General features: G+C 63.1%; 109 protein-coding genes and 1 pseudogene (2 of these 110 only partly in view). 82 read left to right on the forward strand and 28 right to left on the reverse strand.

Going from position 1 to position 112,027, the window contains the following annotated elements:
• From ACLEJW_RS02055 to ACLEJW_RS02110, 12 genes are all read left to right on the forward strand, one after another.
• Positions 1-606: the 3' portion of a CheR family methyltransferase gene (locus ACLEJW_RS02055; protein WP_440776919.1), read on the forward strand. Its footprint begins 645 nt before the window's first position; only the last 606 of its 1,251 coding nucleotides appear in the window; the start codon falls outside the window, past its left edge; its stop codon occupies positions 604-606.
• Positions 603-1,277, forward strand: a complete 675-nt coding sequence (locus tag ACLEJW_RS02060; protein WP_440776920.1) for a chemotaxis protein CheW — start codon at positions 603-605, stop codon at positions 1,275-1,277. Before ACLEJW_RS02055 ends, ACLEJW_RS02060 begins: the two co-directional genes overlap by 4 nt.
• Entirely contained in the window at positions 1,274-3,565 is a 2,292-nt protein-coding gene (locus ACLEJW_RS02065; RefSeq protein WP_440776921.1) for a hybrid sensor histidine kinase/response regulator, read from the forward strand. Before ACLEJW_RS02060 ends, ACLEJW_RS02065 begins: the two co-directional genes overlap by 4 nt.
• A complete protein-coding gene (locus tag ACLEJW_RS02070; protein WP_440776922.1) occupies positions 3,562-4,575 on the forward strand; it encodes a chemotaxis response regulator protein-glutamate methylesterase in 1,014 nt (337 codons plus the stop codon). The genes ACLEJW_RS02065 and ACLEJW_RS02070 overlap by 4 nt, the downstream gene beginning before the upstream one ends.
• Before the next feature lie 51 nt (positions 4,576-4,626).
• On the forward strand, positions 4,627-5,631 hold the full coding sequence (gene wspR / locus ACLEJW_RS02075) for a Wsp signal transduction system regulator diguanylate cyclase WspR (protein ID WP_145185568.1): 1,005 nt from the start codon (positions 4,627-4,629) through the stop codon (positions 5,629-5,631).
• A 112-nt stretch (positions 5,632-5,743) separates the two neighbouring features.
• A protein-coding gene (prfB, locus tag ACLEJW_RS02080) for a peptide chain release factor 2 (RefSeq protein WP_145185574.1) occupies positions 5,744-6,839 on the forward strand; the annotation gives its coding sequence in 2 pieces (ribosomal slippage) (positions 5,744-5,815 and positions 5,817-6,839; 1,095 coding nt in all).
• A gap of 91 nt (positions 6,840-6,930) precedes the next feature.
• Positions 6,931-8,433 (forward strand): lysine--tRNA ligase, encoded by a 1,503-nt coding sequence (lysS, locus tag ACLEJW_RS02085; protein WP_145185577.1) that lies wholly within the window; start codon positions 6,931-6,933, stop codon positions 8,431-8,433.
• A gap of 153 nt (positions 8,434-8,586) precedes the next feature.
• Positions 8,587-9,291: a TetR/AcrR family transcriptional regulator gene (locus tag ACLEJW_RS02090; RefSeq protein WP_145185580.1), complete on the forward strand. Its 705-nt coding sequence runs from the start codon at positions 8,587-8,589 to the stop codon at positions 9,289-9,291.
• 29 nt (positions 9,292-9,320) lie between these two features.
• Entirely contained in the window at positions 9,321-9,869 is a 549-nt protein-coding gene (locus ACLEJW_RS02095; protein WP_145185583.1) for a hypothetical protein, read from the forward strand.
• Positions 9,870-9,922: 53 nt separating this feature from the next.
• Complete coding sequence (locus tag ACLEJW_RS02100) at positions 9,923-11,200, forward strand: flavohemoglobin expression-modulating QEGLA motif protein (RefSeq protein WP_145185586.1); 1,278 nt, start codon at positions 9,923-9,925, stop codon at positions 11,198-11,200.
• Entirely contained in the window at positions 11,172-12,095 is a 924-nt protein-coding gene (locus ACLEJW_RS02105) for an alpha/beta hydrolase (RefSeq protein WP_145185588.1), read from the forward strand. Before ACLEJW_RS02100 ends, ACLEJW_RS02105 begins: the two co-directional genes overlap by 29 nt.
• A complete protein-coding gene (locus ACLEJW_RS02110; RefSeq protein WP_145185591.1) occupies positions 12,092-12,418 on the forward strand; it encodes a hypothetical protein in 327 nt (108 codons plus the stop codon). The genes ACLEJW_RS02105 and ACLEJW_RS02110 overlap by 4 nt, the downstream gene beginning before the upstream one ends.
• A 72-nt stretch (positions 12,419-12,490) precedes the next feature.
• Here the strand turns inward: ACLEJW_RS02110 and ACLEJW_RS02115 are convergent, their stop codons facing one another.
• From ACLEJW_RS02115 to ACLEJW_RS02125, 3 genes are all read right to left on the reverse strand, one after another.
• A complete protein-coding gene (locus ACLEJW_RS02115) occupies positions 12,491-13,276 on the reverse strand; it encodes an OmpA family protein (RefSeq protein ID WP_145185593.1) in 786 nt (261 codons plus the stop codon).
• Positions 13,277-13,324: 48 nt separating this feature from the next.
• Positions 13,325-13,738, reverse strand: coding sequence for a DUF4398 domain-containing protein (locus ACLEJW_RS02120; protein WP_145185596.1), 414 nt, complete (start codon positions 13,736-13,738; stop codon positions 13,325-13,327).
• Positions 13,739-14,012: 274 nt separating this feature from the next.
• Positions 14,013-14,357, reverse strand: a complete 345-nt coding sequence (locus ACLEJW_RS02125) for a pilin assembly protein (protein ID WP_313297552.1) — start codon at positions 14,355-14,357, stop codon at positions 14,013-14,015.
• A gap of 168 nt (positions 14,358-14,525) precedes the next feature.
• Here ACLEJW_RS02125 and ppc point away from each other — a divergent pair, with 168 nt between their 5' ends.
• From ppc to ACLEJW_RS02160, 7 genes are all read left to right on the forward strand, one after another.
• Complete coding sequence (gene ppc / locus ACLEJW_RS02130; RefSeq protein ID WP_313297549.1) at positions 14,526-17,153, forward strand: phosphoenolpyruvate carboxylase; 2,628 nt, start codon at positions 14,526-14,528, stop codon at positions 17,151-17,153.
• A gap of 257 nt (positions 17,154-17,410) precedes the next feature.
• Positions 17,411-18,061 (forward strand): adenylate kinase, encoded by a 651-nt coding sequence (gene adk, locus ACLEJW_RS02135; RefSeq protein WP_145185605.1) that lies wholly within the window; start codon positions 17,411-17,413, stop codon positions 18,059-18,061.
• A gap of 178 nt (positions 18,062-18,239) precedes the next feature.
• A complete protein-coding gene (gene tsaB, locus ACLEJW_RS02140; RefSeq protein ID WP_313297544.1) occupies positions 18,240-18,914 on the forward strand; it encodes a tRNA (adenosine(37)-N6)-threonylcarbamoyltransferase complex dimerization subunit type 1 TsaB in 675 nt (224 codons plus the stop codon).
• A gap of 128 nt (positions 18,915-19,042) precedes the next feature.
• A complete protein-coding gene (locus tag ACLEJW_RS02145) occupies positions 19,043-19,330 on the forward strand; it encodes a hypothetical protein (protein ID WP_145185611.1) in 288 nt (95 codons plus the stop codon).
• Positions 19,331-19,333: 3 nt separating this feature from the next.
• A complete protein-coding gene (locus ACLEJW_RS02150) occupies positions 19,334-20,203 on the forward strand; it encodes a DUF72 domain-containing protein (protein WP_313297539.1) in 870 nt (289 codons plus the stop codon).
• A gap of 27 nt (positions 20,204-20,230) precedes the next feature.
• Positions 20,231-21,061 carry an isocitrate lyase/PEP mutase family protein gene (locus ACLEJW_RS02155; protein WP_145185617.1) on the forward strand — a complete coding sequence of 277 codons (831 nt, stop codon included), beginning with the start codon at positions 20,231-20,233 and terminating at the stop codon, positions 21,059-21,061.
• A 6-nt stretch (positions 21,062-21,067) separates the two neighbouring features.
• Positions 21,068-21,757, forward strand: a complete 690-nt coding sequence (locus ACLEJW_RS02160; protein ID WP_440776923.1) for an extensin-like domain-containing protein — start codon at positions 21,068-21,070, stop codon at positions 21,755-21,757.
• Between the two features lie 2 nt (positions 21,758-21,759).
• Here ACLEJW_RS02160 and ACLEJW_RS02165 read toward each other — a convergent pair whose 3' ends face one another.
• Positions 21,760-22,380, reverse strand: coding sequence for an energy transducer TonB (locus tag ACLEJW_RS02165; RefSeq protein WP_145185622.1), 621 nt, complete (start codon positions 22,378-22,380; stop codon positions 21,760-21,762).
• A 106-nt stretch (positions 22,381-22,486) separates the two neighbouring features.
• On the opposite strand from ACLEJW_RS02165, the gene ACLEJW_RS02170 reads away from it, so the two are divergent.
• Positions 22,487-23,269: a class I SAM-dependent methyltransferase gene (locus ACLEJW_RS02170; protein WP_145185625.1), complete on the forward strand. Its 783-nt coding sequence runs from the start codon at positions 22,487-22,489 to the stop codon at positions 23,267-23,269.
• On the opposite strand, the gene ACLEJW_RS02175 is transcribed toward ACLEJW_RS02170, so the two are convergent.
• Positions 23,259-23,888 (reverse strand): TetR/AcrR family transcriptional regulator, encoded by a 630-nt coding sequence (locus ACLEJW_RS02175; RefSeq protein ID WP_313297528.1) that lies wholly within the window; start codon positions 23,886-23,888, stop codon positions 23,259-23,261. The genes ACLEJW_RS02170 and ACLEJW_RS02175 overlap by 11 nt on opposite strands.
• Before the next feature lie 181 nt (positions 23,889-24,069).
• Between ACLEJW_RS02175 and ACLEJW_RS02180 the strand changes: the two genes are divergently transcribed.
• Together ACLEJW_RS02180 and ACLEJW_RS02185 are read left to right on the forward strand one after the other, a co-directional pair.
• Positions 24,070-25,170 (forward strand): efflux RND transporter periplasmic adaptor subunit, encoded by a 1,101-nt coding sequence (locus tag ACLEJW_RS02180; protein ID WP_145185631.1) that lies wholly within the window; start codon positions 24,070-24,072, stop codon positions 25,168-25,170.
• A gap of 6 nt (positions 25,171-25,176) precedes the next feature.
• A complete protein-coding gene (locus ACLEJW_RS02185; RefSeq protein WP_440776924.1) occupies positions 25,177-28,242 on the forward strand; it encodes an efflux RND transporter permease subunit in 3,066 nt (1,021 codons plus the stop codon).
• 51 nt (positions 28,243-28,293) lie between these two features.
• Here the strand turns inward: ACLEJW_RS02185 and ACLEJW_RS02190 are convergent, their stop codons facing one another.
• From ACLEJW_RS02190 to plsB, 5 genes are all read right to left on the reverse strand, one after another.
• Positions 28,294-28,695, reverse strand: coding sequence for a hypothetical protein (locus ACLEJW_RS02190; RefSeq protein WP_440776925.1), 402 nt, complete (start codon positions 28,693-28,695; stop codon positions 28,294-28,296).
• Between the two features lie 162 nt (positions 28,696-28,857).
• Positions 28,858-29,544 carry a DUF4197 domain-containing protein gene (locus tag ACLEJW_RS02195; RefSeq protein ID WP_145185640.1) on the reverse strand — a complete coding sequence of 229 codons (687 nt, stop codon included), beginning with the start codon at positions 29,542-29,544 and terminating at the stop codon, positions 28,858-28,860.
• Between the two features lie 25 nt (positions 29,545-29,569).
• Positions 29,570-29,968, reverse strand: a complete 399-nt coding sequence (locus tag ACLEJW_RS02200; RefSeq protein ID WP_145185643.1) for a YbaY family lipoprotein — start codon at positions 29,966-29,968, stop codon at positions 29,570-29,572.
• Between the two features lie 72 nt (positions 29,969-30,040).
• Positions 30,041-30,442 carry a YbaY family lipoprotein gene (locus ACLEJW_RS02205; protein WP_313297511.1) on the reverse strand — a complete coding sequence of 134 codons (402 nt, stop codon included), beginning with the start codon at positions 30,440-30,442 and terminating at the stop codon, positions 30,041-30,043.
• A gap of 71 nt (positions 30,443-30,513) precedes the next feature.
• Positions 30,514-33,000, reverse strand: coding sequence for a glycerol-3-phosphate 1-O-acyltransferase PlsB (plsB, locus tag ACLEJW_RS02210; protein WP_440776926.1), 2,487 nt, complete (start codon positions 32,998-33,000; stop codon positions 30,514-30,516).
• A gap of 231 nt (positions 33,001-33,231) precedes the next feature.
• On the opposite strand from plsB, the gene ACLEJW_RS02215 reads away from it, so the two are divergent.
• Positions 33,232-33,441 carry a cold-shock protein gene (locus tag ACLEJW_RS02215; RefSeq protein ID WP_003252255.1) on the forward strand — a complete coding sequence of 70 codons (210 nt, stop codon included), beginning with the start codon at positions 33,232-33,234 and terminating at the stop codon, positions 33,439-33,441.
• A gap of 86 nt (positions 33,442-33,527) precedes the next feature.
• Here ACLEJW_RS02215 and ACLEJW_RS02220 read toward each other — a convergent pair whose 3' ends face one another.
• The 4 genes from ACLEJW_RS02220 to ACLEJW_RS02235 all read right to left on the reverse strand — a co-directional run bounded on the left by ACLEJW_RS02220 (position 33,528) and on the right by ACLEJW_RS02235 (position 38,615).
• Positions 33,528-33,905 carry a hypothetical protein gene (locus ACLEJW_RS02220; RefSeq protein ID WP_313297506.1) on the reverse strand — a complete coding sequence of 126 codons (378 nt, stop codon included), beginning with the start codon at positions 33,903-33,905 and terminating at the stop codon, positions 33,528-33,530.
• Positions 33,906-33,923: 18 nt separating this feature from the next.
• The gene (locus ACLEJW_RS02225; RefSeq protein WP_440776927.1) at positions 33,924-34,736 is read right to left on the reverse strand and encodes a putative RNA methyltransferase; all 813 of its coding nucleotides are present in this window, start codon (positions 34,734-34,736) and stop codon (positions 33,924-33,926) included.
• Positions 34,736-35,887 (reverse strand): succinyl-diaminopimelate desuccinylase, encoded by a 1,152-nt coding sequence (dapE, locus tag ACLEJW_RS02230; protein WP_440776928.1) that lies wholly within the window; start codon positions 35,885-35,887, stop codon positions 34,736-34,738. The genes ACLEJW_RS02225 and dapE overlap by 1 nt, the downstream gene beginning before the upstream one ends.
• 136 nt (positions 35,888-36,023) lie before the next feature.
• The gene (locus tag ACLEJW_RS02235) at positions 36,024-38,615 is read right to left on the reverse strand and encodes a glycosyltransferase (protein ID WP_440776929.1); all 2,592 of its coding nucleotides are present in this window, start codon (positions 38,613-38,615) and stop codon (positions 36,024-36,026) included.
• 131 nt (positions 38,616-38,746) lie between these two features.
• Here ACLEJW_RS02235 and tcdA point away from each other — a divergent pair, with 131 nt between their 5' ends.
• Positions 38,747-39,556: a tRNA cyclic N6-threonylcarbamoyladenosine(37) synthase TcdA gene (tcdA, locus tag ACLEJW_RS02240; RefSeq protein ID WP_440776930.1), complete on the forward strand. Its 810-nt coding sequence runs from the start codon at positions 38,747-38,749 to the stop codon at positions 39,554-39,556.
• Positions 39,557-39,605: 49 nt separating this feature from the next.
• Here the strand turns inward: tcdA and ACLEJW_RS02245 are convergent, their stop codons facing one another.
• From ACLEJW_RS02245 to ACLEJW_RS02260, 4 genes are all read right to left on the reverse strand, one after another.
• Positions 39,606-40,016, reverse strand: coding sequence for a SufE family protein (locus ACLEJW_RS02245; protein WP_313297493.1), 411 nt, complete (start codon positions 40,014-40,016; stop codon positions 39,606-39,608).
• Positions 40,013-41,218 carry a cysteine desulfurase gene (locus ACLEJW_RS02250; RefSeq protein WP_145185670.1) on the reverse strand — a complete coding sequence of 402 codons (1,206 nt, stop codon included), beginning with the start codon at positions 41,216-41,218 and terminating at the stop codon, positions 40,013-40,015. Before ACLEJW_RS02250 ends, ACLEJW_RS02245 begins: the two co-directional genes overlap by 4 nt.
• A gap of 81 nt (positions 41,219-41,299) precedes the next feature.
• Positions 41,300-42,334: a 2,3,4,5-tetrahydropyridine-2,6-dicarboxylate N-succinyltransferase gene (gene dapD, locus ACLEJW_RS02255; RefSeq protein ID WP_145185675.1), complete on the reverse strand. Its 1,035-nt coding sequence runs from the start codon at positions 42,332-42,334 to the stop codon at positions 41,300-41,302.
• Positions 42,335-42,365: 31 nt separating this feature from the next.
• Entirely contained in the window at positions 42,366-42,713 is a 348-nt protein-coding gene (locus ACLEJW_RS02260; protein ID WP_440776931.1) for an ArsC family reductase, read from the reverse strand.
• A gap of 307 nt (positions 42,714-43,020) precedes the next feature.
• On the opposite strand from ACLEJW_RS02260, the gene ACLEJW_RS02265 reads away from it, so the two are divergent.
• The gene (locus ACLEJW_RS02265) at positions 43,021-44,667 is read left to right on the forward strand and encodes a Na+/H+ antiporter (RefSeq protein ID WP_440776932.1); all 1,647 of its coding nucleotides are present in this window, start codon (positions 43,021-43,023) and stop codon (positions 44,665-44,667) included.
• Between the two features lie 45 nt (positions 44,668-44,712).
• Here the strand turns inward: ACLEJW_RS02265 and dapC are convergent, their stop codons facing one another.
• Genes dapC through map form a run of 3 tightly spaced genes read right to left on the reverse strand, consistent with a single transcriptional unit; the run spans position 44,713 to position 49,464 of the window.
• On the reverse strand, positions 44,713-45,909 hold the full coding sequence (gene dapC / locus ACLEJW_RS02270; protein WP_440776933.1) for a succinyldiaminopimelate transaminase: 1,197 nt from the start codon (positions 45,907-45,909) through the stop codon (positions 44,713-44,715).
• Positions 45,910-45,939: 30 nt separating this feature from the next.
• Positions 45,940-48,642: a [protein-PII] uridylyltransferase gene (locus tag ACLEJW_RS02275; protein WP_145185688.1), complete on the reverse strand. Its 2,703-nt coding sequence runs from the start codon at positions 48,640-48,642 to the stop codon at positions 45,940-45,942.
• Positions 48,643-48,681: 39 nt separating this feature from the next.
• Entirely contained in the window at positions 48,682-49,464 is a 783-nt protein-coding gene (gene map, locus ACLEJW_RS02280) for a type I methionyl aminopeptidase (protein WP_016712936.1), read from the reverse strand.
• A 331-nt stretch (positions 49,465-49,795) separates the two neighbouring features.
• On the opposite strand from map, the gene rpsB reads away from it, so the two are divergent.
• The 22 genes from rpsB (at position 49,796) to ispD (ending at position 74,904) form a co-directional block, all read left to right on the forward strand.
• Positions 49,796-50,533, forward strand: coding sequence for a 30S ribosomal protein S2 (gene rpsB / locus ACLEJW_RS02285; RefSeq protein ID WP_060512637.1), 738 nt, complete (start codon positions 49,796-49,798; stop codon positions 50,531-50,533).
• A 184-nt stretch (positions 50,534-50,717) separates the two neighbouring features.
• Entirely contained in the window at positions 50,718-51,581 is an 864-nt protein-coding gene (gene tsf, locus ACLEJW_RS02290; protein WP_145185691.1) for a translation elongation factor Ts, read from the forward strand.
• Between the two features lie 177 nt (positions 51,582-51,758).
• Positions 51,759-52,502, forward strand: coding sequence for a UMP kinase (gene pyrH, locus ACLEJW_RS02295; protein ID WP_088513366.1), 744 nt, complete (start codon positions 51,759-51,761; stop codon positions 52,500-52,502).
• Positions 52,499-53,056, forward strand: a complete 558-nt coding sequence (frr, locus tag ACLEJW_RS02300) for a ribosome recycling factor (RefSeq protein ID WP_145185719.1) — start codon at positions 52,499-52,501, stop codon at positions 53,054-53,056. Before pyrH ends, frr begins: the two co-directional genes overlap by 4 nt.
• 15 nt (positions 53,057-53,071) lie before the next feature.
• Positions 53,072-53,827 (forward strand): polyprenyl diphosphate synthase, encoded by a 756-nt coding sequence (gene uppS / locus ACLEJW_RS02305; RefSeq protein ID WP_313297458.1) that lies wholly within the window; start codon positions 53,072-53,074, stop codon positions 53,825-53,827.
• Positions 53,827-54,642 carry a phosphatidate cytidylyltransferase gene (locus ACLEJW_RS02310; RefSeq protein WP_145185725.1) on the forward strand — a complete coding sequence of 272 codons (816 nt, stop codon included), beginning with the start codon at positions 53,827-53,829 and terminating at the stop codon, positions 54,640-54,642. The genes uppS and ACLEJW_RS02310 overlap by 1 nt, the downstream gene beginning before the upstream one ends.
• Positions 54,639-55,829 (forward strand): 1-deoxy-D-xylulose-5-phosphate reductoisomerase, encoded by a 1,191-nt coding sequence (gene ispC / locus ACLEJW_RS02315; RefSeq protein WP_313297452.1) that lies wholly within the window; start codon positions 54,639-54,641, stop codon positions 55,827-55,829. Before ACLEJW_RS02310 ends, ispC begins: the two co-directional genes overlap by 4 nt.
• Positions 55,830-55,877: 48 nt before the next feature.
• Positions 55,878-57,230 carry an RIP metalloprotease RseP gene (rseP, locus tag ACLEJW_RS02320; protein ID WP_313297449.1) on the forward strand — a complete coding sequence of 451 codons (1,353 nt, stop codon included), beginning with the start codon at positions 55,878-55,880 and terminating at the stop codon, positions 57,228-57,230.
• A gap of 74 nt (positions 57,231-57,304) precedes the next feature.
• On the forward strand, positions 57,305-59,668 hold the full coding sequence (bamA, locus tag ACLEJW_RS02325) for an outer membrane protein assembly factor BamA (RefSeq protein WP_145185735.1): 2,364 nt from the start codon (positions 57,305-57,307) through the stop codon (positions 59,666-59,668).
• Between the two features lie 44 nt (positions 59,669-59,712).
• Positions 59,713-60,213, forward strand: a complete 501-nt coding sequence (locus tag ACLEJW_RS02330) for an OmpH family outer membrane protein (protein WP_145185738.1) — start codon at positions 59,713-59,715, stop codon at positions 60,211-60,213.
• Between the two features lies 1 nt (position 60,214).
• Positions 60,215-61,270, forward strand: coding sequence for a UDP-3-O-(3-hydroxymyristoyl)glucosamine N-acyltransferase (lpxD, locus tag ACLEJW_RS02335; protein ID WP_313297444.1), 1,056 nt, complete (start codon positions 60,215-60,217; stop codon positions 61,268-61,270).
• A gap of 112 nt (positions 61,271-61,382) precedes the next feature.
• Positions 61,383-61,823 (forward strand): 3-hydroxyacyl-ACP dehydratase FabZ, encoded by a 441-nt coding sequence (fabZ, locus tag ACLEJW_RS02340; protein WP_003252314.1) that lies wholly within the window; start codon positions 61,383-61,385, stop codon positions 61,821-61,823.
• Positions 61,820-62,596: an acyl-ACP--UDP-N-acetylglucosamine O-acyltransferase gene (gene lpxA, locus ACLEJW_RS02345; protein ID WP_145185744.1), complete on the forward strand. Its 777-nt coding sequence runs from the start codon at positions 61,820-61,822 to the stop codon at positions 62,594-62,596. The genes fabZ and lpxA overlap by 4 nt, the downstream gene beginning before the upstream one ends.
• Before the next feature lies 1 nt (position 62,597).
• Positions 62,598-63,725: a lipid-A-disaccharide synthase gene (gene lpxB, locus ACLEJW_RS02350; RefSeq protein WP_440776934.1), complete on the forward strand. Its 1,128-nt coding sequence runs from the start codon at positions 62,598-62,600 to the stop codon at positions 63,723-63,725.
• A 1-nt stretch (position 63,726) separates the two neighbouring features.
• Positions 63,727-64,350 (forward strand): ribonuclease HII, encoded by a 624-nt coding sequence (gene rnhB / locus ACLEJW_RS02355; RefSeq protein ID WP_145185750.1) that lies wholly within the window; start codon positions 63,727-63,729, stop codon positions 64,348-64,350.
• A gap of 108 nt (positions 64,351-64,458) precedes the next feature.
• Positions 64,459-67,983: a DNA polymerase III subunit alpha gene (gene dnaE, locus ACLEJW_RS02360; protein WP_145185753.1), complete on the forward strand. Its 3,525-nt coding sequence runs from the start codon at positions 64,459-64,461 to the stop codon at positions 67,981-67,983.
• Positions 67,984-68,088: 105 nt separating this feature from the next.
• On the forward strand, positions 68,089-69,036 hold the full coding sequence (gene accA, locus ACLEJW_RS02365) for an acetyl-CoA carboxylase carboxyl transferase subunit alpha (protein ID WP_145185756.1): 948 nt from the start codon (positions 68,089-68,091) through the stop codon (positions 69,034-69,036).
• Between the two features lie 55 nt (positions 69,037-69,091).
• The gene (gene tilS, locus ACLEJW_RS02370; protein ID WP_440776935.1) at positions 69,092-70,375 is read left to right on the forward strand and encodes a tRNA lysidine(34) synthetase TilS; all 1,284 of its coding nucleotides are present in this window, start codon (positions 69,092-69,094) and stop codon (positions 70,373-70,375) included.
• Between the two features lie 269 nt (positions 70,376-70,644).
• On the forward strand, positions 70,645-72,273 hold the full coding sequence (locus ACLEJW_RS02375) for a CTP synthase (RefSeq protein ID WP_145185762.1): 1,629 nt from the start codon (positions 70,645-70,647) through the stop codon (positions 72,271-72,273).
• Positions 72,274-72,472: 199 nt separating this feature from the next.
• Positions 72,473-73,762, forward strand: a complete 1,290-nt coding sequence (gene eno, locus ACLEJW_RS02380; RefSeq protein WP_313297424.1) for a phosphopyruvate hydratase — start codon at positions 72,473-72,475, stop codon at positions 73,760-73,762.
• Positions 73,763-73,918: 156 nt separating this feature from the next.
• Positions 73,919-74,200, forward strand: a complete 282-nt coding sequence (ftsB, locus tag ACLEJW_RS02385) for a cell division protein FtsB (protein WP_145185768.1) — start codon at positions 73,919-73,921, stop codon at positions 74,198-74,200.
• Entirely contained in the window at positions 74,197-74,904 is a 708-nt protein-coding gene (gene ispD / locus ACLEJW_RS02390; protein ID WP_145185771.1) for a 2-C-methyl-D-erythritol 4-phosphate cytidylyltransferase, read from the forward strand. Before ftsB ends, ispD begins: the two co-directional genes overlap by 4 nt.
• A gap of 32 nt (positions 74,905-74,936) precedes the next feature.
• Here the strand turns inward: ispD and ACLEJW_RS02395 are convergent, their stop codons facing one another.
• Positions 74,937-75,833, reverse strand: coding sequence for a LysR substrate-binding domain-containing protein (locus ACLEJW_RS02395; protein WP_145185774.1), 897 nt, complete (start codon positions 75,831-75,833; stop codon positions 74,937-74,939).
• Between the two features lie 107 nt (positions 75,834-75,940).
• Here ACLEJW_RS02395 and ACLEJW_RS02400 point away from each other — a divergent pair, with 107 nt between their 5' ends.
• The 8 genes from ACLEJW_RS02400 (at position 75,941) to rpoS (ending at position 83,133) form a co-directional block, all read left to right on the forward strand.
• Positions 75,941-77,053 carry an S-(hydroxymethyl)glutathione dehydrogenase/class III alcohol dehydrogenase gene (locus ACLEJW_RS02400; protein WP_313297416.1) on the forward strand — a complete coding sequence of 371 codons (1,113 nt, stop codon included), beginning with the start codon at positions 75,941-75,943 and terminating at the stop codon, positions 77,051-77,053.
• A 7-nt stretch (positions 77,054-77,060) separates the two neighbouring features.
• On the forward strand, positions 77,061-77,915 hold the full coding sequence (fghA, locus tag ACLEJW_RS02405) for an S-formylglutathione hydrolase (RefSeq protein ID WP_145185780.1): 855 nt from the start codon (positions 77,061-77,063) through the stop codon (positions 77,913-77,915).
• Positions 77,916-78,062: 147 nt separating this feature from the next.
• The gene (gene ispF / locus ACLEJW_RS02410; protein WP_440776936.1) at positions 78,063-78,536 is read left to right on the forward strand and encodes a 2-C-methyl-D-erythritol 2,4-cyclodiphosphate synthase; all 474 of its coding nucleotides are present in this window, start codon (positions 78,063-78,065) and stop codon (positions 78,534-78,536) included.
• On the forward strand, positions 78,533-79,591 hold the full coding sequence (gene truD / locus ACLEJW_RS02415) for a tRNA pseudouridine(13) synthase TruD (protein ID WP_145185787.1): 1,059 nt from the start codon (positions 78,533-78,535) through the stop codon (positions 79,589-79,591). The genes ispF and truD overlap by 4 nt, the downstream gene beginning before the upstream one ends.
• Positions 79,579-80,328 carry a 5'/3'-nucleotidase SurE gene (gene surE, locus ACLEJW_RS02420; RefSeq protein WP_440776937.1) on the forward strand — a complete coding sequence of 250 codons (750 nt, stop codon included), beginning with the start codon at positions 79,579-79,581 and terminating at the stop codon, positions 80,326-80,328. The genes truD and surE overlap by 13 nt, the downstream gene beginning before the upstream one ends.
• Before the next feature lie 41 nt (positions 80,329-80,369).
• Positions 80,370-81,008, forward strand: coding sequence for a protein-L-isoaspartate(D-aspartate) O-methyltransferase (locus ACLEJW_RS02425; protein ID WP_178108310.1), 639 nt, complete (start codon positions 80,370-80,372; stop codon positions 81,006-81,008).
• Between the two features lie 155 nt (positions 81,009-81,163).
• Entirely contained in the window at positions 81,164-82,018 is an 855-nt protein-coding gene (locus ACLEJW_RS02430; RefSeq protein ID WP_313644659.1) for a peptidoglycan DD-metalloendopeptidase family protein, read from the forward strand.
• Between the two features lie 107 nt (positions 82,019-82,125).
• Positions 82,126-83,133 carry an RNA polymerase sigma factor RpoS gene (rpoS, locus tag ACLEJW_RS02435; protein ID WP_008099655.1) on the forward strand — a complete coding sequence of 336 codons (1,008 nt, stop codon included), beginning with the start codon at positions 82,126-82,128 and terminating at the stop codon, positions 83,131-83,133.
• 507 nt (positions 83,134-83,640) lie between these two features.
• Here rpoS and fdxA read toward each other — a convergent pair.
• Both fdxA and mutS read right to left on the reverse strand, forming a co-directional pair.
• Positions 83,641-83,964 (reverse strand): ferredoxin FdxA, encoded by a 324-nt coding sequence (gene fdxA, locus ACLEJW_RS02440; RefSeq protein WP_145185797.1) that lies wholly within the window; start codon positions 83,962-83,964, stop codon positions 83,641-83,643.
• A 140-nt stretch (positions 83,965-84,104) separates the two neighbouring features.
• On the reverse strand, positions 84,105-86,678 hold the full coding sequence (gene mutS, locus ACLEJW_RS02445) for a DNA mismatch repair protein MutS (RefSeq protein ID WP_440776938.1): 2,574 nt from the start codon (positions 86,676-86,678) through the stop codon (positions 84,105-84,107).
• 124 nt (positions 86,679-86,802) lie between these two features.
• Here mutS and ACLEJW_RS02450 point away from each other — a divergent pair, with 124 nt between their 5' ends.
• The 22 genes and pseudogenes from ACLEJW_RS02450 (at position 86,803) to recX (ending at position 105,594) form a co-directional block, all read left to right on the forward strand.
• On the forward strand, positions 86,803-87,540 hold the full coding sequence (locus ACLEJW_RS02450) for a LexA family transcriptional regulator (protein ID WP_145185803.1): 738 nt from the start codon (positions 86,803-86,805) through the stop codon (positions 87,538-87,540).
• 820 nt (positions 87,541-88,360) lie between these two features.
• Positions 88,361-88,708, forward strand: a complete 348-nt coding sequence (locus tag ACLEJW_RS02455) for a phage holin family protein (protein ID WP_145185806.1) — start codon at positions 88,361-88,363, stop codon at positions 88,706-88,708.
• Positions 88,709-88,710: 2 nt separating this feature from the next.
• Entirely contained in the window at positions 88,711-89,208 is a 498-nt protein-coding gene (locus ACLEJW_RS02460; RefSeq protein WP_313455904.1) for a hypothetical protein, read from the forward strand.
• A complete protein-coding gene (locus ACLEJW_RS02465) occupies positions 89,205-89,765 on the forward strand; it encodes a phage baseplate assembly protein V (protein WP_440776939.1) in 561 nt (186 codons plus the stop codon). Before ACLEJW_RS02460 ends, ACLEJW_RS02465 begins: the two co-directional genes overlap by 4 nt.
• A gap of 69 nt (positions 89,766-89,834) precedes the next feature.
• Positions 89,835-90,161, forward strand: a complete 327-nt coding sequence (locus ACLEJW_RS02470) for a GPW/gp25 family protein (RefSeq protein ID WP_145185814.1) — start codon at positions 89,835-89,837, stop codon at positions 90,159-90,161.
• Positions 90,158-91,039, forward strand: a complete 882-nt coding sequence (locus ACLEJW_RS02475) for a baseplate assembly protein (protein WP_440776940.1) — start codon at positions 90,158-90,160, stop codon at positions 91,037-91,039. The genes ACLEJW_RS02470 and ACLEJW_RS02475 overlap by 4 nt, the downstream gene beginning before the upstream one ends.
• Position 91,040: 1 nt before the next feature.
• On the forward strand, positions 91,041-91,649 hold the full coding sequence (locus tag ACLEJW_RS02480; protein WP_313301043.1) for a phage tail protein I: 609 nt from the start codon (positions 91,041-91,043) through the stop codon (positions 91,647-91,649).
• Positions 91,642-92,439: pseudogene (locus ACLEJW_RS02485) on the forward strand (phage tail protein); the annotation flags it as partial. The gene ACLEJW_RS02480 and the pseudogene ACLEJW_RS02485, both read left to right, overlap by 8 nt.
• A 1,809-nt stretch (positions 92,440-94,248) precedes the next feature.
• The gene (locus ACLEJW_RS02490; protein ID WP_440776973.1) at positions 94,249-95,103 is read left to right on the forward strand and encodes a phage tail protein; all 855 of its coding nucleotides are present in this window, start codon (positions 94,249-94,251) and stop codon (positions 95,101-95,103) included.
• Between the two features lie 7 nt (positions 95,104-95,110).
• Positions 95,111-95,806 (forward strand): tail fiber assembly protein, encoded by a 696-nt coding sequence (locus ACLEJW_RS02495; protein ID WP_313455895.1) that lies wholly within the window; start codon positions 95,111-95,113, stop codon positions 95,804-95,806.
• Positions 95,807-95,878: 72 nt separating this feature from the next.
• Entirely contained in the window at positions 95,879-97,045 is a 1,167-nt protein-coding gene (locus ACLEJW_RS02500) for a phage tail sheath subtilisin-like domain-containing protein (protein WP_440776941.1), read from the forward strand.
• A gap of 13 nt (positions 97,046-97,058) precedes the next feature.
• Positions 97,059-97,568 carry a phage major tail tube protein gene (locus tag ACLEJW_RS02505; protein ID WP_313301036.1) on the forward strand — a complete coding sequence of 170 codons (510 nt, stop codon included), beginning with the start codon at positions 97,059-97,061 and terminating at the stop codon, positions 97,566-97,568.
• A 10-nt stretch (positions 97,569-97,578) separates the two neighbouring features.
• Positions 97,579-97,881 (forward strand): phage tail assembly protein, encoded by a 303-nt coding sequence (locus ACLEJW_RS02510; RefSeq protein WP_145185832.1) that lies wholly within the window; start codon positions 97,579-97,581, stop codon positions 97,879-97,881.
• Between the two features lie 125 nt (positions 97,882-98,006).
• A complete protein-coding gene (locus ACLEJW_RS02515; RefSeq protein WP_440776942.1) occupies positions 98,007-100,235 on the forward strand; it encodes a hypothetical protein in 2,229 nt (742 codons plus the stop codon).
• Between the two features lie 9 nt (positions 100,236-100,244).
• Complete coding sequence (locus ACLEJW_RS02520; protein ID WP_440776943.1) at positions 100,245-101,090, forward strand: phage tail protein; 846 nt, start codon at positions 100,245-100,247, stop codon at positions 101,088-101,090.
• A complete protein-coding gene (locus ACLEJW_RS02525; RefSeq protein WP_313301028.1) occupies positions 101,065-101,271 on the forward strand; it encodes a tail protein X in 207 nt (68 codons plus the stop codon). The genes ACLEJW_RS02520 and ACLEJW_RS02525 overlap by 26 nt, the downstream gene beginning before the upstream one ends.
• Before the next feature lie 4 nt (positions 101,272-101,275).
• Entirely contained in the window at positions 101,276-102,313 is a 1,038-nt protein-coding gene (locus tag ACLEJW_RS02530) for a phage late control D family protein (protein ID WP_313646893.1), read from the forward strand.
• A 23-nt stretch (positions 102,314-102,336) separates the two neighbouring features.
• Positions 102,337-102,885 carry a glycoside hydrolase family 19 protein gene (locus tag ACLEJW_RS02535; RefSeq protein WP_145185847.1) on the forward strand — a complete coding sequence of 183 codons (549 nt, stop codon included), beginning with the start codon at positions 102,337-102,339 and terminating at the stop codon, positions 102,883-102,885.
• A 20-nt stretch (positions 102,886-102,905) separates the two neighbouring features.
• The gene (locus ACLEJW_RS02540) at positions 102,906-103,367 is read left to right on the forward strand and encodes a lysis system i-spanin subunit Rz (RefSeq protein ID WP_313301053.1); all 462 of its coding nucleotides are present in this window, start codon (positions 102,906-102,908) and stop codon (positions 103,365-103,367) included.
• A 93-nt stretch (positions 103,368-103,460) separates the two neighbouring features.
• Positions 103,461-103,943 (forward strand): CinA family protein, encoded by a 483-nt coding sequence (locus ACLEJW_RS02545; RefSeq protein WP_145185853.1) that lies wholly within the window; start codon positions 103,461-103,463, stop codon positions 103,941-103,943.
• A gap of 104 nt (positions 103,944-104,047) precedes the next feature.
• On the forward strand, positions 104,048-105,115 hold the full coding sequence (recA, locus tag ACLEJW_RS02550; protein ID WP_145185856.1) for a recombinase RecA: 1,068 nt from the start codon (positions 104,048-104,050) through the stop codon (positions 105,113-105,115).
• 11 nt (positions 105,116-105,126) lie between these two features.
• Positions 105,127-105,594: a recombination regulator RecX gene (gene recX, locus ACLEJW_RS02555; protein WP_145185859.1), complete on the forward strand. Its 468-nt coding sequence runs from the start codon at positions 105,127-105,129 to the stop codon at positions 105,592-105,594.
• A 72-nt stretch (positions 105,595-105,666) separates the two neighbouring features.
• Here recX and ACLEJW_RS02560 read toward each other — a convergent pair whose 3' ends face one another.
• Positions 105,667-106,785 carry an LOG family protein gene (locus ACLEJW_RS02560; RefSeq protein ID WP_313455874.1) on the reverse strand — a complete coding sequence of 373 codons (1,119 nt, stop codon included), beginning with the start codon at positions 106,783-106,785 and terminating at the stop codon, positions 105,667-105,669.
• Between the two features lie 300 nt (positions 106,786-107,085).
• Here ACLEJW_RS02560 and ACLEJW_RS02565 point away from each other — a divergent pair, with 300 nt between their 5' ends.
• Positions 107,086-107,289, forward strand: a complete 204-nt coding sequence (locus tag ACLEJW_RS02565; protein WP_313301017.1) for a hypothetical protein — start codon at positions 107,086-107,088, stop codon at positions 107,287-107,289.
• Here the strand turns inward: ACLEJW_RS02565 and ACLEJW_RS02570 are convergent, their stop codons facing one another.
• Entirely contained in the window at positions 107,290-107,709 is a 420-nt protein-coding gene (locus ACLEJW_RS02570) for a quorum-sensing-regulated virulence factor family protein (RefSeq protein WP_145185868.1), read from the reverse strand.
• A 224-nt stretch (positions 107,710-107,933) separates the two neighbouring features.
• On the opposite strand from ACLEJW_RS02570, the gene ACLEJW_RS02575 reads away from it, so the two are divergent.
• The 3 genes from ACLEJW_RS02575 (at position 107,934) to ACLEJW_RS02585 (ending at position 109,914) form a co-directional block, all read left to right on the forward strand.
• Positions 107,934-108,644 carry a tRNA-uridine aminocarboxypropyltransferase gene (locus ACLEJW_RS02575; protein WP_145185871.1) on the forward strand — a complete coding sequence of 237 codons (711 nt, stop codon included), beginning with the start codon at positions 107,934-107,936 and terminating at the stop codon, positions 108,642-108,644.
• Between the two features lie 176 nt (positions 108,645-108,820).
• Entirely contained in the window at positions 108,821-109,471 is a 651-nt protein-coding gene (gene erdR / locus ACLEJW_RS02580) for a response regulator transcription factor ErdR (protein ID WP_145185873.1), read from the forward strand.
• A 74-nt stretch (positions 109,472-109,545) separates the two neighbouring features.
• The gene (locus tag ACLEJW_RS02585) at positions 109,546-109,914 is read left to right on the forward strand and encodes a diacylglycerol kinase (RefSeq protein ID WP_145185876.1); all 369 of its coding nucleotides are present in this window, start codon (positions 109,546-109,548) and stop codon (positions 109,912-109,914) included.
• Here ACLEJW_RS02585 and finR read toward each other — a convergent pair.
• Positions 109,911-110,837, reverse strand: coding sequence for a LysR family transcriptional regulator FinR (finR, locus tag ACLEJW_RS02590; protein WP_145185879.1), 927 nt, complete (start codon positions 110,835-110,837; stop codon positions 109,911-109,913). The two genes, ACLEJW_RS02585 and finR, sit on opposite strands and share 4 nt — an antisense overlap.
• A 117-nt stretch (positions 110,838-110,954) precedes the next feature.
• On the opposite strand from finR, the gene fpr reads away from it, so the two are divergent.
• Positions 110,955-111,734 (forward strand): ferredoxin-NADP reductase, encoded by a 780-nt coding sequence (gene fpr, locus ACLEJW_RS02595; protein ID WP_079229370.1) that lies wholly within the window; start codon positions 110,955-110,957, stop codon positions 111,732-111,734.
• A gap of 74 nt (positions 111,735-111,808) precedes the next feature.
• On the opposite strand, the gene tsaA is transcribed toward fpr, so the two are convergent.
• Positions 111,809-112,027, reverse strand: the end of a protein-coding gene (tsaA, locus tag ACLEJW_RS02600; RefSeq protein WP_145185882.1) for a tRNA (N6-threonylcarbamoyladenosine(37)-N6)-methyltransferase TrmO. Its footprint extends 477 nt past the window's final position; the window shows 219 of its 696 coding nt (coding positions 478-696); its start codon lies beyond the right edge, outside the window; it ends in the stop codon at positions 111,809-111,811.

Genomic DNA, 112,027 nt, shown 5'->3' on the forward strand with positions numbered 1-112,027 from the left:
ACTCAGCAGCGCGTTTTCGAGGTGCTCAAGTGCCTCGCCCAGCCACAGGGGGTGCTGTTCATCGGCCCTGCCGAGGGCAGCCTGCTGGCCCGACTGGGCATGCGGCCAGTGGGCATCGCCCAGTCGTTCGCCTATGTGCGCCAACCTCACGAAGCCGCCGCTGCGCAGCCGGTAGCGGCGCGCAGCGTGCCGCCAGCGTTGGCGCCGATTCGGCCCCGAGCGCTGCCGACGCGGCCGTTGCGCGCGGGAGCGCCAGCCCCGATGGCCAGTGCGGCCGAACCACGCGAGGGTGAAAGCGAGCTCTTGGCCAGCATTGCCCGCCAAGCCAATGCCGGCGACAGCGCACAGGCCCGCGCCAGCTGCCAGCGCTACCTGCGACAGTTTCCGGCCAAGGCCCAGGTCTATTACTGGCTGGGTTTGCTGAGCGACACCGAGGGCGATACCCAGCAAGCCGTGAGCCATTACCGCAAGGCGTTGTACTTGCAACCTCAACACCCCGAAGCCTTGCTGCACCTGGCCAGCTTGCTCGCCGCCCAGGGCGATGCGGCCGGCGCTCGGCGCCTGCAGGAACGGGCAGCGCGGGCCGGGCGGGAGTCTGAACGATGAAAGCCGAAGACCCGATCGAGGCCATCGACAGCTTGACCCAGGACGATGAGCGCATCGACGACTGCTGGAACCGCATCGGTGTGCACGGCAACAAACAGTGCCCGTTGCTGGCGCGGCACATCCATTGTCGTAACTGTGAGGTCTATGCGGCCGCCGCCACGCGGCTGCTCGACCGCTATGCGCTGGTCGAAGGCGAGCAAGCTGATGTGAGCGTCCGCGAGCAACCTGCGGGCGGGCGCTCGCTGCTCTTGTTCCGCTTGGGCGAGGAGTGGCTGGCACTGGCCACGGCGTGCCTTGCCGAAGTCGCCCCGTTGCAATCGGTGCATTCGCTGCCGCATCAGCGCTCGCGCCTGTTGCAGGGGGTAGCCAACGTGCGTGGTGCCCTGGTGCCGTGCCTGTCGCTGAATGAATTGCTCGGTGTGCCCGAGCCTCCTGAACAGGCCCGCAGCGTTCGGGCGCTGCCGCGCATGCTGATCCTGGCAACCGCTGCGGGGCCGGTGGTCCTGGCCGTCGATGAAGTCGATGGCATTCATCGCCTCGACGCCGCGCTGGAGCAGGCAAGCGAAGACGATGCAGCGTTCACCGCCGCCGTGGTGCAATGGCGTGGCCGCAGCGTGCGCGTGCTGGACGAAAACCATCTACTGTCTGCCGTGCAGCGGAGCTTGTCATGACCCCTGAGCAAATGCGCGATGCCTCGCTGCTCGAACTGTTCAACCTGGAGGCCGAGGCGCAGACCCAGGTGCTCAGTAGCGGGCTGATGGCGCTGGAGCGCAATCCGACCCAGGCCGATCAGCTCGAAGCCTGCATGCGCGCTGCTCACTCGCTCAAGGGGGCGGCGCGTATCGTTGGCCTCGATGCCGGCGTGAGCGTCGCCCACGTCATGGAAGATTGCCTGGTGGCGGCGCAGGAGGGCCGGTTACGCTTGAGCGCCGAGCACATCGATGCGCTGCTGCGCGGCAGTGACTTGCTGATGCATATCGCAACGCCCGGTGATGCGAACGGCCAAGGGCAGGTGGCGGATTTTCTGCAGCAAATGAGCCGCTTGCTGGATCCCGGTGCGGTCGTGGCCCCGGCCCCGGCTGCCGTGGCAGCACCGCCAGCGCCGGCCGTGGAACCGCCGCGCTCGCCAGCGCCGGCGCCTTCCGATGTCCCCACGACTGCGCCAGCCACCGCGCCGCCGGCCAAAGCCGGCAAGCGTGCCGCCGAGGGCGCAGAGCGGGTGCTGCGGGTGACGGCTGACCGCCTCAACAGCCTGCTTGACCTGTCGAGCAAGTCGCTGGTCGAAACCCAGCGGCTGAAACCGTACCTGGCCACCCTGCAGCGCCTCAAGCGCATGCATGGCCAGGGCATGCGTTCGCTTGACGGGCTGAAGAGCCAGCTCGAAGGCAGCGGCCAAAACCCCGAGGTACTCGAGGCCTTGGCCCAGACCCAGCGCCTGCTGGCGGAAACCCAACAGATTCTGCAGCAGCAGGCATCCGACCTCGACGAGTTCGGTTGGCAGGCCAGCCAGCGCGCCCAGTTGCTCTATGACACGGCGCTGGCCTGCCGCATGCGGCCGTTCGCCGATGTGCTCAGCGGCCAGAGTCGAATGCTTCGCGACCTGGGGCGTTCGTTGGGCAAGCAGGTGCAGTTGCAGGTAGAGGGCGACAAGACCCAGGTCGACCGCGATGTGCTGGAAAAGCTCGAGGCACCGTTGACCCACCTGCTGCGCAATGCCGTCGACCACGGAATCGAACTGCCCGAGCGGCGCTTGCTGGCGGGCAAGCCGGCAGAGGGCAGCATCCGGCTGCGCGCCTCGCACCAGGCCGGATTGCTGCTGCTCGAACTGAGTGACGACGGCGCCGGTATCGACCTTGAACGGCTCACGCGCACCATCGTCGAGCGCGGCTTCTCGCCGGCCGATACCGTGGCACAGATGAGCGAAGAGGAGTTGCTGAGCTTCCTGTTCCTGCCAGGCTTCAGCTTGCGTGGCCAGGTGACCGAGGTGTCCGGCCGCGGTGTCGGCCTGGACGCTGTGCAGCACATGGTGCGCGAGCTGCGCGGGTCGGTGGAACTGACGCAAGTGCCGGGGCAGGGCTGTTGCTTCCGCGTGCAAGTGCCGTTGACCCTGTCGGTGGTCCGCAGCCTGGTCGTGGAGGTCGGCGGTGAAGCCTATGCGTTCCCGTTGGCGCATATCGAGCGCACCCTGGAAGTGGCGGCCGAAGACATCGTGCAGATCGAGGGGCGCCAGCATTTCTGGCACGAGGGCCGACACATAGGCTTGGTGGCGGCCAGCCAACTGCTCAACCGTCCGGCCGACCTGGGCCAAGCCAGCAGTCTGCGCGTGGTGGTGATCCGTGAGCGCGAGCATCTCTATGCGGTGGCGGTCGAGCGCCTGGTGGGTGAACGGGTGCTGGTGGTGATGCCGCTCGACCCGCGCTTGGGCAAGGTTCAGGATATCTCTGCCGGGGCGTTGCTCGACGATGGTTCGGTGGTGCTGATCATCGACGTCGAAGACTTGCTGCGTTCGGTGGAAAAGTTGCTCAGCACGGGTCGCCTGGAGCGCATCGCGCCCGGTGCCCAAGGCGCGCGCGGGGCCAGCCGGCAGCGCATCCTGGTGGTCGATGACTCGCTCACCGTGCGCGAGCTGCAGCGCAAGCTGCTGAGCAACCGCGGCTACGAAGTGGCGGTCGCCGTGGACGGCATGGATGGCTGGAACGCCCTGCGCGGCGAGCACTTCGACCTGCTGATCACCGACATCGACATGCCGCGCATGGATGGCATCGAGCTGGTCACCCTGGTGCGTCGCGACCAGCGGTTGCAGTCACTGCCGGTAATGGTGGTGTCGTACAAGGACCGCGAGCAGGATCGTCAACGTGGCCTGGATGCCGGGGCCGACTATTATTTGGCCAAAGCCAGCTTTCACGACGATGCCTTGCTCGATGCCGTGGTGGAATTGATCGGAGGTGCTCAGGGATGAAGCTTGCCATCGTCAACGATATGCCCATGGCCGTCGAGGCGTTGCGCCGGGCACTGGCGTTCGAGCCGGCGCACGAGGTGATCTGGGTCGCCGGCAACGGTGACGAGGCGGTGCGCAAGTGCGCCGAATACACCCCGGATCTGATCCTCATGGACCTGATCATGCCGGTGATGGACGGCGTCGAGGCGACCCGGCGCATCATGGCGCAGTCGCCGTGCGCCATCGTCATCGTCACGGTCGATCGCAAGCAGAACGTGCATCGGGTGTTCGAAGCCATGGGCCATGGCGCCCTGGATGTGGTGGACACCCCGGCGCTGGGGGCGGGCGACCCACGCGAAGCCGCAGCACCTCTGCTGCGCAAGATCCTCAACATCAGCTGGCTGATTGGCCAGCAACGGCCCGGTGCGAGCAAAGCGATGGCCAGCCCTGCGCGCGCCAGCTCGCAGCGCAGCGCCCTGGTGGCCATCGGGTCGTCCGCGGGCGGCCCTGCCGCGCTGGAGGTGTTGCTCAAAGCCCTGCCGCGTGATTTCCCGGCGGCCATCGTGCTGGTCCAGCATGTCGACCAGGTGTTTGCGGCCGGCATGGCCGAGTGGCTCGCCAGCGCCAGCGGGCTGCCGGTGCGCCTGGCCCGCGAAGGTGAGCCACCGCAACCCGGGCAGGTGCTGTTGGCCGGTACCAATCACCATATTCGCCTGCTGCATAACGGCCAGTTGGCTTACACTGCCGAACCTGTCAATGAGATCTACCGCCCCTCGATCGATGTGTTTTTCGAGAGCGTGGCGCGCCACTGGAGCGGCGATGCGGTAGGCGTGCTGCTGACCGGCATGGGCCGTGATGGCGCCCAGGGCCTGAAGCTGATGCGCCAGCAAGGTTTTCTGACCATTGCCCAGGACCAGTCCAGCAGTGCCGTCTACGGCATGCCCAAGGCCGCTGCAGCTATCGATGCAGCAGTTGAAATCCGCCCGCTAGAGCGAATTGCCGGGCGCTTGATGGAAATCTTTGCAAAATGACGACTTGTATTGAAAGGCGCCGCGAGGGCGGCCGTGGTCAGGTGAATGGCAATGACTGATCTACCGATCGAAGGCTTCGCGACGCCCAATGAGAATTCGGCCATGGTGCTGCTGGTGGACGACCAGGCGATGATTGGCGAAGCGGTGCGACGCGGCCTGGCCCGTGAGGAGAACATCGATTTTCACTTTTGCGCCGACCCCCACCAGGCGGTGGCCCAGGCCATGCGCATCAAACCCACGGTAATCCTCCAGGACCTGATCATGCCAGGCCTGGACGGCCTGACCTTGGTGCGTGAATACCGCAACAACCCGGCCACCCAGGATATTCCGATCATCGTCCTGTCGACCAAGGAAGACCCCTTGGTCAAGAGCGCAGCCTTCGCCGCCGGGGCCAACGATTACCTGGTCAAGCTGCCGGACACCATCGAACTGGTCGCGCGCATCCGCTATCACTCGCGCTCCTACCTGACCCTGTTGCAACGCGACGAAGCCTACCGCGCCTTGCGCGTCAGCCAGCAGCAACTGCTCGACACCAACCTGATGCTGCAGCGGCTGATGAATTCCGATGGCTTGACCGGGCTGTCCAACCGCCGTCACTTCGACGAATACCTGGAGCTGGAATGGCGCCGGGCCATGCGCGAGCAGCAGCAGTTGTCGTTGCTGATGATCGATGTCGATTACTTCAAGCGCTACAACGACAGCTTTGGCCATTTGGCGGGCGACGAGGCGCTGCGGCGGGTTGCCGAAGCCATTCGCAGCTCGTGCTCGCGGCCCACGGACCTGCCGGCCCGTTATGGCGGTGAAGAGTTCGCCCTGGTGCTGCCCAACACCTCGCCCGGCGGCGCGCGCCTGGTCGCCGAAAAGCTGCGTCAGACCGTGCTGGGTCTGAACATCGCCCACAGCGCGCCGACGGCCGACGCACTGCTGACCGTGAGCATCGGCCTGGCCACTCAGACCCCGGCCATTGGCAGCCATTGTCGCCAGTTGATTTCGGCAGCGGACAAGGGCCTGTACCTGGCCAAGAACAGCGGCCGCAACCAGGTCGGCATCGCCTGAGCGTGCCGCTGCTGGGCGCGCTCCCACGCACCGCCCGGCGGGTCTGCCTTCGTGCTGCGGACTGGGTTATACTCGCGGGCTTTTCACCGAATTCGCACGAGAGCCGCCGCCCATGGAAATCCAACCGATCCTCAATACCATCAAGGACCTCACCGAGCGTTCCCAGTCCATTCGGGGGTATCTTTGACTACGATCACAAGCATGACCGCCTGATCGAAGTCAACCGCGAGCTGGAAGACCCCAACGTCTGGAACAAGCCCGAGTACGCTCAGGCCTTGGGCCGCGAGCGCGCCATGCTGGCGCAGGTGGTCGAGACCCTGGACAAGATGGCCAATGGCCTGTCCGACTGCAAGGATCTGCTCGACATGGCTGTCGAGGAACAGGACGAAAGCGCCGTCGGCGACGTCGTGACCGAGCTGCAAGGCCTTGAAGAGAGCCTGGCCCAGCTTGAGTTCCGTCGCATGTTCAGCGGCGAGATGGACATGAACAACGCCTACCTGGACATCCAGGCCGGCTCCGGTGGCACCGAAGCCCAGGACTGGGCCAACATCCTGCTGCGCATGTACCTGCGCTGGGCCGACAAGCGCGGTTTCGACGCCACCATCATCGAGCTGTCCGAAGGTGAGGTCGCCGGCATCAAGGGCGCCACCGTGCACATCAAGGGCGAGTACGCCTTCGGCTGGCTGCGCACCGAGATCGGCGTCCACCGCCTGGTGCGCAAGAGCCCGTTCGACTCCGGCGCGCGTCGCCACACCTCGTTCTCGGCGGTGTTCGTCTCGCCCGAGATCGACGACAAGGTCGAGATCGACATCAACCCGTCCGATCTGCGCATCGACACCTACCGCTCCTCCGGTGCCGGTGGCCAGCACGTCAACACCACCGACTCGGCGGTGCGGATCACCCACGTGCCGACCAACACCGTGGTGGCGTGCCAGAACGAGCGCTCCCAGCACGCCAACAAGGACACCGCCATGAAGATGCTGCGGGCCAAGTTGTACGAGCTGGAAATGCAAAAGCGCAACGCTGCCTCCCAAGCCCTGGAAGACAGCAAGTCGGACATTGGCTGGGGCCACCAGATTCGCTCCTACGTGCTGGATGACTCGCGGATCAAGGATCTGCGCACCGGCGTCGAGCGCAGCGACTGCCAGAAAGTCCTGGACGGCGACCTCGACCAATACCTGGAAGCGAGCCTCAAGCAGGGCCTGTAAGCCGTACACCACCGCCGCGCCGCCGGGCTGACCGGCTGGCGCGTGCCCGGCCCGCACAGGGCCCCGAATACCTGATGGAAAAAATGACGACATGAGCGACCTGAAGACCGAATCGCAAGACCTGCAACAGGAAGAGAACGCCCTGATCGCCCTGCGCAAGGAAAAACTTGCCGCAGAGCGAGCCAAGGGCAATGCCTTCCCCAACGACTTCCGTCGCGACAGCTACTGCAACGACCTGCAGAAGCAGTATGCGGACAAGACCAAGGAAGAGCTGGAAGCAGCCGCGATCCCGGTCAAGGTTGCCGGCCGTATCATGCTCAACCGCGGCTCGTTCATGGTCATCCAGGACATGACCGGGCGCATCCAGGTCTACGTCAACCGCAAGACCCTGCCCGAACAGACCCTGGCGGCGGTCAAGACCTGGGACCTGGGTGACATCATCAGCGCCGAAGGTACCCTGGCCCGTTCCGGCAAGGGCGACCTGTACGTCGAGATGAGCGACGTGCGCCTGCTGACCAAGTCGCTGCGCCCGCTGCCCGACAAGCACCACGGCCTGACCGACACCGAACAGCGCTATCGCCAGCGCTACGTCGACCTGATGGTCAACGAAGATACCCGCCACACCTTCCGAGTGCGCTCGCAGGTGATCTCGCACATTCGCAAGTTCCTCACCGAGCGCGACTTCCTCGAAGTCGAGACGCCGATGCTGCAGACCATTCCTGGCGGCGCGGCGGCCAAGCCATTCGAAACCCACCACAACGCCCTGGACATGGCCATGTTCCTGCGTATTGCGCCGGAGCTGTACCTCAAGCGCCTGGTCGTAGGGGGTTTCGAGAAGGTGTTCGAGATCAACCGCAACTTCCGCAACGAAGGCGTCTCGACCCGGCACAACCCTGAATTCACCATGCTCGAGTTCTACCAGGCCTACGCCGACTACCGCGACAACATGGACCTCACCGAGGAACTGTTCCGCGAGCTGGCGCAATTGGTATTGGGCAGCACCGATGTGCCCTACGGTGACAAGGTGTTCCACTTCGGCGAGCCGTTCGTGCGCCTGTCGGTGTTCGATTCGATCCTCAAGTACAACCCGCAATTGACCGCCGCCGACCTGCAAGACGTCGAGCGCGCCCGCGACATCGCCAAGAAGGCCGGTGCCAAGGTGCTTGGCCATGAAGGCCTGGGCAAGCTGCAGGTGATGATTTTCGAAGAGCTGGTCGAACACAAGCTGGAGCAGCCGCACTTCATCACCGAATACCCGTTCGAAGTATCGCCGCTGGCCCGTCGCAACGACGACAACCCGGCAGTGACCGATCGCTTCGAGCTGTTCATCGGTGGCCGCGAGATCGCCAACGCGTACTCCGAGCTCAACGACGCCGAAGACCAGGCCGAGCGCTTCCTGGCGCAAGTAGCGGAAAAGGATGCCGGTGACGACGAAGCCATGCACTACGATGCCGACTTCGTCCGCGCGCTGGAATACGGCATGCCGCCAACCGCAGGCGAAGGCATCGGTATCGACCGTCTGGTCATGCTGTTGACCAATTCCCCGTCGATCCGCGACGTCATCCTGTTCCCGCACATGCGCCCGCAGGCCTGACCCGAAAAAGCCGCCGCAAGGCGGCTTTTTTTCAGCTGCAAGCCACAAGCCAAAGCCAACATCGATACTGCAGCACACGCCCGCTGCTTTTTCTTGCAGCCTGCAGCTCGTAGCGTGCAGCTATCTCCAGAGGTAAGCCCAGTGACACCCGCAATGCCTGATCAAGGCGCCGCCGGCATCGCCACCGCCGTCGCCGAAAGCGTGCAATACCAAGGCCGCAAGACTGCCCGTCAAGGCAGCGAACAGCGCCGTCAGTTGATCCTCGATGCGGCCATGCGCATCGTCGTGCGCGATGGCGTGCGCGGCGTTCGCCATCGCGCGGTGGCCGCCGAGGCCGGTGTGCCGTTGTCGGCCACCACCTACTATTTCAAGGATATCGAAGACCTGCTCACCGACACCTTCGCCCGCTACGTCGAGCGTAGCGCCGACTACATGGCCAAGCTCTGGGCCAACACCGAAGGCGTGCTGCGCCAACTGCTCGCCCAGGGCGATGGCAGTGCACGGGCACGGGCGCGCCTGGCCGACGACATCGCGCGCATGACCGTCGACTACGTCCAGCGCCAGTTGCACACCCGCCGCGATTTCATGATGGCCGAGCAGGCCTTCCGCCAGGAAGCCCTGTTGTGCCCGCGTCTGGCCGAACTGGTCTGCGCCCACGAGCAGATCCTGCTGCACGGTGCGCGGCAGTTGCTGCAAGTGGTCGGCTCCAAGCAGCCCGAACAGGACGCCCACATGTTGACGGCGATTATCGAGCAGATGGAATATCAGGGGCTGCTCAAGGATGCCGATGCGCAGGCCGATGGGCAGATGCTCGCTATGCTTACCCGCTACCTGCATCTGGTGCTGGCAGCGACCTGAGCCGAGAACGATTGATCAAGGAGAGCCTGATGAAAGCCTGGCGTGTGGTGTTGTTGACGTTGTCATTCCTGCTCCTGGGTGGTTGTCTGGTGACTTTCCACGAACCGCTGGCCAGCCACCAGGCAGCGCCCAAGGGCCTGGTCGGTACGTGGAGCAGCAAGGATGCCTGGGGCGAGCCGCTCAAGCTGACCATCAGTCGCGGCGCTGGCGATGCCTACAAAGCCGTGGCCAAAGCCCAGGGTAAGGCGCCTGAGCACTACAGCTTCACCGTTTCGCGCCATGGCAACCGCTGGTACCTGTCGGCGGCTGTGCCCAAGCGGCTGGGCGGCAACTTCCTGATTGGCGGCTTCGACATCGTCGATGGCAAGCAACTGGTCATCTACAACCTCGACCTCGAGCAGGTGCAGCAGGCAATCGACAAGAAGGAGCTGAGCGGACGCAGCATCCAGGTGCCTGACGACAATGGCGATGGCGTGCTGATCGACAGTCCGCCGGCCCGGGTGCTGGCGTATCTGGACGACCCGGCCAATTCCGACCTGTTCGTCGAAGTGGCGCGGTTCCAACGCTCCGGTCAGTAGCCATCGGTGCAGACCCAGCAAGGTTTGTCGCGTGATCTAGAAAGGAGTCCACGGTGGACGAGTATCAGCAAACCATACGCACCTTGTCCGACCGCATCGTCGCGGCGCAGACCCCGATTCGGGTGCTGGATGCGGTCAAGTGGGACGAAAACATCCGTCAGGGCTTTCTCAAAGCCAAAGGCAAGGAGCCGCCTGCGGTCAACCGCGAGTACTACCAGGCCCGTCCGCTGGCATTCGATTCCAGTGCGGTGAAGGCCGAATTTCAGGCCATCGAGCGCGATATCATTCGCAGGCTGGGCCAATTCAACCCGGTCGGGCAGATCATGAAGCGCATGTGCCGCGAGTACCGCATGGTCGTGCGCATGCTCGAGGCGCGCGGCACCGAAGATTTCGGCTTGATCTCGCAGGAGTTGTACGGCGCCGCGTCCGATGCCTTTCACGCAGGCGATCCGACCCTGGCCGACCTGGGCCTGATGCTGTCGGACTACCTGAACAACATCGACGGGCGCGGCGACCTGAAGGATGAGCCGAAGAACCTCACCGCCAAGGAGGCGGTGGACATCCTCCAGCGCCGCCTCAACAAGGTATTCGGCGAGGCCGAGGGCACCATCCGCGTGTTCGAGTCCGACGGCATCGTCGCCGATGCGGCGGCCGGCGCCGACTACATCAAGGTGCGCGCTGACGCGGTGTTCAACGACCGCGACGTGCGCGCCCTTGAAGTGCACGAAGGCCTGGTGCACGTGGGCACCACGCTCAATGGCCTGAACCAGCCGATCTGCACGTTTCTGGCCAAGGGGCCGCCGTCTTCAACGGTGACCCAGGAAGGCCTGGCCATCCTGATGGAGGTCATCGCCTTCGCCTCCTACCCCAGCCGCTTGCGCAAGCTGACCAACCGCACCCGCGCCATTCACATGGTCGAGGAGGGTGCCGATTTCCTTCAGGTGTTCAACTTCTTCCACGACCAAGGCTTCGACGTCGAGCAAAGCTACAGCAACGCCAGCCGGGTGTTCCGTGGCTCGGTGCCCGACGGCCTGCCGTTCACCAAGGATTTGTCCTACCTCAAGGGTTTCATCATGGTTTACAACTACATTCAGTTGGCCGTGAAGAAGGGCAAGCTCGAACAGATCCCGCTGCTGTTTTGCGGCAAGACCACCCTCGAAGACATGCGCACCCTGCGCCAACTGGTCGAGGAAGGGCTGGTCGAACCGCCCAAGTACCTGCCCGAACAGTTCCGCGACCTCAACGCGCTGTCGGCCTGGATGTGCTTTTCCAACTTCCTCAACCATTTGAGCCTCGATCGCATTGAAGCCGACTACGCGAATATTCTCTAAGCGCTGCCGCCAGCTCGCGGCGGGCATGCTGCTGCTCGCGCTGGGCGGGTGCAGCAGCTTGTTGTTCTACCCCGAGCCCGGCCAGGCCTTCACCCCTGAGCGGGCCAAGCTGGCGTACCGCGACGTTACCCTGACCACCAGCGATGGGGTACGTTTGCATGGCTGGTGGCTGCCGGCCAAAGCCGGCGTCGCGGTCAAGGGCACGGTGCTGCACCTGCACGGCAATGGCGGCAACTTGCCGGGCCACCTGGGCGGCAGCTACTGGTTGCCTGAGCAGGGCTATCAGGTGCTGATGATCGACTACCGCGGCTACGGGCTGTCGCAGGGCAAGCCGCGCTTGCCGCAGGTCTACCAGGACATCGCGGCCGCCATGAGCTGGCTGGAGCAGGCACCGCAGGTGAAAGGCAAGCCCCTGGTCTTGCTCGGGCAAAGCCTGGGCGGCGCCATGGCCATCCATTACCTGGCGCAGCACCCCGAGCAACGCCAGCGCTTCGCCGCCCTGGTGTTCGACGGCGTGCCGGCCAGCTATCGGGCGGTGGGCCGTTATGCCCTGAGCACCTCGTGGATGACCTGGCCGCTGCAGGTGCCGCTGTCCTGGCTGGTGCCGGACGGCGACAGTGCGATCCGCTCGATCGAGCAGCTGAGCAGCCCCCCGAAGCTGTTCTTCCACAGCATCGACGACGACCTGGTGCCGATGCAAAGCGCTATCACCCTGTATCAGCACGCGCCGCCTCCACGTGTGCTGCAACTGACCCGCGGCGGCCACGTGCAGACTTTCGCCGATCCGCTATGGCGGCAGGTGATGCTGCGTTTTCTCGATGACCCCAGCCACTTCAACGGCCTGCGGCGGCTCGCCGAAGTGCCCAACTACCCCGATGAGAACAACGCGCAATGAGTGACGAACGCAATGCCATCCCTCTGATCCTGACCGGTGTTGGCAGCATCGTCGTGACGGTGGGGGCCCTCTGGTACTACGGCTACCTGCATTTCGCCAAGCCCGAGGATGCGCTGCTGTTGCAGGACTTCACCATGCTCAAGACCATTCCCGGCGAGGATTACAAGGTGTCGCTCGACCCGGCGGCGCAGGTGGCCCAGTGCGTGGACGGCGTTCTGGTGTTGTTCGATACCCAGCAAAAAGGCCTGACCGGTGTGCTGGTGGATGGGCGCAAGCGGGCGGTGCGCTGCATGGGCCAGGAAACCCCACAGCAAAGCCAATGAGCTGAAGCGCTTGGCAGCAGACGAAAAAAACCCCGCGTTTTCGCGGGGTTCTCGTTCAGCGAACCGGGTGTGTTACTTGCCCTGGCTCGAACGCGGTGCCACTGGCTGGTTGTCGTTGGAGATGGTCACTTCCACGCGACGGTTCTGGGCACGGCCCGAATTGCTGCCGTTGTCAGCCACCGGATACTCTTTGCCGTAGCCTTGGGCGACGATGCGCGCTGGGTCGACACCGGCACGTACCAGGGCCATGCGCACGCTGTTGGCACGGCGCTCGGACAAGCTCTGGTTGTAGCTGGCCGAACCGACGCTGTCGGTGTAACCCTCGACGATCACCTTGCGCTCAGGGTTTTCCTGGAGGAACTGAGCCAGCTTGGTGATGTTCGGGTAAGCGTTGCTCTTGAGCTCGGCCTTGTTGAAGTCGAACAGCACGTCGCCGAAGGTCACCAGGGTACCGCGGTCAGTCTGTTTGGCGTTCAGGCTGTCCTGCAGCTTGGCGATCTGGGCGTCACGGGCGTCCAGCTTGGCTTGAGCGCGCTGTGCTGCGGCGTTCTTCAGCTCGTTCTCGGCCGAGCGCAGGGCGATGGTCTGCTTGGCCACTTCGACGCGCTGGTTGGTCAGGTAAGCCAGCTGATCGACTTTGTCCGAGTCATCGCGGTCCATGTAGGCTTTGTCGGCCTTGTTCAGCCAGTCCTGGGCGTCCTTGGTTTCAAGGGCAGCCACTTTGCTGGCCTGCGGATCGCTTTGCAGTGCCGAGAAGTTGGTACGGGCCGACTCCAGGTTAGGGTTCGGGTCGTGCGAGCAAGCAGCGAGACCGACGCTCAGGGCCAGCAGGGCGGGAATCATGACGTAATTGCGCATAGTGTTCATCCTTTGATCGATAACGAAGGCTTGACGGCGAGGCGGCGCTTACTGGGCGCTGCGCAGGCCTTCCTGACGTACGTCCTGAACGCCTTGGCGGGCATCCTGTACGGCCTTCTGGGCCTTGGCCGCCTGGGCTTTGCGTTCGGCGACGCGGGCATCCCACTCGGCCTGTTCGGCCAGTCGCTTGGCTTCGTCATACTTCTTGTCGTGCATGGCGATTTCAGCTTGCTTGAACTTGTCCTGCGCAGCTTTCATTTCCACGGCAGCGAACTCGGTACCACCGGCGCTGACGGCGGAGTTCACCGCAGACTGGGTCACAGCGTACTGCTCGGTGGGCGGGTTGCCCGCACAGCCGGCCAGAACCAGGCTACTGCCCAGGGCCAGCGCGGCCAGCTTGATCCCGCGCAGGTGGGTGGATGAGAGTTTCGAAGTGCGGGTCTTCATGGTGGTCAGCTCCATTGGATCACTCCTGATAACGACGATGTCCGTAGCAGTCCATCGCTTAATCCTGGCATTGCCTGCGCTGGCGCTTGGGCTCCAACCTGGCAGGTGTGCTGGGTTTTAGCGTGATGGCTATTGGCTCGGACTTGAACGTTTTTTGAATAGTTCCGAAAAAAGTCGCTGAGCTGGCTATCTATTTCTGACTAACCGGTCAGCGGTTTTGCCCAGGAACTTCTGCGTATCACGGCGGTATGCCGGACCCGTTGCAGGCCCGGCCAGTGGGGCTGGAAGCTCAGTTTTCGTGATCGTCGCCGGTGTTGCTCAGATCGTGCAGGTGGCGTCGCGACAGCGCCAGAAAGCGCGGCGTAGAGCCGATGTCCTCGAATAATGGATCACCTTCTTCGTCAGTGGCGATGACCCTCTGGCCTTGCACATACGGGAAACTGGCCTCCAGCTCTTCCAGGGCGGCGGCTACCAGTTCGCCGAGCAGCTCCTCGGCCGTGCGCTTGGGATACATGTCGATCAAGGCGGCCAGGCGCGCTTCGGACTCCAGGTCCAGATGCAAGGTATGGCCGGTGCGGCTCAGGGTGCCGGCGGCGTTTTGTTCCCAGTGTTGGGCGAGTTCGCGGATTTTCATGATGACCTCTGTCAACGCCTCGGTAGGCTGCATTGCATCGGACTGCGCTGGGTTGATTTTAGTTTGCTTTGCACACGGTGGCTTGCCAGCGCGCCTTGCCTGTGGGCACTCTTGGGCCGGTGAGGTTTCCTGGTGGAGCGCGGCGCAGCCGCGCCGGAGAGAGGGCCAATGGCTGATATCGATGTGCGCTTGCGTGAAGATGTTCATGTATTGGGTGAGTTGCTGGGCGATACCATTCGCGAGCAATACGCCGAAGCGTTCCTGCAGAAGATCGAGGACATCCGCCACAGCGCCAAGGCCGACCGCCGTGGCCCCGGCGAAAAACTCAGCTCGACCCTGGCCGACCTTGCCGACGAAGACCTGCTGCCGGTGGCGCGAGCGTTCAACCAATTCCTCAATCTCGCCAACATCGCCGAGCAGTATCAGCTCATTCGCCGTCGGGATCCTGGCCAGGCGGCGCCTTTCGAAGCGCGAGTGCTGCCCGAGCTGCTGGCGCGCCTCAAAGCCGCGGGGCACACGCCGCAGGCGCTGGCCCAGCAACTGGCGACGCTGGATATCCAGCTGGTGCTTACCGCCCACCCGACCGAGGTCGCGCGGCGCACGTTGATCCAGAAATACGATGCCATCGCCGCACAGTTGGCAGTGCAGGACCATCGCGATCTGACCGATGCCGAGCGCGAACAGGTGCGCGAGCGCCTGCGCCGACTGATCGCCGAGGCCTGGCACACCGAAGAGATTCGCCGCACCCGGCCGACCCCTGTGGACGAAGCCAAGTGGGGCTTTGCCGTCATCGAACACTCGCTTTGGCACGCCGTACCCAGCCATCTGCGCAAGGTCGATGCGGCGTTGTTCGAGGCCACAGGCCAGCGCTTGCCGTTGCAAGCGGCGCCCATCCGCTTCGCCTCCTGGATGGGCGGTGATCGCGATGGCAACCCCAACGTCACCGCCCCGGTGACTCGCGAGGTACTGCTGCTGGCGCGCTGGATGGCGGCGGATCTGTTCCTGCGCGACGTCGATGCACTGGCGGCCGAACTGTCCATGCAGCAGGCCAGCAGCGCGCTGCGCGAACAGGTTGGCGACAGCGCCGAGCCGTATCGGGCAGTGCTCAAGCAGCTGCGCGAGCGCCTGCGCGCGACCCGCGCCTGGGCCCATGCCGCGCTCAGCAGCCAGCAGGTGCCGAGCGCCGAGGTGCTGGAGGACAACCGCGACCTGATCACCCCGTTGCAGCTGTGTCACCAGTCGCTGCACGACTGCGGCATGGGCGTGATCGCCGATGGCCCGCTGCTCGACAGCCTGCGCCGGGCGGTGACCTTTGGCCTGTTCCTGGGCCGGCTGGACGTGCGCCAGGACGCGGCCAGGCATCGCGATGCGCTGAGCGAAATCACCGAGTACCTTGGTCTTGGCAGCTATGCCGAGTGGGACGAAGAGCAGCGCGTGAGCTTCCTGCTGAGCGAGCTGGAGAACCGCCGGCCGCTGTTGCCAAGGCACTTCCAACCGCAGGCAGAAACGGCTGAAGTGCTTGCCACCTGCCGTGAAATCGCGGCGGCGCCGGGGGCATCGCTGGGTTCCTATGTGATTTCCATGGCAGGGGCGGCCTCCGATGTGCTGGCTGTGCAACTGCTGCTCAAGGAGGCCGGCCTGACCCGGCCGATGCGCGTGGTGCCGCTATTCGAAACCCTCGCCGACCTGGATAACGCCGGGCCTGTGATCGAGCGGCTGCTCGGCCTGCCCAGCTACCGCGCCAGCCTGCACGGGCCGCAGGAAGTGATGATCGGCTATTCCGATTCGGCCAAGGATGCCGGCACCACGGCGGCGGCCTGGGCACAGTATCGGGCCCAGGAAAACCTGGTGCGCATCTGCCGCGCCCACGAGGTCGAACTGCTGCTGTTCCATGGCCGTGGCGGCACGGTCGGACGCGGCGGCGGGCCGGCGCACGCGGCGATCCTGTCGCAGCCACCAGGCTCGGTAGCCGGGCGTTTCCGCACCACCGAACAAGGCGAGATGATCCGCTTCAAGTTCGGCCTGCCCGGCATTGCCGAACAAAACCTCAACCTTTACCTGGCCGCGGTGCTGGAGGCCACATTGCTGCCACCGCCTCCGCCAGAGCCTGCCTGGCGCACGTTGATGGACCAACTGGCCGCCGATGGGGTCAAGGCCTATCGCGATGTGGTGCGCGAGAATCCTGACTTCGTCGAGTATTTCCGGCAATCGACTCCCGAGCAGGAACTTGGCCGCCTGCCGTTGGGCAGCCGCCCGGCCAAGCGCCGCGCCGGCGGTATCGAAAGCCTGCGAGCGATCCCGTGGATCTTCGGTTGGACGCAGACGCGCCTGATGCTGCCAGCCTGGCTGGGCTGGGAGACTGCCCTGAGCAATGCCTTGGCCCGCGGCCAGGGTGAATTGCTGGCGCAGATGCGTGAACAGTGGCCGTTCTTCCGCACCCGCATCGACATGCTGGAAATGGTCCTGGCCAAGGCCGACGCGCAAATTGCCGAAGCCTACGACCAACGTCTGGTGCAACCGCAGCTGCTCGCTTTGGGTGCACAGCTGCGCGACCTATTGTCGCAGTGCTGCCAAGTGGTGCTAGGCCTGACGGGCCAGCCGGTGCTACTGGCGCACAGCCCCGAGACCTTGGAATTCATCAGCTTGCGCAACACCTACCTGGACCCGCTGCACCGTCTGCAGGCCGAGTTGCTGGCACGCTCGCGCAGCCGCGAAGCCGCTCTGGATAGCCCATTGGAGCAGGCCTTGCTCGTCACCGTCGCGGGTATCGCTGCGGGGTTGCGCAACACCGGTTGAACGTGGCAGGCGCGGTCGCTGGCGGTGCGCTGGGCAGAGCGCCGCTTGAGGCCTGGGCAACGGTTGCGCCAGGCGCAACCGCCGCTGACGGTGGGCCGCAATGACGCACGGCTGCTCCTTTGGGGCGCTTGTCTGGCTGCCGGGCGCTGTGTATCTTGAGCAGCCTTCTGACCGATTTGTGGTCATACCCGATTTTCCGGACTTGGCCTCGCTTGCCGAATCCATTGAATTTCATACAAAAATTTGAGGAGCACGAGATGCGTGTAATTCTGCTGGGAGCTCCCGGGGCCGGTAAAGGTACTCAGGCAAAGTTCATCACCGAAAAGTTCGGTATTCCCCAGATCTCCACCGGTGACATGCTGCGTGCCGCCGTCAAGGCCGGTACCCCGCTGGGTCTGGAGCTGAAGAAAGTCATGGACGCCGGCCAACTGGTTTCCGATGAGCTGATCATCGGCCTGGTCAAGGAGCGCATCGCCCAGCCAGACTGCGCCAAGGGCTGCCTGTTCGATGGTTTCCCGCGCACCATCCCGCAAGCCGAAGCCATGGTCGCCGCCGGCGTCGATATCGATGCAGTGGTCGAGATCGCCGTCGATGACGAAGAGATCGTCGGCCGCATGGCGGGCCGTCGCGTGCACCTGGCCTCGGGCCGCACCTACCATATTCAGTACAACCCACCGAAGGTCGAAGGCAAGGATGACGTCACCGGCGAGGAGCTGATCCAGCGCGACGACGACAAGGAAGAAACCGTGCGCCACCGCCTCTCGGTTTATCACAGCCAGACCAAGCCGCTGGTGGACTTCTACCAGAAGCTGTCGGCCGCTAACGGTGGCAAGCCCAAGTACAGCCATATCGAAGGCGTGGGCTCGGTCGAGGCGATCACGGCCAAGGTGCTGGCTGCCCTGAGCTGATTCGCGCTCAGATTCTGCGGTCGCTCGTCCATGCAAGCGACCCTGCCATGTCGCTGACACCCTGGGGCCGCTTCGCGGCCCTATTGCGATCGGTCCGATGCCCCGGCAAGGGCGCTCCCCAAGGGACCGCGGCTGCTCTATACTGCCGCTCTTTTCTCGCACCTGGATACCCCGTTCGATGACCACCCTGTTGGCCCTGGATACCGCCACCGAAGCCTGTTCCGTCGCCTTGCTGCATGACGGCAAGGTGACCAGCCATTACGAGGTGATCCCGCGCATGCATGCGCAGAAGCTGCTGCCGATGATCAAGCAGCTGCTGGCCGACGCTGGCGTGCCGCTCAGTGCTGTGGATGCCATCGCGTTTGGCCGTGGCCCCGGGGCATTCACCGGTGTGCGCATCGCCATCGGTGTGGTTCAAGGTTTGGCATTCGCCCTTGAGCGGCCCGTGCTGCCGGTATCGAACCTGGCCGCCTTGGCCCAGGGCGCGTTGCGCGAGCACGGCGCGCAGCAGGTCGCAGCGGCCATCGACGCACGCATGGATGAGGTGTATTGGGGTTGCTATCAGGCCAACGGTGGCGAGATGCGCCTGCAGGGTCGCGAAGCGGTGCTGCCACCTGAGCAGGTGGCCTTGCCGGCCGGCTGCAGCGGCGAGTGGTTCGGTGCAGGCACCGGCTGGAGCTATGCCGAGCGCCTGGCAGTGCAGGCCACGGCCAGCAACGCCACGGCCTTGCCACATGCCCTGGACATTCTCAGCTTGGCCGGCTTTGCGTGGGCGCGCGGCGAGGCGATCGTTGCCGAACAGGCGCAGCCGGTGTACCTGCGTGACAACGTGGCCACCCCCAAAGCGCGCTAAGGCTGTTCGTCGGTTATCGCGGATGTCGATAAACCTTTGACACAAACTGTGGTCCAGTTATCAGGTAAGCATTAGCGATGGACCTCTGATGCTGCTAGATTGCAATCATTGGTCCCGAGTGCTTCCCCATGCGTATCGACGGCTTTTCATCGCAGTCTTATCCAGTCAAGCGCACGCCGCGCAAACCCGTGGTGCGCGATGAAAGTATCGAGGACGCCGAGCTCATCGAAGACAGTGAAGTCGCTCCGCAAGCCGCCGCGCAACGGCGCACCGCGGGGTTGCCGGCACGTCAGCAGGACATGGTGTTCCCGCGTGCCCGCGACCGGCGCACGGCCACTGCGTTGGCCAGTTACCTGAGCACCGCCGGGTTCACCGACTGGGACATGGATGTGATGGGGCTCGACCTGTACATTTGAGCGATGACTTCATCGACTCTGCCGTATTACCTGGGCTGTCCGTCCTGGAGCGAAAACGCCTGGCGCGACTATCTTTACCCCGCTCAAGCCTCGACCAACGACATGCTTGGCTTTTACAGCCAGGTGTTCAATGCCGTCGAAGGCAACACCACCTTCTATGCCCGTCCCGCCCCTGGCACGTTGTCGCGCTGGGCGCAGACCATGCCCGCGGATTTTCGCTTCACCGCCAAATTCCCCCGCGATATCAGTCACGAAGGCGACCTGCGCGAGCAGCTCGAAGCCGCGTCGGATTTCACTCGTCTGCTCGCGCCCCTGGGGCAGCGCGTCTCGCCTTACTGGTTACAGCTGTCGGCCGCGTTCGGCCCGCCGCGGCTAGGTGAGCTTTGCCAGTTCCTCGATGACATCGGCGTGCCGGTCGCGGTGGAGGTGCGCCATCCGGCCTTCTTTGCCAAAGGCGAAGAGGAACGGCTGCTCAACCGCTTGCTGCACGAGCGCGGGGTAGAGCGCATCTGCCTCGATTCGCGCGCGCTGTTCAGCTGCACCTCACGCGACCCTGCGGTGCTGCATGCGCAGTCGAAAAAGCCCAAGGTGCCGACGCGTCCGGCGGCGTTCAGCCAACACCCGCAGGTGCGCTTCATCGGTCAGCCGCAGGTGGCGGGCAACGAGCCATTTCTGACGCCCTGGGTAGACAAGATCGCGCTGTGGATCGAGGAGGGGCGCAGCCCCTATATCTTCTTGCACACTGCCGATAACCATCAGGCCGCCGCGCTGGCGCAGCGTTTTCATCAACGCTTGATGGCACGCTTGCCAGGTCTTGCCGCTTTGCCTGAATTGCCGCGCGCGCCCGAGGTCGAACAACTGGGGCTACTCTGAGCCTTCCCTGACCCGGAGATTGTGACCATGGATGTACAGACCCTGCGAGCCGAGGCGTTCAAGGCGCTGCACCAGCGCGACGGCGCGTTCGTCATGCCCAACCCGTGGGATGCCGGCTCTGCCAGGTTGCTGGCCAGCCTCGGTTTCGAAGCCTTGGCCACCACCAGCGCCGGGCTGGCGTACAGTCTGGGTCGGCCGGACGCAGAAGGCGCGGTCAGCCTGGACGATACGCTGGACAATGCCGGTGCCATCGTCGATGCCACACCCTTGCCCGTCGCCGCTGACCTTGAAAACGGTTTTGGTGACTTGCCCGAAGACTGTGCACAGGCGATCTTGCGAGCGGCCGAAACCGGTTTGGTCGGCGGCTCGATCGAGGACGCCAGCGGCCGTGCCGACGCACCGATCTACGATATCGAATTGGCCGTAGCCCGTGTACGCGCGGCGGTACAAGCCGCGCGTAGCTTGCCGTTCCCCTTTACCCTGTGCGCCAGGGCTGAAAACCTGTTGCATGGCCGCCTCGATCTGGACGACACCATCCTGCGCCTGCAAGCCTTCGCCGAGGCCGGGGCCGATGTGCTGTATGCACCGGGGCTGCGCAGCGCCGAAGAGGTGCGCGCAGTGGTTCAAGCACTGGCGCCCAAGCCGGTCAACGTGCTGATGGGGCTGGCCGGGGTGCCGCTCTGCGTCAACCAGCTGCAGGACTTGGGCGTGCGCCGCATCAGCGTCGGCTCGTCGCTGGCCCGCGCCGCGCTTGGGGCGGTACAGCGCGCGGCGCTGGAGATCCGGGAGCAGGGCACGTTCAGCTACAGCGAGCAGGCCTTGCCATTCGATCAGCTCAACGACCTGTTTCGCCGCTAAGCCGGCATGCGCAGTTTCCTGGCGCTGTGTAGCCTGCTTGCAGTGCTGGCGGGGCTGGCCTGGTATTACGGCTGGCGCTTTCCGGACGCCTGGAACCCTTGGGCGCCGCTGGATGTGCGCCAGCCACCAAACGGCTTGACGGCTTACAAACTGTCGCGGCTGCGCGATGATCCGGCGCTATGCCACCAGGCACTGGAGCGCGCCGAGCTGCAGTTTCGTGCCCAGGCCGACAGCCCGGCGACGGCTAAATGCCCGTTGCAGAATGTGTGGCGAATCGAACGAGGCCAGGCCCGCTTGAGCAGCAGCTTCATCGCCAGTTGCCCATTGGCCGTGGCGTACGCGCTGTTCGAGCGCCATGGCATGCAGCCCGCGGCGCAGCGGGTATTCGGCCAGCCGGTGGCGCAGGTCGATCACCTGGGCAGCTTTGCCTGTCGCAATGTCTACAACCGTCAGCAGGGGCGTTTGAGCCAGCACGCCACTGCCAATGCGCTGGACATCAGCGGTTTTCGCTTACGCGACGGCCAGCGTATCGTACTGGCTCGCGACTGGCAGGCAGGTGGGCAGAAAGCCGAGTTTCTAAGGCAGGTCCGCCAAGCGGCGTGCGACAGTTTCAGCACAGTGTTGGGGCCTGACTACAATGCCGCCCATCACAATCACTTTCATCTGGACATGGGGCGCTGGCAGGTCTGCCGCTGACTTCAGGCGTAGGCGCGCACGTTGTTCAGCACTACCGGGCGCGCCCAGTGCGTGTCGAACTCCAGATCGTGTTGCTGCCTGGCCAAGGTCGCCTCGTCGAACGGCAGCGGCGCGGGGTCGAGCAAGTGGGTTTCGAATTCAGCGATCGGCAGGTGCAGTGGGCGGGTCGCTGGAGCCGGGCCTGGCTCCGCCAGCGGCTGACCCTGGCTCATCACCACGGGGCGCAGCCAGCTGTTGCTGAGGTCAAGCTGGCGTTGCTGCTGGATCATCTCGGCGACGCTGAAGGGCTCTGGCGCCGGCTCGAGCAGTTGCGCGTCGAGTTCGGCCTTGGGCAGAAACAGCGGTTCAGGCGGCGCTACCATGGTGTCTTGCACCGGGCAGTTGCGCTGCAGTTCGATCATCGCCAACGCTCTGGCGCCGCCAATCGGCTCGCCGCTGTCGCGGTCGTATTGCGCCATGGCCTGGCACACGCTGTCAGGTGCTTCATCAGGCTGCTCAGCCATCGCGCGGGCAAAAAAATCCTGCCACAGGTGGCTGACGCCGCCGAGGGCCTGAGTGTTTTGCCGACCGAAGTTGCCGACTGGCGACAAATAGGTCAAACCGATGGGAAGCGTTTCAGACATGGCAGTCGCGCGCGTTGAGCTCTGGCAGAATAGCGGGATATTGCCTGTATCGGCCGCGGCCGATGATTCATTAAGGCTTCATCCATATTTTAGAGTGCAGGGTGTGATGCAAGAGCAGGAGCAGGGCGCAGGTCTGAGGGTCGAGGCGCTGACGCCGCAATACACCGAGCAGGCAATGAGCTGGGCGCAGCGCTTGGGCCTGCCGTTGGTCGATGCCAGCGCAGGCTTTGCCGTGCAGGTCGGGCCAGAGGGCCTGCAGATTCAACAACTCGGGCCACAGGCGCCAGGACCGGTGCGGGTCGACTTCGTCGAGGGCCAGGCGGCCCACCGGCGCCAGTTCGGTGGTGGTAATGGGCAGATGATCGCCAAGGCCGTGGGCATCGCCCAAGGCGTGCGCCCGCGCGTGCTCGATGCCACTGCGGGCTTGGGCAAGGACGCCTTCGTGCTGGCCAGCCTGGGCTGCCAGATGACCTTGATCGAGCGCCAGCCGCTGATCGCCGCCTTGCTGGAGGACGGCCTGGCGCGAGCCTCCGAGGACCTGGAAGTGGCTCCGATCGTGGCGCGCATGCACCTGCTCAGCGGCAACGCCATCGAGCGTATGCGTGCCTGGGAAGGGGAGCCACCGCAGGTGATCTACCTCGATCCGATGTTCCCCCATCGTGACAAGAGCGCCTTGGTGAAGAAGGAGATGCGCGTATTTCGGCCCCTGGTCGGCGACGACCTGGATGCGCCGGCCTTGCTCGAGGCGGCCTTGGCGCTGGCCAGCCATCGGGTGGTGGTCAAGCGGCCGCGCAAGGCGCCGATCATCGACGGGCCCAAGCCGAGCCATAGCCTGGAAGGCAAGTCGAGCCGTTATGACATCTACCCGAAAAAGGCGCTCAAGGCTTGAACGCGCGAATGAACAGCGCAACCACCTCGCGTACATGCAGCTCGGCCTCGGCGCTGGCCAGCGGCGCGGCGCAGCCGAGCAGCAAGCGGTAATCCGGCGCACCCTTGACCAGGCAGAAAAAGTGCTCGGCGGCGCGCAGCGGGTTGGCGATGCGCAGCAGCCCGCGCTGGTCGATCCCGCGCAGCAGCGCCTCCATGCCGGCCAGCACCCGCTTGGGCCCGGCCTCGTAGAAGTACTGGCCCAGGCTCGGGTCCTGACTGCCTTGGGCCATGATCAGGCGGGTCAGTTTGACCGCCTCATCGCTGCTGATCAGCGCCTGAAAACCACGGGCAATGGTCAGCAGCACCTCATCCAGCGCAGCCCCCTCAGGGTACTCGAACAGCAGATCGGGCAGCTGGTTCTGGCAGGTTGCCATGACCGCTGAGCCGAACAGGGTCTGTTTGTCGGTGAAGTGGCTGTAGACCGTGAGTTTTGAAACACCTGCCGCCGCAGCGACCGCATCCATGCTGGTGTTGGCGTAGCCCAGGCTGAGGAACAGGGCCTTGGCTGCTTCGAGTATCGCCTCGCGCTTGGCCAGATCCTTGGGCCGCCCGGGGCCGGTGGGTGCGTCGTTGGACATTGCGATCCGCGTCTGATTGAAGGGGCGCCCATCTTACAGGCTGCAAAGGTCTGCGGCTGTAGGCGACAGCGCCTGGTTATTGTTGGATTTGTTTGGGACGCCGGCTTCCCGGCCTCGGTTCCCTGATTTAATATACTGGCCAGTATAAATATTAAAAGTGCACTTCGCGAAAGGATGCCCCATGCTGCGCCATGCCTTGTCCCTTGCTTTGCCTGCTGCTGCTGCCGTGCTCCTCGCAGCCTGTGGCCAGGAGGTCGCGGCGCCTGTCGCGCCTCGCCCCGCGCTGGTGGTGCAGCCGCAGCCGGCGGCCGCTGCTGCTGACAGTTATCCTGGTGAAGTGCGCGCGCGGCAGGAGCCGGAACTGGCATTTCGGATTGGCGGCAAGGTCGTCCGCCGCTTGGTCGAGGAGGGGCAGCGGGTCAAGGTCGATCAGCCGTTGGCCGAGCTTGATCCGCAGGATGTACGCCTGCAGCTTGAAGCCAATCGCGCGCAGCTGGCCGCCGCTCAAGCCAACCTGGCGATGGTGCGCAGCGAGCACGAGCGCTACCAGAAACTGCTCGAACGGCAGATGGTCAGCCGCTCGCAATTCGATAACGCAGAGAACCTCTATCGCGCAGGCATGGCCCGGTTGCAACAGGCCAAGGCCGAATTCGACGTGGCCGGTAACCAGGCGCAATACGCGGTGCTGCGTGCGCCGCAGGCCGGCGTGGTGGCCAAGCGCCAAGTCGAAGTGGGTCAAGTGGTGGCCGCCGGGCAGACGGTATTTACCTTGGCCGCCGATGGCGAGCGTGAGGTGGCCATCAGCCTGCCGGAACAGCAGTTCGCCCGCTTCGCCGTCGGCCAGCCGGTCAGCGTCGAATTATGGTCGCAGCCCGATGCGCGCTTCGCTGGGCGCATTCGTGAATTGTCGCCAGCGGCCGATCCGCGCTCTCGCACATTTGCTGCGCGCATCGCGTTCGATTCGGCCAAGGTTCCCGCGCAATTGGGCCAGAGTGCGCGGGTCTTCGTCGCCCATGCCGGGGTGATCGCCCTCGCTGTGCCGCTGTCGGCGGTGACGGCCGAAGACGGCCAGGCTTACGTCTGGCGCGTCAATCAGGATAGCCGCGTCGAGCGTGCGCCGGTGCGCCTGGGAGCCTATGGCAGCGAGACGGTGCCGGTGCTCGACGGCCTCTCGGCTGGTGACTGGATCGTCGCGGCGGGCGGGCATGTGCTGCGCGAGGGGCAGCAGGTGCGGCCGGTGGACCGCAGCAATCGTGCGGTGACGCTGACGGTCAAGGAGTAAGTCGCGATGGGTTTCAACCTTTCCGCCTGGGCGTTGCGCAATCGCCAGATCGTACTGTTCCTGATGATACTGCTCGCAGCCATTGGTGCCATGTCCTACACCAAGCTCGGGCAGAGCGAGGACCCGCCGTTCACCTTCAAGGCCATGGTCGTGCGTACCCTGTGGCCTGGCGCCACCGCGGAGGAGGTGTCGCGCCAGGTCACCGAGCGCATTGAGAAAAAGCTGATGGAAACCGGTGAGTACGAGAAGATCGTGTCGTTCTCGCGCCCGGGTGAATCGCAGGTCACCTTCATGGCGCGCGACTCGCTGCGTTCCAGCGCCATCCCCGAGCTGTGGTACCAGATCCGCAAGAAGGTCGCGGACATTCGCCACACTCTGCCGCCAGAGATCCAGGGTCCGTTTTTCAACGACGAGTTCGGCACGACCTTCGGCAATATCTACGCATTGACCGGGCAGGGTTTCGATTATGCCGTGCTCAAGGACTATGCCGACCGTATCCAGATCCAGCTGCAGCGGGTCAAGGATGTGGGCAAGGTCGAGCTGCTCGGGCTGCAGGACGAGAAGATCTGGATCGAGCTGTCGAACCTCAAGCTGGCGACCCTGGGTGTGCCGCTGCAGGCCGTGCAGCAAGCGCTGCGCGAGCAGAACGCGGTCAGCAGCGCGGGCTTTTTCGAGACCCCCAGCGAGCGCCTGCAACTGCGAGTGAGCGGGCGTTTCGACAGCGTCGAGCAGATTCGTCAGTTCCCCATCCGGGTCGCTGATCGCACCCTGCGCATCGACGATGTCGCCGAGGTTCATCGCGGCTTCAACGACCCGCCAGCGCCGCGCATGCGTTTCATGGGCGAGGACGCCATCGGCCTGGCTGTTTCGATGAAGGACGGCGGCGATATCCTGGCGCTGGGCAAGGCCCTGGAAGGTCAGTTCGAGCGCCTGGCCAGCAATCTGCCTGCCGGCATGGAGCTGCGCAAGGTGTCCGATCAGCCGGCGGCGGTCAAGGCCGGCGTCGGCGAGTTCGTCCAGGTACTGATCGAGGCGCTGGTGATCGTGTTGCTGGTGAGCTTCTTCTCCCTGGGCCTGCGCACGGGCCTGGTGGTAGCGCTGGCGATCCCGGTGGTACTGGCCATGACCTTCGCGGCGATGCACTACTTCGGGATCGGCCTGCACAAGATCTCCCTGGGGGCCCTGGTACTGGCGCTGGGGCTGTTGGTGGACGACGCGATCATCGCCGTGGAAATGATGGCGATCAAGATGGAACAAGGCTTCGACCGCCTCAAGGCGGCGAGCTACGCCTGGACCAGTACGGCGTTTCCGATGCTGACCGGCACCCTCATCACCGCCGCAGGCTTCTTGCCGATTGCCACGGCAGCCTCCAGCACGGGCGAGTACACCCGCTCGATCTTCCAGGTCGTGACCATCGCGCTGTTGACTTCCTGGGTAGCGGCGGTGCTCTTCGTGCCGTACTTGGGCGAGCGCCTGCTGCCTGATCTGGCCAAGCTGCACGCGGCCCGCCATGGCCGCGACGGCCATGCCCCGGACCCGTATGGCACGCCGTTCTACCAGCGCGTGCGGCGGGTGGTGGAGTGGTGCGTGCGGCACCGCAAGACGGTGATCGTGCTGACCATCGCCGCCTTCGTTGGCAGTATCCTGTTGTTCCGCTTCGTGCCGCAGCAGTTTTTCCCAGCCTCCGGGCGCCCTGAACTGATGGTCGATCTCAAGCTCGCCGAAGGCGCCTCGCTGGCCAATACCGCCGAGCGGGTCAAGCAGCTCGAAGCCCTGCTGCGCGAGCAGCAGGGCATCGACAACTATGTGGCCTACGTGGGGACCGGTTCGCCACGTTTCTATCTGCCCCTGGACCAACAGCTGCCGGCGGCAAGCTTTGCCCAGTTCGTGGTCCTGGCTGATTCGATGGAGGCGCGCGAGCGCTTGCGCAGTTGGCTGATCACTACCGTCGAACAGCAGTTTCCGGATTTGCGTGCGCGGGTCACGCGCCTGGAAAACGGACCGCCCGTTGGTTACCCGGTGCAGTTTCGCATCACCGGCGAACACATCGAAAAAGCCCGTGCCCTGGCCCGTGAAGTGGCTGACAAGGTCCGGGAAAACCCGCATGTGGTGAATGTGCACCTGGATTGGGAAGAGCCGAGCAAAGCGGTCTTCCTGGCCATCGATCAGGACCGTGCGCGTGCGCTTGGGGTCAGCACGGCGCACGTGTCGAGCTTCCTGCAGAGCTCGCTCACCGGCAGCACGGTCAGCCAGTACCGCGAAGACAATGAACTGATCGAGATCCTTTTGCGCGGCACTCCGCGCGAGCGCGGCGAGCTGGCTGACCTGGGCAGCCTGGCGCTGCCCACCGACAACGGCCAGAGCGTGACGCTGTCGCAGGTAGCGACCCTGCAGTATGGTTTTGAAGAAGGCATCATCTGGCACCGCAACCGTCTGCCGACGGTGACCGTGCGCGCCGATATCTACGACAAGGAGCAGCCGGCCAGCCTGGTCAAGCAAATCTTGCCGACGCTGCAGCTGATCAAGGCAGCGCTGCCTGATGGCTACTTGCTGGAAGTGGGCGGCACGGTCGAAGATGCCGAACGCGGGCAACGCTCGGTCAATGCCGGCATGCCGCTGTTCATCGTGGTGGTGCTGAGTCTGCTGATGATTCAGCTGCGCAGTTTCTCGCGCACGGTGATGGTGTTCCTCACCGCGCCGCTGGGGCTGATCGGCGTGACCCTGTTCCTCCTGGTGTTCCGTCAACCGTTCGGTTTCGTCGCCATGCTCGGCACCATCGCCCTGGCAGGAATGATCATGCGCAATTCGGTCATCCTGGTGGATCAGATCGAGCAGGACATCGCCTCGGGGCTGGACCGCTGGCAGGCGATCATCGAGGCCACGGTGCGGCGCTTCCGGCCGATCGTGCTGACCGCGCTGGCGGCCGTGCTGGCGATGATCCCGTTGTCGCGTAGCGTGTTCTACGGACCGATGGCGGTGGCGATCATGGGCGGCCTGATCGTGGCCACGGCGCTGACCTTGCTGTTCCTGCCAGCGCTGTACGCTGCCTGGTTCAGGGTGAAGAAGCGCTGAGCCTGAGAAGGGCGAGCGCTGGCGCTCGCCCTCGCTAGGTGATGCTCAGGGTTACCAATCGACGCAAGCGCTGGTGAGGCCTACGCACGGACCGTGCATGCGCGCGGGACGTGGGGCGACCCATGCATCACGCTCGGCCACGAACGTGGTGCGCCATTCCAGGCGGTCGCCGTTGCGCCCGTTGCTGTTGATCCGATAACGCACTCGCACCTCATAGCGACGACCGGCTTTTACGTGATTGTCATCGATGATGAAGCTGAACGTCTGCGGCAGCGCCAGTGCGCCGTTTCGCTTCAGGGTGACGACAGGGTGCATAAACAACTTCCCCTCTGCTGCGCCCCTGCCTTGCAGCTCCTCGCTGAGAACCAGTTCATAACCTGCCGAGGCATCGGGTGCCATGCCCTTCAGGTCGTTATGGTCTATGCAGATCTGCACGCTGGATGGGTCGGACATTGTTGAAGCTCCTGGTGGATAGGCGCTTCAAGCATGCAAGCGATCGGTTAGCGATGGAGGATGGAAGTCACGCCCGGGCTGGATGTCCGTCACGCGGAGCAGGACGCTTGGTGGTGGTGCTGCAAGGCGTATTGAACGTCCTTGCAGCGGTCTTGCGCGACGTTAAAGCGCGCCGAAGACTTTCTTGGCCAGGCTGGTGGCGGCCTGTGCGGGGTTTTGGCGGATGCTTTGCTCTTGCTTGGCGATCATTTCGAACAGGCCGTCGAGCGCTTTCTCGGTGACGTAGTTCTCGATGTTGGCGTCATTCTTGATCAGACCCAAGCCTTTGGCCTGACCGGCGAAGGCGTTGTATTGCTGGGCGACGCCGACCTGGTCGGTGGCCTGTTTGACGATGGGCAGGAACTTGGCGCGGATCTGTTCGCGGCTGCTCTTGTTCAGGTACTGGGTAGCCGAATCGGCGCCGCCGCTGAGAATGCCCTTGGCATCGGTCACGGTCATCTTCTTCACGGCGTCGACCAGAATGGCCTGGGCCTGCGGCACCGCGGCCTCGGCGGCTTTGTTCATGCTGGTTTCCAGGGCTTCGACCTGGTCACCCTTGCCGAACATTTTCATGGCCTTGGCGGCCTTGCCCAGGTTGCCCGGCAGCTCGATGCGCACATCGGGGTTATTGCTGAAACCACCCGGTGTACTCAGTTGCTTGACGGCAACCTGGGCGCCTTGGGTGAGGGCGTCCTTCAGGCCGGCGCTGGCATCGGACTGGCTCAGGTCGCCCAGCGAAAGGGCGAGGGCGCTGGCTGACAGCAGCAGGCCGGCGCACAGTGTGGTAAAGCGCAGGGAGGCGCGGATCATGGGTTGTTCCTTGAAGTGAATGAGGCTATCGCACCGGGTCGACTTTGACCCGCACCGGCTGCTGGTCGCTGCCATCGAGCGTCACGCCGTGGTGTTCGGTATTGATGAACAGCAATTTGCCAGCCATCTCGATACGCGCACTGAGCGCATAGCGGTGACCTGGCTTGACCTGGGCACGGTCGTAGTCAAGGTGGAACGGCAGCGGCACATTGCCGTTGATCGGGCCGGCCTGGCGGGCCAGGGTCACGGCAGGCGCGTCCATCAGCGAGACGTCTTGCAACTCGACGCTCAGGGTCGCATTGGGCGGCAGGGCGATGCGCTGCAAGTAGAAAACTTCGCCATCCAGGCTTGCCTGGTCAGAGGGGCTGTGGCTGGAGCAGGCTGCGAGCAGGGATGCGCAACACAGCATAAAGAGCTTTTTCATGGAATCTCCGTAGACCTTGAAGCTGGCTTGTGACCAGCTCCAGGACTTTAGCGGATTTTCCGCGTGCAGTGGTCAGTCCAGACGGTTGCCGCCGTGGATGCCTTCAGGCACGTTACCGCCGTGGATACCGGCAATCGCACTGGCCACCTTGTCCACGACCACTCGCTGAGTGCCACAGGCATCAGGCAGATCGACCTGATGCTCAGTGGTGTTGATGTACAGCAGTTTGCCATCCTGTTCGATACGCACCGCCAGCGCATAGCTGTGCCGCGGGTCGATCTGGTTGGCATCGAAGCTCAGCGACAGCCTGGCTGGCAGCAAACCTGCGCAGCGCACGTTCAACTGGGCCAGCGCGACCGAGGGCGCGTCAGCCAGGGAAACATCGAGCAAGCTGAGCTGAATCTGCGCGGCGGCTGGCAGCACATTGTCAGCGGTCGAGACGATTTCAACATCGATGGATTTCAGTAGCGTCATGTTGGAACTCCTTGAGGGGATCGAGCGCGATGATGCTGATCCCTCTCGAAGGTCGGGCGCAGGCTGAACGGTTACCCTTGGACCGTATCGACCGGCTCGTCGCGATGCAGCGCTACCTGGCGAATCGACAACCGCAGCTCTGCCGACAGCACCCGTTTGGCGACGCCTTCGGCCAGTTCGCCGAGCTTGGCGTGGTAGCCAAGCTTGCCGCTGTCATCGGCGCGCAGCACACCTTGCTCGATCAGCGTTTCAATGAAATGACGGAACAGGGTCTTGTCGAAGAATTCCGGCGCATTGAGGCCATGCAGAATCGACAGGCGCTGGGCCATGGTCACGCACAGCGCCTCGAGTTCTTCGGCGTTCAGGCTGTGCTGGCCACTGTTGAGCAACAGCGACGTCGCCATGTAGAAGCGTTGCAAGGTCTGGGTGATGGTGCGAGCCAGCAGCGTCAGCAGCACGAAAGGGCGCGAACTTGGGGCGGGACGCAGGTACACGTCGTTCTCGACGCGCAGCAGGCCGTGCTCGACCAGTGCCGCCAGCCATTGATCGATGACCTCATCGAGCTGCTCAGGGGGCCAGCGCAGGAACAGTTCGGCTTGCAGGTAGGGGTACAGGGCATGCACATACTGGCCAAGCAACTCACGGCTCATGCGCGAACTACTGAGGAAGAAACTCGCCAGCAGCGCCGGCAGGGCGAAGATGTGCAAGACGTTGTTGCGGTAATAGGTCATCAGCACCGCATTGGCTTCATCCAGGTAGAGGATCCGGCCCAGCGCATCGTTCTGTTCAGCCAGCAGGTCCATGCCGCGCACGTGTTCGATCAGCGCATGGCCGTCGCCTTCAGGCAGGGTGGTGTGCGCCGAATAGGGGACTTGCCGGAGCAAGGCAAGGTAGAGGTCGAGAACCTTGGTCAACGCGCGTTCGTCCAGGGCCAGTCGGCTGGTGGAAAGCAGGGCCAGGGCCACCAGATTGACCGGGTTGACCGCAGCGGCCTCGTTGAGATGACGGGCGACGGTCTGGCCCAGGCGCGCAGTGGTTTCGTTCAGCCAGGCCGGACGGTACTGCGGGCCCAGCGCCTGCTCGCGCCAGCCAGGCTGCTGCTGGTCGAGGAACGCGGCCAGGCGGATGGGCTCGCCAAAGTTGACAGCCACCTGGCCAAAGCGCTGCTTGAGGGCGCCGATGACCTTGAAGATGTCGAAGATCGATTCTTTCTTCTTGCTCGCACCGCGCAGCTCGCCGAGATACGTGCGGCCTTCAAGTACCCGCTCATAGCCGATGTAGACCGGAACGAAGACAATGGGTGTGCGTGAGGAACGCAGGAAGCTGCGTAAGGTGATCGCCAGCATCCCCGGGCGTGGCTGCAGCATCCGTCCGGTGCGCGAGCGGCCGCCTTCGACGAAGTACTCTACCGGGAAGCCCTTGGTGAACAGGGTGTGCAGGTACTCGTTGAACACGGCGGTGTACAACGGGTTGCCCTTGAAGGTACGGCGCATGAAGAAGGCACCGCCGCGGCGCAGCAGGCCGCCGATCACCGGCATGTTGAGGTTGATGCCGGCGGCGATGTGCGGTGGCGTGAGGCCGTTGCGAAACAACAGGTAGGACAGCAGCAGGTAGTCGATATGGCTGCGGTGGCAGGGCACGTAGATGACTTCGTGACCCGGCGCGATGCCTTGGACCTGCTCGATGTGGTTGACCTTGATGCCGTCGTAGATCTTGTTCCAGAACCAGCTGAGCACCACTTCCAGGAAGCGGATCGCGGTGTAGGTATAGTCCGAGGCGATCTCGTTGGCGTAGTGCAGCGCCTTGGCTTCGGCCTTGGCTGGCGCCACCTGGTCGCGCTGCGCCTGCTCGGCGATCGCCTGGCGCACCAGCGGCGCGTGGATCAGGCCCTTTACCAGGTTGCGCCGGTGCGAGAGATCGGGGCCGATGACGGCGGTCTTGAGGTTGCGAAAGTGCACTCGCATCAAGCGCTGGGCCATGCGCACGGTGCGCTCATGGCCTTTGTTGTGCTGCACCAGTTCGCGCAGGTGAATCGGCGCTGAAAACTGCACGCGGGTCTTGCGTCCCAGAATCAGTACGGTCAGCAGCCGGCGCAGGCGCCCGGTCACCGCCCAGCTGTCGGCGAACAGCAATTTCCACGGGCTGCTCTCGCTGGCTGGGGTCTGCCCCCAGAATACGCTGACGGGAATGATCTGCGCGTCTTCCTCGGCGTGCTGACTGATGGCTGCGACCAGGCGCTCGAGCGCGGGCGGGGCGCCGCGTTTGTCGTGGCGTCCCAGCCAGTCCGGCTCGGGGGTCAGGTAGAAGAATGCGGCAGGCTCATGCAGTGCGCCAACTGCCACGGGCAAGACCGGGCGAGGCAGCCCCGCTTTGGTGCATTCGTGGTCGAGCACCGCCAGGTCGGTGAGCGAAGGCGAAGGCAGGGCGTAGAACACCGGCCGGCTACGGTCCAGGTTGAGGCTCATCGACGACTGGTTGATGGTTTCGGAACGCACCCACAGGTACATCAAGCGGCGCAGGGCGCCGAAGATCAGACGGCGCAGGGGGGAACGGGTCATGGGGTGAGTGGCCTGGAAATGATTATGTAAGGATGAACAGGTATTTAGTCTGCCGTATCGCTGCAAGTTCAGCAAAAGACCGTAAATACCGGGACGGTCATGAAAATATTTTGTTCTGTGTCATATACTCGGCCTGCCGCTTGCAGGATATTTCGCCAAGCGGCGTCGACGCAGGGAGGACCCCCTGCGTCTGCAAGGCGATCTTCACAATAAAAATCCGGAGTAGTTCAGATGTCGTCTCGTGAGACTGGGAATGTTAAGTGGTTCAACGATGCCAAAGGCTATGGCTTCATTCAGCGCGAAGGTGGAGCGGATGTATTCGTCCACTATCGGGCGATCCGCGGTGAGGGGCATCGTACCCTGGTCGAAGGACAGCGTGTGGAGTACGCCTGCGTGCAGGGCCAGAAAGGCCTGCAGGCCGAGGACGTGGTCGGCCTGTAACCGGCCTCGAGCCACAAGCCTCTAGCCTCAAGCTGCAAGTGACCGTGTACTTGCAGCCTGATGCCATCCAGCTTTCAGCTTGCAGCTCAAGCCGTGCGCCAGGTGATTTCTTCTTCGCCGTCGGCGCTGATGCGGATCCAGCGGTCGGCATCTTCTTCGCCATCTTCCTCGACCCAGCCACCGGGTGCGCAGCGTACTTCCACGTTCAATGCAGCGAACGCGGCGCGGGCGCAGGCGACGTCGTCGACCCAGGGGGTCTGGTCGCTTTCCAGGTAGAGGCTGTTCCATTTCCCTACAGCCTTGGGTAACCAAGTGACCTTGATGTTACCGGCCAGGCACTTGAAGGTCTGACCCTTCTGTTGCCATTCGCTGCACGGGCCGATGGCCTGGCCAAGCCACTGGGCAATCTGGCGGTGGTCGACGTCGGCGTCTTTGAGGTAAATCTCGATATCAGGTTGGCGCATGAAGACTCCGGTGTGTACTCAGTGCTGGCGCAGGAAGTAGTCGTATCGCATGGAAACCGTGACCTCGAAAGGCTCAGGCTGTTCAATGACCCTGGCGCGCTTCTCGGCGCTGGCGCGCCAACCGTGCGGCGTCATTGCCAGCAGGTCGGCCCGCGCGCCGCGGTCGGCAAGGCTCAAGCGAAACGCCAACGTTTCGCTGTGCGCATGCACCATGCCTTCGGGCACCCGGGCCAAGTGCTTGTCATCGGCATAGGGGCGCACTTCATCGTAAAGCACTTCGCGCAGTTCCATCAGATGGCCGCTGGTCGGGCCAACCCGCATCAACCCACCGCCGGGGCTGAGCAGGCGCTGGGCTTCGTCCCAGTCCAGCGGGCTGAACACGCTGGCGATGAACTGACAGCTGGCGTCGGCCAGCGGCACGCGGGCCATGCTGGCGACCATCCAGGTAATCTCTGGGGCGCGACGGCAGGCACGCTTCACCGCTTCACGGGAAATATCCAACGCGTAGCCCGCCGCTTTTGGCAACGCCTGGCCAAGCTGGGCAGTGTAATAGCCTTCGCCGCAGCCGATGTCCAGCCAGGTCGCAGGCTCGCGCTCGGCGGCCAGTTGCGCCAGGCGCTGGGCGACCGGGGCATAGTGTCCGGCGTCGAGAAAGGCACGGCGTGCCTCGACCATGGCCTGGTTGTCGCCCGGGTCGCGGCTATTCTTGTGCTGGACCGGCAGCAGGTTCAGGTAACCCTGGCGGGCACGGTCGAAGCGATGACCCGCCGGGCAGACCACGCCATTGTCGAGTTGAGTCAGGGCCGCTTGGCAAAGAGGGCAGGCGAGCATCAGGCGAGCAACCGGACCAGGGTCTGGTAGTAGATTTCGCTGAGCAGGTCGAGATCGCTGGCCAGGATGCGCTCGTCGACCTGGTGAATGGTGGCGTTGACCGGGCCAAGCTCGACCACCTGCGTGCCCATGGTGGCGATGAAACGGCCATCGGAGGTCCCGCCGCTGGTCGAAGGCTGGGTGTCGCGGCCGGTCACCCCTTTGATGCTGGCCGCCACCGCATCGAGCAGCTCGCCCGGTTCGGTCAGAAACGGCAGGCCCGACAACGCCCAGTCGATCGACCATTCAAGGGCGTGCTTGTCGAGGATCGCCGCTACCCGCGCCTGCAGGCCTTCGACGCTCGATTCGGTGGAGAAACGGAAGTTGAACAGCGCCGTCAGCTCGCCCGGCACGACATTGGTGGCGCCGGTGCCCGAGTTGAGGTTGGAGATCTGGAAGCTGGTTGGCGGAAAGAACGCATTGCCTTGATCCCAGTGCTCGGCTGCCAGCTCCGCCAGGGCCGGGGCCGCCAAGTGGATCGGGTTGCGCGCCAGGTGCGGATAGGCCACATGGCCTTGCTTGCCGCGTACGGTCAGCTTCGCACCGAGCGAGCCACGGCGACCGTTCTTGACCACATCGCCGAGCACCGTGGTGCTCGATGGCTCGCCGACGATGCACCAGTCCAGGCGCTCGTTACGCGCCTTGAGGCGCTCGACGACGGCTTTGGTGCCATGGTGCGCAGGCCCTTCTTCATCGCTGGTGATGAGGAAGGCAACTTTGCCACGGTGGTTGGGATAGTCCTGCACGAAGCGTTCGCTGGCGATCACCATCGAAGCCAGGCTGCCTTTCATGTCGGCAGCGCCACGCCCGCAGAGCATGCCATCGGCGTCGATCAGCGCTTCGAACGGCTCATGCTGCCACTGCTGCACCGGGCCGGTCGGCACCACGTCGGTGTGGCCGGCAAAGCACAGCACCGGCCCGTCCTGCTCGCCGTGGGTGGCCCAGAAGTTGTCGACGTCTTCGATGCGCATGGGCTCGAGCTGGAAGCCTACGGCGCCCAGGCGGTTCATCATCTGCGCCTGGCAATCGGCATCGATGGGGGTGACCGAGGGGCGACGGATCAAGTCGCAGGCCAGTTGCAGGGTAGGCGAGAGCTCGGCAGGGGCCGTCATGGGGAACTCCGGGGCAAGGCAAGGCGGGGAAATCTAAGGGGCGTTATCTTATATCAAAGCGATGAAGCGTTGGGGCCGCTGTGCAGCCCTTTCGCGACCTGAGGCCGCCCCTGCAGGGTGGACGGCCCCAAGCACATCAAGCCTGCTGCGGTTCTGCAGCTTTTTCTGCGGGTTTGGGCAGCGACGACAGAAACGCCATCACCAATGCCGCCACATACGGCAGCGACTGCACCAGCAACATCGCCACCCAGAAGCGCATGTCGGAGCTTGGCAGCCCCTGCACCAGGCATATCCCGGCCGCTGCGCCCCACAACAGCAACATGATGAACAGCTCTTCGCGCGCTTCTGAAATCGCCACCAGCAACCCATGACTGTCGGCATTCTTCGGCGTGCGGAAGAACGGCATGCTGCTGGTGAAGAAGCCATACAGCACGGCCTTGGCGATGGTATGTGACAACGCAAGGCCAGCCAGCGCGGCGGCGAAAGCGTCCTTGAGGTCGACCCCCACCGCGCGGCGGTAGAGGAAAATGATCTTGCCGACCTTGAAGAAGAACAGCGCCAGCGGCGGGATGGCGAAGATCATCAGCGGCGGATCGACCCGGTGCGGCACGATGATCATCGCCGCCGACCACAACAGCGCGCCCACGGTGAAAAAGATGTTCATGCCGTCGGCCACCCATGGCAGCCAGCCGGCCAGGAAGTGGTAGCGCTGGCCGCGGGTCAGTTCGCTGCCTTTGCCGCGCAGCAAGGCGCCGGCATGGTGCTTGATGATCTGGATGGCGCCGTAGGCCCAGCGGAAACGTTGCTTCTTGAAGTCGATGAAGGTGTCGGGCATCAGGCCCTTGCCATAGCTGTTGTGCGCGTAGGCGGCCGACAGGCCCTTCTCGAACACCCGCAGGCCGAGCTCTGCGTCTTCGCAGATGCACCACTCGGCCCAGCCCAGCTCTTGCAGGACGCTGCGCCGGGTCATGGTCATGGTGCCGTGCTGGATGATCGCATCGCGGTCGTTGCGCGTGACCATGCCGATGTGGAAGAACCCCTTGTACTCGCTGTAGCACAGCTTCTTGAACGCGCTTTCGTGCTGGTCGCGGTAATCCTGCGGCGACTGCACCACGGCGATCTTCGGATCGGCGAAGTGCGGCACCATGTGCTTGAGCCAGTTGCGATCGACGCAGTAGTCCGAGTCGATCACGGCAATCACCTCGGCATCTTCGGCCGTATGCGGCAGCAGGTAGTTCAGGGCGCCCCCCTTGAAGCCGGCCAGCGGTGCGACGTGGAAGAACTTGAAGCGCTCACCGAGCTGCTCGCAGTGGGCCTTGAGCGGCTCCCACACGGCAGGGTCCTTGGTGTTGTTGTCGATCACCAGCACTTCGTAGTCGGGATAATCCAGAGCGGCGAGGGCATCGAGGGTCTGCTTGACCATCTCCGGTGGCTCGTTGTAGCAGGGGACGTGCACCGACACCTTGGGCCGGTAGGCGCTGTCGCCCTGCACCGGGAGAAACTCGCGGCGGCGCTTGTGGATCCACACCGCCTCGGCCAGCTCATGCGCTTCGGTCAACAGCACGATGAACACGCCCAGCGCACCGAGCGCCAGCAACATTCCCACGGTCAGGCTGAACCAGGTGCTGTATTGCTGGCTGTAGTCATAGGCGATCCACACCAGTACCGATCCGCACAGGAAGGTGATGAAGGTCAGGAACGTACGCCCGCGCTGGCGCAGGGCAGAGCCGTCGATCAGCAGTACGGTCAGGGCGATCATGGCCAGGACCACCGAGGCGACCGCCAGCGCTCGCCACTGGGGAATCGCCACCACCGGCCCTTCGAAGTTGAATTTCTGCTGCCGTTCGGCGTTGAACACCCCCCAGTAGGCGCCCACCGAACCTTCGTCACTGGCCTTCCAGGGCTGGTCGTAGGCTTCGATGACGAAATAGTTGTAGCCGCGGCGGTTCAAGGTGTTGACCAGCGTACGCAGGTAGATGGCCTGGTCGGCCTGGGTGGCATCGGCGCCACCGCGCATGCGACCATTGCTGGGCCAACCGACCTCCGACAGCAGCAGCGACTTGTGCGAGAACTGCTGGCGCAGTTCGCGCGCGCGGTCGAGCACGAATTGCACCGAGTCTTTCATCGGCACGAATTCCCAATAGGGCAGGATGTGTGCGGCGATCAGGTCGACGTGCTGGCCCAGCTCGGGGTTTTCCTTCCAGATGTGCCACTGTTCACTGGTGGTGACCGGCACTTTCACCGCTGCGCGGACCCGGTCCAGGTAGGCGATCAGCTCCTGCGCGGTGACCTCCTCGCGAAACAGCGCTTCGTTGCCCACCACCACCCGCACCACGCTGCGTGAATGGTTGGCGAGCTCGATGCCCTTGGCAATCTCGCGCTCGTTGCGCTCCAGGTCCTTGCTGATCCAGATGCCCAGCGTCACTCGCAGGCCAAGCTCTTCGGCCAGGCGCGGAATCTCTGCCTGGGTGCCCTCGACGGTGTAGATACGGATGTTGTCGGTGAGCTTGTTCATCTGCTCAAGATCCTGACGCATCTCGTCCTCAGTGGGGTACTGACCCTTCTGCGGGCTTTCGCCGAGGCGAAACGGCGAATACGAAAATCCTGAGATCTGTTCGGGCCAGGCAGGCGCGGACACCGGGCGATTGATCAGTGCCCAGAACCCGGTGAACAGTGCGGCAATGGCCAGGACCACCACCAGATTGAGGCCGAATTTGCGAGATGACATTGTGAACCGTTTTGATCTGAGGGATAGGACATTAAAGCAGTAATGATGGGGTCTTTCCTAACGATGGAGGTCAACGCCATCACTGGCCTATAATGCGCGCCGTTTTTGCGTCAGAGCCCAGGGGTACCGACATGAGCACAGAAGATCCACGCTTCGCTGGCGTTGCCCGGCTGTATGGCAAGCAAGGGCTGCGGCGCCTGGCCAACGCCCATGTGGCCGTGGTCGGCATTGGCGGCGTCGGCTCGTGGGCTGCCGAAGCGCTGGCACGCAGTGGCGTGGGCGAGATCACCTTGTTCGACCTGGATGACGTCTGCGTCAGCAACACCAACCGTCAGGCTCACGCGCTGGAAGGCCAGGTGGGCCGGCCCAAGGTCGAGGTGATGGCCGAGCGCCTGCGGGCGATCAATCCGGCGCTCAGCGTGCATGCGGTAGCGGATTTCGTCACCCGCGACACCATGGTCGAGTACATTCACGAAGACCTCGATGCGGTGATCGATTGCATCGACAGCGTGATGGCCAAGGCTGCGCTGATCGCCTGGTGCCGGCGGCGCAAGATCGCCGTGGTCACCACCGGCGGCGCCGGCGGACAGATCGACCCCACGCAGATCCAGGTCGGCGACCTCAACAAGACCTTCAACGACCCCCTGGCCTCGCGAGTACGCTCGACCTTGCGCCGCGACTACAACTTCTCGCGCAACGTCAGCCGCAACTATGGGGTGCCCTGTGTGTTTTCCAGCGAGCAGCTGCGCTACCCCAAGGGCGATGGCAGTGTGTGCCTGCAAAAAAGCTTCGTCGGCGAAGGCGTACGGCTGGACTGCGCCGGGGGCTTCGGTGCGGTGATGATGGTAACCGCGACCTTCGGCATGGTCGCGGCGAGCAAGGCGATCGAGAAGCTGGTGGCGGGGGCGCGGCGGCCCTCTGAGCGGGTCAAGCCTGAGTAAGGACCAGGCTTCACTCGGTCATCCGCGCCGCCCCCGGCACGCGGGCTCGCTAGCCAGGCACTGTCAACTGCGCCATGCGCAGCAACACCGCATGCAGGCCATTGCTGCGTGAGGGCGACAATTGTCGTGCCAGCCCCAGCTGGGTGAACCAGTCACGCAGATCGAGCTCCGCCAATTGCGTGCTGGGCAAGCCTTGCACCCTTACCAGCAACAGTGCCAGCAAGCCGCGTAGCAGGCGCGCATCGCTGCTGGCCTTGAAGCGCCATTGCCCCTCGACCTGGTCGGCCACCAGCCACACCCGGCTCTCACAGCCGTGCACGCGGTTGGCCTCGGTCTTGTCAGCGTCATCCAGCGGCTCGAGCTGCTCGCCCCACTGCATCAGCAGCCGGGCGCGTTGCTCCCAGGCCTGGCACTGGGCAAACGCTTGCAGTGCTTGCTGCGCCGGTGCCGACAAGCTCATCGCAGCAGCTCCAGGCTTTGGTCCAGTGCAGTGAAGAAGCGTTGCAGGTCATCGCTGTCGTTGTACAGCCCCAGTGACACGCGAATCGCCCCCTGCAGCCCCAGCCCGTTGAGCAACGGCATCGCGCAGTGATGCCCGGCGCGCACCGCGATACCTTGCTCGGTGAGCAAATGGGCGATGTCGGCATTGTGCACGCCGTCGATGACGAAGCTGGCCAGCGCGGCCTGGGGCGCACCCAGCAGGCGTACCCCCTCGCGGTCACCCAGGCCACGTAGCAGGTGCTGGTGCAGGCTGGCTTCGTGGGCCTGCACGGCATTCGGGTCGAGACTGGCCAGGTAGTCCAGCGTCGCGCCCAGTCCGATCACCCCGGCAATCGGCGGGGTGCCGGCCTCGAAGCCCAGCGGCGCAGGGCGGAAACTGGCGCTCTGATAGTCAGCCAGCTGCACCATTTCGCCTCCGAACTGCCAGTGACGTAACATGGCCAAGGCCTGGCGCTGGCCGTACAGCACGCCGACCCCGTCCGGGCCGTACAGCTTGTGGCTGGAGAACACATAGAAATCGCAATCGAGTTGCTGCACGTCATGGCGACCATGCACCACGCCCTGGGCACCGTCGACCACACTCAGCGCACCTTGGGCACGGGCGTGGGCCAGCAGCGCCGGCAGCGGTTGCCAGGTCCCCAGCACGTTGGACAGCTGGCTGATGGCGAGCACGCGGGTGCGCGGGCCGATCAGTTGCAATGCCTGCTCCAGATCGACCTGGCCCTGGGCGTTGAGCGGCAAGACCACCAGGCGCAGGTTGCGCCGTTGCGCCAGCTGTTGCCAGGGCAGCAGGTTGGCGTGGTGCTCCAGGGCACTGATGGCAATCTCATCACCTGCCTCGAAACGGTGCTCCAGGCCGTAGGCCAGCAGGTTCAGCGCCGAGGTGGCCCCGTGGGTGAAGACGATCTGCTGGGCGTCTGCGGCGTTGAGCCAGGCTGCCACCTTGTCGCGGCTGGTTTCGAAGGCCTGGGTGGCCAAGGCGCCTGGCAGGTGCTGGGCGCGGTGGACGTTGGCGGCGCCGTGGCCGTAGTAGTGGCTCAGGGCGTCGAGCAGCGCTTGCGGCTTCTGCGTGGTGGCAGCGCTGTCCAGGTAGGTCTGGTGCTGCCGTTGCAGGGCGGCGATAGCGGGGAAATCGGCGCGCCAGGGAGAGGGCTGGAACATGTTCGCGGGGCCTGGAATGAAAATCGGGTCTGGCGCGTGAACGCCAGACCCGATCTTAACACTTCGAACCCTTCAGGGTTTTCAGTTGTGGGCGTGCAGCGCCTCGTTCAGCTCGATGGCCGACTTGTGCGTCTTGCACTCCACCGCGCCATTGAGCGAGTTGCGACGGAACAGCAGGTCGGTCTGGCCCGCCAGATCGCGCGCCTTGACCACTTTGACCAGCTCGTTGTGCTCGTCGAGCAGGTTCACCTTGGTGCCAGCGGTGATGTACAGGCCCGCCTCGACCGTGTTGCGATCGCCCAGCGGAATGCCGATGCCTGCGTTGGCGCCGATCAGGCAGCCCTCGCCGACCTTGATCACGATGTTGCCGCCACCGGACAGGGTGCCCATGGTCGAGCAGCCGCCGCCGAGGTCCGAGCCCTTGCCGACGAACACGCCCGCGGACACGCGGCCTTCGATCATGCCGGGGCCTTCGGTACCGGCGTTAAAGTTGACGAAGCCTTCGTGCATGATGGTGGTGCCTTCGCCGATGTAGGCGCCCAGGCGCACACGGGCGGTGTCGGCGATACGCACGCCGGCCGGGACCACGTAGTCGGTCATCTTCGGGAACTTGTCTACCGAGAAGACTTCCAGCAGCTCGCCTTTCAGACGGGCTTCGAGTTGCAGCTCGGCCAGTTCGCTCAGGTCGACCGCGCCCTGGTTGGTCCAGGCCACGTTCGGCAGCAGCGGGAAGATGCCGGCCAGGCTCACGCCGTGCGGCTTGACCAGGCGGTGCGACAGCAGGTGCAGCTTGAGGTAGGCCTCTGGGGTCGAGGTCAGTGCAGCGTCTTCAGCCAGTACGGTGGCAACCAGCGGCTTATGGCTTTCGGCCAGGCGGGTCAGCAAGGCAGCCTGAGCGGCGTCGACGCCCTTGAGGGCTTCGGCCAGCTTGCCGGCCTGAGCGTTGCTGAACGCGATGGCCTGGTTGCCACCTTCGTAGCCGAGGATCGGCGCGACTGCAGCCACCAGCTCTGCGCTTGGGTTGAGCAATGGCTGGGCGTAGAACACTTCCAGCCAGGTGCCCTGACGGTTCTGGGAGCCGACACCGAAGGCCAGGCTGAACAGGGTATTGGACATGTAATTACCTCGTGCGAAATGGAGTAGGGGCTCAAGCCAGCGCTGCGGCGTACAGGTCGGGCTTGAAGCCGACCAGGGTGCGCTCGCCAAGGTCGAGCACCGGGCGCTTGATCATCGACGGCTGGGCGTGCATCAGGTCCACGGCCTTGGCCTGATCGATGTCGGCCTTGCTGGCGTCATCGAGCTTGCGGAAGGTGGTACCGGCACGGTTGAGGATGGCTTCCCAGCCGTGCTCGTCACACCAGCGGTTCAGGCGTTCGCGGTCGATGCCTTGGGTCTTGTAATCATGGAATTCGTAGGCGATGCCCTGGCCTTCTAGCCAGGTACGTGCCTTCTTCATGGTGTCGCAGGCTTTGATGCCGTAAAGCGTGTAGGTCATTGTGCACATTGAGGCCACAGGCTGCCTCAATTCTCCGTTGTCGATGTCAGTCGCGCGATTATGCGGGAACGACTGCCCGAGCGCCACGGCTGTGGCCGTCGCAAGCGACCGGGCGTGGGCCGACGTTGCCTTTCGCACGCGGCGCAAGCCGGTGCAGTAGTTGCCCACTGCGAGCGCGGGGCGAGCAGCTGCGACTTTTGTGCAGCGGCTTGTTGCAAAGGTTGTGTCTTAACATGTCGATTGGAATCGCCCAGGTGTCGCCAGACGCCTGTCGCGTTGTTACTGGATTCAGAGGAAACCTCGCCGTATGCAGTCCGCTTATACCGTTCTCATCCTGCTGATGCTGGTGAGCGTCTCCAAGCTGGTCGGGAGGGTGCTTCCGGTGCCGTTGCCGTTGGTGCAAATTGGCGCCGGCGCGCTGCTGGCCTGGCCGACCCTGGGTTTTCACGTCACCCTCAACCCTGAGCTGTTTCTCTTTCTCTTCTTGCCGCCGCTGCTGTTCGCCGATGGCTGGCGCATCCCCAAGCGCGAGCTGTGGCGCCTGCGCGGACCAGTGGTGGCGTTGGCGGTGGGGCTGGTGCTGTTCACGGTGATCGGCGCCGGTTATTTCATTCACTGGATCCTGCCCGATATCCCGTTGCCGGTGGCCTTCGCCTTGGCGGCAGTGCTGTCGCCGACCGATGCCGTGGCGGTGTCGGCCATCACCCAGGGCCGGCTGCCGACGCCTTTGATGCACATGCTGCAAGGTGAGGCGCTGCTCAATGACGCGTCGGGTCTGGTGACCTTCAAGTTCGCCCTGGCCGCGGCCATCACCGGTGTGTTCTCCCTGGCCGACGCCAGCCTCACCTTCGCCCTGGTCGCGCTGGGCGGGCTGGCCCTGGGCGTTGCCTTGAGCTGGCTGCTGGGCCGCTTGCGCATGTGGATGATCGCCCGGGGCTGGGACGACCCAGCGACCCACGTCGTATTCATGCTCCTGCTGCCATTCGCTGCCTACGTGCTGGCCGAGCGCCTGGGCGCCTCGGGGATTCTCTCTGCAGTGGCCGCTGGCATGATGCAGAGCTGGCTCGACTTGCTGCCGCGCCAGACCAGCACCCGCTTGCTCAACCGCAGCGTGTGGTCGTTGCTAGAGTTTGCCTTCAACGGGCTGATCTTCCTGCTGCTGGGCTTGCAGTTGCCGGACATCGTCAAGGCGGTGGCCAGCCACGAAACTTCCTTGTGGCCGACCCTGGCCTATCGCTGTTTCGATGTGTTGGCGATCTTCGCCGTGCTCATCGTGCTGCGCTTCGTCTGGGTGCAGAGCATCTGGCGCAGCATCGGGATGATTCGCCGCTGGCGCGGCAAGCCGGCGTTGGTGCTGGTACCCACGGCCCGTTCCTGCTGGTTGCTGACCCTCGGCGGCGTGCGTGGCGCGGTGACCTTGGCAGGGGTCATGTCGGTGCCTTTGTTGATCGCCCCTGGCGGCGCATTTCCAGAGCGCGACCTGCTCATCTTCATCGCCGCAGGGGTGATCCTGCTGTCGCTGATCGGCGCCTGCGTGGCCCTGCCGCTGTTGCTGCGCGGTGTCGACAAGAGCCCCGATGAGCGCCTGCAGCAGGAAGTCGACGCGGCGCGCAAGCTGACCGCCGAAGCGGCCATCCATGCCTTGGAAGCCGAAGAGGTCATCGACGCTGGTACGGCGCCAGATGCCGCGCAGGCAACCCTGGCGACCGAGCTCAAGGCACGCTTGATGGCCGAGTACCGCGAAGCACTGGAGAGTTTCGACGACACCGATGAGGCGCGCGCACTGGCCCAGCAAATGGATCAGCTTGAGCGGCGCCTGCGCTTGAAGGCGCTGCGGGCCCAGCGTCTGGAGCTCTACGAGCTGCACCGCAGGCATCGGGTCGGTGATGAAGTCGTGCGCAAGGTGCTGGGCGAGTTGGACATGGCCGAGGCCAACCTGGGGCAGGGCAGGTAGCGCAGGGGTCGCTGCCAGCGGGGCGCTGTGCGCGCCCCGCGTCCATCAACGGCCTTGCAGGAACGCGCGGATCCGTTCCGCCGCCTCGATGCATTCGGCCAGCGGCGCGACCAGGGCCATGCGCACGCGCCCAGCGCCGGGGTTGACGCCGCCGACTTCCCGCGACAGGAACGAGCCTGGCACCACGGTCACGTGCTGGGTTTCATACAGATCGCGGGTGAACGCCGCATCATCGCCCGGCACCTTGGCCCACAGGTAGAAGCTGCCATCTGGACGCTGCACGTCGAGTACCGGTTGCAGGATGTCCAGCACCGCATCGTACTTGGCACGGTACTGATCGCGGTTGTCGCGCACATGCGCTTCGTCCTGCCAGGCCGCGATGCTGGCCAGCTGGGTTTGCACCGGCATGGCGCAGCCGTGGTAGGTGCGATACAGCAGGAACGGCTTGATGATGCTGGCATCGCCTGCCACGAAGCCCGAGCGCAGGCCTGGCAGGTTGGAGCGTTTGGACAGGCTGTGGAACACCACGCAGCGGGCGAAATCGCGGCGGCCAAGCTCAGCGCAGGCGCTCAACAGGCCAGGTGGCGGCGCGTCTTCGTCGAAATACAGCTCGCTGTAGCATTCATCGGCGGCGATCACGAAGTCGTGCTCGTCGGCCAGGGCGATCAGTTTCTTCAAGGTGTCCATCGGCACCAGGGCGCCGGTGGGGTTGCCTGGCGAGCACAGGAAAAGAACCTGACAGCGCCGCCAGATTTCGGCCGGCACGGCGTCGAAGTCGGGGTTGAAACCGTTGTCTTCCAGGCACGGCAGGTAATGTGGCGTGGCGCCGGCCAGCAGGGCTGCACCCTCGTAGATCTGGTAGAACGGATTAGGACTGACCACCAAACCGTCATCAGCGCGATTGACCACGGCCTGGGTGAAGGCGAACAGCGCCTCGCGGGTGCCATTGACCGGCAGAATATGGCGCTCGGCGTCCAGCCAGCCGGCCGGCACGGCAAAGCGCCGCTCGCACCATTGACCGATCGCCTGGCGCAAGGCGGGCAGCCCCAGGGTGCTCGGGTACACCGCCAGCTTGTCGAGGTTATCGGCCATGGCCTGGGCGACGAAAGCCGGCGACTGGTGCTTCGGCTCGCCGATCGACAGGGCGATGGCACGCTTGTCGGCCGCAGGCTTCACGCAGCCCAGCAGGGCGCGCAGTTTCTCGAACGGGTAGGGCTGAAGCTGGGTCAGGGCATGGTTCATCGGCGCAAGGTCTCGTCAATCGTCTAATCGTTAAATAGTCAGGCGGGTCGGGCTGGCTTCACTGGCCTGGCCGGCCTGCAACTGCTGCACGATGGCTTCCTGCAGGCGGCTGCACAGCTGCGGATCGGACAGCGGCTGGTTGTCGGCATCGGTGATGAAGAACACGTCTTCCACGCGTTCGCCGAGGGTGGCGATCTTGGCATTCTGCAGCGACAGGTCGAACTCCAGGAAAATTCGCCCAAGCCGCGCCAGCAGGCCGGGGCGGTCGGGTGCGGTGATCTCGAGAATGGTCACGGCGCGCTGCGCATCGTTGAGGATGGTCACCTGCGGTGGGAAGGTGAAGTGCTTGAGCTGGCGCGGCACCCGGCGCTGGATGATCGTCGGGTAGTCCTCCGGTGTGCGCAGTGCCTCGGTCAGGCCGTCCCGAATCTGCTTGACCCGCTGCGGGTTGTCGCCGATCGAGCCGCCATCGTTATCGAGCACGATGTAGGTGTCGAGGGTGAACTGGCTGCTGGAGGTGATGATCCGCGCATCGTGAATGTTCAGGTTCAGCTGCGACATGGCCGCCACGGTCACGGCGAAGAAATCGTGCTGGTCGGGGGCGTAGATGAAGATCTGCGTGCCGCCTTCGAATTCGCGCTGGGTGGTTTCCTTGATCAGCACCAGCGGCCCGCCATCGGCCGGCTGCTGCAAGATGGCATCGCTGTGCCAGGCCACATCGGCCGCATCGTGCTTGAGGAAGTAGTCATCGCCCAGTTGCGACCATAGCTGTTCGACGTCGTCTGGGTCGGTGCCGCCGCGCACCAGAATGTCCAGCGCCGCCGATTGCGTCTGGCGGATCTGCTCCTCGCGATCCAGTGGGTTTTCCAGGCCTCGGCGCAGCGCGCGCTTGGTTTCCGAATAAAGCTGGCGCAGCAGGCTGGCGCGCCAGGAATTCCACAAGCTGGGATTGGTGGCGTTGATGTCGGCCACGGTCAGCACATAGAGGTAGTCCAGGCGCGTCTCGTCGCCCACGTGCAGAGCAAAGTCGTTGATCACCTGTGGGTCGGAGAGGTCTTTGCGCTGGGCGGTGGTCGACATCACCAGGTGATTTTGCACCAGCCAGACGATCAGGCGGCTGTCCCAGGCGGGCAATTGGTGGCGCTCGCAGAACTTCTGCGCATCCACTGCGCCAATCTCGGAATGATCGCCCTGACGGCCCTTGCCGATGTCGTGGTACAGGCCAGCCAGGTAGATCAGTTCGGGTTTGGGCAGGCGACCCATGAGCTTGCTGGCCAATGGGAATTTTTCCGACACCGGGGTGTACTGCAATTTGCGCAGGTGCTTGATCAGGTTCAGGGTGTGCGCATCGACGGTGTAGATATGGAACAGGTCGTGCTGCATCTGCCCGACGATCAAGCCGAACTCCGGCAGGTAGCGGCCCAGGATGCCGTAGCGGTTCATGCGCCGCAGGTTGCGGTGGATGCCGATCTCGCACTTGAACAGCTCGATGAACAGGCTGGTGTTGCGGATGTCGTTGCGGAAGCTGTCGTCGATCAGGTGCCGGTGCTCACGCAGCAGGCGCACGGTATCGGCACGCACGCCCTTGATCTCCGGGTGCTGGGCCATCAGCACGAAGATCTCCAGCATGGCGAAGGGCGTGCGCTTGAAGACGTTCGGCTTGACCGCTTCGATGTAGCCATCGTGCAGGCGAAAGCGCGTGTTGAGCGGCTGGGTGGCACCGCTGTCGTCGTCTGCCAGAATGACTTCTTCGAAGTGCTGGATGATCAGATCGCACAGCTGGCTGATGCTCATCACCACCCGGTAGTACTGCTGCATGAACTGCTCGATGGCGCGCTTGGGATTGTCGTCGCAGTAGCCGAGCAGGTCGGCGATGCTGCGCTGGTGGTCGAACAGCAGGCGGTCCTCGGCGCGCCCGGCGAGCATATGCAGGGCATAGCGCACCTTCCACAGGAAGTCCTGGGAGGACGCCAGCAGCTCGTTCTCGCTTTCCAGCAGGAAGCCCTCGCCGGCCAGGGCGTGCAGGTTCAACGTGCCGTACTGACGGCGTGCCACCCACAGCACGGTCTGGATATCGCGCAGGCCGCCAGGCGAACCCTTGACGTTGGGCTCGAGGTTGTATTCGGTGTCGTTGTACTTGTGATGGCGGGCCTTCAGCTCGGCGCGCTTGGCCAGGAAGAATTCCTTGCTCGGCCACATGTGCGCGGTGCTGGTCGCCTCGAGCATGCGCTGACGCAGCGCCTCGGGGCCGGCGATGGTGCGGCTTTCCATCAGGTTGGTGATCACCGTCAGGTCGGCGCGGGCCTGTTCGCCGCACTCATCGACCGTGCGCACGCTTTGCCCGACTTCAAGGCCAATGTCCCAGAGCAGGGTCAGGAAGCGTTCGATCGCTTCGCGGTACAGCTCGTGTTCGGCAGCGCCGAGCAGAATCAACAGGTCGATGTCCGAGTGCGGATGCAGCTCGCCACGGCCATAGCCGCCGACCGCGACCAGGGCGATACCGCTTGGCTCGCCCCAGTCGAACTGGTTCCAGGCCTGTTGCAGGATGTTGTCGACCAGCCACGCGCGCGCCTGGATCAGCGGGCGGATCTCGCCACCTGCGCGAAAACGCTTGTCGAGCACCTCGCCGGCCTGGCGGATGGCTTTCTTGAAGGCGGCAATGGGGCTCGCCTTGAGGGCCAGTTCCGCTTGGAACTGGCCGCGGTCGAACAGCTCGGGATCCACCTGGGGCATCGCGTCGCGTTCCTGTATGAGGGTTGCCCTTGGCTGCTATCAGGCCGAGGTGCGCGGGATGGTGTCGTCCTTGCGCAGGGTGAAGATCTCGTAGCCCGTGGCAGTCACCACCAGGGTATGTTCCCACTGCGCCGAGAGCTTGCGGTCCTTGGTGATGGCGGTCCAGCCGTCGCCCAGCACCTTGGTGTCGGCCTTGCCCTGGTTGATCATCGGCTCGATGGTGAAGGTCATGCCTTCCTTGAGCTCCATGCCGGTGCCGGCGCGGCCATAGTGCAGGATCTGCGGCTCCTCGTGGAACACCTTGCCGATACCATGGCCGCAGAACTCACGCACCACGGAGAAGCCGTTCTTTTCGGCGTGCTTCTGGATCACCTCGCCGATGTCGCCCAGGCGGCAGCCCGGCTTGACCAGCTCGATGGCCTTGTACATGCATTCCTGGGTGACCTTGGACAGGCGCTCGGCCCAGACCGGCACGGTGCCGACATGAAACATGCGGCTGGTGTCGCCGTGATAGCCGTCCTTGATCACGGTGACGTCGATGTTCAGCGTATCGCCGTCCTTGAGTGGCTTGTCATTGGGAATGCCATGACACACCACGTGGTTGATCGAGGTGCAGATCGACTTCGGGTAGCCCTTGTAGTTGAGCGGCGCCGGGATAGCCTGCTGGACGTTGACGATGTAGTCGTGGCACAGGCGATCGAGCGCTTCGGTGGTGACGCCAGGCTTGACGTGCTCTTCGATCATCTCCAGCACTTCGGCGGCCAGGCGGCCGGCGATGCGCATCTTTTCGATGTCTTCTGCGGTCTTGATGGTAACGGTCATTACAGGCTCTCTACGGCGCCGCGAACGGCGCGAACAAACGGGAAAGCCCCTATTCTATCAGAGCGTCAAGGATCAAGCTGCAAGCTCCAGGAAGAAGGGGGTCGCCTGCGGCCCGCTTTTCCTTGCAGCTTGCAGCCTGAAACTTGCAGCGCTTTCGCAGGTTCCGTTCGCTTGCGGTCTGTGGTATAACATGCGCCGCTTTCGGGGACGTCCCCGCAAGCTTAAACCCACACACGTGTCGACACGATGGCCTGGGTGCCCCGAATTCATGAATTCGCGGGTTGGTCATTGGGACGCGTGGAGGCCCAACCCGACTTATCAAGGAACTATCATGTCCCAAGTCAACATGCGCGATATGCTGAAGGCCGGTGTGCACTTCGGCCACCAGACCCGTTACTGGAACCCGAAAATGGGCAAGTACATTTTCGGCGCGCGTAACAAGATCCACATCATCAACCTGGAAAAAACCCTGCCAATGTTCAACGAAGCGCTGGCTTTCGTAGAGCGTCTGGCCCAGGGCAAGAACAAGATCATGTTCGTCGGCACCAAGCGTTCCGCCGGCAAGATCGTTGCCGAGCAAGCTGCTCGCGCAGGTTCGCCATACGTTGATCACCGTTGGTTGGGCGGCATGCTGACCAACTACAAGACCATCCGCGCCTCGATCAAGCGTCTGCGCGACCTGGAAACCCAGGCCGAAGACGGCACCTTTGCCAAGCTGACCAAGAAAGAAGCCCTGATGCGTTCGCGCGATCTGGAAAAACTGGACCGCAGCCTGGGTGGTATCAAGGACATGGGCGGCCTGCCTGATGCCCTGTTCGTGATCGACGTTGACCACGAGCGCATTGCCATCACCGAAGCCAACAAGCTGGGCATCCCGGTCATCGGCGTTGTCGATACCAACAGCAGCCCAGAAGGCGTTGACTACGTGATCCCAGGTAACGATGACGCCATTCGCGCTATCGAGCTGTACATGACTTCGATGGCTGACGCCATCATCCGCGGCCGCAACAACGTTGCCGGCGGCACTGAAGTCTACGCTGAAGAAGCGGCTGCACCGGCTGCCGAGTAATAGACCCTAGCGTCTACTTGGCACGCGAAAAGGGGGCTTTGCCCCCTTTTTGCCACCTTGAAATCCTGCTGTCAGCAACGCCCCATCATCATGGGCGAGCTGATATAAAGGCAGCGATTTGCAGAATTTAACGCCCGTGACGAGCGGGTGGAATGGTTGAAAAACTTTCCAAGAGGATTTTGAAATGGCAGCAATTACTGCGGCGCTGGTCAAAGAACTGCGCGAGCGTACCGGCGAAGGCATGATGGATTGCAAAAAGGCCCTGGAAAAGGCCGGCGGCGACATCGAAAAAGCCATTGACGACATGCGTGCCTCGGGCGCCATCAAGGCCGCCAAGAAGGCTGGCAACGTCGCTGCTGAAGGCGCTATCGCCGTCAAGACCGACGGTAAAACCGCCGTCCTGCTGGAAGTGAACTCGCAGACCGACTTCCTGGCCCTGCAAGACGACTTCAAAACGTTCGTTGCCGAAAGCCTGGAAGAAGCCTTCGCCCAGAAGCTCACCGACGCAGCGCCGCTGATCGCCTCGCGTGAAGCTGCACGTGAAGCCCTGGTCGCCAAGTGCGGCGAGAACGTCAACATCCGTCGCCTGGTGCGCGTCGAAGGCGACGTGGTCGGCGCCTACCTGCACGGCAACAAGATCGGCGCAGCCGTCGTCCTGAAAGGCGGTGATGTCGAGCTGGCGAAGAACATCGCCATGCACGTCGCTGCTTCGAACCCAGAGTTCCTGGACTCGTCGGAAATCTCCGCCGAAGCCATCGAGCGCGAGAAGGGCGTCTTCCTGCAGCTGAACGCTGACAAGATCGCTGGCAAGCCAGAGAACATCGTTGAGAACATGATCAACGGTCGTATCACCAAGTTCAAAGCCGAAGCCTCGCTCAAAGAGCAAGCTTTCGTCATGAACCCGGAAGTCAAAGTGGGCGAACTGGCCAAGAAAGCCGGCGCTGAAATCGTATCCTTCACCTACTTCAAGGTTGGCGAAGGCATCGAGAAGCCAGTCGACGACTTCGCTGCTGAAGTTGCCGCTCAGGTAGCAGCTGCCAAGCAGTAAGACAGCCCGTCTGTCGCCCCGAAGAGGCTGCCCGCTCACGCGCGCAGCCTCTTTGTCAAAACGGCAAAAGGTTTACCCAACCTGGCGCCGCTGGCACCCGAACGGTGCCACGCTACAGTTAGCGTGCCGAAACCGGCTCGCACGAATTTTCTAAGTACGCCGCAGGAGAGACTCGCAATGGCTCAGCAGGTGAGTGGTCGCCAACCTCGCTATAAACGCATTTTGCTCAAACTTAGCGGCGAGGCCCTGATGGGCTCGGAAGACTTCGGGATCGACCCGAAGGTGCTCGATCGCATGGCCCTCGAAGTTGGCCAGTTGGTAGGGATCGGTGTCCAGGTCGGCCTGGTGATCGGTGGCGGCAACCTGTTCCGCGGCGCTGCACTCAGCGCAGCTGGCATGGATCGTGTCACCGGCGACCACATGGGCATGCTGGCCACCGTGATGAACGGCCTGGCCATGCGCGATGCGCTGGAGCGCTCGAACATCCCGGCCCTGGTCATGTCGGCCATTTCCATGGTGGGCGTCACCGACCATTACGATCGCCGCAAAGCGATTCGCCACCTCAACTCCGGGGATGTGGTAATTTTCTCTGCCGGTACCGGCAACCCGTTCTTCACCACCGATTCCGCAGCCTGCCTGCGCGCCATCGAGATCGATGCCGACGTGGTGCTGAAGGCGACCAAGGTCGATGGCGTGTACACTGCCGACCCATTCAAGGATCCGCATGCCGAGAAGTTCGATCGCCTGACCTACGACGAGGTCCTGGATCGCAAGCTGGGTGTGATGGACCTGACCGCAATCTGCCTGTGCCGTGACCACAAGATGCCATTGCGGGTATTCAACATGAACAAGCCTGGCGCCCTGCTGAACATCGTGGTGGGCGGCGCTGAAGGTACTCTGATCGAGGAAGGCCAAGCATGATCAACGACATCAAGAAAGACGCGCAGGAGCGCATGACCAAGTCGCTGGAAGCCCTGGGTCGCAACCTGGCGGCCATCCGCACCGGCCGCGCTCACCCAAGCATCCTGGATACCGTCAAGGTCACTGCCTGGGGCAGCGAGATGCCGCTGAACCAGGTGGCAGCGATCACCGTCGAAGACGCCCGTACCCTGAAGATCGTCGCCCACGACAAGAACCTCAGCGCGGCCATCGAAAAAGCCATCCTGACTTCTGATCTAGGTCTGAACCCTTCCAGTGCCGGTACCACCATCCGCGTACCGATGCCGGCGCTGACCGAAGAAACCCGTAAAGGCTATACCAAGCAGGCGCGTGGCGTTGCAGAAGACGGCAAGGTGGCGGTGCGTAACGTGCGGCGTGATGCCATGACCGACTTGAAAAAGCTGTCCAAGGACAAGGCAATCAGCGAAGACGAAGAGCGTCGTGCTGGTGACGAGCTGCAGAAGCTGACCGACAAGTACATCGCCGAGATCGACAAGGCGCTGGAAGCCAAGGAAAAGGACCTGATGGCCGTCTAAGGCCGGGGTTTTTCAATGGAAAAGTCCAAGCTGGCGGCACCGTCCTCGGTGCCGCGTCATGTCGCGATCATCATGGATGGCAACAACCGCTGGGCGAAGAAACGCTTGCTGCCTGGCGTCGCCGGGCACAAGGCGGGCGTCGATGCTGTGCGCGCGGTGATTGAAGTGTGCGCCGAGGCCGGGGTCGAGGTGTTGACCCTGTTCGCCTTCTCCAGCGAGAACTGGCAGCGCCCGGCCGATGAGGTAGGCGCGTTGATGGAGCTGTTCTTTTCGGCGTTGCGCCGCGAAGCGCGGCGCCTCAACGACAACAACATCAGCCTGCGTATCATCGGTGACCGTTCACGCTTTCATCCCGAGCTGCAGGCTGCCATGCGCGAGGCCGAGTCGCTGACGGCGGGCAACAACCGCTTCATCCTGCAGATCGCCGCCAACTACGGTGGCCAGTGGGATATCGCTCAGGCCGCCCAGCGCCTGGCGCGAGAGGTGCAAGCCGGTCACCTGCGTCCCGATGACATCACCCCGGGCTTGCTGCAGACCTGCCTGGCCACGGGCGAGTTGCCATTGCCCGACCTGTGCATCCGCACCGGTGGCGAGCACCGCATCAGCAACTTCCTGTTGTGGCAACTGGCGTATGCCGAGTTGTATTTCTCCGACCTGTACTGGCCGGATTTCAAACACGAGGCCATGCGCAAAGCCCTGGCCGATTTCGCTTCGCGCCAGCGCCGCTTTGGTAAGACCAGCGAGCAGGTCGAGGCTGGAGCTCGTGCTTAATGCTTAAACAACGCATCATTACTGCGCTGATCCTGCTGCCGGTGGCATTGGGCGGCTTCTTCCTGCTCAATGGCGGGGATTTTGCCCTGTTCATCGGCTTCGTGGTGACCCTCGGTGCCTGGGAGTGGGCGCGCCTGGCCGGGCTGATGGCCCAGCCGTTGCGCATCGCCTACGCCGCGTTGGTGGCCGGCGCGCTGATGGTGCTCTACCTGATGCCCGACCTTGCGCCCTGGGTGCTCGGGGCCGCGGTGATCTGGTGGGGGCTGGCGACCTGGTTGGTACTGACCTACCCACGTAGCAGCGAGCTGTGGGCCAGCGCTGCCTGCAAGCTGCTGATCGGGCTGTTGATCCTGCTGCCGGCCTGGCAGGGCCTGCTGCTGCTCAAGCACTGGCAGTTGGGCAACTGGCTGATCCTCTCGGTCATGGTGCTGGTCTGGGCGGCTGACATCGGCGCCTATTTCTCCGGCCGCGCCTTCGGTAAGCGCAAGCTGGCGCCGCAGGTCAGCCCTGGCAAAAGCTGGGAAGGCGTTTACGGTGGTCTGGCGGTCAGCCTGCTGATCACCCTGGTGGTGGGCATCACCCGCCACTGGAGTGTCGGGCAGATCCTGCTGGGCCTGCTGGGTGCTGCCTTGGTGGTCATGTCGTCGGTGATCGGTGATCTGACCGAAAGCATGTTCAAGCGCCGCGCCGGCATCAAGGACAGCAGCAATCTGTTGCCAGGTCACGGTGGCGTACTTGACCGCATCGACAGCCTGACGGCGGCCATTCCAGTGTTCGCCGTGCTGCTTTGGGCTGCCGAATGGGGTGTCATGTGAGCGATATGCAACGCATAACCGTGCTGGGTGCGACGGGCTCGATCGGCCTGAGCACGCTGGATGTGATTGCCCGCCATCCCGAGCGTTACCAGGTATTTGCCTTGAGCGGCTACTCGCGCGTCGACCAGCTGCTGGCGCTCTGTGTGCGGCACGCCCCGCAGTACGCCGTAGTGCCCACTGCCGACGCCGCTGCGCGCTTGCGCGATGGCCTGGCCCATGCGGGCTGCACGACCCAGGTCCTCGAAGGCGAGGCAGGGTTGTGTGAAGTGGCCGCGGCGCCTGCAGTGGATGCAGTCATGGCGGCCATCGTCGGGGCTGCCGGCTTGCGTCCTACCTTGGCCGCCGTCGAAGCCGGCAAGAAAGTGCTGCTGGCCAACAAAGAAGCGTTGGTGATGTCCGGCGCACTGTTCATGGAGGCGGTGCGGCGCAGTGGTGCGGTATTGCTGCCAATCGACAGTGAGCACAATGCGATCTTCCAGTGCCTGCCGGGTGATTATGCTCGCGGCCTGCGCCACGTTGGCGTTCGTCGCATCCTGCTGACCGCCTCGGGCGGGCCGTTCCGCGAGACACCAAGCGCAGCCTTGCACGACGTCACGCCCGAGCAGGCCTGCGCCCATCCCAACTGGTCGATGGGGCGCAAGATTTCCGTCGACTCGGCCAGCATGATGAACAAAGGCCTGGAGCTGATCGAGGCGTGTTGGCTGTTCGATGCGGCGCCGGCCAAGGTCGAGGTGGTGGTGCATCCGCAAAGCGTGATCCACTCGCTGGTCGACTACGTGGATGGCTCGGTGCTTGCGCAGCTAGGTAACCCGGACATGCGCACGCCGATCGCCAACGCCCTGGCCTGGCCTGAGCGGATTGACTCCGGGGTGGCACCGTTGGACCTGTTCGCCATTGCCCGCCTGGATTTCCAGGCGCCTGACGAACAGCGCTTTCCTTGCCTGCGCCTGGCGCGCGAGGCGGCGCAAGCCGGCAACAGCGCGCCTGCCGTGCTCAACGCGGCCAATGAGATTGCTGTCGAGGCATTTCTTGAGCGGCGTATCCGTTTTCCAGAGATCGCGGGTATGATCGAGCAGGTGCTCAGCCAGGAACCGGTGGTGCCGGTGCCTTCGCTGGACGCCGTGTTCGCTGCCGACCAACGTGCCCGCGAGCTGGCGCGCGAGTGGTTGAGGCGCCACGGCCGTTGAGGTCGTGCGCATGTCCAGGGTTCTGCTGAACGTCATTCGGAGAAAGATATGACCGCGCTCTACATGATTGTCGGCACCCTGGTGGCCCTGGGTGTGCTGGTGACCTTTCACGAATTCGGCCACTTCTGGGTGGCTCGCCGCTGCGGCGTGAAGGTACTGCGTTTCTCCGTAGGCTTTGGTACGCCACTGCTGCGTTGGCATGACCGGCAGGGTACTGAGTTCGTGGTAGCGGCCATCCCTCTGGGCGGCTACGTCAAGATGCTCGACGAGCGCGAGGGTGATGTGCCAGCAGCGCTGGCTCATCAGTCCTTCAACCGCAAATCGGTGCGCCAGCGCATCGCCATTGTCGCGGCTGGGCCGATCGCCAACTTTTTGCTGGCCATCGTGTTCTTTTGGCTGCTCGCCATGTTGGGCACCCAGCAGGTGCGCCCGGTGATCGGCGCCGTGGAACCTGCGAGCCTCGCGGCCTCGGCCGGTTTGGCTGCGGGGCAGGAAATTGTTTCCATTGATGGCAAAGCGACCAGCGGTTGGTCGGCGGTGAACCTGCAACTGGTCCGCCGCCTGGGTGAGAGCGGCACCCTGCAGGTGGGCGTGCGCGACGAAGGCGCCAGCGCCGAGCGCGTGCTGCAGGTGAAACTCGACCAGTGGCTCAAAGGGGCTGACGAGCCCGATCCGATTCAGTCCCTCGGGCTGCGCCCATGGCGCCCAGCGGTGGCGCCGGTGTTGGCCGAGATCGATCCCAAAGGCCCGGCCGCTGCCGCTGGTCTGAAGTCCGGCGACAAGCTGCTGGCACTCGACGGCGCCGTTCTCAGCGACTGGCAACAGGTGGTAGACCGCGTACGCGCGCGTCCCGACGCCCAGGTCGTGCTGCGCGTCGAGCGCGATGGCGCAGCCCTGGAGGTGCCGGTTACCTTGGCCAGAAAGGGCGAGGGCAAGGCCGCCGGAGGCTACCTTGGGGCGGGCGTGAAAGGCGGCCAGTGGCCTGCCAGCATGCTCCGCGAGGTCAGCTACGGCCCGCTCGACGCAGTCGGCGAAGGGCTCTCGCGGACCTGGAACATGAGCGTGCTGACCCTTGAGTCGCTGAAGAAAATGTTGTTCGGCGAGCTCTCGGTAAAAAACTTGAGTGGACCGATAACCATTGCTAAAGTGGCGGGCGCTTCAGCCCAGTCCGGCGTGGGGGATTTCCTGAATTTCCTGGCCTACCTGAGCATAAGCCTGGGGGTTCTTAACCTGTTGCCCATCCCGGTATTGGATGGGGGGCATTTGCTGTTTTATCTGGTCGAGTGGGCGCGCGGTCGTCCGCTGTCGGATCGGGTGCAAGGTTGGGGGGTCCAGATCGGTATCAGTTTGGTCGTAGGGGTGATGTTGCTCGCCCTGATCAACGATCTGGGTCGACTATAAAAGATTCGCTCAATTGCGAACCTGCTGCCTTCGTGCGGCGGGTTGTTTATTGCCAGTTGGAATAAAAGGACTTCATGAAACGTCTGCTGCTAACTGCGGTCATGTCCGCACTGATGATCGCTGAAGTTCACGCCGAGTCCTTCACCATCTCCGATATTCGTGTCAACGGCCTGCAGCGGGTATCCGCTGGCAGCGTGTTCGGCGCCTTGCCCCTGAACGTGGGTGATCAGGCCGACGACCGCCGTCTGGTGGATTCGACCCGTTCGCTGTTCAAGACCGGCTTCTTCCAGGACATTCAGCTGAACCGTGATGGCAACGTGCTTATCATCAACGTGGTCGAGCGTCCGTCGGTGTCGAGCATCGAGATCGAAGGCAACAAGGCGATCAGCACTGACGACTTGATGAAAGGCCTGAAACAATCGGGTCTGGCCGAAGGCGAGATCTTCCAGCGCGCCACCCTCGAGGGTGTGCGTAACGAGCTGCAGCGCCAGTACGTGGCCCAGGGTCGCTACTCGGCTGAAGTCGACGCCGAGGTCGTGCCGCAGCCGCGCAACCGCGTTGCCCTGAAAATCAAGATCAACGAAGGTACTGTCGCTGCCATCCAGCACATCAACGTGGTCGGCAACAACGTCTTCGACGATGACGAGCTGTCCCAGCTGTTCGAGCTGAAAACCACCAACTGGCTGTCGTTCTTCAAGAATGACGACAAGTACGCCCGTGAAAAGCTCTCCGGTGACCTCGAGCGCCTGCGTTCCTATTACCTGGACCGCGGCTACATCAACATGGACATCGCCTCCACTCAGGTGTCGATCACCCCGGACAAGAAGCACGTCTACATCACCGTCAACATCAACGAAGGTGAGAAGTACACCGTTCGCGACGTCAAGCTGTCCGGCGACCTGAAGGTGCCTGAAGACCAGGTCAAGTCGCTGCTGCTGGTGCAGCCCGGCCAGGTGTTCTCGCGCAAGGTGATGACCACCAGCTCCGAGTTGATCACCCGTCGCCTGGGCAACGAAGGCTATACCTTCGCCAACGTCAACGGCGTACCGCAACCGAACGACCAGGATCACACCGTCGACATCATGTTCGTCGTCGATCCGGGCAAGCGTGCCTACGTCAACCGCATCAACTACCGCGGCAACACCAAGACCGAAGACGAAGTGCTGCGCCGCGAAATGCGCCAGATGGAAGGCGGCTGGGCTTCGACCTACCTGATCGACCAGTCCAAGACTCGCCTGGAGCGCCTGGGCTTCTTCAAGGAAGTCAACGTCGAGACGCCAGCGGTACCAGGTACCGATGACCAGGTCGACGTCAACTACAGCGTCGAAGAGCAGGCTTCCGGTTCGATCACCGCCAGTGTCGGCTTCGCCCAGAGCGCTGGTCTGATCCTCGGCGGCTCGATCAGCCAGAGCAACTTCCTCGGTACCGGTAACAAGGTCTCGGTCGGCCTGACTCGCTCGGAATACCAGACCCGCTACAACTTCGGTTTCGTTGACCCCTACTTCACCGCAGACGGTGTGAGCCTGGGCTATAACGCCTTCTACCGCAGCACCGACTACGACGACCTCGACGTCGACGTGGCCAGCTATGCGGTGGACAGCCTGGGCGCCGGTGTCAGCCTGGGCTACCCGATCAGCGAAACCTCGCGCCTGACCTACGGCCTGAGCGTGCAGCAAGACAAGATCAAGACCGGTAAATACACCGTTGACGAGATCTTCGACTTCCTCGACAAGGAAGGCGACAACTTCACCAACTTCAAGGCCTCGATCGGTTGGTCCGAATCGACCCTGAACAAAGGTGTGCTGGCAACCCGTGGTCACTCCCAGAGCCTGACCCTGGAAAGCACCATTCCTGGCAGCGACCTGTCGTTCTACAAGCTCGACTACCGTGGCCAGCTGTTCAAGCCAATCACCAGCAACTACACCCTGCGTCTGCACACCGAGCTTGGCTATGGTGACGGCTTCGGTGGCACCTCGGGTCTGCCGTTCTACGAGAACTACTACGCGGGTGGCTTCAACTCCGTGCGTGGCTTCAAGGACAGCAGCCTCGGTCCACGCAGTACGCCGAGCCGTGGGGAAGGCAACCCAGGCGGCAAGCCTGGCACCATCGCCGACCCGGATCAGGATCCGCTGCCGTTCGGTGGTAACGTGTTGGTGCAGGGTGGTGTAGAGCTGCTGTTCCCCTTGCCGTTCGTCAAGGATCAGCGTTCGCTGCGCACTTCCGTGTTCTGGGATGTGGGTAACGTGTTCGACACCAATTGCGGCAGCAAGCCCGATTGCCAGAAGGTCGGTTTCTCGGGTATGGCCAGTTCGGTCGGCCTGGGTGTGACCTGGATCACCGCCCTGGGCCCGTTGAGCTTCAGCCTGGCGATGCCGGTGAAGAAGCCGGACGATGCCGATACCCAGGTGTTCCAATTCTCTCTGGGCCAGACCTTCTAAGGTCGGCCCTCGTTTAACGACAACGGTTTATCCAGGAGTGCATCGTGCGTAAATTGGCTCAACTGGCCGTAGTGGCCGCGGCGCTGGTCGCCACCCCGGCTTTCGCTGAAATGAAAATTGCCGTGCTGAACTATCAGATGGCGCTGCTCGAATCCGACGCCGCCAAGAAATACGCGGTCGATGCCGAGAAGAAATTTGGCCCGCAGCTGACCAAGCTGAAAAGCCTGGAAAGCAGCGCCAAAGGCATCCAGGATCGCCTGATCAAGGGCGGCGACAAGATGCAGCAGCCAGAGCGCGAGCGACTTGAGCTGGAATTCAAGCAGAAAGCCCGTGACTTCCAGTTCCAGTCCAAGGAATTGAACGAAGCCAAGGCCGTTGCCGATCGAGACATGCTCAAGCAGCTCAAGCCAAAGCTGGATAACGCCGTTCAGCAGGTTATCACTGATGGTAAATACGACTTGGTGCTCGAGCGTGGCGCGGTCGTGGATGTCAAGCAGAGCTACGACATCACTGGCGAGGTCATCAAGCGTATGAACGCTCGTTGATATGACCGTGACCATGACGCTCGGCCAGCTGGCTGAGGCCCTCGGTGCCACTTTAAAAGGCTCCGAGGCACTGCACATCACCGGGCTGGCCACCTTGCAGGAGGCCGGCCCTGGTCAATTGAGCTTCCTCGCCAATCCGCAGTACCGCAAGTACCTGGACACCTGCCAGGCTGAAGCGGTGTTGCTCAAGGCTGCCGATGCCGAAAGCTTCGAAGGCAACGCCCTGATCGTCGCCGATCCTTACCAGGCCTACGCGCGTATCTCCCACCTGTTCGATCCCAAGCCCAAGGCTGTAGCGGGAATTCATCCCAGCGCCGTGGTGGCGGAGGATGCACAGGTCGACGTTAGTGCCAGTATCGGTCCCTTCGCAGTGATCGAAAGCGGCGCGCGCATCGAAGCCAATGTCAGCGTCGGTGCGCACTGCTTCATCGGTGCCCGTTGCGTGGTGGGCGAGGGCGGCTGGCTGGCGCCGCGGGTGACGCTGTATCACGACGTCATCATTGGCAAGCGCGTGGTCATTCAGTCCGGTGCGGTGATCGGCGGTGAGGGCTTCGGCTTCGCCAACGAGAAGGGCGTATGGCGCAAGATCGCCCAGATCGGTGGGGTGACGATCGGTGACGACGTCGAAATCGGGGTCAACACTGCAGTCGACCGCGGCGCGCTGTCCGACACGCGGATTGGCAACGGCGTCAAGCTCGATAACCAGATCCAGATCGCCCACAACGTGCAGATCGGTGATCACACCGCCATGGCGGCGTGCGTGGGCATTTCCGGCAGTGCGCGTATCGGCAAGCACTGCATGCTGGCCGGCGGCGTAGGCCTGGTGGGGCATATCGATATCTGCGATAACGTATTCATCTCCGGCATGACCATGGTGACCCGATCGATTACCGAACCGGGTTCCTACTCATCCGGTACGGCGATGCAGCCGTTGGCGGATTGGCGCAAGAGCGCCGCACGTATTCGTCAGCTCGATGACATGGCCAAGCGTCTCCAACAGCTGGAAAAACGTGTCGATACCGTGACCTCAGGTGGCCAGCCGACATCAGAAGGCTGATACCATTTCTGAGCAAGAGTGAACCGTCGCTAGCTGGCTCCTCTTTGGATTGCAAAAGGAGCGTGTGGTCAGCACCTGCGCTCCCTATTCTTATTACAGGCTTCCCCCCGAAATGATGGACATCAACGAGATTCGCGAATACCTGCCTCACCGCTACCCGTTTCTGCTGGTAGATCGCGTGACGGATCTGGACTTCGAGGCCCAGAGCATTCGTGCCTACAAGAATGTCAGCATCAACGAGCCGTTCTTCAACGGTCATTTCCCGGCGCACCCGATCATGCCGGGCGTTCTCATCATCGAAGCCATGGCGCAAGCCGCCGGCATCCTCGGTTTCAAGATGCTCGACGCCAAACCGGCCGACGGCACCCTGTACTACTTCGTAGGCTCCGACAAGCTGCGTTTCCGTCAGCCAGTACTGCCGGGCGACCAGCTGGTACTCGAAGCCAAGTTTCTTAGCCGCAAGAGCATGATCTGGAAGTTCGAATGCCGCGCCCTGGTCGACGGCAAGCCGGTGTGTTCGGCTGAGATCACCTGCGCGGAACGCTCCCTATGAGTTCGATTGATCCACGGGCGATCATCGATCCGTCGGCCAAGCTGGCTGACGGCGTCGAGGTTGGCCCGTGGTCGATCGTCGGCCCTGACGTCGAGATCGGCGAGGGCACCGTCATCGGTCCGCATGTCGTGCTCAAGGGGCCGACGCGCATAGGCAAGCACAACCGCATCTATCAGTTTTCATCTATTGGCGAAGATACCCCTGACCTCAAGTACAAGGGCGAGCCGACGCGCCTGGTCATTGGCGATCACAACGTGATCCGCGAAGGCGTGACCATTCACCGCGGCACCATTCAGGACCGCGCTGAAACCACCTTGGGTGATCACAACCTGATCATGGCCTACGCCCATATTGGCCACGACAGCGTCATCGGCAACCATTGCATCCTGGTCAACAACACCGCTCTGGCCGGGCACGTGCATGTGGGCGATTGGGCGATCCTGTCCGGTTTTACCCTGGTGCACCAGTACTGCCACATTGGCGCCCACGCGTTTTCCGGCATGGGCACGGCCATTGGCAAGGATGTGCCTGCATTCGTCACGGTCTTCGGTAGCCCCGCCGAGGCTCGCAGCATGAATTTCGAAGGTATGCGTCGTCGCGGTTTCAGCGACGAAGTCATCCATGCCTTGCGTCGCTCCTACAAAATCGTCTACCGCCAGGGGCTGACCGTGGAAGAAGCGATCAAGGAACTGGACGAGCTGGCCACCAAGCACCCGCAGGTCGATGTGTTCCGCAAGTCGATCGTGAACTCTGCTCGCGGCATCACGCGCTGACATGGCTCGGCTTTGCGTAGCCCTGGTCGCGGGTGAGGCCAGCGGCGATATCCTTGGTTCCGGCCTGATGCGTGCGCTCAAGGCGCGCCACCCGGATGTGCGTTTCATCGGTGTTGGCGGTCCGTTGATGGAGGCCGAAGGCCTGCAGTCGTACTTCCCGATGGAGCGCCTGGCAGTGATGGGCCTGGTCGAAGTGCTGGGCCGGCTGCGCGAGCTGCTCAAGCGGCGCAAAGACCTGATCCAGACCCTGCTGGTCGAAAAACCGGATGTTTTCATCGGTATCGATGCCCCGGATTTCACCCTCAATATCGAGTTGAAGTTGCGCCAGGCCGGGATCAAGACCGTGCATTATGTCAGCCCATCGGTCTGGGCCTGGCGGCAAAAGCGCGTGCTGAAGATTCGCCAAGGCTGTGACCTGATGCTCACCCTGTTGCCCTTCGAGGCGCGGTTCTACGAAGAGCAGGGCGTGCCAGTGCGTTTCGTCGGCCACCCGCTGGCCGACACCATCGAGTTGAGCGCCGATCGCCAGGCCGCGCGCGCCGCGCTGGGCCTGCTAAGTGGACCACTGGTGGCCTTGATGCCAGGTAGCCGCGGCGGTGAAGTCGGGCGCCTGGGCGCGTTGTTCCTCGACGCCGCCGAGCGCCTGCGCGAGCAGGTGCCCGGGGTGCGCTTCGTGTTGCCCTGTGCCAATGCCGCGCGCCGCGCCCAGGTCGAACAGATGCTCGAAGGCCGCGACCTGCCACTGACCTTGCTCGATGGCCAGTCCCACCAGGCCCTGGCCGCCTGTGACGCGGTACTGATCGCCTCGGGAACCGCCACACTGGAGGCCTTGCTGTACAAGCGGCCGATGGTGGTAGCGTATCGCCTGGCGCCCGTGACCTACTGGATTCTCAAGCGCCTGGTCAAAAGCCCCTACGTGTCGTTGCCCAACCTGTTGGCCCAGCGCGAGCTGGTGCCCGAGTTGCTGCAGGATGCTGCCACCCCTGAAGCGCTGGCGCGCACCCTGGCGCCGCTGGTCATTGATGGCAGTGGCCAGACCGAGCGTTTCGACGAGATCCACCGCACCCTGCGCCGGGACGCCTCCAACCAGGCGGCCGAGGCGGTGCTGGCATTGCTCGAGGGCCGCTGAGATGCAGATGGGACTGGACTTCAATCTGGTGCAAGACCTGGTCGCCGGGGTCGATGAAGTCGGCCGTGGCCCATTGTGTGGGGCCGTGGTGACAGCCGCGGTGATTCTCGACCCGAGCCGGCCGATCCTGGGGCTCAACGACTCGAAGAAACTCACCGAGGCCAAGCGCGAAGCGCTGTTCGAGGAAATCTGTGCCAAGGCCTTGAGCTTCTGTATTGCCCGCGCCGAGGTCGAGGAGATCGACCAGCTGAACATCCTGCATGCCACCATGCTGGCGATGCAGCGTGCGGTACATGGGTTGCACATCACGCCCAAGCTGGCACTGATCGATGGCAACCGCTGCCCGGCGCTCGCGGTGCCATCGGCGCCGGTCGTGCAGGGCGATGCCAAGGTGCCGGCAATCGCTGCGGCGTCGATCCTGGCCAAGGTCACGCGCGACCGGGAGATGAGCGCATTCGAGCTGATCTATCCCGGTTATGGCATGGGCGGGCACAAGGGCTATCCGACCCCCGTGCATCTCGAGGCCCTGGCGCGGCTTGGTCCTACCCCGATTCATCGGCGCTCGTTCGCACCGGTGCGGGCGGCCTGGGAAGCGCGCGACAGCATCACCGCCTCCTTGCTCTGAGCCGTCATCGGCCGCCTGCGTGCTCCTGGCGGCCAAGCGGGCGCAAATCCCCCGCGCATTTACGGTACAATCCCGCGCTTGTCGTTCAGCACTGCTACAGGACTTTCCATGTCGGTTCCCTTCGTTCACCTGCGCGTCCACTCCGAATTCTCGCTGGTCGACGGCCTGGTGCGGATCAAGCCGCTGGCCAAGGCGTTGGCGGGGCTGAACATGCCGGCGGTGGCGATCACCGACCAGAGCAACATGTGCTCGTTGGTCAAGTTCTACAAGACCGCCATGGGCGCTGGGATCAAACCGATCAGCGGCGCCGACCTGTGGCTGGCAGGCAGCGATGCCGATGCGCCGTTGTCGCGCATCTGCTTCCTGGCCATGAATCCGCAGGGCTACCGTAACCTGACCGAGTTGATTTCCCGAGGCTGGACCGAGGGCCAGCGCAACGGTCTGGTGGTGATTCAGCGCGACTGGATCGCCCCGGCCAGCGAAGGCCTGATCGCCCTGTCGGCGGGCAAGGAGGGGGACATCGGCATGGCCCTGCTGGCCGGCCGCGAGCGCGAAGCCGAAGTGTTGCTGCGCGACTGGATGGACATGTTCCCCGAGCGCTTCTACGTCGAAGTGCAGCGCACCAATCGTGCGCGCGATGAAGACTATGTGCATGCGGCCGTGGCCCTGGCCGATCGTTTCGACGCGCCACTGGTGGCGACCAACGATGTGCGTTTCATCAAGCAGTCCGACTTCGATGCCCACGAAACCCGAGTGTGCATCGGTGAAGGCTGGACGTTGGACGACCCACGGCGGCCGCGCAACTACAGCGACCAGCAGTACCTGAAATCGGCCGAGGAAATGGCCGAACTGTTCAGCGACCTGCCCGATGCCCTGGCCAACACCGTCGAGATCGCCAAGCGCTGCAACATTCAAGTGCAGCTGGGCAAGTACTTCCTGCCGGACTTCCCGACGCCTAACGGCATGGGCATCGACGATTACCTGCGCCATGTTTCCCATGAGGGCCTCGAGGAGCGCCTGGCAGTCCTGTGGCCGAAGGAAACGACGCCCAATTACGAAGAAAAGCGCCAGGTGTACCTGGATCGCTTGAAGTTCGAGCTGGATATCATCATCCAGATGGGCTTTCCCGGCTACTTCCTGATCGTGATGGACTTCATCAAGTGGGCCAAGAACAACGACGTGCCGGTCGGCCCGGGCCGGGGGTCGGGTGCAGGCTCGCTGGTGGCCTACGTGCTGAAGATCACCGACCTCGACCCGCTGGCCTATGACCTGCTGTTCGAGCGCTTCCTCAACCCGGAACGGGTTTCCATGCCCGACTTCGACGTCGACTTCTGCATGGACGGCCGTGACCGGGTGATCGATTACGTGGCCGAAGCCTACGGGCGCAATGCGGTAAGCCAGATCATCACGTTCGGTACCATGGCGGCCAAGGCGGTGGTGCGCGATGTGGCGCGGGTGCAGGGCAAGTCGTATGGTCTGGCCGACCGGCTGTCGAAGATGATTCCGTTCGAAGTGGGCATGACCCTGGAGAAGGCCTTCGAGCAGGAAGAGATCCTGCGCGATTTCCTCAAGGGTGACGAGGACGCCCGCGAGATCTGGGACATGGCGCTCAAGCTCGAAGGCGTCACCCGTGGTACCGGCAAGCACGCCGGCGGCGTGGTCATCGCCCCGACCAAGTTGACCGACTTCTCGCCCATCGCCTGCGATGAAGAGGGCGGCGGCCTGGTGACCCAGTTCGACAAGGACGACGTCGAGGCCGCCGGCCTGGTGAAGTTCGACTTCCTCGGCCTGCGCACCCTGACCATCATCAAGTGGGCGATGGAGATCATCAACCGCGAGCAGGCCAAGAGCGGCCTGCCCGACCTCAATATCGACTTCATTCCGCTCGATGATCGCAAGACCTACGAGCTGCTGCAGAAAGCCGAAACCACGGCGGTATTCCAGCTCGAATCGCGGGGCATGAAGGAGCTGATCAAAAAGCTCAAGCCCGACTGCCTGGAAGACCTCATCGCCCTGGTGGCGTTGTTCCGCCCGGGCCCGTTGCAGTCCGGTATGGTCGATGACTTCATCAACCGCAAGCACGGCCGCGCCGAGCTTGCCTATCCGCACTCCGACTACCAGTACGAGGGCCTGAAGCCGGTGCTGGCACCGACCTACGGCATCATTCTGTATCAAGAACAGGTGATGCAGATTGCCCAGGTCATGGCCGGCTATACCCTCGGCGGCGCCGACATGCTGCGTCGTGCGATGGGTAAGAAAAAGCCCGAGGAGATGGCCAAGCAGCGCGGCGGTTTCATCGAAGGCTGCGTGGCCAACAATATCGATGCGGATCTGGCGGGCAACATCTTCGACCTGGTGGAAAAGTTTGCCGGCTACGGCTTCAACAAATCCCACTCGGCCGCCTATGGCCTGGTGTCGTACCAGACCGCCTGGCTGAAGACCCATTATCCGGCGCCGTTCATGGCTGCGGTGCTCTCGGCAGACATGCACAACACCGACAAGGTGGTGGTGCTGGTCGAGGAAGTGCGCAGCATGAAGCTGCGCCTGGATGCACCGGACGTCAACTTTTCCGACTTCAAATTCACCGTCAACAATGATGGGCGCATCGTCTATGGCCTGGGTGCGATCAAGGGCGTCGGCGAGGGGCCGGTTGAGGCGATCGTCGAAGCGCGGGCCCAGGGCGGCCCGTTCAAGGACCTGTTCGATTTCTGCGAGCGCATCGACCTCAAGCGGGTCAACAAGCGCACCCTCGATGCGCTGGTGCGCAGCGGCGCACTGGACCGCCTCGGTCCGCACTTCCATGACGAGATCAAGGCTTACCACGCCAATATCGACCGCAACCGGGCGACTCTGTTGTCGGCCCTCGGCGAAGCCATCAAGGCTGCCGAGCAGGCTGCCCATACCGCCGACAGTGGCCACGTCGACCTGTTCGGCGGGATGTTCGACGCCGCCGACGTGGATGTCTACGCCAACCACCGCAAGGTCCGCCCGCTGACCCTCAAGGAGCGCCTCAAGGGCGAAAAGGATACCCTGGGCCTGTACCTGACCGGTCACCCGATCGATGAGTACGAAGCCGAAATCCGTCGTTTCGCCCGCCAGCGCATCGTCGACCTCAAGCCAGCGCGCGACACCCAGACCATCGCCGGGATGATCATCGCCCTGCGGGTGATGAAGAACAAGAAAGGCGACAAGATGGGCTTCGTCACCCTCGATGACCGCTCCGGGCGCATCGAAGCATCGCTGTTCGCCGATGCTTTCATGGCAGCGCAGGCATTGCTGCAGACCGACGCCATGGTGGTGGTCGAAGGCGAGGTCAGTAACGATGATTTCTCCGGCGGCCTGCGCCTGCGAGTGAAAACCGTGATGACCCTGGAGGACGCCCGGACCAAGCTGGCCGAAAGCCTGCGGCTGAAAGTCGCGCACGAGGCGCTCAAGGGCGATCGCCTGAAATGGCTGGGCGAACTGATCACCCGTCACCGCGGCGCCTGCCCGATTACTCTGGAATACACCGGCAGCGATGCCAAGGCCATGTTGCAGTTCGGCGAGCAGTGGGCGATCGACCCCGCCGATGGGCTGATTCAGGCGCTGCGTGACCAGTTCGGACGTGAGAACGTCTTCCTGCAATATCGTTGAACCGACGAAATTTAATCTCGACCTCTATGCGCCTGATCCCTTAAGGTATGGCGCCAAACGGATCAACCGGCCGGCCGCCTGGCCGTAGACCCAAGACGGATGACTATGAACCCGAATTTTCTCGATTTCGAACAGCCGATTGCCGACCTGCAAGCCAAGATCGAAGGCCTGCGCCTGGTAGGCAACGACAATTCGCTGAACATCAGCGATGAAATTTCCCGTCTGCAGGACAAGAGCAACACCCTGACCGAAAGCATCTTCGGCAACCTGACCAGCTGGCAGATCGCCCGCCTGGCCCGTCACCCACGTCGTCCCTACACCCTGGACTACCTGGAGCACATCTTCACCGAGTTCGAAGAGTTGCACGGCGATCGCCACTTCTCCGACGACGCCGCCATCGTCGGTGGTACCGCGCGCCTGGATGGCAAGCCAGTGATGGTCATCGGCCACCAAAAGGGCCGCGAAGTGCGTGAGAAGGTTCGCCGCAACTTCGGCATGCCGCGCCCGGAAGGCTATCGCAAGGCCTGCCGCCTGATGGAAATGGCCGAGCGTTTCAAGATGCCGATCCTGACCTTCATCGACACCCCTGGCGCCTACCCTGGCATCGACGCCGAAGAGCGCAACCAGAGCGAGGCGATCGCCTGGAACCTGCGCGTCATGGCGCGCCTGAAAACCCCGATCATCGCCACGGTGATCGGTGAGGGTGGTTCGGGCGGTGCGCTGGCCATCGGCGTATGCGACCAGCTGAACATGCTGCAGTACTCCACCTATTCGGTGATCTCGCCTGAGGGTTGCGCCTCGATCCTGTGGAAGACCGCCGACAAGGCCGCCGATGCCGCCGAGGCGATGGGCATCACCGCCGAACGCCTCAAGAGCCTGAACATCGTCGACAAGGTCATCCAGGAGCCGCTGGGCGGAGCCCACCGTGACCCGGCACAGATGTCGGCAAGCATTCGTGCCGACCTGGTGGAGCAGCTCGACATGCTCGGCAAGCTCGACCACGACACGTTGTTGACCCGTCGTTACGACCGCCTGATGAGCTACGGTCTCTGATAGATCGCGGGGGTCGCACGCGGCCCCCGGCAAGCTGCCGCCAAGTGAGGCGTCAATGATCAACCTCACCCCCTGGCTTCATGCCCCCGCCTGGTACATCGCCTTCTCCGGGGGCCTTGACTCCACCGTCCTTCTGCACCTTCTGGCCGACCACGCCCGCAATCACCCAACACCCCCGCTGCGCGCCGTGCACATCCATCATGGGCTGCAATCGGCGGCTGATGCCTGGCCCGCGCATTGCCAGGCTATCTGTGACCCGCTCGGCATCGAGCTGCAGGTCATTCCTGTGCGCGTCGGGCCGGGCGCCAGCCGTGAACAGGCTGCGCGCGATGCCCGCTATGCCGCCTTCAAGCAACTGCTCGGCCCCGGTGATGTGCTGTTCACCGCCCAGCACCGTGACGATCAAGCCGAAACCGTGCTCCTGCGGCTGCTGCGCGGAGCTGGCTTGCGAGGTCTGTCGTCAATGCCTGGGCAACGCAGCTTGGGGCAGGGGTATCTGGCCCGGCCATTGCTGGATACTTCTCGCCAGCGCCTGCACGACTACGCCTGCGCGCATCGATTGCAGTGGATCGAGGATCCAAGCAACGCCGATCTTGGTTTCGATCGCAATTACCTGCGCCGCGAGGTGATGCCGCGCCTGCAGCAGCGCTGGCCCCAGGCGAGCCAGAATCTGGCGCGCAGTGCCCAGCACCTTGGCGAAGCGCTCGGCCTGCTCGATGAATTGGCCATGGGCGACCTGGCTGCGGCAGAGCAGGGCGCCGCGCTGCGCTGGGCGGGTATCGATTCGCTGGACCTGGACGTGCTCAAAGCCTTGTCGGCGGCGCGTCAACGCAATGCCTTGCAGTATTGGCTGAGCCAGCGTTCACGTCTGCCGGACACTCGGCACTGGGCGGGATGGGCAAGCCTGTGCGCCGCCGCGGGTGACGCCCAGCCGATCTGGCGCCTGGCCGATGGCCAACTGGTGCGCAGCCAGGGGCGGGTCTGGTGGCTCAGCGGCGATTGGTTGTCACCGGTCGGCGGCAGCCACGCCTGGGTCGACCCCGGCACGCCGCTGGGTTTGCCAGGCAATGGCCAGGTGCGCGTCATCGCTGGCCAGTCCCTGCGCCCCTTGCACATCGCCTACCGCCAGGGCGGTGAGGTGCTGGACGTCCCGGGCCGTGGCCGGCGCGACCTGAAGCGGCTGCTCAACGAACTGCAGGTGCCGCACTTCGTGCGCCCGCGGCTGCCATTGCTCTACCAGGGCGAGCGCCTGCTGGCGGTGGCCAATCTGCCGGCGCTGGGTCAGGCCGATTGCCAGCTCCGTTGGGATCCGCCGACGAACGCGCAAGGTTTGAGCTGAAGGGTACATTCGGGTAGACTACCCTCCCTTCTTGATACAGCTTCTGTGGCTTCCTCCGGAAACACAGCAGTTGCCGATTACCAAGCAGTTTTTTGCTGGGCTGATTCTGAAAATGACGAGCGAGCTCCATGCCGGGGATACCCTGGTCTGTACAGACGCGGCAGTTTTTCGAGATGCACTGTGATTGACGCAGGTGATCGGGGGCTTCGGCCTTCCTTCGCTTTCTCCGGCGGCGCTGACCGCCTTAACGCAGACTTCTAGGGTTTTTCATGACGCGCTACATATTCGTCACGGGCGGTGTTGTTTCTTCATTGGGGAAAGGCATTGCCTCGGCTTCCCTGGCGGCCATCCTGGAAGCGCGGGGCCTGAAGGTCACCATGCTCAAGCTGGATCCGTACATCAACGTCGATCCGGGCACCATGAGCCCGTTCCAGCACGGTGAAGTGTTCGTCACCCACGATGGTGCCGAGACCGACCTCGACCTGGGTCACTACGAGCGGTTCATCCGCACCACCATGACCCAGAACAACAACTTCACCACCGGCCGTATCTACGAGCACGTGCTGCGCAAGGAGCGCCGGGGTGATTACCTGGGCGCAACCATCCAGGTCATTCCGCACATCACCGACGAGATCAAGCGTCGCATCATCAAGGGCGCCGGCGATGCCGACGTGGCCCTGGTAGAGATCGGCGGTACCGTGGGCGACATCGAATCGCAGCCATTCCTCGAGGCGATCCGCCAGCTGCGCGTCGAAGTCGGTTCCAAGCGCGCCATGCTGATGCACCTGACCCTGGTGCCGTACATCGCCACCGCAGGCGAGACCAAGACCAAGCCGACCCAGCACTCGGTGAAGGAGCTGCGTTCGATCGGCCTGCAGCCCGATGTGCTGATCTGCCGCTCCGACCACCCGGTCGATGCCTCCTCCCGGCGCAAGATCGCGCTGTTCACCAACGTCGAAGAGCGTGCGGTGATTTCGCTGGAAGACGTCGACACCATCTACAAGATCCCAGGCGTGCTGCATGCCCAGGGCCTTGACGACTTCGTCGTCGAGCGCTTCGGCCTGCAATGCAACAGCGCCGACTTGTCCGAGTGGGACAAGGTGGTGGACGCCAAGCTCAACCCTGAGCAGGAAGTCACCATCGCCATGGTCGGCAAGTACATGGAGCTGCTCGATGCCTACAAGTCGCTGATCGAAGCGATGAGCCATGCCGGCATCACCAACCGTACCAAGGTCAACCTGCGCTACATCGACTCCGAAGACATCGAAAACCAGGGTACCAGCCTGCTCGAAGGCGCCGATGCCATCCTGGTGCCGGGTGGTTTCGGCCTGCGCGGTGTCGAAGGCAAGATCACCGCGGTGCAATATGCCCGCGAAAACAAGGTGCCATACCTGGGTATCTGCCTGGGCATGCAGGTCGCGGTAATCGAGTTCGCCCGTAACGTGATGGGCTGGAAAGACGCTAACTCCACCGAGTTCGACCGCAACAGCGGCCACCCGGTAGTGGGCCTGATCACCGAATGGGCTGACGCCACCGGTGCCGTCGAAACCCGTACCGAAGCCTCTGACCTGGGCGGCACCATGCGTCTGGGTGCGCAGGATTGCCAGCTGGCGGCCGGCTCCAAGGTCCACGATTGCTATGGCAAGGACGTGATCACCGAGCGTCACCGTCACCGCTACGAGGTCAACAACAACCTGCTGCCACAGCTGGTCGATGCCGGCCTGCTGGTCTCCGGCCGCTCCGAGGACGGTGCGCTGGTCGAAGTGGTCGAATCCAAGGATCATCCGTGGTTCGTGGCCTGCCAGTTCCACCCGGAGTTCACCTCGACCCCACGTGACGGTCATCCGCTGTTCAGCGGTTTCGTCAAGGCGGCGCTGGCGCAGAAGAACAAGGCCTGATTATTTCCGGTCTTTGCCGAGCTTTCCGACGGTTAAAGCCGCGCGAAGCTCATTTCTCGGGTAAAGTACGCCCCGATCTACCCCTGACCGCTCGGTCAGGGGTTGCTGCTGCCAGGCCTGCCCGCTGCGTTCCCGCCTGGTGAACGACAAGAATTCCCTAAGCTGCGTTGTTTTCGTCAATTCTGGAGTGCTTACAACAATGGCAAAAATCGTCGACATCAAAGGTCGTGAAGTTCTCGATTCGCGTGGCAACCCCACCGTGGAAGCCGATGTTCTGCTCGACAACGGCATCATCGGCAGCGCTTGCGCGCCGTCCGGTGCTTCCACCGGCTCGCGCGAAGCGCTGGAGCTGCGTGATGGCGACAAGAGCCGTTACCTGGGCAAGGGCGTGCTCAAAGCCGTCGGCAACATCAACGGCCCGATCCGCGACCTGCTGCTGGGCAAGGATCCTTCCGACCAGAAGGCCCTGGACCGTGCCATGATCGAGCTGGACGGTACCGAGAACAAGGCCAAGCTGGGCGCCAACGCCATCCTGGCGGTGTCGCTGGCTGCCGCCAAGGCTGCTGCTCAGGACCAGGACCTGCCGCTGTACGCGCACATCGCCAACCTCAACGGCACCCCGGGCCAGTACTCGATGCCGGTCCCGATGATGAACATCATCAACGGTGGCGAGCATGCCGACAACAACGTCGACATCCAGGAATTCATGGTTCAGCCTGTTGGCGCCAAGACCTTCTCCGACGGCCTGCGCATGGGCACGGAAATCTTCCATCACCTCAAAGCCGTGCTCAAGGCCCGTGGCCTGAACACCGCAGTCGGTGACGAAGGTGGTTTCGCGCCTAACCTGGCGTCCAACGAGGATGCCCTGGGCGCCATCGCCGAGGCGGTCGAGAAAGCCGGTTACAAGCTCGGCACCGACGTGACCCTGGCGCTGGACTGCGCCGCGTCCGAATTCTACGAAGACGGCAAGTACAGCCTGTCCGGTGAAGGCAAGTCGTTCGACGCCGAAGGCTTCGCCGACTACCTCAAGGGCCTGACCGAGCGCTTCCCGATCATCTCGATCGAAGATGGCCTGGACGAGTCCGACTGGGCCGGTTGGAAGATCCTCACCGACAAGATCGGCGAGAAGGTGCAACTGGTCGGCGACGACCTGTTCGTCACCAACACCAAGATCCTCAAGGAAGGCATCGAGAAGGGCATCGGTAACTCGATCCTGATCAAGTTCAACCAGATCGGTTCGCTGACCGAGACCCTGGAAGCCATCCAGATGGCCAAGGCTGCAGGCTACACCGCGGTGATCTCGCACCGTTCCGGTGAAACCGAAGACTCGACCATTGCCGACCTGGCGGTGGGTACCGCTGCGGGCCAGATCAAGACCGGCTCGCTGTGCCGCTCTGACCGCGTTTCCAAGTACAACCAACTGCTGCGTATCGAAGAGCAGCTGGGTGCCAAGGCGGTTTACCGTGGTCGTGCCGAGTTTCGCGGCTAAGCAAGAGATGGTAAAAAGACAGCAGCCGAGGCGGGCGGAACTTTCACGCTGAAATGTTCGTCCCTTCATGCGGGTTTCTGTCGACGAAGCCTGGCCTCGGCCAGGCTTCGTGCTATATGACGCCCACCTGCGGCTGTCTTTAACCTGGATACCTCGATGCGCAGTCCCTATTGGTTGTTCCTTGTCCTGCTTCTGTTGCTGGCTGGCCTGCAGTACCGCCTCTGGGTGGGTAACGGCAGCCTGGCGCAGGTGGCCGAGCTCAAGCAGCAGATCGACGAACAGCATGCCGAGAACGAGCGGCTGCTGGAGCGTAATCGCGTGCTCGATGCCGAGGTGCTGGAGTTGAAAAAAGGTATGGAGACCGTCGAAGAGCGGGCTCGACATGAACTGGGGATGGTCAAAGAGGGCGAGACCCTCTTCCAGCTGCCGCAAAAATGAGTGAAACCCTACCGGCCTTCTGGGCCGTCATTCCTGCTGCGGGCATCGGTGCCCGCATGGCTGCCGACCGCCCCAAACAGTACCTGGAGCTGGCCGGGCAGACCATTCTCGAACACAGCCTCGATTGTTTTCTCGATCACCCTGCGCTCAAGGGTGTTGTGGTGAGCGTGGCCGAACACGATCCCTACTGGGCCACCTTGCCCTGTGCTAGGGATGTGCGCATCCAGCGGGCCGCCGGTGGCGCAGAGCGTGCCGATTCGGTGCTCAATGCCTTGTTGCTCCTGCATGCCCAGGGTGCCGATGACAGCGACTGGGTCCTGGTGCATGATGCCGCGCGGCCGAACCTGGCGCGCAGCGACCTGGACAAGCTGCTGCTGGAGCTGGCCGACGATCCGGTTGGCGGCCTGTTGGCGGTCCCCGCGCGCGATACGCTCAAACGCGCCGATGCCAGCGGCCGCGTCGCGGCCACCGTCGACCGCAGCACCATCTGGCAAGCGTTCACGCCGCAGATGTTTCGTCTGGGCGCGTTGCACCGGGCGCTTGCCGAGAGCCTGGTGTCCGATGTGACGGTCACCGACGAGGCTTCGGCCATCGAGTGGTCGGGTCAAGCACCCAGGCTTGTCGAAGGGCGCAGCGACAATATCAAGGTCACCCGCCCGGAAGACCTGGACTGGTTGCGCCAACGCTGGACGGGGCGCCGCTGAGGTTCTGTGCGCCTGCCAACGATGCTTGCAGTTCAAGCCTGGCGATATTCGGGTAAGCCCGCCAGGCCTTCCTTGAGGTAGTCCACCAGGCGCCTGACTTTCGGCGACAGGTGCCGCTGTTGCGGATACAGCGCCCACACCGCTGTGTTCGGCGGCTGATGGCTTTCCAGCAGCGACACCAAAGCGCCGCTGCGCAGGTGCTCACGCACGTAGTAATCCGGCAACTGACACAAGCCCATGCCCAGCAGCGCCGCGTCCAGCACTGCCTGGCCGCTGTTGCAGCGCCAGTTGCCCTGCACCCGTTGACTGATCTCGCGGCCGTCCTGTTGCAAGGCCCATAAGTCCGAGCTCCCGATCAGGCAGTTGTGACGGGCCAGCTCCGACAGGCTGTGAGGGCGCCCGTAACGTTCCAGGTAGGCGGGCGATGCGCACACGTACATGCGCCGGGGGGCAAGACGTGATGCCACCAGTCGCGAATCGGCCAGGCGGCCGAGGCGAATAGCCAGGTCCATGCCCTCGTGCAGCAAGTCCAAGGTCCGGTTACTCAGTTCGACCTCGACGCGCAACTGCGGATACAGCGCCATGAAGCGCGTTACCAGTGGCACGATGAAGCGCTCGCCGTAGGCCACGGCGCAAGTCATGCGCAACAGCCCCTTGGGTTCACTGGCCAGATCGCCCATCGCCCGCAGCGCTTCCTCGCGACCGTCCTGCAACCGTTGGCAGTGCTGAAGAAAAGTCTGCCCGGCTTCGCTCAGGGTTACGCGCCGGGTGCTGCGATAGAGCAGTCGGGTTTGCAGGCGCTCTTCAAGCCGGGCGATCTGCCGGCTGATGTGCGATGACGACACGCCCAAGCGCTCGGCTGCTGCGGTGAACTGGCCAGACTCGGCGACCGCCACAAACTCATCGATACCCTCCCATCGGTGACTCATTGATTATCCCTGTACGGCAATAATGTTTTGGCTTTGGCCTGATTATTCATCAAATGTGCCTGGATTACACTGCAGATCCAAATGTTGTCCAATTGGAGACCCCCGTGATGATCAAGTCCCGCGCTGCCGTTGCCTTCGAGGCCAAGAAACCCCTGGAAATCGTCGAAGTCGACGTCGCCATGCCCAAGGCCGGTGAAGTGCTGCTGCGCGTGGTCGCCAGCGGTGTCTGCCACACCGATGCCTACACCCTGTCCGGTGCGGACCCAGAGGGCATCTTCCCCTCGATCCTCGGGCATGAAGGCGGTGCGATCGTCGAAGCCGTGGGCGAAGGGGTGACGTCGGTGGCTGTCGGCGATCACGTCATTCCGCTGTACACCCCAGAGTGCGGCAAGTGCAAATTCTGCCTGTCCGGCAAGACCAACCTGTGCCAGGCCATTCGTGCGACCCAGGGCAAGGGGCTGATGCCTGACGGCACCACGCGCTTCTCTTACGAAGGCCAGCAGTTGTTCCACTACATGGGTACCTCGACCTTCTCCGAATACACCGTGCTGCCGGAGATCTCGGTTGCCAAGATTCAGAAGGAAGCACCGCTGGAGAAAGTGTGTCTGCTGGGCTGTGGCGTAACGACAGGGATTGGCGCGGTGCTCAACACGGCCAAGGTCAAGCCAGGTGACACCGTCGCCATCTTCGGCCTGGGCGGCATCGGCTTGTCGGCGGTGATCGGTGCGGTCAAGGCCAAGGCTGCGCGCATCATCGCCATCGACATCAACCCAGCCAAGTTCGAAATCGCCCGTCAGCTCGGCGCCACCGACTGCATCAACCCGAAGGACTACGACCGCCCGATTCAGGAAGTGATCGTCGACCTGACCGATGGCGGCGTGGACTTCTCGTTCGAATGTATCGGCAACGTGCAGTTGATGCGCGCTGCCCTGGAATGCTGCCACAAGGGCTGGGGCGAGTCGGTGATCATCGGTGTTGCCGGTGCCGGCCAGGAAATCGCCACCCGTCCGTTCCAGCTGGTCACCGGTCGCGTCTGGCGGGGTTCGGCGTTCGGCGGTGTGCGCGGGCGCAGCGAGCTGCCGAGCTATGTGGAAATGTCGGAGAAGGGCGAGATCCCGCTGGATACCTTCATCACCCATACCATGGGCCTGGAAGACATCAACAAGGCATTCGACCTGATGCATGAAGGCCAGAGCATTCGTAGCGTCATCCATTTCTGAGGTTGCCATGAGCCTGGATAACATCTCCTGCCAGAAAAGTTTCGGTGGCTGGCACAAGCGTTACCGGCATCACTCCAAGGTGCTGGGTTGTGACATGGTGTTCGCGGTCTATCTGCCTCCACAGGCCGAGCAGGGCGCCAAGCTGCCGGTGCTGTACTGGCTGAGCGGGCTGACCTGTACCGATGAGAATTTCATGCAGAAGGCCGGCGCCCAGCGCCTGGCTGCCGAGCTTGGCCTGATCATCGTCGCGCCCGACACCAGCCCGCGTGGCGAGCAGGTGCCGGGCGATCCGGATGGCGCGTGGGACTTCGGCCTCGGCGCCGGGTTCTATCTCAATGCCACGCAACAGCCGTGGGCGCAGCACTACCGGATGCATGACTATGTAGTGCAAGAGTTGCCGGCGTTGATCGAGGCGCACTTCCCGGCCTCGGAGCAGCGCAGTATCAGCGGCCACTCCATGGGCGGCCATGGTGCATTGGTGTGCGCTTTGCGCAACCCCGGTCGCTATCGCTCGGTGTCGGCGTTCTCGCCGATCAGCAACCCGATGGATTGCCCGTGGGGCGAGAAGGCCTTCAGTCGCTTCCTCGGTGAAGATCGCGCCCGCTGGCGCGAGTGGGATGCCAGCGTGTTGCTCGCCGAGACTGCATCGGGCGCCTGCCCGCCGCTGTTGGTCGACCAGGGCGACCGCGATGATTTCCTGGAGAAGCAGCTCAAACCCGAGGCGCTGGAACAGGCCGCCCGTAAAGGCGGCCACGAGCTGACTCTGCGCCTGCAGCCGGGCTACGACCATAGCTATTACTTCATCGCCAGTTTCATCGATGAACACCTGCGCCATCACGCCATGGCGCTCGGCCGGCTCTAGGAGGTGGCAAGCTGCAAGCCGCATGCTACAAGCTGCAAGTGGAATCAGATCCGCTTTTACTTCTAGCTTCTAGCTTGCAGCTCGCCTTGCAGCTTGCAGCTGCAAATGCAGGTAGAATCAGGCCCTGTCTCAATCAGGGCTTTTTTTATGCGTATTGGCCACGGCTACGATGTGCACCGTTTCTGCGACGGTGATTTCATTACCCTGGGTGGGGTGCGAATTTCCCATAAATACGGCCTGCTGGCCCATTCCGATGGCGACGTGCTGCTGCACGCGTTGAGCGATGCCTTGCTCGGCGCTGCGGCGCTGGGGGACATCGGCAAGCATTTTCCCGACACCGACCCACAGTTCGAGGGCGCCGACAGCCGCGTGCTGCTGCGCCATGTCATCGGCATCATCCACGCCAAGGGCTGGCGCGTGGGCAACGTCGACGCCACCATCGTCGCCCAGGCCCCCAAGATGGCGCCGCATATCGACACCATGCGGCAGCTGATTGCCCAGGACCTGCAGGTCGAGCTCGACCAGGTCAACGTCAAGGCCACCACCACCGAGAAGCTCGGCTTCACCGGCCGGGAGGAGGGCATCGCCGTGCACGCTGTCGCCCTGCTGCTCACAGCATGACCGAACAGGAACTGCTGGGCCCACGGGCATCGGGCGAGGCATTGGGCACGGCCGTGCTCAAAGCCGTGGCCGACGACTTTCAGGTCGACGAAGTGCTGGACATCCCGCTTTCAGGCCAGGGCGAGCATCTGTGGCTATGGGTGGAAAAGCGCGACCTCAATACCGAGGAAGCTGCTCGGCGCCTGGCGCGCGCTGCCGGCGTGCCGGTGCGCGCCATCAGCTATGCCGGGCTCAAGGACCGTCAGGCCCTGACCCGGCAATGGTTCAGCCTGCACCTGCCGGGCAAGGCCGACCCCGACCTGTCGCGCGCCGAGGATGCCACCTTGCGGGTACTCAAGCAGGTGCGTCACCAGCGCAAGCTGCAACGCGGTGCCCATTCGGCCAACGGTTTTACCCTGCGCTTGACCGGCCTTGGCGCCGATCACAAGGCCCTCGACCAGCGCCTTGAATCGCTCAAGCAGCACGGCGTGCCCAACTATTTCGGCAGTCAGCGCTTTGGCCACCTGGGCGGCAACGTCCACGATGCGCTCGACTGGGCCACGCGCAAGGCACTGCCCGAACAACGCAACGTGCGCTCGCGTCTGCTCTCGGCGGCCCGCAGCTATGTATTCAACCAGCTGCTGGCTGCGCGCGTGGCCGACGGCAGCTGGCAGCGGGCGCAGGTCGGCGACCTCTTGGCATTCACCGACAGCCGTAGTTTTTTCCCGGCAGGTGAGCAGGAGTGTTCTGATCCGCGCCTGGGAATTCTCGATTTGCACCCCACCGGTCCGATGTGGGGCGAAGGCCCGTCGCCCGCTGGCGGCGCGACCTTGGCACTGGAAACCGCGATCGGTGCACGCAACCAGGCATTGTGCGACTGGCTCGCGTATGCGGGCATGAGTCACGAACGGCGCATCCTGCGGCTCCCTATTGGCGGGCTGACGTGGCATTATCCTGAGCCTGATATCCTGCAACTGGAATTCGTCCTTCCGGCCGGATGCTTCGCCACCGTGGTGGTGCGCGAACTCGTCGATCTGGTGCCGGCAGGGCAGACGGACAGCCCATGCGTATTCTGATTTCAAATGACGACGGTGTGACAGCACCGGGCCTCGCCGCGCTGCACGGTGCGCTGAAGGATTATGCCGAGTGCGTGGTGATCGCCCCGGACCAAGACAAGAGCGGCGCCGGCAGCTCGCTGACGCTGGATCGGCCGCTGCACCCGCAGACGCTTGCCAACGGCTTCATCAGCCTCAATGGCACGCCGACCGATTGCGTGCACCTGGGGCTCAACGGCCTATTGCCGGACCCGATCGACCTGGTGGTGTCGGGCATCAACCTGGGGGCCAACCTCGGGGACGACGTGATTTACTCCGGCACGGTCGCCGCTGCATTGGAGGGGCGTTTTCTCGGCGACACCTCACTGGCGTTCTCGCTGGTGTCACGCTCGCCCGACAACCTGCCCAGCGCTGCCCACATTGCGCGTCGATTGGTCGAAGCCCTGCCGCGCCTGCACCTGCCGCCGCGCACCGTGCTCAACGTCAATATTCCCAACTTGCCGCTGGCCCATATCCGCGGCATCCAGCTCACCCGTCTCGGCCACCGCGCCCGGGCGGCGGCGCCGACCAAGGTGGTCAACCCGCGCGGCAAGGAAGGTTACTGGATCGCGGTGGCTGGCGATGCCGAGGATGGCGGGCCGGGCACCGATTTCCACGCGGTCATGCAGGGCTACGTGTCGATCACGCCGTTGCAGCTCGACCGCACCTTCAACGACGCCTTCGAGCAGCTCGACGGTTGGCTGGAGGGCCTGCTCTGATGCGTGACCAGGACGATCTGCAGCGCCGTGGTGGCATCGGCATGACTTCCCAACGGACCCGCGAGCGCTTGATCCAGCGCCTGTGCGAAGAAGGGGTATCGAACCCCAAGGTGCTCGACGTCATTCGCCGGACGCCGCGTCACCTGTTCGTCGACGAAGCGCTGGCCCATCGCGCCTACGAAGACACCGCGCTGCCCATCGGGCACAACCAGACGATCTCCCAGCCGTTCATGGTGGCGCACATGAGCGAGCTGCTGCTTGAAGCAGGGCCGTTGGACAAGGTGCTGGAGATTGGTACTGGCTCCGGCTACCAGACCGCGATTCTGGCCCAGCTGGTCGAGCGCGTGTTCTCGGTGGAGCGGATCAAGGTCCTGCAGGATCGCGCCAAGGAGCGCCTGGTCGAATTGAACCTGCGCAACGTGGTGTTTCGCTGGGGCGATGGCTGCGACGGCTGGCAGGCCCTGGCGCCGTACAACGGCATCATCGTCACTGCGGTAGCCGCCGAGGTGCCGCAGGCGCTGCTCGACCAGCTGGCCCCAGGTGGCCGCATGGTGATTCCAGTCGGCCCCGCCGGTGAGGTGCAGCAGCTGATGCTGATCGTACGCGAGGAGCATGGCTTCTCGCGGCGGGTGCTGGGCGCGGTGCGTTTCGTACCTCTGCTGAACGGCCCGCTGGCCTGATCGTCCAGGAAATTTTCAGCTGTAACGAATTCCTGCGCCAAGGCCCGGTCTATCTGGCGGGGCCCTGGCCCTGCCAATGCCGTCTGGCTTGGTTATAATGCAACAATATTGCATTAGATCGTCTTTTCGTTTTCGGCACCATGAGGGGAGCGCGGGTGGGGCATACAGTCATTGGGCAGCGCAAAGATCGCTGGGCTTTCAAGCTTCTGGTGATTGTGTTCGCCATGGGTACGCTGCTTACAGGCTGCTCCAGCACAGGCTCCAGCGGCGCGCGCGTGGTCGACCGCAGCGCAACGCCCAAGCGCCCGACAGTGACTTCCGGTCAGTACATCGTCAAACCTGGCGACACCTTGTTCTCGATCGCCTTTCGCTATGGCTGGGATTACAAGGAGCTGGCTGCCCGCAATGGCATAGGTGCTCCATACACCATTCGTCCAGGCCAGGCGATTCGTTTCAGCAGCGGTTCGACCGGCACCACCACGGTCGTCTCCAGCCCATCGTCGTCGAGCAAGACCACGGTCACTCGTCGCCCGGCAGGAACGGCTATCGGCACCCCCGCCAGCGGCACGAAGCCGGCGTCAACTTCACCCGCAGCGCCTACTACGGTGGTTACCACGGTGCCCGCCGCAGAGCGGGCGGTGGGCGGTTGGACATGGCCTGCCAATGGGGTGCTGATTGGAAAATTCGCTTCAAACGGTAGTTTGAATAAAGGCATTGATATCGCCGGTGATTTGGGACAGCCTGTTTTTGCTGCGTCAGGTGGTACAGTGGTCTACGCCGGGAGTGGCTTGAGGGGCTACGGCGAACTGATCATCATCAAGCACAGCGATACCTACGTCAGTGCCTACGGTCACAACCGCAGGCTGTTGGTTCGGGAGGGGCAGCAGGTCAAAGCAGGGCAGTCGATTGCTGAAATGGGGTCCACGGGCACTGATCGGGTGAAGTTGCATTTCGAGATTCGCCGCCAGGGCAAACCCGTCGATCCGCTCCAGTTCCTGCCACGTCGTTGATCGTTGTACCCGCCTGTTCCTCGGACGTAGAGGGGACAGGCTTCTGCGCTGCCAGGGATCCAGGCGTCGCAAGAGTCTGAGTTCGAACTCAGCAAAGGACTATAACAATGGCTCTCAATAAAGAAGCGCCGGAGTTTGACATCGACGATGACGTCCTCCTGATGGAGACGGGCATCGTTTTGGAAACGGATGTGGTGTCAGACGAACCTGCTGTACCTTCGGTTCGGACCAGAGCCAAATCGGGCTCTTCGCTCAAGCAACACAAGTATATCGATTACAGTCGGGCGCTGGACGCCACGCAGCTGTACCTCAACGAAATCGGCTTCTCGCCGCTGCTTTCTCCCGAGGAGGAAGTGCATTTCGCCCGCTTGTCGCAGAAGGGTGATCCTGCCGGTCGCAAGCGCATGATCGAAAGCAACCTGCGCCTGGTAGTGAAAATCGCACGTCGCTACGTCAACCGCGGCCTGTCCCTGCTCGATCTGATCGAAGAAGGCAATTTGGGCCTGATCCGCGCAGTCGAAAAATTTGACCCCGAACGCGGTTTCCGCTTCTCGACCTATGCGACCTGGTGGATTCGCCAGACCATCGAGCGGGCGATCATGAACCAGACCCGCACCATCCGCCTACCGATTCACGTGGTCAAGGAACTGAACGTTTACCTGCGCGCAGCCCGCGAGCTGACTCAGAAGCTCGATCACGAGCCGTCTCCGGAAGAAATCGCCACACTGCTGGAAAAGCCCGTCGCCGAGGTCAAGCGCATGCTCGGCCTCAATGAACGCGTCTCTTCGGTGGATGTATCGCTCGGCCCGGACTCCGACAAGACGCTGCTCGACACCTTGACTGATGATCGCCCAACCGATCCCTGCGAGTTGCTGCAAGACGATGACCTGTCCCAGAGCATCGACCAGTGGCTGGGTGAGCTGACCGACAAGCAACGTGAGGTGGTAGTGCGCCGCTTCGGCCTGCGCGGGCATGAAAGCAGCACGTTGGAGGACGTAGGGCTTGAGATTGGCCTGACCCGTGAACGCGTGCGGCAGATCCAGGTCGAGGGCCTCAAGCGTCTGCGTGAGATCCTCGAGAAGAACGGCTTGTCCAGCGAGTCGCTGTTCCAATAGCGGTTTGTCTCGCAGCGCCAAACGCCCCGTACAGACGGGGCGTTGTTGTTTCTGGGATCTGAGCCTGTCATCGCGCGCTGTTGCGAGAGAACCGCGTACTGTGAACAGCGCTACCGCTGATGCATTGCATGTAAGCCATTGCTTACGAATGTTGTAAGCCATCAGTGTAACTAGCAGTAAATAAAAGCCGTTCCCATCTGTTAGATATTCGTATCATATTGAAAATGCTAGCTATTTTGGATATGTGGAAATGTGTTCCTGGCAATATCTTGTGAGATCTGTAGGTTTGCCAGCCACGGGGAACTCGCTAGTATTCGAACTGTGCACACGGACATGCACAGGCCTTCAGGGAGAAAGCCAGGGACATCGCACGACGCGATTTCATCAGGACGATGTTTGGGACAAGCAGGGACTACGGAAAAAATGTGGGCGGGTCAAACCGCCCCTTTTTTTTGCCTGCACGAAAAGGAAAAAGGCCCGTTGCGGGCCTTTTCTGTATCTGGGCGCTTAGCGCTGCAGGTCGGCAATCTTGCCTGGCTTGCCATCCCACTCTTCTGCGTCGGGCAGGGCGTCCTTACGCTCGGTGATGTTTGGCCAGATCTCAGCCAGCTCGGCATTAAGCTCGATGAAGTTTTCCATGCCAGCCGGAATCTCGTCTTCCGAGAAAATCGCCTGGGCTGGGCATTCAGGCTCGCACAGTGCGCAGTCGATGCACTCGTCCGGGTGAATCACCAGGAAGTTCGGGCCTTCGTAGAAGCAGTCCACCGGACAGACTTCCACGCAGTCGGTGTATTTGCATTTGATGCAGTTGTCGGTGACGACGAAGGTCATTTCTAGTTCTCTCCTCAGGCGACGGCGGCGGCCCTTCCTCTCGGGGCCGCGCGGTTTACGGGTAAGTGGCTGCAGGCCAGGCTAATAACCTGCAGCACCAGCAAACCGCGGCGGATTCTAACAGCTTGTTGTGGGCGCCGTTATAACAGGTTCTTTAGTTGATATAGCATTTCGATAGCTTGACGCGGGGTCATGTCATCGAGATTGAGCTTGCCCAAGGTGTCGATGGCGGGATGCGGCAGGCTGGCGAACAAGTCGCTTTGATGCGGTACCAGGGGCTCGTCCTTGGTTTTTTTGGTCACCGGTGCTTCACGGGGCAGGCTGGTGGTTTCCAGACGGCCCAGATGCTCGCGCGCGCGCAGGATCACCGCTGCCGGCACACCGGCCAGTTGCGCCACCGCCAGGCCGTAACTCTGGCTGGCAGGGCCAGGCAGCACGTGGTGCAGGAAGACGATGCGTTCGTCGTGTTCGGTGGCGTTGAGGTGCACGTTGGCTACCAGCGGCTCGCTCTCAGGCAGCACGGTGAGTTCGAAGTAGTGGGTGGCGAACAGCGTGTAGGCGCGCACCTGGGCCAAGCGCTCGGCAGCTGCCCAGGCCAGCGACAGACCGTCGAAGGTGCTGGTGCCGCGGCCGACTTCGTCCATCAGCACCAGGCTGCGATCGGTGGCATTGTGCAGGATGTTGGCGGTCTCGCTCATCTCGACCATGAACGTCGAGCGCCCGCCTGCCAAGTCATCGCTCGATCCGATCCGGGTGAAAATGCGATCGACCAGCGACAGCTCGCAGCTGGCAGCAGGCACGAAGCTGCCGATGTGTGCCAGCAGCACGATCAGTGCGGTCTGGCGCATGTACGTGGACTTACCGCCCATGTTCGGACCGGTGATGATCAGCATGCGCGTGCTGTTGTCCAGACTTAGGTCGTTGGCCACGAATGGCGTGGTCAGCACCTGCTCGACCACCGGGTGGCGGCCCTGCTCGATACGCAGGCATGGCTCATCGGTGAAGCGCGGGCAGTTCAGATCCAGGTTGAGCGCACGTTCGGCCAGGTTGCTCAGCACATCCAGCTCGGCCAGCGCGGCGGCACTGTCTTGCAGCGGCGCCAGATGACTGATGAGGGTTTCGAGCAGCGCATCGTAGAGCATCTTTTCCCGCGCCAGGGCACGGCTCTTGGCCGACAAGGCCTTGTCCTCGAAAGCCTTGAGCTCTGGCGTGATGAAGCGTTCGGCGCCTTTGAGGGTCTGGCGGCGAATGTAGTCGCCAGGCGCCTGTTCGGCCTGCTTGGTCGGCAGCTCGATGAAGTAGCCATGCACGCGGTTGTAGCCGACCTTGAGGTTGGCCAGGCCGGTGCGGGCTTTTTCTCGCGCTTCCAGGTCGATCAGGAATTGCCCGGCGTTCTCGCTGATCGCCAGTAGATCGTCCAGGTCGTTGTCGTAGCCAGCCTTGAGCACGCCGCCATCGCGGATGACCGCAGGCGGATTGTCGATGATGGCGCGCTCGAGCAGGCTGGCGAGCTCAGGGTAGGTGCCGGTGATGGCGGCCAGACGCGCCAGGTGCGGCGCCTCCAGTTCGGTCATGGCGTTCTGCAGCTCGGGCAGGGCACCCAAGGCATCGCGCAGCCGCGCCAGATCGCGCGGGCGGGCATTGCGCAGGCCGATACGCGCCAGGATGCGCTCGATGTCACCGATTTCCTTGAGCTGCGGCTGCAGTTTCTCGAAGCGATAGCCATCGAGCAGGCAGCGAATCGAGTCCTGGCGGGCCTGCAGCACCTTGAGGTCGCGCAACGGCCGATTCAGCCAACGGCTCAGCAAGCGGCTGGCCATCGCGGTCTGGCAGCGGTCGACGACCGATTGCAGGGTGTTGTCGCGGCCGCCGGCCAGGTTGATGTCCAGTTCCAGGTTGCGACGGCTGGCGCCGTCGAGGATCACTGTGTCGTCCAGGCGCTCGTGGCGCAGGCTGCGCAGATGCGGCAGGGCAGTGCGCTGGGTTTCCTTGGCATAAGTCAGCAGGCATCCGGCGGCGCCGATGGCCAGGGTCAGCTTGTCACAGCCAAAGCCCTTGAGGTCCTTGGTCGCAAACTGCTGGCATAGCGCTTTGCGTGCAGAGTCGCGGTCAAAGTCCCACGGCGCGCGGCGGCGTGCGCCGGGCCGTTTCTCGGCGGGCAGGTCGCGCGGCCAGTCGTCGGGGATCAGCAGCTCGACCGGGTTCAGCCGCTCGAGCTCGGCCAGCAGGCTTTCCCAGCCTTTGATTTCCTGCACGCTGAAGTTACCGCTGGTGATGTCCAGCACCGCCAGGCCGAACAGGCGCTCATCGCCCAACAGGGCGGCGATCAGGTTGTCGCGTCGTTCATCGAGCAGTGCTTCGTCACTGACCGTGCCTGGCGTGATGATCCTCACCACCTGCCGCTCGACCGGGCCCTTGCTGGTTGCCGGGTCGCCGATCTGCTCGCAGATCACCACCGATTCGCCCAGCTTGACCAGCTTGGCCAGGTAGCCCTCCAAGGAATGGAACGGAATTCCGCACATGGGGATGGACTGGCCGGCCGACTGACCGCGCGCGGTCAGCGTGATGTCCAGCAGTTTTGCGGCTTTCTTCGCATCTTCGTAGAAGATTTCGTAGAAGTCGCCCATGCGGTAGAACATCAGCTGGTCCGGGTGCTGGTTCTTCAGCTTCCAGTACTGCTGCATCATTGGAGTGTGTGCGGAAAGATCAGACATTCAGGGCCTTACAGGGGGGATCTGGTTGGCGATTTCGAAACCGGCAATGGTACAGGCTTTTTGCCGCGGATGCAGGCGCGCAGACGTATTGCATTTGCTGACGCAACTCTGCATTATGCACGTTATGCAAAAACGCAACGTAGCCTCCGTCCTCAGAGCATTGCTCGATCGCCACGGCCTGTCGCCGACAGAGCTGCACCGGCGTACGGGTATCCCTCAATCCACGCTGTCGCGCATCTTGAGCGGCAAGATCGTCGACCCTTCGGATAAACATGTCTCGAAGATCGCCGACTATTTCGCTGTCAGTACCGAGCAGTTGCGCGGGCGCGCCGAACTGGGCGAATCGCGCGAGCCTGCAGCGCAGGTCCAAGGTCATGCGCATCTCAGCGACATCAGCCTGTGGGACGACGAAACCCCCGTCGAGGATGACGAGGTGTCGGTACCCTTTCTTCGCGAGGTTGAATTGGCAGCTGGATCAGGAAGATTCGTCATCGAAGAAAGCGAGCGTGCACGGTTGCGCTTCGGCAAACGGAGCCTGCGTCATAACGGGGTGCAATTCGACCAGGCCAAGTGCGTCACGGTGCGCGGCAACAGCATGCTGCCGGTGCTGCGCGATGGCGCAACGGTTGGGGTCAATACCGGCAAGTGCTCGATCGGCGACATCATCGATGGCGACCTGTATGCGATCAATCACAATGGCCAATTGCGTGTGAAGCAGGTTTATCGTTTGCCCACTGGCATTCGCCTGCGCAGTTTCAATCGCGACGAACACCCTGATGAAGACTACAGCTTCCAGCAAATGCAGGACGAGCAGATCAGTCTGCTTGGCCATGTGTTCTGGTGGGGGATGTACGCCCGTTGATCCTGTGTTGATGCCAGTTGGTTGGGGGGTATGGGCATCAGGGTATGGCTTGACATATTGGGCGTCTGGGCGATCGAGCGCCGCCCGCGCGGCGCATCGCGAGCTGCGCTCGCTCCTACCGTTTGTTTCAGGCCAATAACGTTTGTGACAGGCGCCGCGACCGCTTTGTTAGTACGACGCGATATCGCGCCATGCGCCAAGGCGTACGCGCGCAAATCGCACAGGATAATTGGCCGCAAACAAACGTAGGAGCGAGCAGAGCTCGCGATGCGCCGCGCGGGCGGCGCTCGATCGCGCAGGCGCTGCACAGCCCAAGGCGAACCTACTTACCCCCTAAAAGTAACCGTCATCACCCGCCAAGGCGGGTTTTTTTTCGTCCCCAGAAAACTCCTACAAACCGCGGTGTGCATAGCCTGCATGCATATCAGTAAAATAAAACGCATAGAAACATGAAAAAATGCATTGACTGCATATGCATGAGTGCATAGCCTGTGTCTCAAGCCGGACAGAAACCGGTTGTTACACAGGCAGCGATGGACAGGCCTCAACTGTCCAGAGGGTTGGCAACTGGCCCGGGTGTGCAGCGTAAAGCACCACGATCAGTTATCTGGCGGGCAGGCAGCCGCGGTCGGAGTCATCAATTTGAAGCGTAACCGCGCGGCGTCACCAGTCGTGGCCGGCGGTTGAACCACGCATTACTGAAAAGCCTGGCAAGCCGGGCTTTTTGGAATGCCGAGTTGCTGCACGCAGACAGTCGTGCCAATACCCCCACCACCTGCCTGCAGGCCACCCCAGCAGGCATCACACAGGAGACAGGACAGTGACGACCGAGCAACAAGCGTTACTGGAGATGCCGCTCTGGCTGGTAATCGTCCTGGCATTGCTGGGCGGCCTGAGCGGTGAAATGTGGCGAGCCGACGAGGCCGGCGCCACCGGTTGGTCGCTGCTGCGCAGGCTGGCGCTGCGCTCAGGGGCCTGCATGGCCTGCGGCGTATCGACAGTGATGTTGCTGTATGCCGGCGGCGTGTCGATCTGGGCGGCCAGTGCACTGGGCTGCATGACCGCCGTTGGCGGTGCCGACGTGGCCATGCGGCTTTATGAGCGCTGGGCGATCCGCCGCCTGGGGCTGCGTGACAACGCGGCTGACGACGAACGAAAAGGAGTATGAGCATGAGTGAATTGGCCACCTTGCACACCGCAGTGACCGCCACCATTCGCGAGGCGATTCCTGAGCTGGCATCGGTTGATGCCTACACAGCTGTAGGAAGCGCCCCTGAACGCCCGGCCTTGCGCCATGGCATCGTGCGCATGACGGCCGATGCGGCGCCGCGTGATGGGCGTTCGGTACTGATTGCCACATTCGAGGCCGACATCAGCGCCGACAGTGCCAACCCTGAAGCACGCTTGCAGGGCAGCCTGCTCGCTGCACAGTTGATGGACCTGCTGCGCCAGCAGCATTGGGCGCTGGACTTCGTCGAGGCCAGCCGCAACGTGCAGGCGCAATTCGAAGGCAGCGCCTGGACCGTGCGCTGGGACCAGCCGGTGCTGCTTGGCGATGCGCGCTGGAGCTGGCCGGATCAACCCCCGGGCAGTTTGGTGCTGGGCTTTGCGCCGGACATCGGCTTGGGCAATGAAACGCACTACGTCGCTCCCGAGGCGCTGTCATGAGCTACGTCAGCGCCATGCACGACCGCATGTTGGCGTGCATGGTGATTCCGTGCCGGGTGGTGGCGGTGGACCTCGCCGCCGCCAGGGTGCGGGTCTCCGATGGCAGCGGCTGGACCAGCGCCTGGCTGCGCTGGCATGCCCAGGCTGCAGGCCCGGCACGGCATTGGCGAGCGCCCGGTCTGGGCGAGCAGGGCGTGCTGCTCAGCCCCAGTGGAGAGCCGGCCCAGGGCACCTTTCTGCCGGGCCTGTATGGCACTGCAGGCAACGCGCCGGACAACCGCGAGCACGTCGAAGTCTGGCGTTTTGCCGATGGCGGGTCGCTCAGCTACGACTGGCAGGCCAGCCACTATGCCATCCAGCTGCCCGGCGGCAGCGCCACCATTACCGTCGGCGCCAGCACCGTGCAGGTCAGCGACGCTGCAATCAGCCTGCAGGCGGCGGCGATCAGCCTTGCCGGCAAGGTCGCCATCGACGGGCCGCTGCAGGTCAGCGGCGATATCCATGGCGCGGGGCGGATCGTCGACACGGCCGGAAACACCGCTAATCACAAACATTGAAACGAGCCCGTAAGGGCTCTTTTTTCATCAGGAGAGTGCCATGCATAGCCATGACCCAGGAGGCGCACCATGATCGGCATGGACCGCCGTACCGGCCAGCCCCTGGCCGGCATCGAGCATCTGCGCCAGTCCATCGAAGACATTCTCACCACGCCGCTGGGCAGCCGGCGCATGCGACCAGACTATGGCAGCCAGTTGCGCCGTTTCGTCGACCTGCCCGTCACCGACGGCTGGAAAAGCGCCGTGCAGGCTGAGGTAGCGCGTGCGCTGGGCCGCTGGGAGCCGCGTTTGCAACTGCAACGCGTCAAGGTCGTCGCCGTGCTCGATGGCCAGGTCAGTCTGGCCCTGAGCGGCCGTTACCTGGGTGATCAAGCGCTCATGGAGGTGAGCGTATGAGCCAGGTCGACCTGTCGAATCTACCGGCCCCGCAGTTGCTCGAGGACGTGGATTTCGAAACCCTGTATGCGGCCGATCTGCAGACCTTTCGCCAGTACCTGGGCGAGGCCTGGACGGCCGATCTGGAAAGCGACCCGGTGACCAAGCTGCTCGAGGTCGGCGCCTATCGCAAACTGCTCAATCGGGCACGTATCAACGATGCAGCCAAGGCCTTGCTGCTGGCCTACGCCCAGGGCACCGATCTTGACCAACTGGCCGCCAACGTCAGCGTGCGGCGCCTGGTGATTCAGGCCGAAGACCTGACCCGCGTGCCGCCGGTGCCGGCCATGCTGGAATCCGACGATGCCCTGCGCGAGCGCGTGCAGTTGGTCTATGAAGGCCTGACCACCGCAGGTCCGCGCAACAGTTACATCCTGCATGCCCGCAACGCTTCGGGGCAGGTGGCTGACGCCACCGCCGAAAGCCCGTCGCCGGCAGTGGTGGATGTCACCGTGCTGGGCCTGGAGGGCGACGGCCAGGCCAGTGCCGAACTGCTGGCCCAGGTCGCCGCCTACCTTAACGATGACGACATCCGCCCGGTTGCCGACCGCCTCAATGTGCGCAGTGCTCAGGTCCTGCCTTACCGCATCGACGCCGTGCTGTACCTGGCCGACAACGGCCCTGAATACGAGGCGATCCTGGCCGAATGTCAGCGCCGTCTGCAGGCCTGGATCAACCCGCGTCGCCGACTGGGCGTGGAGGTATCGCGTTCGGGCATCGATGCGCAGTTGCACATCGACGGGGTCAGCCGCGTCGAACTCAGCGGCTGGAGCGACATCCGCCCGAGCAAGGCCCAGGCGGCCTGGTGCGAAGGCTTCACCCTCAAGCGGGGTAGCTGACATGCAAAGCCTGCTGCCCCTCAACCGCACCGCGCTGGAGCGCGCCATCGAAGCGGCCGCCGACGAAGATCTCAAGGCCAGCCTGCGCTTGCTCTACAACCCCGACGACTGCCCGGCGCACCTGCTGTATCACCTCGCCTGGGCCTGGTCGGTGGACCGCTGGGAAGACAGCTGGAGCGAGGAGATCAAGCGCTCGGTGATTCGCTCGGCGTTTTTCGTACATGCGCACAAGGGCACCATCGGGGCGCTGCGCCGAGTGGTGGAGCCGTTTGGCTATCTGATTGAAACCGTCGAGTGGTGGCGGATGGCGCCACAAGGCCTACCAGGGACCTTCGCGTTAACGGTTGGTGTGTCGACTACCGGGATCAGTGAAGACACTTACCGTGAACTCTCAGCCTTGCTCGATGACGCCCGGCCGGTGAGTCGGCACATGGTGGGCCTGCAAATCAGCCTGCAGGCAGCAGGCCGTTTTTATCTGGGCGTGAGTTTGAGCGAGGGTGACACCTTGGAGGTATATCCCCCCGCACTGCTCGACATTCGGGTCATCGGCGTCATCGGACGCGGTGGCCGGGAAACGACTATCGACACTTTGGAAATTGCACATGGTTGACCAGAACACGCAGTTCTACGCAATTCTCACGAACGTGGGCGCCGCCAAGCAAGCCAATGCTGATGCCTTGGGCGTTGCCTGGAATATCACTCAAATGGGTGTAGGCGACGGCAACGGAGGTGATCCTACGCCCGATTCCAACCAAACGCGCTTGATCAACGAGTGGCGCAGAGCGCCGCTCAATCAGCTAAAAGTGGACGATAATAATCCAGCAATCATCGTGGCTGAACAAGTCATCCCCGCTGATGTTGGCGGCAAGTGGATTCGTGAGATTGGTCTTTACGACGAAGCAGGCGACCTGATTGCAGTAGCAAACTGCGCCCCTACTTATAAACCGAAGCTTTCGCAGGGCTCAGGTCGTACCCAAGTATTACGCATGAGTCTGGTAGTGAGTAACGCCGCTTCCATTAGCCTGAAAATTGATCCCAGCGTCGTGTTGGCAACTCGGGAGTGGATAACCGAAGAGTTGGCTCGTCAAGATTTCAAACATTCCGTGCTGGCCGCCACTACGGCTGGCATCAACTTAAGTGGCCTTCAAACCATCGACGGTGTAGCACTAAGCGCCGGCGCTCGCGTACTGGTGAAGAACCAAGCTACGGCCAAGGAAAACGGTCTTTATACCGTAGTGTCCGGAGGTGCTTGGACACGTAGTGCCGATGCCAACACTAACGCCAAGGTGACACCTGGATTACTGGTATTGATTGAAAAAGGTGCGGTCAACGGTGACAGCGCTTGGCAGCTGGTAACGGATGGTCCGATCAGCCTGGGAGTAACCGGGCTCACTTTTGAAATGGCTTTCGGGCGCACTGGAGTTGCTGCCGCTACATACCGGAGCGTGCAAGTCGATAAGTACGGACGTGTGGTGGCGGCGACCAACCCGACAACAGTCGCGGGGTATGGCCTGACAGACGTCTTCACTAAAGCGGAGACTTATAGCCGGGCTGAGATCACGCAAGCGATTAGTGGTGCCGTTGCCAGTGCTGTATCCGGCTTAGTGGATGCTGCCCCAAGCGCACTGGATACATTAAAGGAACTGGCCGCTGCGATAGGCAACGATCCAAACTTCGCCACCACGATGGTTAACGAGTTGGCGAAGAAAGCGACGTTAGCGTCGCCGAAATTTTCAGGGGCGCCTGAAGTACCAACGCCTTCCCCCGCCAGTACCGGCTTGCAAGTGGCGAACATGAGCGCACTGGCGACTGCAGTATCGACGGCCTCCCGGCATTTCAAAACGGCGATCATCGGCGTCGGCGGCAATTTGACGTTAACCGCCGCACAGACCGGCAATGCTGTGCAGTTCAATACAGGCCCGGTTACCTTGACGCTACCAGCAGTCGCAGACGTCGGTAATGGAGCGTCGGTGATGTTGCGCAATCCATCGGCTGGCGCAACGCAGACGATTGTCGTGGCCTCAGGTGGTTCAATCGTAGACGCTGGAACGACCTCCTCCAGCCTTGCGCTAAAACCGTTCGAATGGGCCGAGCTGGCTTCTTCGGGCGCCGCTTGGTTCGTGGTTGCGCGGGGCAAGTTGAAAGAGACTGCTGAGTTGGATTCGCCGAGTTTCATTGGCGCTCCTACTGCGCCTACACCACCTGTAGGCATCAACACGACCCAGCTTGCCACGATGGCTGCTGTACAGGCTGCACTGCAGGCGTTTGGGTTAGGAACGACCATCGGCGTTGGCGTTAATGATTTCAATACGGTTGATCAAACCGGCATGTACAGAGCTGAAGGTACAGCGTTCAACTCGCCTTTTCCTGCTGCCTCGATGACGCTGCTGCATCTTCAGTTCAATCAGACAGGCTGCTTCCAACTTGCCGCCAGTTGCAGCAGCAACATTGGCAACGCACGCCTGTTTTGGCGGACCAAGGCGGCAGGGGTGTGGAGCCAATGGCAGCAGGTAGGACGCTTGGAGTCGCCTTCGCTGACGGGCACACCTACTGCCCCGACTGCTGCCCTGGGTACCAACTCCGCGCAAATCGCCACGATGGCCGCTCTGATGCAGGCAATCGCTGCATCCAAGCGCAGTTACGGTGGAAACGTGATTGGGGTAGGGGCAGATATCGGCTTGTCTGGGTCGCAGACCGGTAGCGCCTTCAACGTGACCGCACCAGTAACCTTGACTTTGCCCCCCGCTAGTGAGGCCGGTTCGGGGGGAACGTATGTGGTCCGTAATGTCAGCGCAGGGGTAGTGACCATCCATGCACCGACGGGAGGCAAGATCTTTGAGAAGAACAACACCGTCACGTCTGCTTTGTTGCAAACTGGCGAATGGATGGAATTACAGGCGTCAACCACGAACTACTTCATCAATCAGCGCGGTACGCTGAATGAGATAGGTAAAGTCGTATCCGATGCGATGTCGTCATTTGGCATAGGTGGTTACAATGTCAAATCGGGTATCGACATCAATACCCTAACCCAAGGCGGTATCGCCTATTGCATCAACCCCATTAACAGTCCAGTGGGGACCTCAGGGCAGTCATCTGCCAACGGTTACTTGCTGTCGTTCCAATATATGGATGGCAGCACGTACTGCGCACAGATGTTCATCCCCTCACTGGTGGGTGCTGCGCTGGACACGGTTTATTTCCGACGCATGGCGGCGGGAAATTGGGGCAATTGGAAAAGCCTGGCGAGTACTGACTCGCCAGGTTTCACAGGCGAAGCTTCATTCAGCGGAGATAATATTCAGCGATTCATCCATGCTGCCGGGAATTACGGCGTTATCCAGCGCGTGGACAATTCCAACTATTACATTCTGCTCACCGACGCCGGCAATGCGACGGGCAATTTCAATAGTCTTCGCCCTTTCCAGATCAATATGGCGACTGGCGCTGTCATCATGAGCCAGGGTGCCTCGGTGTTATCGCCACCCGATGATGACAATAGCTCTCGCGCAGCCTCAACGTTGTGGGTCAACAAGAAAGTCCAGATGGCCGCCCTGGTCGGGCAAGTCGCTCATTTTGCGCGCAGCACGCCGCCGGCAGGATGGCTTAAGCGCAATGGCGCCTTGGTATCTCGCACTACCTACTCGGCTTTGTTTGCCGTTATTGGCACTCAGTTCGGCGCCGGCGACGGTGCTACTACGTTCAACTTGCCTGATGACCGGGAGCTTATTGATCGTGCGTGGTCGGACGGGCTCAATGCGGCTGATGCCGGGCGCACACTTTTTTCATCTCAAGTTGGCCAGAACGAATCGCATACCCATGCCGGTATCGCCAACAGCGGCGGGGCGCATTCGCATACCACTACATTCATCCGAGAGCGCATAACCGCAGGGTTCGTGACGGAGGGGGGCAACGCGGTCTTCGGCGACCAACTCAGCGACGGTACGCAAAATCTGACCACTTCGGTTTCAGGAAACCACACCCACACCCTCACCATCAACCCAAGCGGTGGCAACGAGGTACGCATGGCTAACCGAGCCTATCTGGCCTGCATCAAGTACTGAGGAAACCATGACTGATATATGTGAAGAAGCTCTTGGCACGTCTGCCCTTGAAACCCAATCGGAACCTGTGCCTTGGTGGCTTGAGCCGGGTATCGAACCTCCTACGTTGTGCAACGTCCATCGCGAGACCGGGGAATATCTCTGCGTTTCACAGGCTGATCCAAGCCCGTTAGAACCCGGTGTATGGCTGTTTCCTGCCTTTAGCCACCGAGTTGCCCCACCCCAGGTGCGCGAGCACTTCGCCTCGATACTCGATCTGGAAAGCCAAGAATGGCGGTGGGCGCGTGATCACCGCGGCGCCACCGTATACAGCACTGATGACGGTACGCCGCGACGATGGGAGCATCTAGGTGAATTGCCTGACGGCTACACCACGAAAGCACCGACGTCGGCGTTCGACCATTGGGTAGTCGATCAATGGGTAACCGATGAGGTCTTGCGCGCCAAAGCAGCCCGTCAGGTTGCCTACAGCAGACAAGCGTTGAGCGATCAGTACGCCTTGGCGCGCATCAGCACCCTGCAGGATGCCACTGATCTTGGAGTAGCCACGGAGGCAGATAACTCCGCATTAGAGGCTTGGAAGCTGTATCGAGTGGAATTGAATCGCTTGAGCATCGCCTCATTGGCGCCCAACGATTTGCGATGGCCATCAAGTCCCAATGATGAAGCTTTGGCAGTCTGGCTTGGCGGACAGATTCGCTAAGCCCCGCCTAACACCTCGTTCATATCATACGGCCCCGCACGCGGGGCCTTCTCACATCTGGAGATTGGCTTTATGAGTGGTTTTTTTCATGGCGTTACCGTGACCAACGTCAATAACGGATCCCGCAACATCGCTTTGCCCTCGTCTTCGATCATCGGACTTGTGGACACATTTGAGCCCCGTGCTGATGTAACAGCTGGTGTTGATGATCTGGTCCTCATTACCAGCGAACGCGATGCCGTTAATGCATTTGGCGCTGAAGCAGCGATAACCAAAGCTTGTCGGGCCATTTATGTACGCAGCAAAGCGGTTATCGTAGCTTGTGGTGTCCAGAAGCACGATGACCCTGCGGAACAAGCTTCGGCGATCATCGGCGGCGTCCTGGCTGATGGTAAGCGCACTGGCCTTCAAGCGTTGCTCGACGGGAAAAGCCGTTTCAATGCGCAGCCCCGCTTGCTGATCACACCTGGCTACAGCTCTATCCAAGCCGTTGGCACTGCCCTCATTACGCTGGCTGACAAACTGCGAGGTGTTGCGATTCTCGATGGACCCCGCACGACGGACGATGCAGCGCTTGCCTATGCAGCAGGCTTCGGCGCCAAGCGCGCCTTCCTGGTCGACCCAGGCGTGCGGTACTGGGACAACGCTGAAGAGGCCACCGTCGATGCACCGGCCTCGGCCTGGGTCGCAGGCCTGTTCGCCTGGACCGACAGCGAGTACGGCTTCTGGGCCTCGCCGTCGAACAAAGAGTTCGTCGGTATTACCGGGACCACCCGCCCTGTGGAGTTCCTCGATGGCGACGACAGCTGCCGCGCCAACCTGCTGAACAACGCCAACATCGCCACCATCATCCGCGACGACGGTTTCCGCCTGTGGGGCAACCGCACCTTGTCCAGCGACCCGAAATGGGCCTTCGTCACCCGCGTGCGCACCCTGGACATCGTCATGGACGCCATCCTCTACGGCCACAAATGGGCCGTCGACCGCGCCATCACCGCCACCTACGTCAAGGACGTCACCGAGGGCCTGCAAGCGTTCATGCGCGACCTCAAGAACCAGGGCGCGATCATCAACTTCGAGGTGTTCGCCGACACCGAGCTGAACACCGCCAGCCAACTGGACCAGGGCAAGGTGTACTGGAACATTCGTTTCACCGACGTGCCGCCTGCCGAAAACCCCAATTTCCGCGTTGAAGTCACTAACCAGTGGCTGACCGAAGTTCTCGATTCCGCCGCTTGAGGAGCGCAACCACATGGCAATGATCCCCGAAACCCTGGCCAACCTGAACCTGTTCGTCGACGGCGTCAGCTTCCAGGGCGATGTACCGAGCCTGACCCTGCCCAAACTCACCCTGAAGATGGAAGAGCACCGTCCTGGTGGCATGGACATGCCCGTGGAAATGGACTTGGGCATGGAAAAACAGGAAGCGGCCTTCACCACCAGCGGTGTGCGCCGCGAAGCGCTGAAGTTTTTCGGCCTGGCCGATGGCAGTGGCTTCAACGGCACCTTCCGCGGTGCCTTCAAAGGCCTCAAAGGCAAGATCAACCCAGTGGTGGTCACCCTGCGCGGCACCCTCAAGGAGATCGACATGGGCGACTGGAAATCCGGTGACAAGGCCGAGATCAAGCACAGCGTCGGGCTCAGCTACTACAAGCTCGAAGTCGATGGCCGGGTGATCTACGAGATCGATGCGTTGGGCATGCGCCGGGTCATCGACGGCGTCGACCAGTTGGCCAGCCAGCGTGCGGCACTGGGTTTGTGAGGAGATGAACATGGCTCAAGCGAAGCAACAACCGCAGTGGCTGACCCTCGGCGCCGACCGCGTGACCGTGCGCCTGTCGCGTCCCAGCCAGGCCAATGGCGTGCAGGTCGACAGCCTGTCATTGCGCGCCCCGACCGTGCGCGATATTCGCAGTGCCCAGGCCGGTGCGGGCGGTGATGACGAAACCCGTGAACTGAACCTGTTCGCCTCCCTGGCCGAAGTCGGCATCAAGGACCTCGAGGCCCTGGCACTGAAAGACTACAGCCGTTTGCAAAACGGCTATTTTCGCCTGGTGCAGGACGACGAACTTTGATCCGGCTCGGCAAAAGGCCGCTGCAAGGCGGCTGGCCAAGGAGCTGAACTTTTCCGCGAGCGAAATCATGACCATGTCGTACAGCGACATGGTCTGGTGGCTCGCGCCGTGACCAGGAGAAACCCATGGCGAACACACTGGTGTTCCCGCTCGGGCTCGGCGTCACCCTGATCAACCCGCTAGGCCATGCCATCGCGCTGCTGCGCCGGGATGTCGAACGCTTGCGCAGGCAAGCCGAGGGCACCCGGCTCGGCAGGCTGATCGGCGAGGTGGCGCACTTGGGGGTAGCGCTCGGCAAGCTGGACCAGGTCGAACAAGCGGCGGATCCAGAGCGCCAGCCGCACGAGCAGACGCAGGTCAAGCCACTGCGTGAACAGCTCACGCAAATCGAACGCCTACGTCAGCATTATCAGAGGCTGGACCGCGTCATTGCCGGTCTGGCGCAACTCAAACCGTTGCACGCACGGCTTACAGTGGAGGTCTGGCGCGCGTATGCAACGTCAGCCTCTGCCCAGGCCGCCACTGCCACTACCACGGTCGCTGCCGCCCACGCAGCTGCGCCGGCGGCGGTCGCCACGCAGCCCGCTGCCTTGCCAGCGCTGCTGGGGCGAGGAGCGGTTGCCGTCGCGGGGCTTGGCCTTGCCACCTATGGCGTGCGTAGAGGTGCGCGTCATGTGCTCGAGCGGCAACCCGTCGCCACCCAGCGACGCATGGCCAGGGTGGCAGGTGCAAGCTGGCGCACCCACCGCGTCGACGCCCTTGGCAAGGCGGCCAAGGCTTTATTGGAAGGAGAGGACGGCCAGGCGCGAGCCCAAGGCGTCGGCGCTGCGGCCGGTGAAATCGGTGGCAGCGTGCTGGGGGCCGCGCTGCCCTTGTTGAGCAGGAATCGCTTCGCCCGAAGACACGGCGCCACCCTTGGCGCCCATCTTGGCGAGGCGCTTGGAACCCGAACGGCGCGGATGTTGTACGGCTGGGTAACCGCGCCCGTCGATGTGCAGCCCAATCCTCAGGGCGTGCCTGTCGATGATGTTGCAACCGCTGCCGATGCAATGCCCAGCGCTGCGCCAGCGCCGCAGCGATCAGCCACCTCGACCGGGGCGGCTGCGGGTGTGGTCGCCGGTGCCCTGACCGTGGCGGGGGTTGCCGCTTACCGCAAAGGGCAAGGCCTGCCGCGCAACACGCGCCGACGCCTGTCCAAGGTCACCCGTGAACAGTGGCAGGCGCACCGCGTCGATACGCTGGGCAAGGTCGGCAAGGCGTCGATCACCGCAGAGGATGGCGAAGAGCGTGCGCAGGGCGTGGGCGCTGCGCTGGGCGAGATGGCCGGGCGACTGTTGGGCGCCGCGTTGCCACGCCTGACCAAGAGCCGCGCGGCCCGGAAATACGGTGCCGACGTCGGTGCGTATCTAGGCGAAGCGCTGGGCGGCCTGGGCGGTGCGGGCCTGTTCAAATTGGCCACTGCGCCGGCCAGCACGCCTGCGCCCTCACAGCAGGACGAACAGGGTGCTGCTGAGCCAGGCATCGCCAGTCAGGCGGCGCCGCAAGCACGCGTGGCGCCGCCCGCTGTTCAACAGCCCGCGGCCGAAAGCGCTCTGGCTCAGGAGGCGCTGGCCCTGGCCGGCTCGGTGGTTCCAGGCGCAGGCGGTGTGCTCAAGCGGGTCCCTCTCGCTGCTGTAGTGGGCACCTCCCTAGAGGTGCTCGATACCTATGACAGCGACGCCCCACGCGCTGAGAAAATCGAACGTTACGCCAGTGCTGGCGGCGGTCTGAGTGGCAGCTTGGCCGGTGCAGCGGCGGGTGCGGCGATTGGCTCGGCGGTGCTGCCGGTAATCGGCACGGCCCTGGGCGGCATCGTCGGCGGGGTGTTGGGCAGCATGGGCGGTGAAGCCGCTGGCAGCTGGTTGGGCCGGGCGGTGGCCGTACACGGTGGTGAGCCTTCGGCGGTGACCCAACAGCGATCCGGCACGCCAACGCCGGCGCTGCCGATCCCCGTCGATAGCGGTCGTCTGCCCGCGTCAAGCGCTAGCGCAACTTCCACTGCCACACCCCATGCAAGCGCAACCGCCACGGCCATAACGCAGGCCGATGCACGCGCAGTCGGCAGCGCCGCTGCAGGTACGGACGCGCTACCTGCCTATGCGCCGGCACTGCCTGCCAGCAATCAGTCACTGCCGACCCACCCGCCCACCATCAACCAGCAATTCACCTTCACCGCCAACATGCCGGTGACCTTCAACAACAGTCTCGATGATCCAGGCACCGTGCAGCAACTGGAGGCGACGGTCCGGCGGGTGCTCGATGAGCTCATGCGCCAGGCGCGCTCGGTGCAGATGGTCGATCAACCACAGCCATGAGGAGGTGCCATGACTTACCTGGAACAGCTGCAGGGCGGCTTGCATGCGCTGGTCAGGGCAGGCGAGGAGGGGCGTCGGCGTGCCGATGCCATGCTCGGCCCGATGAACCAGGCCGTCGGCCATGTCCGCGAGGCCGCCAGCGAACTTGAGGCACTGCCTTGGATCGGGCCACAAATCGGTCAGCGTTTGCAACGCACCCTGCGCGCCATCGACGCGGCCAAGCAGCGTGTCGACCGCGTGATCGGCAAGTACGACCAGACCGTGGAAGTGGTGCGCAAGGTACGCGACCGGGTCAATGTCTTTGCCGAGCATTTGGGCAAGGTCGGCGCGGCCATGAGGCGGGTGCTCGGCGATGCCCGTGCGGTGGCCAACGGCGCGCTCTCGGCGCTGGGCTTGGCGCCGCTGGCAACACCTGTCGCCGAGGCCGTCACGCCGTATGCGCACCTGTTGGTGCTGCAGCCGCTGGCCGCCAACGCGGCGCCGTATTACTTCAACCTCGACACCGCCGCCTTCGACCAGTTGCGCCGGCAAACCCGCTTTCGCTGGGCCGGGCAAGAGCGTCTGAGCCGGGAAAATGCGCAGCAAGCGGTCAGCCTGGGCGAAGAAACCATCACCCTGCGCGGCGCCATATTCCCCGGTTTCAAAGGGGGCTTGGGTCAACTGCAGGCGCTGCGCGGCGTCGGCCGCCAGCTGTTGCCCCTGACCCTGACCACCGGCTACGGCGAGGTACTGGGCACCTGGTGCCTGACCAGCATCGAAGAAGAGCAGGGTGCCCTGCTGGCTGGCGGCATTCCCCGTAAACAAGGTTTCACACTGGAGTTCGTCAGTTATGGACAAGACCTGCAAGACGTCTGAGGGCGATCTGCTCGACACCCTCTGCCACCACTACTACGGCCACCTGGACGGTAGCGTCGAGGCTGTGCTGCAAGCCAATCAGGGCCTGGCTGACCAAGCGCAGCCGTTTCGCGCCGGCGTGAGCATCCGCTTACCGGTCATGGCGCGGGCGCAGGCCAACGTCGTGCAGCTGTGGGACTGAGGCCATGCGACCGCAATTTCGCATTCACGCCAACGGCCGCGAAATCACCGCGCTGATCAACGACCGCTTGTTGCTGCTGCGCACCACCGACAAACCGGGCATGCAATCGGATGACTTTGAACTGCGCATCGATGCCCGCGACGCGGTGCTGGCACTGCCCGCCCGCGGCGCGCTGATCGAGCTGCACATGGGCTACGCCGACCAGTCGCTGACCCGCCTGGGGCGCTATACGGTCGATGAGGTCGAACTCTCGGGCCCGCCCGACACGTTGGTGATCCGTGGCAAGGCCAGCGACCTGCGCGGCACGGGCAGAAGCATCCGCAGCGGCAGCTGGGAGGCGCAGCCGCTGCAACGCATCGTCAACGACATCGCCGCGCGCAATGGCTGGCAGGCGGCTTGCCCGGTCCTGACGCCGGTGCCACGGATCGATCAGCTCAATGAGTCGGATTTCAACTTCATCACCCGCCTGGCGCGTCAGTACGACTGTACCGCCAAGCTCGCTGAGGGCCGCTTGCTGGTGCTGCCGCGCCAGGGCGGGCAAAGCGCCAGCGGTCAGCCGCTGGATGTGCTGGTCATCGAGCATAGCGCTGTGAGTCAGTGGCACCTGCGGCTGGACGACAAAGCGGCGCGCCGCGCTGTGCGGACTCGTCATCAGGACCCTGCCAGCGGCGAATGCAAAACGGTCGAACTGCTCGATGAGGCGGCGGCCGAAGGCCAGCGCCCAGTGCACACCGACCCTCATCTGTATCCCAACCGCGCAGCCGCCGAGCAGGCCGCACGGGCGCGTCTGGCCAGCTTCAATCGCGACACCGCCCAGTTGCGCCTGGTCATGCCGGGACGCACCGACCTGTTCGCCGAACGCAGCATCGACTTGCAAGGGTTCGTTGCCGGCGTGGACGGGCAGTACCAGATCGACTCGGTCGAGCAACTGTTCACCGGCTCGGGCTGGACCACTACCGTGCAAGCCAACGGCGGCAAAGCCGGCAAGGCCAACGCCAAAGGCGCAGCCCAAACGGGCCAGGCGGTGATCAAAGCCCGTTGAGCGGGCCATGAAGGAGTAACCCCATGCTAAGCGAAACGCAATTGCTGCAGATTCTGCCGAACGCCCGCCCCGTCGCGGGCGTTTTCGTGGCTGCACTCAACGCCACATTGCCGCGTTGGGAGATCGACAACCCCAGGCGCGTGGCAGCCTTCATCGCCCAGGTCGGTCATGAGTCCGCCCAGTTCCGTTACCTCAAGGAGCTGGGCAGCGACCGTTACCTGGCGCGCTACGATACAGGCCCGCTGGCCGTGCGGCTGGGCAATACACCGCAAGCCGATGGCGATGGTCAGCGCTATTGCGGGCGTGGCCTGATCCAGGTCACCGGGCGCAACAACTACCAGGCCTGCAGCCGCGCGCTGTTCGGCGACGAACGCCTGCTCGCGCAACCGCAATTGCTCGAGCAGCCGCGCTGGGCCTGTGAGTCAGCGGCCTGGTTCTGGCATTCGCGCGGGCTCAATGCCCTGGCGGACCAAGGCGCGTTCAACCGCATCACGCGGCACATCAACGGCGGTCTCAACGGCCTGGAGGAGCGCCTGAAACTGTGGGCACGGGCTCGCGAGGTGCTGTGTTGAGCCGCGTGCACGCTGGCCTGATGGCGCTTTTGCTGGGCGTTTGCGTGGCCCTCACCTGGCGCCTGCAGGATTGGCGCTACGGACAGCGGCTGGCGCAGCAGGCCCAGGCCCAGGCCGCTGCCCAGGCAGCCCGCCTGGGTGCCGACCAGACCCAGCGCGAGGCCCTCGCGCAACGCCTGCAAGACAGCGAAACCCGTCATTTCAAGGAGCTCGCCGATGCGCAACAGACTCAGGCTCGCCTGCGTGATCGCCTGGCTACTGCCGATCTGCGCCTGTCGGTCCTGGTCGACCGCAGCGCCCTCTGCAGTGCAGTGCCTGCCGCCACCGCCACCACCGGCCTGGATCATGCAACCGTACGTGCCGGACTTGAGCCGGCGCATGCTCGACGCATTATCGCCATCACCGATGAAGGCGACCGCGGACTGATCGCGCTGCGCGCCTGCCAGGCGTATGTGCAGCAGGTGAGTGGCGTCAGGCACTGACTGCAGCTGCAGCACGCTGGCGGCTATCCCCCTTCCTGCACACTGATGCTACGGTGTCTGCACCCACCCCAGGACCAGCCCAAGGAACCGTCCATGGACCCGATTACCGTCCTTTCCACCCGTCTGGGCGCGCATCTGCGCGAGCGCGATGCCCAGGTAACCACCGCCGAATCCTGCACCGGCGGTGGGATCGCCGAGGCCATTACCCGTGTGCCGGGCAGTTCGGCCTGGTTCGAGGCAGGCTACGTGACCTATTCCAATGCGCAGAAGACCCGCCAGTTGCAGGTACCGCACGCGCTATTCGCCGAGGTGGGCGCGGTCAGCCGCGAGGTGGTCGAAGCCATGGCCCGCGGCGCCCAGGCCGCCAGCGGCGCACGTTTTGCCGTGGCGGTCAGCGGCGTTGCCGGGCCCGATGGTGGCTCGCCCGCCAAGCCGGTGGGCACGGTCTGGCTGGCCTGGGCCGATGGCCCGCAGGTGCATGCCGAGCGCCGGCACTTCGACGGTGACCGCGAGGCGGTGCGACGGCAGACGGTGATCGCGGCATTAGAAGGCTTGTTACACCTGGGCATCGAGTAAATCGACGACAGGGGTTTGCTCGCGCGCCTGCCTGTGGAATAATACTGGCTACTTATACAGGTATTCCCGGCCATCAGGGCCAAGTCGAACACGTGAGGATTTCAATGGACGACAACAAGAAGCGCGCCTTGGCTGCGGCCCTGGGTCAAATCGAACGCCAATTCGGTAAAGGCGCTGTCATGCGCATGGGTGACCATGAGCGTCAGGCCATCCCTGCCATCTCCACCGGCTCGTTGGGCCTGGACATTGCTTTGGGTATTGGCGGTTTGCCTAAAGGCCGTATCGTGGAAATCTACGGTCCGGAATCTTCGGGTAAAACCACGCTGACCCTGTCGGTCATCGCCGAAGCCCAGAAGAGCGGCGCCACCTGCGCCTTCGTCGACGCCGAGCACGCCCTCGATCCAGAGTACGCCGGCAAGCTGGGCGTCAACGTCGACGATCTGCTGGTGTCGCAGCCGGACACTGGCGAACAGGCACTGGAAATCACCGACATGCTGGTGCGCTCCAACGCTGTCGATGTGATCATCGTCGACTCCGTGGCCGCCCTGGTGCCCAAGGCGGAAATCGAAGGCGAGATGGGCGACATGCACGTCGGCCTGCAGGCCCGCCTGATGTCCCAGGCGCTGCGCAAGATCACTGGTAACATCAAGAACGCCAACTGCCTGGTCATCTTCATCAACCAGATCCGTATGAAGATCGGCGTTATGTTCGGCAGCCCGGAAACCACCACCGGTGGTAACGCGCTGAAGTTCTATGCCTCGGTTCGTCTGGACATCCGTCGTACCGGCGCGGTGAAAGAAGGCGACGAGGTGGTGGGTAGCGAAACCCGTGTCAAAATCGTCAAGAACAAGGTCTCGCCGCCGTTCCGTCAGGCCGAGTTCCAGATTCTTTACGGCAAAGGCATCTACCGCAATGGCGAGATCATCGACCTGGGCGTGGCTCAGGGCCTGGTCGAGAAATCCGGCGCCTGGTACAGCTACCAAGGCAACAAAATTGGCCAAGGTAAAGCCAACGCGGCCAAGTACCTGCAGGAAAACCCGGCCATCGGCACAGAGATCGAGCGCCAGATTCGCGAGAAGCTGCTGAACTCGGGCGCCGTCGCTGCTGCAGGCAAAGCTGCTGCCGCTGAGGCAGGAGCCGAAGACAAGGCTGACGCCGAAGCCGGCGTCTGATAGCTGTTGGTATGTCCGTCGTCCTCGACACTCCCGTCGCTGTCCGGCGGACCGCCATGGACCTGCTCGCGCGACGCGAGCATGGTCGCGTCGAGCTGACCCGCAAGCTGCGTCAGCGTGGCGCCCCGGACGAGTTGATCGAGCCTGCGCTCGATCGGCTGGCCGAGGAGGGGCTGCTTAGCGAGGCGCGCTATCTGGAAAGCTTCATTCGCTATCGCGCCAACGCTGGGTATGGTCCAGCGCGCATTCGCGAAGAGCTTGGTCAGCGGGGTCTGGATCGCGCTGACATCGCACAGGCGCTGACTGAAAGCGGCTTGGATTGGGCTGCGCTGTTACGAGAAACGTGGCAGCGCAAGTTCGCTGGGCAGTACCCGCACGATCCCAAGAGCCGCGCTCAGCAAACCCGGTTTCTGGCCTATCGTGGCTTCCCTATGGATTTAATCGGGCGGCTGCTCAGCGGCCGCGATCTAGACGATTAGCCAGACGACGCGTCAGTAAATGGCCCCAATGCCGTTCACACGGCATGGGGCCATTTTTTTGCCTGCGCAATCTCAGCTGGCTTTCAGCGCCTCACGCGCCCGCTGGGTGCTGTGCGTGGGCTCGCGGTTAGCCCAGTTCTCCGAAAGGTTGATGAAGTCGATCAACTCCCGCAAACGCCCCTGATCGCGGCCGGTGAAGGCAAAGGTCAGTCGGGTCAGGTGGCTATAGCTGCCGGTTTCGTGTTCTGCGCCACTGTCGGCGTGTTGCTGGAAATGCCCACTCAAGCGCAGGTCGGCGAAGTTTTCTTCGATATCGACGAGTGCGGCTTCGCTGAGCCGGTGCTGCATGCGGATCACGAACTGATTGTTCAGCCAGCGGCTGGAATGGTAGTTGCGGTAGAACTGATTGATTTCCTCGACCGCGTCGTCGGCGCTGTGGACCAGCCGTACCAGCTTCAGGTCGCTCGGGAGAATGTAGCGATTCTCTTCCAGTTGGCGGCTGATAAAGGCCAGACAATCCTGCCAGAATGTGCCGCCTGGCGAATCCAGCAGCACCACGGGCACCAGCGGGCTTTTGCCGGTCTGGATCAGCGTCAGCACTTCAAGGGCTTCATCCAGCGTGCCAAAGCCGCCTGGGCAGAGCACCAGGGCATCGGCCTCCTTGACGAAAAACAGTTTGCGAATGAAGAAGAAATGAAACGGCAGCAGGCGGTCGGTGCCATCGACCGTGGCATTGGCATGCTGCTCGAAGGGCAGGGTGATATTGAACCCCAGGCTATGATCGCTGCCAGCGCCCTCGTGGGCGGCGGCCATGATCCCGCCCCCGGCGCCGGTGATGACCATCAGCTCGGCGTGCGCCAAGGCCGCGCCAAGCTCGCGCGCCAACGCGTACATCGGGTGCTCCATGGGGGTGCGCGCTGAGCCGAACACGGTGACCTTGCGCCGCCCGCGGTAACGTTGCAGGGTGCGGAACGCATGGTCCAGCTCGCGCAGGGCCTGCAGGGTGATCTTGGCGCTCCAGCGGTCGCTGTCATCGTGTGCCATGCGCAGCACCGTCAGCAGCATATCGCGGTACAACGGCAGGTTCGGGCTGCCGGGGGCCACCAGTTGCAGCTGTTGATCGACCGCCGCCAGGTCGATGCCGTGCTCTTTGAAATGATTGAACAAGTGTTCGTTCGATTGATGGGGCATTAAGCGTCTCCTTCTGCAGCAAAACCTCTGACCGAGCCGATGGTGGGGCTCGGCCGCGACACTGCATGTGTCGCTGGCTGCCTGGCCCGAGTAGGCGTCTCGAGCAGTGCAGTAGGCCTGCAAGGCCTTGGTGCAGGTGTCAGTCCATCATTTTTTTTTCCGCGTCTTCGCTATCAATCTAGACCGTTGCGGGTGATCGTGCAGACGCGCAACGCTTGGCCGCTCGTCGGCCGGCCGCCTGGGGCGCGTTGAGTTTGGTTAACTGGTAAAGCGAAACGTGTCGATGCGCGAGGTAGCGTCATGCATCGCTTGGTGATCGAAGTGGACGGGCAGCTCTATCAGCAGTTGGAGAGTGCCGCCCAGGTCCATCATGTGAGCCTGGAGGCTGAATGCCGGCGCAGGCTGGCAGTGCTGCAATGTCAGTCACACTACCTGCAGGTCTTGCTGGCTGAAATGCGCGCCGACGAACAAAGCCGGCGCGCCGAGCGAGAGCGCGTCAGCTGATCACTTCTTGCTGTTGCCGGCCGTGCAGCTGGCGGCATCGAATGCCTGGTCCATCACGGGCTCATTGGTCTTGTAGACCGTGAAGCGGTAGACCATCACCGCGCCTTTGGACATCAAGTTACGAAAACCGCTGTTGCGGCATACGCTGTCACCCAGCTGGCTGCGCACCTGGGCCGGATTGTCCTGCATGCGCGCGGCGTGTTCGGGGCGCACGCTCAGGTGATTGACCAGCGCCTTGCCTTCGACGGTGTAACCCTGGTCGAGAATGTCTTCGTTGATGGCGCGTGGCGTACCGACACTGCTTTGCGTGGCCACCTTCTGCAGCATCTTGTTGAGCTCGAACTCCTGCTTGGAGGCCGCCTGGGCTGCCAGTGGCAGGGTGAGCAACAGGCTCAGGGCCGGAACGATAACACGCAGCATGAATCTCTCCTGGTTCAATGACTGGCGCTTCGACATGTGCCGGCGCCGGGCGTTCCGTGAAAACCGCAGCGGTACAGGCCGGTTCACGGCGGCCGCTGCCAGCGATTATAGGGATTGGGCGAGTGGGCTGCACGGTCAAATGGCCCTTGCTCTGGTAGACTGGCGCTTTGTATCTGCCGAGTCCTTGCAGTGCCCACGTTCAATTCGTCCCCAGGCTTGCCCGCATGAGCCACGCAGTAGCTCGCCTGCGCGCCGAGCGTCTGGCCCGTAGCATCAAACCTTTTGTCGCCCGTGGTTCGCGCGCCGAACGCTGCAGCGACTGCCGGGTGATTGCCACCCACTGCCTGTGCCAGTGGAAGCCCAAGGTGCAAGCCGACGCCGGCGTGTGCCTGCTCATGCACGACACCGAGCCATTGAAGCCGACCAATACCGGCTGGCTGATCGCCGACCTGATCGAAGACACCTCGGCATTCGGTTGGCTGCGTACCTCAGTGGACGAGCGCTTGCTGGCGCTGCTCGATGATCCGCAGTGGCAGCCTTTTATCGTCTTTCCAGGCGAATTCGTCGCCCAGGAGCGGGTGGTCACCGAGGTGATCCGCCAGCCGGGCAAACGCCCGCTGTTCATTCTGCTGGACGCCACCTGGACCGAAGCGCGCAAGATGTTTCGCAAGAGCCCGTATCTGGATCGCTTTCCGGTACTGAGCCTGCAGGCCGAGCAGATGTCGCGCTATCGCTTGCGTCGTTCCAAACGCGACGACCACTTCTGCACCGCCGAGGTGGCGGCCATGTGCCTGGACCTGGCTGGCGACAGTACAGCGTCGCAGGCCCTGGACGCCTACCTGGACGTCTTCAGTCTGCACTACCTGAGCGGCAAGCGGCGCCTGCCCCTCGATGAGCAGGATGCCACCCACCAACGGTTGCATACCTTCCTATAGTCCAAGGGGCAGGCGCGCGGCTTTGCGCCATAATGATCGGGCTGCTGGCCAGGGTGGGCGAGACGGCGAGTGGTTGGCTTGACCACCGGCGGCCGTGCTCGGCATCCTTGGCGCCGATTCCCCGCCAGGCGCTGAACCCCTGCATGCGCCTGGGATAGAACAGGATCCACAGATCGATGGCCACATACGAAGTCCTGATTGCCGATGACCACCCGCTGTTTCGCAGCGCCTTGCGCCAGGCCGTGACCCTGGGCCTGGGCGCCGATGTGCGCCTGGTCGAAGTGGCGAGCATCGCCGAACTGGAAACCCGCCTGAGCGAAAAAGCCGACTGGGACCTGGTCCTGCTCGACCTCAACATGCCAGGCGCCTACGGCTTCTCCGGGCTGGTGCTGCTGCGCGGGCAATACCCGCAGATTCCGGTGGTGATGGTCTCGGCTCAGGAGGAGGCGGCCGTCGTGGTGAAATCCCGCGAGTTCGGCGCCAGCGGCTTCATCCCCAAGTCCAGTGGTCTGGAGACGATCCAGGACGCGGTGCGCAAGGTGCTCGATGGCGAAGTCTGGTGGCCACCGCAGGCGTTCGAGAAGGTCGATGTCTCTGCCGAAGCCAAGGCCGCCAGCGAAGGCCTGGCCAGCCTTACGCCGCAGCAGTTCCGCGTGCTGACCATGGTCTGCGAAGGCTTGCTCAACAAGCAGATCGCCTACGAGCTGAATGTGTCTGAAGCGACCATCAAGGCCCATGTGACGGCGATCTTCCGCAAGCTGGGCGTGCGCACCCGAACCCAGGCCGCGTTGCTTCTGCAACAACTTGAATCGGTTGCCAGCAGCTGAACCGCCCGCGCTTCACGCTTTTTTGACCCTTGCCGCACTAGTCTGCTGGCCTTTTTTGTCGGTAAGTGATGCTCATGACACCTTCGCCATTCAAAGGCCAGACTGGCCTGAAACGCATTTTCAACGCCGCAGGCTACTCGCTGGACGGGCTGCGCGCCGCGTTCAAGGGTGAAGCGGCGTTCCGCCAGCTGGTGCTGCTCAACGTGCTGTTGATCCCGATCGCCTTCTGGTTACCGGTCAGCCGCGCCGAACGGGCGATCATGATCGCCGTGTGCCTGCTGGGCCTGATCGTCGAGTTGTTCAACTCGGCGGTGGAGGCGACCATCGACCGCATCTCGCTGGAGCGTCATCCGTTATCCAAGAACGCCAAGGACATGGGCAGCGCCGCGCAGTTCGTGGCGTTGACCATGGTCGCGCTGGTCTGGGGGGTGATTCTGCTCTAAGCGATGGGCGGCAGGACGATTTCGTCGCTGCGGGTAAACCCTGCAGTGAAGTTACGGCATAGCTCAAGGAACTCGCGCATCGCCGAAGTCTGGTACTTCTGCTTGTGCCAGATGAAGTAGAACTGGCGCATGAGGTCCAGCTCCGGGGTCTCGACCGCAACCAGGCTGCCACGACGAAAGGCATCACGCAGGGCCAGGCGCGAGATGCAACCAATGCCCAGGCCCGACTCCACCGCACGTTTGATCGCCTCGGTGTGCTCCAGCTCCAGACGGATGTTCAAGCTGGTGCGGTGATGACGCATGGCCTGATCGAAGGTCAGGCGTGTGCCCGAGCCCTGCTCGCGCAAAATCCAGGCTTCCTGGGACAACGCCTCGATGTCGGCGCGTCCGGCAGTGGCCAGCGGGTGCTGCGGCGCGCAGAACACCACCAGCTCGTCCTCAACCCACGGTTGGACTTCCAGGTCCGGGTGGCTGCAGTCACCCTCGATCAGACCCAGATCAATTTCGTAGTGCGCGACTTGATGCACGATATGCGCGGTATTCTGCACATGCAGCTTGACCTGGCTTTCCGGGTGAACCTGCATGAAACTGCCGATCAGCAGCGTTGCCAGGTAATTGCCGATGGTCAGGGTGGCACCCACCGCCAGCGAGCCGAAGCCGGACTTGCCGTTGAGCAGGTCTTCGATTTCCTTGGCCTGGTCAAGCAGGGCCACTGCCTGGGGCAGCAACTGGTGGCCGAGCGCATTCAGTGCCAGGCGCTTGCCGGCCCGGTCGAACAGCTGGCAGCTGGACTGACGCTCCAACTCGGTAATGGAAGTACTGGCCGCCGACTGCGAAAGCGCCAGGACACTGGCGGCCCGCGACACGCTCTGGTGCTGGGCAACGGCGACGAATACTTGGAGCTGACGAAGTGTAAATCGCATATCTATATAACCGATAACACATATCTTGATAATTCAGTTAACAGATATTCTCGCTGCCCCTAAACTATCGCGCAACTGCGCGTCTTGCGCGCTGCGTTTTTTTCAGGAGCCCCATCGATGAGCAACATGAACCACGAACGTGTCCTCAGTGTGCATCACTGGAACGACACCCTGTTCAGCTTCAAGTGCACCCGCGACCCGGGCCTGCGCTTCGAGAACGGTCAGTTCGTGATGATCGGCCTGCAACAAGACAACGGCCGTCCGCTCATGCGCGCCTATTCCATCGCCTCGCCCAACTGGGAAGAGCACCTGGAGTTCTTCAGCATCAAGGTGCCGGATGGCCCGCTGACTTCGCAGCTGCAGCACTTGAAGGAAGGCGACGAGATCATCATCAGCAAAAAGCCTACCGGTACGCTGGTGCTCGATGACCTCAAACCCGGCAAGCACCTGTATCTGCTGAGCACCGGCACCGGCCTGGCACCGTTCATGAGTGTCATCCAGGACCCGGAGACCTACGAGCGTTTCGAAAAGGTGATCCTGGTTCACGGCGTGCGTTACGTCAATGAAGTCGCCTATCGCGAGTTCATCACCGAGCACCTGCCGCAAAACGAGTTCTTCGGTGAGTCGGTGCGTGACAAGCTGATCTACTACCCAACCGTGACCCGCGAGCCGTTCGAGAATCAGGGCCGTCTGACCGACCTGATGCGCAGTGGCAAGCTGTTCAGCGACATCGGCCTGCCGCCGATCAACCCCGAGGACGACCGCGCGATGATCTGCGGCAGCCCGAGCATGCTCGACGAAACCAGCGAAGTGCTCGACAGCTTCGGCCTGAAGGTGTCCCCGCGCATGCGCGAGCCAGGCGACTACCTGATCGAGCGTGCTTTCGTCGAAAAGTGATCCAGCAGGCAGCACAAACAAACGCGGACTCAGGTCCGCGTTTGTTTGTGGGTCATTCAAGGGGCTGGGTCGGCTCAGTCGGCCGCGACCACTTCGAGCACGCGAATCTGCTCGGGGTGCGGGTAGTGCCAGCGCACTTGCACGTCCCAAAGCTTCACCCCATACACCCGCTCTGCGGGCGGCACCTGATAAGCCGGGCGCGGATCCTGCGCCAGGCATTGCTCGATCAGCTCAACCAGTGGCTGCTGCAAGCGCAGCGCGTGTTCGCGGGCCTGGGGCAGGGCGCTGTCGCT

The organism is Pseudomonas sp. SMSB3 (genome assembly GCF_052041965.1).
Taxonomy (GTDB): domain Bacteria; phylum Pseudomonadota; class Gammaproteobacteria; order Pseudomonadales; family Pseudomonadaceae; genus Aquipseudomonas.

Excerpts from the sequence above, each read along its gene's own strand:
- ACLEJW_RS02060 (WP_440776920.1), top strand. The coding sequence starts at position 603 with ATGAAAGCCGAAGACCCGATCGAGGCCATCGACAGCTTGACCCAGGAC.
- ACLEJW_RS02065 (WP_440776921.1), top strand. The coding sequence starts at position 1,274 with ATGACCCCTGAGCAAATGCGCGATGCCTCGCTGCTCGAACTGTTCAAC.
- ACLEJW_RS02070 (WP_440776922.1), top strand. The coding sequence starts at position 3,562 with ATGAAGCTTGCCATCGTCAACGATATGCCCATGGCCGTCGAGGCGTTG.
- wspR (WP_145185568.1), top strand. The coding sequence starts at position 4,627 with ATGACTGATCTACCGATCGAAGGCTTCGCGACGCCCAATGAGAATTCG.
- lysS (WP_145185577.1), top strand. The coding sequence starts at position 6,931 with ATGAGCGACCTGAAGACCGAATCGCAAGACCTGCAACAGGAAGAGAAC.
- ACLEJW_RS02090 (WP_145185580.1), top strand. The coding sequence starts at position 8,587 with ATGCCTGATCAAGGCGCCGCCGGCATCGCCACCGCCGTCGCCGAAAGC.
- ACLEJW_RS02095 (WP_145185583.1), top strand. The coding sequence starts at position 9,321 with ATGAAAGCCTGGCGTGTGGTGTTGTTGACGTTGTCATTCCTGCTCCTG.
- ACLEJW_RS02110 (WP_145185591.1), top strand. The coding sequence starts at position 12,092 with ATGAGTGACGAACGCAATGCCATCCCTCTGATCCTGACCGGTGTTGGC.
- ACLEJW_RS02115 (WP_145185593.1), bottom strand. The coding sequence starts at position 13,276 with ATGCGCAATTACGTCATGATTCCCGCCCTGCTGGCCCTGAGCGTCGGT.
- ACLEJW_RS02120 (WP_145185596.1), bottom strand. The coding sequence starts at position 13,738 with ATGGAGCTGACCACCATGAAGACCCGCACTTCGAAACTCTCATCCACC.
- ACLEJW_RS02125 (WP_313297552.1), bottom strand. The coding sequence starts at position 14,357 with ATGAAAATCCGCGAACTCGCCCAACACTGGGAACAAAACGCCGCCGGC.
- ppc (WP_313297549.1), top strand. The coding sequence starts at position 14,526 with ATGGCTGATATCGATGTGCGCTTGCGTGAAGATGTTCATGTATTGGGT.
- adk (WP_145185605.1), top strand. The coding sequence starts at position 17,411 with ATGCGTGTAATTCTGCTGGGAGCTCCCGGGGCCGGTAAAGGTACTCAG.
- tsaB (WP_313297544.1), top strand. The coding sequence starts at position 18,240 with ATGACCACCCTGTTGGCCCTGGATACCGCCACCGAAGCCTGTTCCGTC.
- ACLEJW_RS02145 (WP_145185611.1), top strand. The coding sequence starts at position 19,043 with ATGCGTATCGACGGCTTTTCATCGCAGTCTTATCCAGTCAAGCGCACG.
- ACLEJW_RS02150 (WP_313297539.1), top strand. The coding sequence starts at position 19,334 with ATGACTTCATCGACTCTGCCGTATTACCTGGGCTGTCCGTCCTGGAGC.
- ACLEJW_RS02155 (WP_145185617.1), top strand. The coding sequence starts at position 20,231 with ATGGATGTACAGACCCTGCGAGCCGAGGCGTTCAAGGCGCTGCACCAG.
- ACLEJW_RS02160 (WP_440776923.1), top strand. The coding sequence starts at position 21,068 with ATGCGCAGTTTCCTGGCGCTGTGTAGCCTGCTTGCAGTGCTGGCGGGG.
- ACLEJW_RS02165 (WP_145185622.1), bottom strand. The coding sequence starts at position 22,380 with ATGTCTGAAACGCTTCCCATCGGTTTGACCTATTTGTCGCCAGTCGGC.
- ACLEJW_RS02170 (WP_145185625.1), top strand. The coding sequence starts at position 22,487 with ATGCAAGAGCAGGAGCAGGGCGCAGGTCTGAGGGTCGAGGCGCTGACG.
- ACLEJW_RS02175 (WP_313297528.1), bottom strand. The coding sequence starts at position 23,888 with ATGTCCAACGACGCACCCACCGGCCCCGGGCGGCCCAAGGATCTGGCC.
- ACLEJW_RS02180 (WP_145185631.1), top strand. The coding sequence starts at position 24,070 with ATGCTGCGCCATGCCTTGTCCCTTGCTTTGCCTGCTGCTGCTGCCGTG.
- ACLEJW_RS02185 (WP_440776924.1), top strand. The coding sequence starts at position 25,177 with ATGGGTTTCAACCTTTCCGCCTGGGCGTTGCGCAATCGCCAGATCGTA.
- ACLEJW_RS02190 (WP_440776925.1), bottom strand. The coding sequence starts at position 28,695 with ATGTCCGACCCATCCAGCGTGCAGATCTGCATAGACCATAACGACCTG.
- ACLEJW_RS02195 (WP_145185640.1), bottom strand. The coding sequence starts at position 29,544 with ATGATCCGCGCCTCCCTGCGCTTTACCACACTGTGCGCCGGCCTGCTG.
- ACLEJW_RS02200 (WP_145185643.1), bottom strand. The coding sequence starts at position 29,968 with ATGAAAAAGCTCTTTATGCTGTGTTGCGCATCCCTGCTCGCAGCCTGC.
- ACLEJW_RS02205 (WP_313297511.1), bottom strand. The coding sequence starts at position 30,442 with ATGACGCTACTGAAATCCATCGATGTTGAAATCGTCTCGACCGCTGAC.
- plsB (WP_440776926.1), bottom strand. The coding sequence starts at position 33,000 with ATGACCCGTTCCCCCCTGCGCCGTCTGATCTTCGGCGCCCTGCGCCGC.
- ACLEJW_RS02215 (WP_003252255.1), top strand. The coding sequence starts at position 33,232 with ATGTCGTCTCGTGAGACTGGGAATGTTAAGTGGTTCAACGATGCCAAA.
- ACLEJW_RS02220 (WP_313297506.1), bottom strand. The coding sequence starts at position 33,905 with ATGCGCCAACCTGATATCGAGATTTACCTCAAAGACGCCGACGTCGAC.
- ACLEJW_RS02225 (WP_440776927.1), bottom strand. The coding sequence starts at position 34,736 with ATGCTCGCCTGCCCTCTTTGCCAAGCGGCCCTGACTCAACTCGACAAT.
- dapE (WP_440776928.1), bottom strand. The coding sequence starts at position 35,887 with ATGACGGCCCCTGCCGAGCTCTCGCCTACCCTGCAACTGGCCTGCGAC.
- ACLEJW_RS02235 (WP_440776929.1), bottom strand. The coding sequence starts at position 38,615 with ATGTCATCTCGCAAATTCGGCCTCAATCTGGTGGTGGTCCTGGCCATT.
- tcdA (WP_440776930.1), top strand. The coding sequence starts at position 38,747 with ATGAGCACAGAAGATCCACGCTTCGCTGGCGTTGCCCGGCTGTATGGC.
- ACLEJW_RS02245 (WP_313297493.1), bottom strand. The coding sequence starts at position 40,016 with ATGAGCTTGTCGGCACCGGCGCAGCAAGCACTGCAAGCGTTTGCCCAG.
- ACLEJW_RS02250 (WP_145185670.1), bottom strand. The coding sequence starts at position 41,218 with ATGTTCCAGCCCTCTCCCTGGCGCGCCGATTTCCCCGCTATCGCCGCC.
- dapD (WP_145185675.1), bottom strand. The coding sequence starts at position 42,334 with ATGTCCAATACCCTGTTCAGCCTGGCCTTCGGTGTCGGCTCCCAGAAC.
- ACLEJW_RS02260 (WP_440776931.1), bottom strand. The coding sequence starts at position 42,713 with ATGACCTACACGCTTTACGGCATCAAAGCCTGCGACACCATGAAGAAG.
- ACLEJW_RS02265 (WP_440776932.1), top strand. The coding sequence starts at position 43,021 with ATGCAGTCCGCTTATACCGTTCTCATCCTGCTGATGCTGGTGAGCGTC.
- dapC (WP_440776933.1), bottom strand. The coding sequence starts at position 45,909 with ATGAACCATGCCCTGACCCAGCTTCAGCCCTACCCGTTCGAGAAACTG.
- ACLEJW_RS02275 (WP_145185688.1), bottom strand. The coding sequence starts at position 48,642 with ATGCCCCAGGTGGATCCCGAGCTGTTCGACCGCGGCCAGTTCCAAGCG.
- map (WP_016712936.1), bottom strand. The coding sequence starts at position 49,464 with ATGACCGTTACCATCAAGACCGCAGAAGACATCGAAAAGATGCGCATC.
- rpsB (WP_060512637.1), top strand. The coding sequence starts at position 49,796 with ATGTCCCAAGTCAACATGCGCGATATGCTGAAGGCCGGTGTGCACTTC.
- tsf (WP_145185691.1), top strand. The coding sequence starts at position 50,718 with ATGGCAGCAATTACTGCGGCGCTGGTCAAAGAACTGCGCGAGCGTACC.
- pyrH (WP_088513366.1), top strand. The coding sequence starts at position 51,759 with ATGGCTCAGCAGGTGAGTGGTCGCCAACCTCGCTATAAACGCATTTTG.
- frr (WP_145185719.1), top strand. The coding sequence starts at position 52,499 with ATGATCAACGACATCAAGAAAGACGCGCAGGAGCGCATGACCAAGTCG.
- uppS (WP_313297458.1), top strand. The coding sequence starts at position 53,072 with ATGGAAAAGTCCAAGCTGGCGGCACCGTCCTCGGTGCCGCGTCATGTC.
- ACLEJW_RS02310 (WP_145185725.1), top strand. The coding sequence starts at position 53,827 with ATGCTTAAACAACGCATCATTACTGCGCTGATCCTGCTGCCGGTGGCA.
- rseP (WP_313297449.1), top strand. The coding sequence starts at position 55,878 with ATGACCGCGCTCTACATGATTGTCGGCACCCTGGTGGCCCTGGGTGTG.
- bamA (WP_145185735.1), top strand. The coding sequence starts at position 57,305 with ATGAAACGTCTGCTGCTAACTGCGGTCATGTCCGCACTGATGATCGCT.
- lpxD (WP_313297444.1), top strand. The coding sequence starts at position 60,215 with ATGACCGTGACCATGACGCTCGGCCAGCTGGCTGAGGCCCTCGGTGCC.
- fabZ (WP_003252314.1), top strand. The coding sequence starts at position 61,383 with ATGATGGACATCAACGAGATTCGCGAATACCTGCCTCACCGCTACCCG.
- lpxA (WP_145185744.1), top strand. The coding sequence starts at position 61,820 with ATGAGTTCGATTGATCCACGGGCGATCATCGATCCGTCGGCCAAGCTG.
- lpxB (WP_440776934.1), top strand. The coding sequence starts at position 62,598 with ATGGCTCGGCTTTGCGTAGCCCTGGTCGCGGGTGAGGCCAGCGGCGAT.
- rnhB (WP_145185750.1), top strand. The coding sequence starts at position 63,727 with ATGCAGATGGGACTGGACTTCAATCTGGTGCAAGACCTGGTCGCCGGG.
- dnaE (WP_145185753.1), top strand. The coding sequence starts at position 64,459 with ATGTCGGTTCCCTTCGTTCACCTGCGCGTCCACTCCGAATTCTCGCTG.
- accA (WP_145185756.1), top strand. The coding sequence starts at position 68,089 with ATGAACCCGAATTTTCTCGATTTCGAACAGCCGATTGCCGACCTGCAA.
- tilS (WP_440776935.1), top strand. The coding sequence starts at position 69,092 with ATGATCAACCTCACCCCCTGGCTTCATGCCCCCGCCTGGTACATCGCC.
- ACLEJW_RS02375 (WP_145185762.1), top strand. The coding sequence starts at position 70,645 with ATGACGCGCTACATATTCGTCACGGGCGGTGTTGTTTCTTCATTGGGG.
- eno (WP_313297424.1), top strand. The coding sequence starts at position 72,473 with ATGGCAAAAATCGTCGACATCAAAGGTCGTGAAGTTCTCGATTCGCGT.
- ftsB (WP_145185768.1), top strand. The coding sequence starts at position 73,919 with ATGCGCAGTCCCTATTGGTTGTTCCTTGTCCTGCTTCTGTTGCTGGCT.
- ispD (WP_145185771.1), top strand. The coding sequence starts at position 74,197 with ATGAGTGAAACCCTACCGGCCTTCTGGGCCGTCATTCCTGCTGCGGGC.
- ACLEJW_RS02395 (WP_145185774.1), bottom strand. The coding sequence starts at position 75,833 with ATGAGTCACCGATGGGAGGGTATCGATGAGTTTGTGGCGGTCGCCGAG.
- ACLEJW_RS02400 (WP_313297416.1), top strand. The coding sequence starts at position 75,941 with ATGATCAAGTCCCGCGCTGCCGTTGCCTTCGAGGCCAAGAAACCCCTG.
- fghA (WP_145185780.1), top strand. The coding sequence starts at position 77,061 with ATGAGCCTGGATAACATCTCCTGCCAGAAAAGTTTCGGTGGCTGGCAC.
- ispF (WP_440776936.1), top strand. The coding sequence starts at position 78,063 with ATGCGTATTGGCCACGGCTACGATGTGCACCGTTTCTGCGACGGTGAT.
- truD (WP_145185787.1), top strand. The coding sequence starts at position 78,533 with ATGACCGAACAGGAACTGCTGGGCCCACGGGCATCGGGCGAGGCATTG.
- surE (WP_440776937.1), top strand. The coding sequence starts at position 79,579 with ATGCGTATTCTGATTTCAAATGACGACGGTGTGACAGCACCGGGCCTC.
- ACLEJW_RS02425 (WP_178108310.1), top strand. The coding sequence starts at position 80,370 with ATGACTTCCCAACGGACCCGCGAGCGCTTGATCCAGCGCCTGTGCGAA.
- rpoS (WP_008099655.1), top strand. The coding sequence starts at position 82,126 with ATGGCTCTCAATAAAGAAGCGCCGGAGTTTGACATCGACGATGACGTC.
- fdxA (WP_145185797.1), bottom strand. The coding sequence starts at position 83,964 with ATGACCTTCGTCGTCACCGACAACTGCATCAAATGCAAATACACCGAC.
- mutS (WP_440776938.1), bottom strand. The coding sequence starts at position 86,678 with ATGTCTGATCTTTCCGCACACACTCCAATGATGCAGCAGTACTGGAAG.
- ACLEJW_RS02450 (WP_145185803.1), top strand. The coding sequence starts at position 86,803 with ATGCAAAAACGCAACGTAGCCTCCGTCCTCAGAGCATTGCTCGATCGC.
- ACLEJW_RS02460 (WP_313455904.1), top strand. The coding sequence starts at position 88,711 with ATGAGTGAATTGGCCACCTTGCACACCGCAGTGACCGCCACCATTCGC.
- ACLEJW_RS02465 (WP_440776939.1), top strand. The coding sequence starts at position 89,205 with ATGAGCTACGTCAGCGCCATGCACGACCGCATGTTGGCGTGCATGGTG.
- ACLEJW_RS02470 (WP_145185814.1), top strand. The coding sequence starts at position 89,835 with ATGATCGGCATGGACCGCCGTACCGGCCAGCCCCTGGCCGGCATCGAG.
- ACLEJW_RS02475 (WP_440776940.1), top strand. The coding sequence starts at position 90,158 with ATGAGCCAGGTCGACCTGTCGAATCTACCGGCCCCGCAGTTGCTCGAG.
- ACLEJW_RS02480 (WP_313301043.1), top strand. The coding sequence starts at position 91,041 with ATGCAAAGCCTGCTGCCCCTCAACCGCACCGCGCTGGAGCGCGCCATC.
- ACLEJW_RS02490 (WP_440776973.1), top strand. The coding sequence starts at position 94,249 with ATGGCGGCGGGAAATTGGGGCAATTGGAAAAGCCTGGCGAGTACTGAC.
- ACLEJW_RS02495 (WP_313455895.1), top strand. The coding sequence starts at position 95,111 with ATGACTGATATATGTGAAGAAGCTCTTGGCACGTCTGCCCTTGAAACC.
- ACLEJW_RS02500 (WP_440776941.1), top strand. The coding sequence starts at position 95,879 with ATGAGTGGTTTTTTTCATGGCGTTACCGTGACCAACGTCAATAACGGA.
- ACLEJW_RS02505 (WP_313301036.1), top strand. The coding sequence starts at position 97,059 with ATGGCAATGATCCCCGAAACCCTGGCCAACCTGAACCTGTTCGTCGAC.
- ACLEJW_RS02510 (WP_145185832.1), top strand. The coding sequence starts at position 97,579 with ATGGCTCAAGCGAAGCAACAACCGCAGTGGCTGACCCTCGGCGCCGAC.
- ACLEJW_RS02515 (WP_440776942.1), top strand. The coding sequence starts at position 98,007 with ATGGCGAACACACTGGTGTTCCCGCTCGGGCTCGGCGTCACCCTGATC.
- ACLEJW_RS02520 (WP_440776943.1), top strand. The coding sequence starts at position 100,245 with ATGACTTACCTGGAACAGCTGCAGGGCGGCTTGCATGCGCTGGTCAGG.
- ACLEJW_RS02525 (WP_313301028.1), top strand. The coding sequence starts at position 101,065 with ATGGACAAGACCTGCAAGACGTCTGAGGGCGATCTGCTCGACACCCTC.
- ACLEJW_RS02530 (WP_313646893.1), top strand. The coding sequence starts at position 101,276 with ATGCGACCGCAATTTCGCATTCACGCCAACGGCCGCGAAATCACCGCG.
- ACLEJW_RS02535 (WP_145185847.1), top strand. The coding sequence starts at position 102,337 with ATGCTAAGCGAAACGCAATTGCTGCAGATTCTGCCGAACGCCCGCCCC.
- ACLEJW_RS02540 (WP_313301053.1), top strand. The coding sequence starts at position 102,906 with ATGGCGCTTTTGCTGGGCGTTTGCGTGGCCCTCACCTGGCGCCTGCAG.
- ACLEJW_RS02545 (WP_145185853.1), top strand. The coding sequence starts at position 103,461 with ATGGACCCGATTACCGTCCTTTCCACCCGTCTGGGCGCGCATCTGCGC.
- recA (WP_145185856.1), top strand. The coding sequence starts at position 104,048 with ATGGACGACAACAAGAAGCGCGCCTTGGCTGCGGCCCTGGGTCAAATC.
- recX (WP_145185859.1), top strand. The coding sequence starts at position 105,127 with ATGTCCGTCGTCCTCGACACTCCCGTCGCTGTCCGGCGGACCGCCATG.
- ACLEJW_RS02560 (WP_313455874.1), bottom strand. The coding sequence starts at position 106,785 with ATGCCCCATCAATCGAACGAACACTTGTTCAATCATTTCAAAGAGCAC.
- ACLEJW_RS02565 (WP_313301017.1), top strand. The coding sequence starts at position 107,086 with ATGCATCGCTTGGTGATCGAAGTGGACGGGCAGCTCTATCAGCAGTTG.
- ACLEJW_RS02570 (WP_145185868.1), bottom strand. The coding sequence starts at position 107,709 with ATGCTGCGTGTTATCGTTCCGGCCCTGAGCCTGTTGCTCACCCTGCCA.
- ACLEJW_RS02575 (WP_145185871.1), top strand. The coding sequence starts at position 107,934 with ATGAGCCACGCAGTAGCTCGCCTGCGCGCCGAGCGTCTGGCCCGTAGC.
- erdR (WP_145185873.1), top strand. The coding sequence starts at position 108,821 with ATGGCCACATACGAAGTCCTGATTGCCGATGACCACCCGCTGTTTCGC.
- ACLEJW_RS02585 (WP_145185876.1), top strand. The coding sequence starts at position 109,546 with ATGACACCTTCGCCATTCAAAGGCCAGACTGGCCTGAAACGCATTTTC.
- finR (WP_145185879.1), bottom strand. The coding sequence starts at position 110,837 with ATGCGATTTACACTTCGTCAGCTCCAAGTATTCGTCGCCGTTGCCCAG.
- fpr (WP_079229370.1), top strand. The coding sequence starts at position 110,955 with ATGAGCAACATGAACCACGAACGTGTCCTCAGTGTGCATCACTGGAAC.